The 115,343-nt window shown below is 33.7% G+C and carries 108 protein-coding genes and 2 pseudogenes (2 of these 110 only partly in view); 61 read left to right on the top strand and 49 right to left on the bottom strand.

Translation table 11 applies throughout. The features are described 5' to 3' along the window. The 9 genes in view from traN to SB689_RS05735 are tightly spaced (at most 35 nt apart) and all read right to left on the bottom strand, a layout consistent with a single transcriptional unit that may run on beyond the window. Positions 1 to 801: the 5' portion of a conjugative transposon protein TraN gene (gene traN, locus SB689_RS05775; protein ID WP_410691204.1), read on the bottom strand. 99 nt of this gene lie to the left of the window's left edge; 801 of the gene's 900 nt are visible here — the first part of the coding sequence; the start codon lies at positions 799 to 801; the stop codon falls past the left edge of the window. A gap of 20 nt (positions 802 to 821) precedes the next feature. After that, complete coding sequence (traM, locus tag SB689_RS05770; protein WP_410691203.1) at positions 822 to 2,153, bottom strand: conjugative transposon protein TraM; 1,332 nt, start codon at positions 2,151 to 2,153, stop codon at positions 822 to 824. Next, entirely contained in the window at positions 2,146 to 2,388 is a 243-nt protein-coding gene (locus tag SB689_RS05765; RefSeq protein WP_410691202.1) for a hypothetical protein, read from the bottom strand. The genes traM and SB689_RS05765 overlap by 8 nt, the downstream gene beginning before the upstream one ends. A gap of 10 nt (positions 2,389 to 2,398) precedes the next feature. Beyond that, positions 2,399 to 3,022, bottom strand: coding sequence for a conjugative transposon protein TraK (traK, locus tag SB689_RS05760; protein ID WP_410691201.1), 624 nt, complete (start codon positions 3,020 to 3,022; stop codon positions 2,399 to 2,401). A gap of 13 nt (positions 3,023 to 3,035) precedes the next feature. Further along, entirely contained in the window at positions 3,036 to 4,028 is a 993-nt protein-coding gene (gene traJ, locus SB689_RS05755) for a conjugative transposon protein TraJ (protein ID WP_066674565.1), read from the bottom strand. Between the two features lies 1 nt (position 4,029). Next, positions 4,030 to 4,647: a DUF4141 domain-containing protein gene (locus SB689_RS05750; RefSeq protein ID WP_228414877.1), complete on the bottom strand. Its 618-nt coding sequence runs from the start codon at positions 4,645 to 4,647 to the stop codon at positions 4,030 to 4,032. 35 nt (positions 4,648 to 4,682) lie between these two features. Beyond that, complete coding sequence (locus SB689_RS05745) at positions 4,683 to 7,190, bottom strand: TraG family conjugative transposon ATPase (RefSeq protein ID WP_410691200.1); 2,508 nt, start codon at positions 7,188 to 7,190, stop codon at positions 4,683 to 4,685. Beyond that, positions 7,187 to 7,519 (bottom strand): DUF4133 domain-containing protein, encoded by a 333-nt coding sequence (locus SB689_RS05740; protein WP_410691199.1) that lies wholly within the window; start codon positions 7,517 to 7,519, stop codon positions 7,187 to 7,189. Before SB689_RS05740 ends, SB689_RS05745 begins: the two co-directional genes overlap by 4 nt. Positions 7,520 to 7,530: 11 nt before the next feature. Beyond that, a complete protein-coding gene (locus SB689_RS05735; protein WP_123983620.1) occupies positions 7,531 to 7,836 on the bottom strand; it encodes a DUF4134 domain-containing protein in 306 nt (101 codons plus the stop codon). Between the two features lie 170 nt (positions 7,837 to 8,006). Between SB689_RS05735 and SB689_RS05730 the strand changes: the two genes are divergently transcribed. Then, positions 8,007 to 9,221, top strand: coding sequence for a Shedu immune nuclease family protein (locus SB689_RS05730; protein ID WP_410691198.1), 1,215 nt, complete (start codon positions 8,007 to 8,009; stop codon positions 9,219 to 9,221). Between the two features lie 17 nt (positions 9,222 to 9,238). Here the strand turns inward: SB689_RS05730 and SB689_RS05725 are convergent, their stop codons facing one another. The 3 genes from SB689_RS05725 to SB689_RS05715 are packed head-to-tail and all read right to left on the bottom strand — an operon-like array spanning position 9,239 to position 11,078. Further along, positions 9,239 to 9,868, bottom strand: coding sequence for a conjugal transfer protein TraD (locus SB689_RS05725; protein WP_410691197.1), 630 nt, complete (start codon positions 9,866 to 9,868; stop codon positions 9,239 to 9,241). Positions 9,869 to 9,870: 2 nt separating this feature from the next. Next, complete coding sequence (locus SB689_RS05720; RefSeq protein WP_410691196.1) at positions 9,871 to 10,308, bottom strand: DUF3408 domain-containing protein; 438 nt, start codon at positions 10,306 to 10,308, stop codon at positions 9,871 to 9,873. Positions 10,309 to 10,310: 2 nt separating this feature from the next. Beyond that, complete coding sequence (locus SB689_RS05715; protein WP_410691195.1) at positions 10,311 to 11,078, bottom strand: ParA family protein; 768 nt, start codon at positions 11,076 to 11,078, stop codon at positions 10,311 to 10,313. Between the two features lie 696 nt (positions 11,079 to 11,774). Here SB689_RS05715 and mobA point away from each other — a divergent pair. From mobA to mobC, 3 genes are all read left to right on the top strand, one after another. After that, on the top strand, positions 11,775 to 12,224 hold the full coding sequence (mobA, locus tag SB689_RS05710) for a conjugal transfer protein MobA (RefSeq protein ID WP_410691194.1): 450 nt from the start codon (positions 11,775 to 11,777) through the stop codon (positions 12,222 to 12,224). Then, positions 12,214 to 13,503 (top strand): conjugal transfer protein MobB, encoded by a 1,290-nt coding sequence (gene mobB / locus SB689_RS05705; RefSeq protein WP_410691193.1) that lies wholly within the window; start codon positions 12,214 to 12,216, stop codon positions 13,501 to 13,503. The genes mobA and mobB overlap by 11 nt, the downstream gene beginning before the upstream one ends. Before the next feature lie 90 nt (positions 13,504 to 13,593). Continuing rightward, the gene (gene mobC, locus SB689_RS05700; RefSeq protein ID WP_410691192.1) at positions 13,594 to 15,591 is read left to right on the top strand and encodes a conjugal transfer protein MobC; all 1,998 of its coding nucleotides are present in this window, start codon (positions 13,594 to 13,596) and stop codon (positions 15,589 to 15,591) included. Positions 15,592 to 15,653: 62 nt separating this feature from the next. Here mobC and SB689_RS05695 read toward each other — a convergent pair whose 3' ends face one another. The 4 genes from SB689_RS05695 to SB689_RS05680 form a co-directional block, all read right to left on the bottom strand. Next, positions 15,654 to 17,720 carry a DNA topoisomerase 3 gene (locus SB689_RS05695; RefSeq protein ID WP_410691191.1) on the bottom strand — a complete coding sequence of 689 codons (2,067 nt, stop codon included), beginning with the start codon at positions 17,718 to 17,720 and terminating at the stop codon, positions 15,654 to 15,656. A gap of 22 nt (positions 17,721 to 17,742) precedes the next feature. Next, positions 17,743 to 19,152 carry a DUF3945 domain-containing protein gene (locus tag SB689_RS05690; RefSeq protein ID WP_410691294.1) on the bottom strand — a complete coding sequence of 470 codons (1,410 nt, stop codon included), beginning with the start codon at positions 19,150 to 19,152 and terminating at the stop codon, positions 17,743 to 17,745. Positions 19,153 to 19,425: 273 nt separating this feature from the next. Next, a complete protein-coding gene (locus SB689_RS05685; protein ID WP_410691190.1) occupies positions 19,426 to 19,653 on the bottom strand; it encodes a hypothetical protein in 228 nt (75 codons plus the stop codon). Between the two features lie 34 nt (positions 19,654 to 19,687). Then, positions 19,688 to 20,464, bottom strand: a complete 777-nt coding sequence (locus SB689_RS05680; RefSeq protein WP_410691189.1) for an XRE family transcriptional regulator — start codon at positions 20,462 to 20,464, stop codon at positions 19,688 to 19,690. Between the two features lie 60 nt (positions 20,465 to 20,524). Between SB689_RS05680 and dinB the strand changes: the two genes are divergently transcribed. The 8 genes from dinB (at position 20,525) to SB689_RS05640 (ending at position 32,305) form a co-directional block, all read left to right on the top strand. Next, on the top strand, positions 20,525 to 21,673 hold the full coding sequence (gene dinB / locus SB689_RS05675) for a DNA polymerase IV (protein WP_410691188.1): 1,149 nt from the start codon (positions 20,525 to 20,527) through the stop codon (positions 21,671 to 21,673). Positions 21,674 to 21,691: 18 nt separating this feature from the next. Next, the gene (locus SB689_RS05670; protein WP_410691187.1) at positions 21,692 to 24,745 is read left to right on the top strand and encodes a DNA polymerase III subunit alpha; all 3,054 of its coding nucleotides are present in this window, start codon (positions 21,692 to 21,694) and stop codon (positions 24,743 to 24,745) included. Between the two features lie 25 nt (positions 24,746 to 24,770). Continuing rightward, on the top strand, positions 24,771 to 25,382 hold the full coding sequence (locus SB689_RS05665) for an alpha-ketoglutarate-dependent dioxygenase AlkB family protein (RefSeq protein ID WP_410691186.1): 612 nt from the start codon (positions 24,771 to 24,773) through the stop codon (positions 25,380 to 25,382). Between the two features lie 521 nt (positions 25,383 to 25,903). Next, entirely contained in the window at positions 25,904 to 26,767 is an 864-nt protein-coding gene (locus tag SB689_RS05660; protein ID WP_410691185.1) for a lamin tail domain-containing protein, read from the top strand. Positions 26,768 to 27,399: 632 nt separating this feature from the next. Further along, positions 27,400 to 28,011 carry a recombinase family protein gene (locus SB689_RS05655; protein WP_410691184.1) on the top strand — a complete coding sequence of 204 codons (612 nt, stop codon included), beginning with the start codon at positions 27,400 to 27,402 and terminating at the stop codon, positions 28,009 to 28,011. 213 nt (positions 28,012 to 28,224) lie between these two features. After that, positions 28,225 to 28,755, top strand: coding sequence for a J domain-containing protein (locus tag SB689_RS05650; RefSeq protein WP_410691293.1), 531 nt, complete (start codon positions 28,225 to 28,227; stop codon positions 28,753 to 28,755). A gap of 3 nt (positions 28,756 to 28,758) precedes the next feature. Beyond that, a complete protein-coding gene (locus tag SB689_RS05645) occupies positions 28,759 to 29,376 on the top strand; it encodes a hypothetical protein (RefSeq protein ID WP_410691183.1) in 618 nt (205 codons plus the stop codon). A gap of 457 nt (positions 29,377 to 29,833) precedes the next feature. Beyond that, positions 29,834 to 32,305 carry a glycosyl hydrolase family 95 catalytic domain-containing protein gene (locus tag SB689_RS05640; RefSeq protein WP_410691182.1) on the top strand — a complete coding sequence of 824 codons (2,472 nt, stop codon included), beginning with the start codon at positions 29,834 to 29,836 and terminating at the stop codon, positions 32,303 to 32,305. On the opposite strand, the gene SB689_RS05635 is transcribed toward SB689_RS05640, so the two are convergent. Beyond that, complete coding sequence (locus tag SB689_RS05635) at positions 32,292 to 32,588, bottom strand: EamA family transporter (protein WP_410691181.1); 297 nt, start codon at positions 32,586 to 32,588, stop codon at positions 32,292 to 32,294. The two genes, SB689_RS05640 and SB689_RS05635, sit on opposite strands and share 14 nt — an antisense overlap. Before the next feature lie 72 nt (positions 32,589 to 32,660). On the opposite strand from SB689_RS05635, the gene SB689_RS05630 reads away from it, so the two are divergent. After that, positions 32,661 to 33,518 carry a LysR family transcriptional regulator gene (locus tag SB689_RS05630; RefSeq protein WP_410691180.1) on the top strand — a complete coding sequence of 286 codons (858 nt, stop codon included), beginning with the start codon at positions 32,661 to 32,663 and terminating at the stop codon, positions 33,516 to 33,518. Positions 33,519 to 33,524: 6 nt separating this feature from the next. On the opposite strand, the gene SB689_RS05625 is transcribed toward SB689_RS05630, so the two are convergent. From SB689_RS05625 to SB689_RS05595, 7 genes are all read right to left on the bottom strand, one after another. Further along, complete coding sequence (locus tag SB689_RS05625) at positions 33,525 to 34,046, bottom strand: GNAT family N-acetyltransferase (protein ID WP_410691179.1); 522 nt, start codon at positions 34,044 to 34,046, stop codon at positions 33,525 to 33,527. 168 nt (positions 34,047 to 34,214) lie between these two features. Continuing rightward, the gene (locus SB689_RS05620; RefSeq protein ID WP_410691178.1) at positions 34,215 to 34,478 is read right to left on the bottom strand and encodes a hypothetical protein; all 264 of its coding nucleotides are present in this window, start codon (positions 34,476 to 34,478) and stop codon (positions 34,215 to 34,217) included. A 474-nt stretch (positions 34,479 to 34,952) separates the two neighbouring features. Next, on the bottom strand, positions 34,953 to 35,735 hold the full coding sequence (locus SB689_RS05615; RefSeq protein ID WP_410691177.1) for a hypothetical protein: 783 nt from the start codon (positions 35,733 to 35,735) through the stop codon (positions 34,953 to 34,955). A 6-nt stretch (positions 35,736 to 35,741) separates the two neighbouring features. Then, positions 35,742 to 36,542, bottom strand: coding sequence for a hypothetical protein (locus SB689_RS05610; RefSeq protein ID WP_410691176.1), 801 nt, complete (start codon positions 36,540 to 36,542; stop codon positions 35,742 to 35,744). A gap of 399 nt (positions 36,543 to 36,941) precedes the next feature. Further along, entirely contained in the window at positions 36,942 to 37,781 is an 840-nt protein-coding gene (locus tag SB689_RS05605) for a hypothetical protein (RefSeq protein WP_410691175.1), read from the bottom strand. A 45-nt stretch (positions 37,782 to 37,826) separates the two neighbouring features. Further along, the gene (locus tag SB689_RS05600) at positions 37,827 to 38,648 is read right to left on the bottom strand and encodes a hypothetical protein (protein WP_410691174.1); all 822 of its coding nucleotides are present in this window, start codon (positions 38,646 to 38,648) and stop codon (positions 37,827 to 37,829) included. A gap of 715 nt (positions 38,649 to 39,363) precedes the next feature. Then, positions 39,364 to 40,965, bottom strand: a complete 1,602-nt coding sequence (locus SB689_RS05595) for a helix-turn-helix domain-containing protein (protein WP_410691173.1) — start codon at positions 40,963 to 40,965, stop codon at positions 39,364 to 39,366. Between the two features lie 1,526 nt (positions 40,966 to 42,491). Here SB689_RS05595 and SB689_RS05590 point away from each other — a divergent pair. The 3 genes from SB689_RS05590 (at position 42,492) to SB689_RS05580 (ending at position 47,446) form a co-directional block, all read left to right on the top strand. Beyond that, complete coding sequence (locus tag SB689_RS05590) at positions 42,492 to 45,509, top strand: ATP-binding protein (protein WP_410691172.1); 3,018 nt, start codon at positions 42,492 to 42,494, stop codon at positions 45,507 to 45,509. After that, on the top strand, positions 45,502 to 46,116 hold the full coding sequence (locus SB689_RS05585; RefSeq protein WP_410691171.1) for a response regulator: 615 nt from the start codon (positions 45,502 to 45,504) through the stop codon (positions 46,114 to 46,116). The genes SB689_RS05590 and SB689_RS05585 overlap by 8 nt, the downstream gene beginning before the upstream one ends. A 214-nt stretch (positions 46,117 to 46,330) precedes the next feature. Then, positions 46,331 to 47,446: a hypothetical protein gene (locus tag SB689_RS05580; protein ID WP_410691170.1), complete on the top strand. Its 1,116-nt coding sequence runs from the start codon at positions 46,331 to 46,333 to the stop codon at positions 47,444 to 47,446. 154 nt (positions 47,447 to 47,600) lie between these two features. On the opposite strand, the gene SB689_RS05575 is transcribed toward SB689_RS05580, so the two are convergent. Next, positions 47,601 to 48,020, bottom strand: coding sequence for a ferritin-like domain-containing protein (locus SB689_RS05575; RefSeq protein WP_410691292.1), 420 nt, complete (start codon positions 48,018 to 48,020; stop codon positions 47,601 to 47,603). A 371-nt stretch (positions 48,021 to 48,391) separates the two neighbouring features. Here SB689_RS05575 and SB689_RS05570 point away from each other — a divergent pair, with 371 nt between their 5' ends. The 9 genes and pseudogenes from SB689_RS05570 (at position 48,392) to SB689_RS05530 (ending at position 55,068) form a co-directional block, all read left to right on the top strand. Continuing rightward, a complete protein-coding gene (locus SB689_RS05570; protein ID WP_410691169.1) occupies positions 48,392 to 48,811 on the top strand; it encodes a low affinity iron permease family protein in 420 nt (139 codons plus the stop codon). Positions 48,812 to 48,861: 50 nt separating this feature from the next. Further along, complete coding sequence (locus SB689_RS05565; RefSeq protein WP_410691168.1) at positions 48,862 to 49,365, top strand: CinA family protein; 504 nt, start codon at positions 48,862 to 48,864, stop codon at positions 49,363 to 49,365. Positions 49,366 to 49,409: 44 nt separating this feature from the next. Continuing rightward, positions 49,410 to 50,162, top strand: a pseudogene (locus tag SB689_RS05560) (SDR family oxidoreductase). A gap of 4 nt (positions 50,163 to 50,166) precedes the next feature. Beyond that, the gene (locus SB689_RS05555; protein WP_410691167.1) at positions 50,167 to 50,394 is read left to right on the top strand and encodes a hypothetical protein; all 228 of its coding nucleotides are present in this window, start codon (positions 50,167 to 50,169) and stop codon (positions 50,392 to 50,394) included. Between the two features lie 162 nt (positions 50,395 to 50,556). Further along, positions 50,557 to 51,408 carry a hypothetical protein gene (locus tag SB689_RS05550; RefSeq protein WP_410691166.1) on the top strand — a complete coding sequence of 284 codons (852 nt, stop codon included), beginning with the start codon at positions 50,557 to 50,559 and terminating at the stop codon, positions 51,406 to 51,408. Between the two features lie 786 nt (positions 51,409 to 52,194). After that, the gene (locus SB689_RS05545; protein ID WP_410691165.1) at positions 52,195 to 52,344 is read left to right on the top strand and encodes a hypothetical protein; all 150 of its coding nucleotides are present in this window, start codon (positions 52,195 to 52,197) and stop codon (positions 52,342 to 52,344) included. A gap of 9 nt (positions 52,345 to 52,353) precedes the next feature. After that, on the top strand, positions 52,354 to 53,076 hold the full coding sequence (locus tag SB689_RS05540; RefSeq protein WP_410691164.1) for a hypothetical protein: 723 nt from the start codon (positions 52,354 to 52,356) through the stop codon (positions 53,074 to 53,076). A gap of 302 nt (positions 53,077 to 53,378) precedes the next feature. Next, a complete protein-coding gene (locus SB689_RS05535) occupies positions 53,379 to 53,912 on the top strand; it encodes a hypothetical protein (RefSeq protein WP_410691163.1) in 534 nt (177 codons plus the stop codon). Positions 53,913 to 54,009: 97 nt separating this feature from the next. Next, positions 54,010 to 55,068, top strand: a pseudogene (locus tag SB689_RS05530) (3-oxoacyl-ACP synthase III family protein). A 144-nt stretch (positions 55,069 to 55,212) separates the two neighbouring features. Here the strand turns inward: SB689_RS05530 and SB689_RS05525 are convergent. The 4 genes from SB689_RS05525 to SB689_RS05510 all read right to left on the bottom strand — a co-directional run bounded on the left by SB689_RS05525 (position 55,213) and on the right by SB689_RS05510 (position 57,679). Beyond that, complete coding sequence (locus SB689_RS05525; RefSeq protein WP_047400231.1) at positions 55,213 to 55,404, bottom strand: cold-shock protein; 192 nt, start codon at positions 55,402 to 55,404, stop codon at positions 55,213 to 55,215. A gap of 94 nt (positions 55,405 to 55,498) precedes the next feature. Next, complete coding sequence (locus SB689_RS05520) at positions 55,499 to 55,690, bottom strand: cold-shock protein (RefSeq protein WP_410691162.1); 192 nt, start codon at positions 55,688 to 55,690, stop codon at positions 55,499 to 55,501. A 659-nt stretch (positions 55,691 to 56,349) separates the two neighbouring features. Then, the gene (locus SB689_RS05515; protein WP_410691161.1) at positions 56,350 to 57,243 is read right to left on the bottom strand and encodes a cation diffusion facilitator family transporter; all 894 of its coding nucleotides are present in this window, start codon (positions 57,241 to 57,243) and stop codon (positions 56,350 to 56,352) included. 52 nt (positions 57,244 to 57,295) lie between these two features. Continuing rightward, complete coding sequence (locus tag SB689_RS05510) at positions 57,296 to 57,679, bottom strand: winged helix-turn-helix transcriptional regulator (protein WP_410691160.1); 384 nt, start codon at positions 57,677 to 57,679, stop codon at positions 57,296 to 57,298. 106 nt (positions 57,680 to 57,785) lie between these two features. Here SB689_RS05510 and SB689_RS05505 point away from each other — a divergent pair, with 106 nt between their 5' ends. The 3 genes from SB689_RS05505 to SB689_RS05495 all read left to right on the top strand — a co-directional run bounded on the left by SB689_RS05505 (position 57,786) and on the right by SB689_RS05495 (position 60,034). After that, positions 57,786 to 58,415 carry a nitroreductase family protein gene (locus SB689_RS05505; RefSeq protein WP_410691159.1) on the top strand — a complete coding sequence of 210 codons (630 nt, stop codon included), beginning with the start codon at positions 57,786 to 57,788 and terminating at the stop codon, positions 58,413 to 58,415. 224 nt (positions 58,416 to 58,639) lie between these two features. Next, complete coding sequence (locus tag SB689_RS05500) at positions 58,640 to 59,251, top strand: hypothetical protein (RefSeq protein WP_410691158.1); 612 nt, start codon at positions 58,640 to 58,642, stop codon at positions 59,249 to 59,251. Positions 59,252 to 59,347: 96 nt separating this feature from the next. Continuing rightward, positions 59,348 to 60,034, top strand: coding sequence for a hypothetical protein (locus tag SB689_RS05495; RefSeq protein ID WP_410691157.1), 687 nt, complete (start codon positions 59,348 to 59,350; stop codon positions 60,032 to 60,034). An 8-nt stretch (positions 60,035 to 60,042) separates the two neighbouring features. On the opposite strand, the gene SB689_RS05490 is transcribed toward SB689_RS05495, so the two are convergent. Continuing rightward, a complete protein-coding gene (locus tag SB689_RS05490) occupies positions 60,043 to 60,372 on the bottom strand; it encodes a DUF4157 domain-containing protein (protein ID WP_410691156.1) in 330 nt (109 codons plus the stop codon). 340 nt (positions 60,373 to 60,712) lie between these two features. Between SB689_RS05490 and SB689_RS05485 the strand changes: the two genes are divergently transcribed. Genes SB689_RS05485 through SB689_RS05475 form a run of 3 tightly spaced genes read left to right on the top strand, consistent with a single transcriptional unit; the run spans position 60,713 to position 63,373 of the window. After that, entirely contained in the window at positions 60,713 to 61,690 is a 978-nt protein-coding gene (locus SB689_RS05485; RefSeq protein ID WP_410691155.1) for an aldo/keto reductase, read from the top strand. Positions 61,691 to 61,702: 12 nt separating this feature from the next. Further along, positions 61,703 to 62,440, top strand: a complete 738-nt coding sequence (locus SB689_RS05480; RefSeq protein ID WP_410691154.1) for an SDR family oxidoreductase — start codon at positions 61,703 to 61,705, stop codon at positions 62,438 to 62,440. Between the two features lie 18 nt (positions 62,441 to 62,458). Next, positions 62,459 to 63,373, top strand: a complete 915-nt coding sequence (locus tag SB689_RS05475; RefSeq protein ID WP_410691153.1) for a helix-turn-helix domain-containing protein — start codon at positions 62,459 to 62,461, stop codon at positions 63,371 to 63,373. Positions 63,374 to 63,571: 198 nt separating this feature from the next. On the opposite strand, the gene SB689_RS05470 is transcribed toward SB689_RS05475, so the two are convergent. Next, entirely contained in the window at positions 63,572 to 63,775 is a 204-nt protein-coding gene (locus SB689_RS05470; RefSeq protein ID WP_123983211.1) for a hypothetical protein, read from the bottom strand. 463 nt (positions 63,776 to 64,238) lie between these two features. On the opposite strand from SB689_RS05470, the gene SB689_RS05465 reads away from it, so the two are divergent. Beyond that, a complete protein-coding gene (locus SB689_RS05465; RefSeq protein WP_410691152.1) occupies positions 64,239 to 64,403 on the top strand; it encodes a bacteriocin-like protein in 165 nt (54 codons plus the stop codon). 331 nt (positions 64,404 to 64,734) lie between these two features. Next, positions 64,735 to 64,887, top strand: coding sequence for a hypothetical protein (locus SB689_RS05460; protein ID WP_410691151.1), 153 nt, complete (start codon positions 64,735 to 64,737; stop codon positions 64,885 to 64,887). Positions 64,888 to 64,944: 57 nt separating this feature from the next. Here the strand turns inward: SB689_RS05460 and SB689_RS05455 are convergent, their stop codons facing one another. From SB689_RS05455 to SB689_RS05440, 4 genes are all read right to left on the bottom strand, one after another. Next, entirely contained in the window at positions 64,945 to 65,121 is a 177-nt protein-coding gene (locus SB689_RS05455; RefSeq protein WP_410691150.1) for a hypothetical protein, read from the bottom strand. 293 nt (positions 65,122 to 65,414) lie between these two features. Continuing rightward, positions 65,415 to 65,963, bottom strand: coding sequence for a hypothetical protein (locus tag SB689_RS05450; RefSeq protein WP_410691149.1), 549 nt, complete (start codon positions 65,961 to 65,963; stop codon positions 65,415 to 65,417). A 2-nt stretch (positions 65,964 to 65,965) separates the two neighbouring features. Further along, positions 65,966 to 66,346: a hypothetical protein gene (locus SB689_RS05445; protein WP_410691148.1), complete on the bottom strand. Its 381-nt coding sequence runs from the start codon at positions 66,344 to 66,346 to the stop codon at positions 65,966 to 65,968. Between the two features lie 235 nt (positions 66,347 to 66,581). Further along, the gene (locus SB689_RS05440; protein ID WP_410691147.1) at positions 66,582 to 66,707 is read right to left on the bottom strand and encodes a LuxR C-terminal-related transcriptional regulator; all 126 of its coding nucleotides are present in this window, start codon (positions 66,705 to 66,707) and stop codon (positions 66,582 to 66,584) included. 213 nt (positions 66,708 to 66,920) lie between these two features. Here SB689_RS05440 and SB689_RS05435 point away from each other — a divergent pair, with 213 nt between their 5' ends. Then, positions 66,921 to 67,256 (top strand): RNA-binding domain-containing protein, encoded by a 336-nt coding sequence (locus tag SB689_RS05435; RefSeq protein WP_410691146.1) that lies wholly within the window; start codon positions 66,921 to 66,923, stop codon positions 67,254 to 67,256. A 19-nt stretch (positions 67,257 to 67,275) separates the two neighbouring features. Here the strand turns inward: SB689_RS05435 and SB689_RS05430 are convergent, their stop codons facing one another. Continuing rightward, positions 67,276 to 69,231, bottom strand: coding sequence for a hypothetical protein (locus SB689_RS05430; RefSeq protein WP_410691145.1), 1,956 nt, complete (start codon positions 69,229 to 69,231; stop codon positions 67,276 to 67,278). A gap of 874 nt (positions 69,232 to 70,105) precedes the next feature. On the opposite strand from SB689_RS05430, the gene SB689_RS05425 reads away from it, so the two are divergent. Both SB689_RS05425 and SB689_RS05420 read left to right on the top strand, forming a co-directional pair. Then, positions 70,106 to 70,456, top strand: coding sequence for a DUF1016 N-terminal domain-containing protein (locus SB689_RS05425; protein WP_410691291.1), 351 nt, complete (start codon positions 70,106 to 70,108; stop codon positions 70,454 to 70,456). A gap of 389 nt (positions 70,457 to 70,845) precedes the next feature. Beyond that, a complete protein-coding gene (locus SB689_RS05420) occupies positions 70,846 to 71,070 on the top strand; it encodes a hypothetical protein (protein WP_410691144.1) in 225 nt (74 codons plus the stop codon). A gap of 104 nt (positions 71,071 to 71,174) precedes the next feature. Here SB689_RS05420 and SB689_RS05415 read toward each other — a convergent pair whose 3' ends face one another. Further along, complete coding sequence (locus SB689_RS05415; RefSeq protein WP_410691143.1) at positions 71,175 to 71,993, bottom strand: helix-turn-helix domain-containing protein; 819 nt, start codon at positions 71,991 to 71,993, stop codon at positions 71,175 to 71,177. Between the two features lie 120 nt (positions 71,994 to 72,113). On the opposite strand from SB689_RS05415, the gene SB689_RS05410 reads away from it, so the two are divergent. From SB689_RS05410 to SB689_RS05375, 8 genes are all read left to right on the top strand, one after another. Further along, complete coding sequence (locus tag SB689_RS05410) at positions 72,114 to 72,683, top strand: sugar O-acetyltransferase (RefSeq protein WP_410691142.1); 570 nt, start codon at positions 72,114 to 72,116, stop codon at positions 72,681 to 72,683. A gap of 1 nt (position 72,684) precedes the next feature. Further along, entirely contained in the window at positions 72,685 to 73,152 is a 468-nt protein-coding gene (locus tag SB689_RS05405; RefSeq protein ID WP_410691141.1) for a cyclophilin-like fold protein, read from the top strand. Between the two features lie 188 nt (positions 73,153 to 73,340). Continuing rightward, positions 73,341 to 73,667, top strand: a complete 327-nt coding sequence (locus SB689_RS05400; protein WP_410691140.1) for a cupin domain-containing protein — start codon at positions 73,341 to 73,343, stop codon at positions 73,665 to 73,667. Positions 73,668 to 73,708: 41 nt separating this feature from the next. Next, the gene (locus SB689_RS05395) at positions 73,709 to 74,713 is read left to right on the top strand and encodes an alpha/beta hydrolase (RefSeq protein ID WP_410691290.1); all 1,005 of its coding nucleotides are present in this window, start codon (positions 73,709 to 73,711) and stop codon (positions 74,711 to 74,713) included. Between the two features lie 323 nt (positions 74,714 to 75,036). Beyond that, a complete protein-coding gene (locus tag SB689_RS05390; RefSeq protein WP_410691139.1) occupies positions 75,037 to 75,462 on the top strand; it encodes a transposase in 426 nt (141 codons plus the stop codon). A 785-nt stretch (positions 75,463 to 76,247) separates the two neighbouring features. Further along, positions 76,248 to 76,661 carry a hypothetical protein gene (locus tag SB689_RS05385; protein WP_410691138.1) on the top strand — a complete coding sequence of 138 codons (414 nt, stop codon included), beginning with the start codon at positions 76,248 to 76,250 and terminating at the stop codon, positions 76,659 to 76,661. A 1,139-nt stretch (positions 76,662 to 77,800) separates the two neighbouring features. After that, positions 77,801 to 80,884 carry an amino acid adenylation domain-containing protein gene (locus tag SB689_RS05380; protein WP_410691137.1) on the top strand — a complete coding sequence of 1,028 codons (3,084 nt, stop codon included), beginning with the start codon at positions 77,801 to 77,803 and terminating at the stop codon, positions 80,882 to 80,884. Continuing rightward, a complete protein-coding gene (locus tag SB689_RS05375) occupies positions 80,884 to 81,522 on the top strand; it encodes a 4'-phosphopantetheinyl transferase family protein (RefSeq protein ID WP_410691136.1) in 639 nt (212 codons plus the stop codon). The genes SB689_RS05380 and SB689_RS05375 overlap by 1 nt, the downstream gene beginning before the upstream one ends. Before the next feature lie 527 nt (positions 81,523 to 82,049). Here SB689_RS05375 and SB689_RS05370 read toward each other — a convergent pair. Then, positions 82,050 to 82,970 (bottom strand): NUMOD4 domain-containing protein, encoded by a 921-nt coding sequence (locus SB689_RS05370; protein WP_410691135.1) that lies wholly within the window; start codon positions 82,968 to 82,970, stop codon positions 82,050 to 82,052. A 382-nt stretch (positions 82,971 to 83,352) separates the two neighbouring features. On the opposite strand from SB689_RS05370, the gene SB689_RS05365 reads away from it, so the two are divergent. From SB689_RS05365 to SB689_RS05295, 15 genes are all read left to right on the top strand, one after another. Further along, entirely contained in the window at positions 83,353 to 84,918 is a 1,566-nt protein-coding gene (locus tag SB689_RS05365) for a T9SS type A sorting domain-containing protein (protein WP_410691134.1), read from the top strand. 9 nt (positions 84,919 to 84,927) lie between these two features. Then, positions 84,928 to 87,714, top strand: coding sequence for a hypothetical protein (locus SB689_RS05360; RefSeq protein WP_410691133.1), 2,787 nt, complete (start codon positions 84,928 to 84,930; stop codon positions 87,712 to 87,714). Between the two features lie 78 nt (positions 87,715 to 87,792). Next, the gene (locus tag SB689_RS05355) at positions 87,793 to 91,764 is read left to right on the top strand and encodes a DUF6443 domain-containing protein (protein WP_410691132.1); all 3,972 of its coding nucleotides are present in this window, start codon (positions 87,793 to 87,795) and stop codon (positions 91,762 to 91,764) included. Positions 91,765 to 91,776: 12 nt separating this feature from the next. Continuing rightward, on the top strand, positions 91,777 to 92,328 hold the full coding sequence (locus SB689_RS05350) for a hypothetical protein (protein WP_410691131.1): 552 nt from the start codon (positions 91,777 to 91,779) through the stop codon (positions 92,326 to 92,328). Between the two features lie 252 nt (positions 92,329 to 92,580). Further along, a complete protein-coding gene (locus SB689_RS05345; RefSeq protein ID WP_410691130.1) occupies positions 92,581 to 92,748 on the top strand; it encodes a hypothetical protein in 168 nt (55 codons plus the stop codon). Positions 92,749 to 92,753: 5 nt separating this feature from the next. Next, on the top strand, positions 92,754 to 93,071 hold the full coding sequence (locus tag SB689_RS05340; RefSeq protein ID WP_410691129.1) for a hypothetical protein: 318 nt from the start codon (positions 92,754 to 92,756) through the stop codon (positions 93,069 to 93,071). Positions 93,072 to 93,259: 188 nt separating this feature from the next. After that, positions 93,260 to 93,502 (top strand): hypothetical protein, encoded by a 243-nt coding sequence (locus SB689_RS05335; RefSeq protein WP_410691128.1) that lies wholly within the window; start codon positions 93,260 to 93,262, stop codon positions 93,500 to 93,502. Beyond that, entirely contained in the window at positions 93,499 to 93,903 is a 405-nt protein-coding gene (locus tag SB689_RS05330) for a hypothetical protein (protein WP_410691127.1), read from the top strand. Before SB689_RS05335 ends, SB689_RS05330 begins: the two co-directional genes overlap by 4 nt. A gap of 57 nt (positions 93,904 to 93,960) precedes the next feature. Beyond that, the gene (locus SB689_RS05325) at positions 93,961 to 94,212 is read left to right on the top strand and encodes a hypothetical protein (RefSeq protein WP_410691126.1); all 252 of its coding nucleotides are present in this window, start codon (positions 93,961 to 93,963) and stop codon (positions 94,210 to 94,212) included. A gap of 84 nt (positions 94,213 to 94,296) precedes the next feature. Then, positions 94,297 to 94,506: an HNH endonuclease gene (locus tag SB689_RS05320; protein ID WP_410691125.1), complete on the top strand. Its 210-nt coding sequence runs from the start codon at positions 94,297 to 94,299 to the stop codon at positions 94,504 to 94,506. Positions 94,507 to 94,533: 27 nt separating this feature from the next. Next, on the top strand, positions 94,534 to 94,860 hold the full coding sequence (locus tag SB689_RS05315; protein WP_410691124.1) for a hypothetical protein: 327 nt from the start codon (positions 94,534 to 94,536) through the stop codon (positions 94,858 to 94,860). A 339-nt stretch (positions 94,861 to 95,199) separates the two neighbouring features. Further along, positions 95,200 to 95,991 (top strand): RHS repeat domain-containing protein, encoded by a 792-nt coding sequence (locus tag SB689_RS05310; protein ID WP_410691123.1) that lies wholly within the window; start codon positions 95,200 to 95,202, stop codon positions 95,989 to 95,991. Next, entirely contained in the window at positions 95,963 to 96,394 is a 432-nt protein-coding gene (locus tag SB689_RS05305) for a hypothetical protein (protein ID WP_410691122.1), read from the top strand. The genes SB689_RS05310 and SB689_RS05305 overlap by 29 nt, the downstream gene beginning before the upstream one ends. Then, the gene (locus tag SB689_RS05300; RefSeq protein ID WP_410691121.1) at positions 96,391 to 96,984 is read left to right on the top strand and encodes a hypothetical protein; all 594 of its coding nucleotides are present in this window, start codon (positions 96,391 to 96,393) and stop codon (positions 96,982 to 96,984) included. Before SB689_RS05305 ends, SB689_RS05300 begins: the two co-directional genes overlap by 4 nt. Positions 96,985 to 97,594: 610 nt before the next feature. Then, entirely contained in the window at positions 97,595 to 98,257 is a 663-nt protein-coding gene (locus tag SB689_RS05295) for a hypothetical protein (protein WP_410691120.1), read from the top strand. Positions 98,258 to 98,556: 299 nt separating this feature from the next. On the opposite strand, the gene SB689_RS05290 is transcribed toward SB689_RS05295, so the two are convergent. The 9 genes from SB689_RS05290 to SB689_RS05250 form a co-directional block, all read right to left on the bottom strand. Further along, complete coding sequence (locus SB689_RS05290) at positions 98,557 to 99,414, bottom strand: thiopeptide-type bacteriocin biosynthesis protein (RefSeq protein ID WP_410691119.1); 858 nt, start codon at positions 99,412 to 99,414, stop codon at positions 98,557 to 98,559. A gap of 6 nt (positions 99,415 to 99,420) precedes the next feature. Then, positions 99,421 to 101,634 carry a lantibiotic dehydratase family protein gene (locus SB689_RS05285; protein ID WP_410691118.1) on the bottom strand — a complete coding sequence of 738 codons (2,214 nt, stop codon included), beginning with the start codon at positions 101,632 to 101,634 and terminating at the stop codon, positions 99,421 to 99,423. Between the two features lie 3 nt (positions 101,635 to 101,637). Then, positions 101,638 to 102,858, bottom strand: coding sequence for a lanthionine synthetase LanC family protein (locus SB689_RS05280; protein WP_410691117.1), 1,221 nt, complete (start codon positions 102,856 to 102,858; stop codon positions 101,638 to 101,640). Between the two features lie 66 nt (positions 102,859 to 102,924). Then, positions 102,925 to 103,164: a class I lanthipeptide gene (locus SB689_RS05275; protein WP_410691116.1), complete on the bottom strand. Its 240-nt coding sequence runs from the start codon at positions 103,162 to 103,164 to the stop codon at positions 102,925 to 102,927. A 305-nt stretch (positions 103,165 to 103,469) separates the two neighbouring features. Continuing rightward, positions 103,470 to 104,312, bottom strand: a complete 843-nt coding sequence (locus SB689_RS05270) for an aspartyl protease family protein (RefSeq protein WP_410691115.1) — start codon at positions 104,310 to 104,312, stop codon at positions 103,470 to 103,472. Between the two features lie 65 nt (positions 104,313 to 104,377). Next, a complete protein-coding gene (locus tag SB689_RS05265; protein ID WP_410691114.1) occupies positions 104,378 to 104,608 on the bottom strand; it encodes a tetratricopeptide repeat protein in 231 nt (76 codons plus the stop codon). Continuing rightward, positions 104,575 to 104,760 carry a hypothetical protein gene (locus SB689_RS05260; RefSeq protein WP_410691113.1) on the bottom strand — a complete coding sequence of 62 codons (186 nt, stop codon included), beginning with the start codon at positions 104,758 to 104,760 and terminating at the stop codon, positions 104,575 to 104,577. The genes SB689_RS05265 and SB689_RS05260 overlap by 34 nt, the downstream gene beginning before the upstream one ends. After that, positions 104,757 to 105,839, bottom strand: a complete 1,083-nt coding sequence (locus tag SB689_RS05255; protein ID WP_410691112.1) for a serine hydrolase domain-containing protein — start codon at positions 105,837 to 105,839, stop codon at positions 104,757 to 104,759. The genes SB689_RS05260 and SB689_RS05255 overlap by 4 nt, the downstream gene beginning before the upstream one ends. Before the next feature lie 166 nt (positions 105,840 to 106,005). Beyond that, positions 106,006 to 106,926, bottom strand: coding sequence for a serine hydrolase domain-containing protein (locus tag SB689_RS05250; RefSeq protein ID WP_410691111.1), 921 nt, complete (start codon positions 106,924 to 106,926; stop codon positions 106,006 to 106,008). Between the two features lie 972 nt (positions 106,927 to 107,898). Here SB689_RS05250 and SB689_RS05245 point away from each other — a divergent pair. Both SB689_RS05245 and SB689_RS05240 read left to right on the top strand, forming a co-directional pair. Continuing rightward, on the top strand, positions 107,899 to 108,342 hold the full coding sequence (locus SB689_RS05245; protein WP_410691110.1) for a JAB domain-containing protein: 444 nt from the start codon (positions 107,899 to 107,901) through the stop codon (positions 108,340 to 108,342). A 481-nt stretch (positions 108,343 to 108,823) separates the two neighbouring features. Next, complete coding sequence (locus SB689_RS05240; protein WP_410691109.1) at positions 108,824 to 110,104, top strand: DUF3945 domain-containing protein; 1,281 nt, start codon at positions 108,824 to 108,826, stop codon at positions 110,102 to 110,104. A 380-nt stretch (positions 110,105 to 110,484) separates the two neighbouring features. Here SB689_RS05240 and SB689_RS05235 read toward each other — a convergent pair whose 3' ends face one another. Together SB689_RS05235 and SB689_RS05230 are read right to left on the bottom strand one after the other, a co-directional pair. After that, positions 110,485 to 110,952 (bottom strand): macro domain-containing protein, encoded by a 468-nt coding sequence (locus SB689_RS05235; RefSeq protein ID WP_410691108.1) that lies wholly within the window; start codon positions 110,950 to 110,952, stop codon positions 110,485 to 110,487. A 2-nt stretch (positions 110,953 to 110,954) separates the two neighbouring features. Further along, positions 110,955 to 115,343, bottom strand: partial view of a DarT ssDNA thymidine ADP-ribosyltransferase family protein gene (locus SB689_RS05230; protein ID WP_410691107.1) — the 3' portion only. The gene runs 753 nt beyond the window's last position; the window shows 4,389 of its 5,142 coding nt (coding positions 754-5,142); the start codon falls outside the window, past its right edge; the stop codon is at positions 110,955 to 110,957.

Genomic DNA, 115,343 nt, shown 5'->3' with positions numbered 1-115,343 from the left:
AATTTCTATTTCTAAGATTTGACCGTCCATAAGCGTAAACTGATCTAACAGGAAAATATCAAATGCTTCATCATGCTCTTCGACCTTCGGAATTGTGGAATAATTCCGAAGCGGAGACAATATCCTGTCCTGTATAACTGTTCTTTTTATTTTCTTCTCATCCACAATCTTAAAACTGATGAAATCGACAGGATAGGGAATGTTTCCGGAGTTTTTTAGGTGTATGATAAAATAATATTTACCTTCATGAACATACAAGCCTCGAAGCAAAAACTGAATTCCAAAGCTTTTGTTTCCGATGTGCTTGATGGTTCTTTTCGTATTTTTGTACAAGGTTTGCATCATCATTTCTGTCAGCGAAGATGAGCTTCCATCCATAGTATCAAAAGTTACATCTGCAGCATATTCCTTTTCATTGTTACGCTGGAGTTTAAGCAGATCGTAGTTTAAAGTGTCCGGATAAGAGCTGTAAAAAACATCGAAGCTGTAAAACTTCCCATCTTCAGTGACCACTGAAAAATTGGTTTCTTCTTCAAAATCTCTTGTTGATGCTTTTACCCTTAAAACATTGGCAACGTCATCAGTCTTGTTGGCAATCAGGTTTTCACTGCCTAAATCAACATATTTAATGGGTGAAGGAAATAATAAGTGTGTTGTTTTATTATACGTAACTTCCATTTTGTAGGATTCAAGTCTTGCCTGATTCAGTGACATCAAACCATCTTTATCCTGTGCATTGACTGAATGGTAAAGGATGATCAATGACAGCAAAGTCATCCATTTATTTAAAATATTTTTCATTGATTTTAATTTATTTTTGATTAATTTTTAGCCACCAAAAGAATTTGATGACCGGCTTTTACAGTAACTTTAGGTATTCTGATCTTTCTCTGGAAATATCCCGAAACTCCCTGAACAACTCCACGTGTCAGATCAGAAGCTATTTGCTGACCTGCAGATTGAGTCATCATGATGTTTGTTCCGGATGATTGGCTCATATTGGCAACTATATCATTCACCGTATTTTGTTCCGGAGTATAGGGAATGTATAAACCCACTTGACCGTCATTATCGTGAATAGAAATTTCGACAGGTTGTATTGAGCCTCGATATTCGATACTCGATATTTTCATCTGTAATCTCCCGCTCTGAAATTTGCAGGAAGCCCTCAGTAAAGTTCCCTCTGGTACTAATATTCTACCTAACATCATTGGTTCAGAAAGTCGTAATGAAATAAAACTTTCAGCAGTGACCATCTGGGTTTGATGAATTACTGCCCGTATGCTGTTCCGGGTTATTTGATTGCTGACCTGATTACCTTGTATATCGATGAAATTGTTTCTGTTCAAGCTCGCTAGAAACGCACTGTCACTAGGCTCACGGTACAAAGCAGATATTACATTTTTGTTGAGATGCTTTACTGAATTAATCTTAACCTTTGGTTGGGTTGGCTCAGATTTCACAGAGGTATCGGATGGTTTTGTCTCTACAAAATTTCCATTTTGATGAGAAGATGACGGAAGATATTTTGCTGCCAACTGGTAAGATTTTTCCATCAGTTCCAACTGCTCATCAATTCCGCTACCTTTCGGTGTAGAATTATTCTGCAGAGATTCATTTTTCAATCTTGAAATCTCTTTTTTCAAATTGCTTACTTCCTGATCATCTCTACTGTAAAAGTTCCCCAAAGTCTGTTGTGCATTACGGTAACTGTTTATCGCATTTTGGTCGCCATTCGTCAGCATTCCCGACTTATCCGTTGAGTTTAGTGGGGCTGATTGACCTGGTGAAAGATTTGTTGCCTCATCATCATTCCAGTAATCAGATAATGTAGTCAAAGTATTTCTTTTTTCTTCATTTTTCTGTTCAAGCAGTTGCTGTTCATATGCTTTCTGCTTATCAGACTGCAGTTTGTCAGCAGCTGCCTGTGGAACCGCTGAATTAAAACCGCCATCCTCAATGAGAAGATTCTTTTCTTTGGGTTTAAAAATGAGATAAAGACAACCCGCACACACCACAGCCATTAAAAAATAAATGAGTGGTTTCTTGAATTTTTCAAATCTTTGCAAATTGGTCAATGACTGTTCCTCGTTATCCATTCTGTCGGAATTGCCTTCTGTAAGTCTTATCTGTGTTCTGTTCTCGTTATTCATTATGAGGGGCTTTATTAATTATACTTTGAGGAATTCCCTGAATATGACTAATGGAAAGGATATTGTTTCCGTTAGACGTTTCGTACCAAATGTAGGTGATGGTTAAAACCGTCAACATAACATACATTCCTAAAAAGAACTTTGTCAATGTTCTCTGTCTGTTGCTACTTAAAGATTTCCAATGGTTTTCCATCGAATCGATATATTGGTCAATTGCTAATCTGAATTTTTTCATAATGTATATTTTAGCGGTCAACAGTTTCGATATCTTTATTTTCAATAACATTGAATTTTTCCATCGTAAATCCTTGGGGATTGTTGTCAGACCTTACAGAGTTGACAAGCATACAGCTGGTAATTAAACTTCTTTTGGTCAGATTGCTGGATCTGTAGATAAACTGCTTTGCGAAGGTTTGAACCTGGTACGGATAGCTTTCAAAGTTGGCAGAAACACTGTCTATCTCAATTCTCTGTTGGATATTCCCTGAAATAATTCTGTTGTAATATCCTTTTTCTGAAAGGTCTTTGTAATAATTAAAAGCAGACTGATCAGCTAAATTGAATGCTCTTTTTACATTACTTTCAATCGCATTTTTATCCGGTGCAATCGTGAAGAAGAGTTCATGAAAACGTCTGACATGCTCTCTTGCTTCGACGGGTCTATTAAGAGACATATCCTGAGATAAAGCGACCATCAATGATTTGCCGTTATCCAATACATAAATTTTCTGACGCTGTTCTTCAGCAAACTCGTATGATTTGTATACAACAACCCCTACAACTCCGAAACATAACAGGGCAAAAATAAAAGTGAATAATCTGATTTGCCTGAAACTGCTTTCGATATTTTTTAAGATTTTAAATTCCATTTTTTTGTTTTAATTATTTTAATAACCTTCCTGAAATATTTCCTGTTGCTGAACCGGCAGCTGCTCCTGCAATGTTTCCGGACTTCGATGCGGTCTGATTGACATTACGCATAAAGTTTCCAGCACCTCCCGCCTGAATAACCCAGCCTGTTACAGTTGGAACGGTGAAGTAACCTATGATTCCGATAATCATGTAGATGATGTAAACAGTGTTGGACGTATCCGGAATAAAATTAGGATCAGCCAACATCTCTATATCCCGTTCCAGAATCAAAGTCTGTATTTTTGCCAGGATAGCACTGAAAATATCAGCAACAGGTAACCACAAATACACACTGATGTATCTGGTCAACCACTGCGTGAGTGTTGATTGAAATCCATCCCAAACCGATATGGCAAAGGCGATTGGACCGAGTATGGAGAGAACAATTAAGAAAAAGGTTCTGATGGTATCAATAACCAGTGCGGCTGCCTGAAATAGAATTTCCAGAAATTCTCTAAAACCATCTCTGATCTGTTTTTTAACTTCAAACATCTGCCTTTCCATATACATTCCTGACATCGTCACCAGATCTGATGGAGACCATCCCAGTTCTTCCAGTTTTTTATCAAACTCATCATCTGAGATCAGATAGGCCATTTCAGGATTTCTCAGCATGGCTTCTCTTTCCAATAAATCCTTTTTCTGCTGAAGTTCATTCATATCCAAAACCTGATCCTCCAACATGGAATGACTGCCTTGAACAACGGGGCTTAAAACCCCATTGATACTTCCTAAAACCAATGTTGAAAAAAACATAATGCAGATTCCGATAGCAAATGGTCTCAACATAGGAAACAGATCGATGGGTTCAGCACGGCTTAATGCCTGCCAAACTTTTATTGCTACATAAAATAGTGCTCCCAATCCAGCAACGCCCTTTGCGACTGCTGCCATATCTGCACACATCGGCATCATCTCATCATAGACTGTTCTTAAAACTTCGTGTAAGTTTGTAGGTTCCATCTTACCAGTATTTTTGATTCGACGTTCCGTAAAGATTAAGCACCCGTTGGGTGTTGTTCTGCTTCTTGGCTCTCAGGTAGCTGACAGAAATATTTTTGTTCGTATAGTAGCGAACCAGATTGTGATAGTCTTTTACAGCCTTATATACCTTATCAATGATATCCATTCTTTCTTTATCATTTAATGAAAGACTGCTGGTATTGACAATCTGCTTTAGCTCTTTTAAAAGTTCTGTACTTTCATTCAGTAATGTTGAATAGCCGTTCGCAATAGCAGTCAGTTCCTGAGCATTAAAGTTGGGATCATTCAACATTTTCCCGAAATTGTTCACATACATTTCCGAAACATCGCCCACCAGTAATACAGTCTGCTGAACTTTTCTTGCATCCTTGACCAGATTGTTTACAGCTTTGAGTTTATCATAATATTCCTTACCCTGTTCGTAAACTTTCTTGACTTCATTGAAATTCTTGACTACGTTCGAAACGGTATTAGAGGTCTGAACAATTTCGTTCGCTGAGTTCAGAATTCCCGAGGCTAAATTGGCTGGGTCTGTCACTACAAACTGTGCTTTTGCTGTGGAGGTTAATGCCACCGCTGTAACCATCATCGTGGTCATGATTAAATTTTTCATTGTTGTAAAATTTTAATTGATTAATTTTCTTTTGTCGATTTGATTCGCTTTAGCGAAATCCTCTTGATCGCATTCTCAACATTGCCATCAAGTTCGGAGGCCAGATTCATGACTTCCATTTTTTCGGTTTCTTCAGTAGTGTATGCTAAGTATTCTTCGGTGGAAACTTCGGTAGCGTAGACTGCTGAATGCGTTCCTCCTAGTCCAATCCAAACTTCTTTGTAAAGTCTTCTGGGATCATTGTTCATATTGATGGAAAGTACCTGAGCTTTTTCCTTATCTGTTAAGCCCAGCATCGCCTGGATATCATCAAATTTGTTCATATATTTTCGCTGATCCAGTAAAATCTTACAGTCGGAATTGTTGATGATGCTTTCTTTTACAATCGGAGACTGGATAATATCATCTACTTCCTGGGTAACTACGATAGCTTCGCCGAAGAATTTCCTGACGGTCTTGAACAGATATTTGATATATTCTGCCATGCCTTCTTTGGCAATGGCTTTCCATGCTTCTTCAATGAGGATCAGTTTTCTGATTCCCTTGAGTCTTCTCATTTTGTTAATGAAGACTTCCATAATAATGATGGTCACAATCGGAAACAGGATTTTATGGTCTTTGATCGCATCGATCTCAAATACAATAAACCTTTTGGATAAAAGATCAAGTTGTTTATCAGAATTGAGCAGATAATCATATTCGCCTCCTTTGTAATAAGGCTCTAAAACATTAAGAAAGTTCGCAATGTCAAAATCCTTTTCTCTCACTTTCTTTTTTTCAAGGACAGATCGATAATCTTCTTTTACGAATTCGTAAAAGCCGTTAAATGAAGGATAGTCATTGTTATTTTTGATCTTTTCAATATATCCGCTTACTGCATTGGAAAGCGCAACTTCCTCTGACCTTGTTGGCGGTTCGTCATCTCTTTTCCATAGGGTGAGGATTAAGGTTTTGATACTTTCTCTTTTTTCGATATCAAAGATTCCGTCATCGGTATAGAATGGATTAAAGGCAATCGGATTGTCTTCTGTGTACGTAAAGTAAACACCGTCTTCTCCTTTGGATTTACCTTTAATTAATTCGCAGAGCCCCTGATATGAATTTCCGGTATCCACCAAAAGTACATGAGCTCCCTGTTCATAATACTGCCTGACCATGTGGTTGGTAAAGAATGATTTTCCACTTCCGGAAGGTCCGAGAATAAATTTGTTCCGATTGGTAATAATTCCCTGTTTCATCGGAAGATCGGAGATATCCAAGTGAATAGGTTTTCCTGTCAATCGATCCGCCATCTTGATTCCAAATGGTGAAGGTGAATTCTGGTAATTGGTTTCCTGTGTAAAAAAGCATAATGCGGGTTCTATGAACGTATAGAAGCTTTCTTCCGCAGGAAAATCTGCTGCATTGCCGGGAATACCCGCCCAATATAAAGTCGCTGTATCTGTTGTGTTATGGCGGGGCTTACATTCCATAAGGGACAAAGCACTTCCTGTATCATTTTTCAATTGCTTTAATTCCACAGGGTTATCAGACCATGACATCACATTGAAATGAGCACGAATGGACTGCAGTCCAAACGAATGGGCTTCATTCAGATATTTTTCAATCCATTCTTTATTGATTTGATTGGCTCTGCTGTAACGTGCCAGCGAGTGCATATTCCTTGCAGACTTTTCAAATTTTACTAGGTTTTCTGCGCTGTTGTCGATAAACAGATATTGATTATAAATGTGATTGCAATTGAGGAGCAATCCCACCGGAGATGCAAATGACAATAAACAGTCGCTTCTGTCGGTGCTTAGTTTTTCATAACGGCTGTGAGAAGAGACTGTTCCCGGTAAATCGTCCGTATCAGAAAGCGTATGCAGGCTGATACGATTATTGCCAACTCTCATTTCTTCTGCTCCTAAATTTAAATCCTGAAGGGAAGGGTTAACATCTCGGGATAATGTCAGATATTGCTCAAGTAATCCCGATTGTTTTTCTGTTCCGGTAATCTTATTCTCCGTCATCCGTTCCAAATGAACATAACCATTGTCATTCATGATTCTTTCAAATTGATCGACGGTTTCCATAAATCTGCTCATCAGCTCCTTATCTCTGATTTCCTTTGGAATAATTTTGCCTTTACACAGTGAGGAGAAATTACTCTGCATTCTCATTCTCTCTTTGCTTGTTTTGGTAAGAAAGAGGTAACAATAATGGTTCAAAAAGGGTCGCTCGTTAAAATGCCTTTCAAATGATTTGGATAAAAAGCTTTGATCTTCTTTCGATAGGTCAGGATGATAGTTTTCCTTGATAAACCAATCCTGCTTGTGAACAATCGTGAAGTCAGGCAAGGTCTTAATGGCTTTAAACCAAGCTGAATGAATGGCTTCATATTCAGAGGAAGCAACGGTAAACAATTCCGGAAGGCTTACTTTAAAACAAACCGTAACATCAGCATCTTTTGATATAATACAGCTTTCTTCTACTGCCAGCAGTGGAAATTTACTTTCCAACGTAGCTGCTTTCGACTGATTTCTCATAATGCAGCTTTTTTGGCGTTGGATTTTAGATATCTGAAGATTGACTTTCGGCTGATGATGTATTTAGGATGCTTTTTGTTTGCACCCAGTTTCATCAATCCGTGTTCTCCATATTTTCTGTTGAGTGAGAAAGTCTGCCAGATCAGTAAGCTGGCACTTATACCTCCTAATCCCAAACAGAAATAGGTGCTGACTCCTGCCATGTACATGATCATGACCACAATCAAAAGACCTAACAAACCACCTGCGAAAATGAAAAGGTACTGCGCTTTTAATCCTTTGAACTCTACGGTTCTTCCGATTCCTTTATTGATGTTATAGGTATTCATAATAATCAATTTTAAAGGAAGAATGAACGGAGAATAGTAGCTGCAACAATCAGGAAGATACAGGCTCCGAACCAGCTTGCAGCGGTTTTACTGGTGTCAGGGTCGCCACTGCTGAATTTGTTGTAAACTTTTACTCCTCCAATGAGTCCGACGACTGCTCCAATGGCATAAATGAGTTGCGTGGCCGGCTCGAAATAGGAGGTGACCATTTGTGTGGCTTCGTTGATTCCCGCAGTTCCGTTTCCCTGAGCGGATAGATTGATGCTCATGAGTAAAGCTACTGCTGAAATCAGAAGCTTTTTTCTTTGTTTTTCCATAATGTAAACAGGTTAAATTGTTAGCATTACCCACAGTATGTGAGCTTTGGAGACAAAGGTGTTGGGAAGGGGGAATGATTTTAAGAATATCGCAGTTTGAGGAATGATTTGGCTTTACTTGCGTACTTTGAATCTTTAAATTACCTAAATTCGTCCCGAACTATTATTCCATGGAAACAGTAAAAATTATAAAAACTGAAAAACACTTAATTTTAAAGTATGAAGGTGCGCAGATTGATGATGATTGGGTGCGTAATGCTCTTAAAGAAGAAGGTGAGGTTACAATTAAAAGATTTTATTTTGAAGTTTGCGATTTATTATATGAGCAAGATCTTGATAATAAAAATAACGATGAAGATGCCGAAGTTCTTCCTATAGAATTTATATTAGCAGAACGAGAAGGAGATTATTATAGAATTAAGAGAAAAGTTTTTTCACTAAATAATCACTTTTATTTTCATAGTTCGTTAAAGCTTACAAGAAAGCACTTTATAGCAGAAACAAAAATATCAATACTCAAATCTATTGATTCTTTAGTTACAGAAAATGTTAGAATTGGCGGAAGTCAGGAAAGTCAAGAAATATTCATGCCTTTTGAAATGTATGAAGACATGATAAAAAATTTCCCCACAACTCACGAGAAATATTTATATTCACAAGCTAGAGTAGCTTCTATTATAAAAAACTATTTCAATTCTACCACGGATGGAGAACATAAATTTGAAAAATATCTAAACAAGAAAAGTACTATTACAGGAACAAATCTGACAAAAGTTTTTAAAAAGTATGAATTAGTTAAGTACGAAACAATATACGATAAATTGACTTCAATGTTAAACAATGAAGTAGGATACAGTGAAGATCAATGGCAAAATGAAATTCTACAAATAATTTTACTGCTATACCCCAAATACATTTTTGCAACTAAAACAGTTTATGTACCTATTGATGGAAATAAAAAAAAGTTTTTAGACTTTATTTTAATTGATAGTAATGGGAATGTAGATGTTATTGAAATAAAAAAACCTTTTTCTAAGGTTATTATGACAGAAAATCTCTATAGAAATAATCACACACCACACAGAGACTTGATAGGAACCGTTATGCAAGTTGAAAAATATCTTTACCATCTAAGTAGATATGGAGCTAGAGGAGAAAGAACTCTAACACAAAAATATAGTAGTGAGCTTCCTGAAAATTTGAGCATTAAGATTACCAATCCAAAAGGATTTATCATTATGGGGAGATCTAAAAATTTAAAGAATGAGCAACTTGCTGATTTCGAAATTGTGAAAAGACAGTACAAGAATGTTATTGACATTATTACTTACGACGATTTATTACAACGCCTAAAATTTACAATTACTCAGATTAAAAAACTCTAAAATGTTGTTAGGTATGTTTAGATAAATTTTTCAATATCAAAATTTTTATAATCGCTCTCCCGCAAAAAAGAAGAATTAGAATTGTTTTCAGAAGAAAGACTTTTATCCAATAGCTCAGCAATTTTCGTGGAAGCCCCTTCAATAGAATTTTCTAATAAATTGAATAATTCGGTTCCCTGTATTTTTTGAATAATATCTGCCGCAGTTTCCTTTTGAGATAATTCTGATTTTTGATCTTTCAGAAATGCCTCCACGGTATTTAATTCTTCAAAGGTTACCCCTATGGATAAACCGTTATCATTATCGAAAATTTGATATTGACTCCATTCTTCTTCCTCTTCCTCAAAATCTGGAGTACTTCTGAAAACATCATTTAATTCTTCCTGCGGAATTTGAATATCAACTGTTTTATCGTTGATTTCTTCTTCAAAATTAGAAGTTCTGCGCGTTTGTTTTTCAATACGATGCTCTCCGTCGTTGTTTGGCAATGGCTGGCTTTTTACAGATTGAGACAGTCCCATAATACTTGAAGATGTTTTGGTATTTTCAGATGTAATTTCTTTTTCTGATCTTTTTTGAAAAACAATTTTTTCTTTCATCATCAGTACAATGATAATCAGAAGACAGACTAATATTAAAATTTCCATAATTAAAAAAGGGGTTTAAAATGTTCATTGAAGTCCGAAGTAATAGCTTCCTCAAATAGTTCAAAATGATGTTCAAGAATATTATCCAGGTAAGCATAAAGAGGAATTTCATCCTGTCCTATAACCTGAATGATGCGAGATAATCTTTCATGATATTCTTTGCGGATATAGATGGTTTTGTCTCCTCGTTTTTTCATCGAATGGCTAACAAGAAATTGTTGACCATAACTCTCCATATTTTTCAGCTTTAAACTCTTTTTTTGATATTGGACAGCTTTTTTTTCAAGAACAGTCTTTTCATTAATTTCTGAATTTTGAATCCCTGACTTCTCAGTTTCAGGAATCTCCAAACCTTCTTTTTTTACACCATCGACCATCATGTTCATCATCAGTGCTTCGTTAATATCTGGGGTAATGTTTTTCTTGAGGTTTTTTTCCATAACTAGATTTGAATAATTTTTAAAAACTCAATGAGGAAAAGGTCAAGCCTGCAGGCTTTCAGTAAATTTTCATCCGCAGGTAGCAAAGTGGACCGGAAAACTGTTTTTGAATTTTCTTCACTTTCTTTTCTGAAACGGGTAGAATTTTTAATCTGAATATCCATTAAATTTAAACCCAGTTGGTGGATTAAATCATTGTAAATATTGTACAAAGGTGTACTCTCTCTGCCATCGACCTGATTCCAGAATAAATGGATACTTTTAAGGGATGTTTCTCCTTTTTTCATAATAACATCTTGTAAAAGTTGGCTAAAAACTAGTGTGCTTTCCATAACTAACCGATCTGCTGTGATGGGTGTAAAGATATGATGCATTCCTGCCAAAGCTTTTAAGATTCCCGGAGTATTAACGGTTCCCGGAAGATCAAAAAAGATGATATCAATAGGAATAGGTGATGTTTCTGAAAATTCGTGAGCAGCTTCTAAAATATGATCTGCTTTATATTGCAAAATGGGATAAGCTTTTTTGTTGATGGTTGTAAATTGCTTGTAAGCCAGTTTTTTTAAATGCAGATTTTCCATAACCATAGCGAGATCACGGGTTTTCATTTTCATTAAACTATGTTGTGGAAAGTCTGCATCGAATACCGCAATATTATAGCCCAGTCGATAATGTAAAATGCTCGCTAAAAGAGTCGTAAAGGTACTTTTTCCTACACCTCCTTTTTGTGATGAAAAAGCAATAAATAAAGGTTGTTTTTTGGTGTCCATATTTTAAAAATTAAGATTTAAAAATTATTAATTTCATTTTTTAAGCTTGATTCCCAGCTTTTATGCATTCAGCCCCATACTCACTTTAACTGTCAGTCAGTTAAGAAAGCTATCATGCTTTCTGAGCTTCAGTTTATCTTAGAATCAATATTTCTTGATTGCAGGATTGCTGGTTTCTTAGCTTGCTAGTATTCTGGACGGAGTGATCGAGTTCTGGCTGTCTTTCTATAATTTCAGGATCCCTGCTTTATTGATTGCCAGAATGTTTGCAATCCGGAATTCTTTCTGTTCAACTGTCATGATTGCTAGACTGCTGCATAGAATTCTTTAGCAAAGAACTCATCATTTTCTTTCGCTTCCATTAAAGTGGTTGTCTTTGACTGTGAAAGGTTGTCTTTGCGTAATCTTCGAGTAGATCGTTTGCTGTTTACTATGTTTTACTTTGTAAAACAATAACTTATAAAATATAATATGAATCCTTCAAATGAAGTTTTTGAAAATAAAAGATAAAAGCATAAAGCTTTCTAAGAAGCTTATAATGGTCTGTCCTGATGACAGATTATGGTGTTCGAAAGAACACAGCAAGTTGTGTTTTGAGTGCCTCATAACTGTTTTTGTGCCTCAAAACAACTTGCCCTGCCGGGAGCTGGAAAACACTCTCCAAAGTCGAGGTTTATTAATGGATTAAATTGGATTATGGAAGATCATAGCAGAAATTATAGAAATAGAGGCGGGCGTAAACCTAAAGCCAATCCTAGTACCCATCGTTATGTATTTCGATTGAATGATGAAGAAAACGCTCAATTTTTAACACTTTTTGAAGCATCAGGACTTCATAATAAAGCTAGATTTATTGTGAATACCTTGTTTTCAAAAGAGATTAAAACGGTAAAGATCGATAAGGGATCGGTTGATTTCCACATGAGACTGACGTCTTTTTATTCTCAGTTTAGGGCAGTAGGTGTAAATTATAACCAGGTTGTCAAATTGCTGTACATGCATTTTACCGAAAAGAAAGCTGCGGCATTTTTGTATAAGCTGGAGAAGCAAACTGCTGAACTTGCAGTTTTATGCCGGAAAATTATTGAACTGGCCAACGACTTTAATAATACTCATCTTAAAAAATCGAAAGGAGATGATTGCTAAAATTGGACGAAGCAGCAATTTATATGGTGCATTAGCTTACAATAATCGGAAAGTTCAACAGGGAAATGGCAAAATCTTGTGGACAAATAAAATGATTGAAACTCCCAATGGTCAATATACAATACCACAGTTAATCGAGTCATTTTATCCTTATTTGGCTGCCAACCGAAATACTGAAAAACATACCTTGCATATATCACTTAATCCAAATCCAAAAGATCGAGTGAGTGATAATGACTTTATCAAGTTAGCAGAAGAATATATGAAGGATATGGGATACGGTGATCAGCCCTATGTTGTGTTTAAGCATACTGATATTGACAGGATCCATATTCACATTGTTTCAGTAACTGTCGATGAATATGGAAGAAAGATCTCAGATCGGTTTGAAAAGCGTCGTTCCATGCAAGTATGCAGAAAATTGGAACATAAATATAATTTAGTAACTGCCGCGAAAAATCAAAATGAGAAAAATGAAATGAGTGTTAAACCTGTTGATTATTACAAGGGAAATATTAAAAACCAACTATCTTCTGTAATTCGAAATCTATGCAACAATTATCGGTTTAAAACTTTTGGAGAATATAATGCCTTACTTTCATTATTTAATATATCCGTGGAAAAAGTAGAAGGAGAGTTAGGCGGAAGATCACAGACTGGATTGGTCTATTTTGTATTGGATAATAAAAAAAATAGAATGGGACGCCCATTGAAGTCTTCAAAAATAGGAAAAAGTGTAGGAGTCGCAGCCATTGAATCATATTTTCAAAAATCTAAGACGTCTTTACAGAATAATTCTTACAAAACCTTGGTAAAAAGAATGGTTGAGAATGCATTGCAAGAAACCAATAAAGAAAAGGATTTTATAGAAGCACTAAAAAGTAAGGGAATAAATACGATTATTCGTCGAAATAATACGGGACGTATGTATGGAATTACTTTTGTAGATCACAATACAAAAACCGTGTGGAATGGGTCCGGCCTGGGAAAAGAGCTTTCAGCGAACTCATTAGATTTACAATGGCGGACTGACAAATGCGCCGGAAAGACAAATGAAAATGATTTCAAATCAAAACTCCCAAGGTTGAAAATAGATTATCCATCTTTCGAGGTGACACATTATCTTTTTGACTTCTTAGAAGTTGCAGATTTACCCTATGGGGCTCACAATGATGTTATTGATGGTTTCGAAGGCCTGTTTAATTTTATCAGTGAGCCGGATCCTCACGAAGAAGATTTCACAAGACAAATGAAGAAAAGGAAAAGAAAAAAAAGTTAGATACAAAGTGCCAAACAGTTCCTTATAATTCCTCATCTGAAAATGATCTTGGGACAAAATTTATATTCAGCAGAATCAAAATTTTGAAACATGCAAAGCGAAGACGATGTAAGGGGATTAGCTAAAATAATGGCATTGATGAGAGCGGTAAGTATACTGCTTGTTCTCATGCATTTTTATTGGTACTGTTATGTTTTCTTTCTTGAAAGAGAATGGACGTTTGAGATTGTGAATAAGATATTATACAAATTCAACAGGACAGCAGGTTTATTTTCATTTCCTGTATATACTAAACTCTTTTCCTTGCTATTATTATCCTTAAGTTGCCTGGGAACCAAGGGGGTAAAAAATGAAAATATAACCTGGTGTAAGATTCGATGGGCAGGTGTTATTGGCACAATATTATTTTTTCTTAATACTCCATTTTTAAGTTTGTCCCAGTCTTTCAGTGCTTTATTGTATATTTTTTCTACCTCTGCAGGGTATATCTTACTACTGATGACAGGAGTCTGGATGAGTAGGTTACTTAAAAACAATCTGATGGATGATGTTTTTAATAATGAAAATGAAAGTTTCATGCAGGAAACCAAACTCATGGAAAATGAATATTCTGTCAATTTGCCTACTCAATTTTATTATAATGGAACATGGAACAAAGGATGGATTAATGTTGTCAATCCATTCAGGGCAACCATTGTACTGGGTACCCCTGGCTCCGGAAAGTCCTATGCCATTGTTAATAATTATATCAAGCAACACATTGAAAAGGGATTTTCCATGTACATCTATGATTTTAAATTCGATGATCTTTCAACCATTGCTTATAATCATGTATTAAAACATCAGGATAAGTACAAGGTCAAGCCTAAATTTTATGTGATTAATTTTGATGATCCCCAAAAAAGCCATCGATGTAATCCATTAAATCCCAATTTTATGACGGATATTTCAGATGCCTACGAAGCAGCATATACCATAATGCTAAATCTTAACCGAAGCTGGATACAGAAACAGGGAGACTTTTTTGTAGAATCTCCGATTATTCTTTTGGCTGCGATAATTTGGTTTCTAAAGATTTATCAGGATGGAAAATACTGTACATTTCCTCATGCTATTGAATTGCTTAATAAAAAATATTCCGACGTTTTTACGATTCTAACTTCTTATCCCGATCTGGAAAACTACCTGTCCCCATTTATGGATGCATGGCAAGGTGGGGCACAAGATCAGCTACAAGGACAGATTGCTTCGGCTAAAATTCCGCTCTCAAGAATGATAAGCCCACAGCTTTATTGGGTAATGACCGGCGACGATTTCTCATTGGATATTAATAACCCGAAAGAACCCAAAATTTTATGCGTGGGAAATAACCCGGATCGTCAAAATATCTATTCTGCTGCATTGGGTTTATACAACTCTCGTATTGTTAAACTCATTAATAAAAAAGGAAAGTTAAAAAGTTCTGTTATCATTGATGAGTTGCCTACTATCTACTTTAGAGGACTGGACAATCTCATTGCAACAGCAAGAAGTAATAAAGTTGCGGTATGCTTAGGGTTTCAGGATTTCTCTCAGTTAACAAGGGATTATGGAGATAAAGAAAGCAAAGTGATCCAGAATACCGTTGGAAATATTTTCAGCGGACAGGTAGTGGGGGAGACTGCAAAAAGCCTTTCAGAACGTTTTGGAAAAGTACTGCAAAAACGACAGAGTATGACTATCAACAGAAGTGATACCTCTACTTCAATATCTACTCAATTGGACAGTTTAATTCCGGCTTCCAAAATTTCAACGCTGACGCAAGGAATGTTTGTCGGTGCTGTATCGGATAATTTTGAGGAGCGTATAGAGCAGAAAATGTTTCACGCTGAAATTGTTGTCGATAATGAGAAGGTTTCTGCTGAAACCAGAACTTACCAAAAAATTCCTAAGATTCTTTCTTTTACAGATGCCTATGGTGAAGACCATATGAAAGAAATGATAGATACTCATTATAAGCAGATTAAAAATGACATCGTTGAGATTGTTGAAAATGAGATGGAAAGAATTAAGGATGATCCTGATTTACAACATTTGCTCCAAAGCTAAAGAGGCTGTTTCACATGGAAACAGCCTCTTTTAATCCTATTCTAAAGAAAACTTATTTGCTTCTATTTTTCAAATTTAAATGAGGTGGTATGATCATCATTTAATAGGATATAGGCATTAAATCGAGCCCCTGATTTACTTTTCATTCCTGTGATCAGTGAAGTTTTGCCTTTATTGATAAGGTTTTCAATATCAGATAAGCCTAGCAGTACTCCACAAACATTCCGGAATTGTATCCATTGGCAAGAATGATCAGGACATTTTATAACTGTATCACGAATTATTAAATGCTGCGTTTTGCATTGAGGGCACAAAAGTTTGGGAAGATCAGGTCTTTCCATATGGGTTGTTAATAATTCTTCTGTCACAGAGCTGGTATACATCTCAATCTGCTTTTGAAAGTCATTTGCATTAAGTTCATTATTTTCAATATGCTGCAAAGCTAATTCCCATTCAGCAGTCATTGATACATCAGCAATCTTTTTACCTTGTACCCATTCATACACTCGAAGCCCTTTTCCTGTAGGAAGGAGTGATTTCTTTTCTCTACGGATATAATCTCTGCTAAGCAATGTTTCAATAATAGAAGCTCTTGTAGCCGGAGTGCCTATTCCTAGGTTTTTTAAAACTTTTTTTTCTTCTTCATTTTCAATTTCTTTTCCAGCATTTTCCATCGCAGAAAGCAAGCTTCCTTCGGTATATAGTGCAGGAGCCTGAGTTTTCTTATCCACTATATCGATTGTTTTAATCTTTAATTCCATCCCTTCTTTTAATTCAGGGAATTCCTGTACCGTTTCAGAATTATCTGAAAAACTTCCACAGATACCTCGCCAGCCCTTTTCTAATATCATACTCCCTTTGGCTACAAAATCATAGTGAAGTATCTGTAAAGTAATATCCGTAATTTCTTTGACACATGGTTGTGAAACCGCCTCCAGCAATCGAAAAGCAATTAAATTATAAATTGCATTTTCCTTTGCAGAAAGTGCTGATGGGATTTTCTCAGTAGTCAATAACCCATGATGATCCGTCACTTTTAGATCATTGACTATCCTTTTATTAAAGTTTCCCCAAGGAATAATACTTGTTGACTGCCTATATTGTTCTTTTTCATGTAATGCTCTTATCAGATCAGGAATTTCTGACCATACATCTTCAGGAATATATTTACTTCCTGTGCGGGGATAGGTGATGAATTTTTTTTCGTACAGGCTTTGAGCAATAACCAATGTTTCTTCCGCACTAAAGTGCAGTCTTTTATTGGCTTCTTTCTGTAATCCCGTAAGGTCAAATAGTAGAGGAGCCTGCTCCGTCACCGTTTTTGTATCAATTGTTCTAACGGTAGTTTGTGTACGGTTTCTTTCGATGGACTTAACAATGTCTTCAGCCTGTTTCCTATTACTAAACCTCATAACACCAATACTTTTTAATTCAATAAAGTCTTTATGATGCAATAATTCAATCTGCCAGTATTTCTGAACTGTAAAATTATGGTTTTCATAATATCGCTTACATATTATCGCTAATGTCGGAGTCTGAACTCTTCCTAACGAATATAAACCATCGCCGGCTGCAATACTCAGGGCCTGGGTGGAATTGATTCCCAATAGCCAATCGGATCTGCTTCTGCACTGAGCTGCAGCATATAATGCATTATATTGATTTCCAGGTTTTAAATTCTCAAAGCCTTGCTGAATAGCTTTTTCTGTTAGCGAACTGATCCATAATCTCTCAAAAGGTTTCTTACAGTTAAGATATTCATAGATATACCGGAAAATAAGTTCACCTTCTCGTCCTGCATCAGTAGCAACAATAATGCTTTCGCATTCATTGAATAATTGTTCGATAACTCTTAACTGCTTATCGGCACCTTTATCAATAATGAATTCCTTGTCTTTTTTTATTTTTCTGACAGTCAGGATGAAAGGATTAGGTAAGATAGGTAAAGCTTGTCTGTCAAAGCCTGAAACTCCATAATCTTCCGGCATCCCTAATGCGATCAAATGTCCGAAAGCCCATGTAACACAATATTCATTACCTTTCAGGTAGCCGTCTTTTTTTTCTGATGCTCCCAATAGGTTCGCAATCTCTCTTGCCACACTGGGCTTTTCAGCTATTACTACTTTCATTTCGATATTTATTTTGTTAGTATTATATGCTGCGTCTTTGGGCGCGAGATTGAGGTTTTTCCTGTTGCTCCTGTTGTTTTTTATCTTTGGGAGATTGTTGTCCTTTCTGTAACGGTTCTTTTACGTTTTTAGTTGCCTCATTCGTTTTCCCTTTCGAATTGACAGCCGTTTGGGTTTTATGGGTCTCTGTAGGTTTTGCATGCTCCTGCAATTTATCGGGGTTTTGGAAAGAAAAATCTATTTTTCCGGTTTCTTGATTAAACGTGATATAACCTTGATAGGGTTGGTTCTTTTTGTCAAGAAGACCATCAATATAGATGGTTTGGCCGGATTTAAATTGAGTGTATTGTTCTTCATTAAGTTCTTTTCCCCTAAATGTACTTGGAACCTCAGTCTGCTGGTTGCTTTGAGCTTGTTGTTTGCCTTGATTATTGTCAAAAAGAAATTCAACATATTTCTTATCAGCATTAAACTGAACATGAGCATCAAAAGGTTCTCCTTTAGTGGAAATCATTCCTTCAAGATATAAAGGCCTGCCTTCTTTTAATGTATGCTTTTGTGTTTCATCTAATTTTACTCCTTTGATTTCATCAGGAATTTTTACATTTTCAACTTTGTAAGCAATCAATTCATTGGTCAGTCGGTCTCTGCTGATAAGAGAAGGCGTGATTTCATCAGTTTTTGGATTAATGAGATCCACAATTCTTCCCATATTCCCATTTTCCATCAGGTTTTTTTTGTCTTCAGGACTAAATTCATGTCCCAGAAACTTAAAATTGAAATTGGGTTCTCTTCTGATACCGTGGATATTCATGACAATTTCGCCAGTGTCATTGGTTTGTAAAGAAAGACGCGCATCCATTTTGGTAAGAGCGGTTCCAAGGTTAATCGTGATGGGAACAAGCCCATTGGTTTTAAATCCTTTTAACATAGGATCCAAGGCATTTGATTTTTCCAGTTTTTCCTGGGTTAATCCGAATTTTGACATCATATTCCAGTCAATCTGATCAGCGGAATACTTATATTCCTTTTCTGTTGATGAGGTGTTTGTACTCATAGCATTGTTATTTTGATTTAATATTTTGTAAGTCTTTAAGAATTCTTCACCCTCGGTGCTTGGATGCTCAAGATGATGCTGAATCTGTTTTCCAATCTTATCGGACTCTTTGAGTGGAGAAGAAAAAAAGTTGAATCGTGTAGGGTTTTTGAGCTGGCTCAAAAAATTGGAAAGGAAGTTGGAGAATAAATCTCCCTGTTTATCAATTTTTAAAAATTGATTCTGATTCTTTTCTGTGTTGGGCACTGTTTTCAAATCACCTTTTTCGTCAATAGTCTTTACAGCTTCAATCTTGTTGGTTTTTGGGTTTAAAACAAGTAGAATATTGATTAAAGATGGATCGGGATTTTGTAGGTTTTTAGTATAATCCATGATGCTAAATATTTAATTAACATCGAAATTAAGAGTAGAGGATAAGAAAAGCTAAGGATGGTCGTGAGTGGAATAATTTGGAAGGGATTGTCAATTGTACGGCATGGAAAACAATTAAAAAATGATTGATAATTTTTTTAAATTGTTTTGTTATGTATTTTCTGAAAATAACTAATTTTACAGTGTCTCAACTTAGAGACATTTTTTTCATCATTTGTGTTTTTAATCCTGTTTTATGAATAATAAAACAGGATTTTTTATGGACTAGCGGAGAATCTAATATCCATTCAGATAGGAAGATTTATTATCAAAAATATTCATTCCGATAATTTTATCATGAGGGATGTTATAAATAAGTTCCACCGAAAAACTCGAAACTTCGTACAGAACATATTTTGATTGAGGAGTAATCCTTTCACTGATTAAGCGTCCGTGAGCCATCACAAAATCATATTGTGCCAGACGGTCAGGTAAGTTTTGAAAATCGTAATAAGAGATGATCATAGGTTATAATTAATGATATAGTATACGTTGTTTTTTAATTGGTCTTTGAAATCTTTTCATCGAGTCCCTGAATATCTTTTCTGATTTCAAGGAACATTTCTTTTAGATCATAATTTTCAAGCCTGTCGGGTTCAAAATCTTCAGGAAATATTCCTGAAGCATATTGCCAGATTTCAACAACTTCTTCTAAAGGAATATCATAAGGTTTGTAGAAGGAATTATCTGCGGCTACTGTTATTGATTTTTTATTGAAAGAAGTGAATCTTTTATAAGAAATACCATCATTTAAGGTGACAAAGACATAACTTTTACTGGGTTTCAGATCCTCAATATTTTCTATATACTTTCCAATGATGTAAGAACCGTCTTTGAAAGGAGGCATAGAGTCACCTTGGGCAGGAAAAGCTCTGTATTTACCGTTAGTTAAAAAAGGTAATGAGATTCTTTGTAAGTTTTCAATATATTCTGGATCGCTGTAACCGGATAAATACCCCATAGAGGCTTTCTGCGGAACAATTTCAATGCTGTTGTTGCCTAATTGATCTACCACCACAGGCAAAACGATCCTGTTATCCGGAAGTTTTAATATATCTTCCAGCGGGTATTTCCTGATATCCACAGTAAGAAGCAGGTCAATACTCAAATTAAAATATTTTGACATTCTGATGAGCAACTCATAGGGAGCTTCCGAACGTCCATCCTCATATTTTGAATACCGAACCCTGCTCATTAAAATTTTATCAGCAAGCTCCTGCTGTGATAAATTTTTCTGAGTCCTTAAAAACCTGATGTTTTCTGAAAAAATTGACATTGATACAAATTGTATCTGCAAATATACGAAAATGATACAAATAGTATCTAGTTTTGTAATGTGAACCGAGCGATTGTACATATGGATCTGGATACCTTCTTTGTATCCTGTGAGAGGCGTAATAACTCTCAACTTGACGGAATCCCCCTCATCATAGGGGGAGGTGACCGTGGAGTGGTGGCATCATGTTCCTATGAAGCAAGAATGTTTGGGGTACGTTCTGCCATGCCGATTCGAATGGCACTCCGACTATGTCCGGATGCAAAAGTGATTCGGGGCGACCATGAACTGTATTCTAATTTATCTCATTTGGTAACAGAAGTGATTCAGGGAAAAGTTCCGGTAATGGAAAAGGCAAGCATCGATGAGTTTTATCTCGATCTTTCCGGAATGGATCAATTTTTCGGTTGTTATCAGTGGACGAAAGAAATCGCTTCAGCAGTAACTAAAGAAACAGGGCTTCCAATAAGTTTTGCTTTGTCAACTAATAAAACAGTTTCAAAAATTGGAACGGGCGAATCGAAACCCATAGGAAGATTGGAAATTAAAGAATTGGAAATACAACCTTTTTTAAATCCATTATCTATTAAAAAGATTCCGATGGTGGGGGATAAAACTTTTCAGCTCCTGTCAAGAATAGGAATCCGTACTATTCATACGTTGTCCGAAATGCCCGTCTTGGTCTTGCAACAGATGATTGGATTGAATGGAAAGGAACTTTGGAAAAAAGCCAACGGGATTGATGAAAATCCTGTAGTTCCCTACTCTGAAAGAAAATCCATTTCAACGGAAAGAACTTTTACCAATGATACAATGGATATTTTGGAGTTGAAAAGATTGATATCAGGGATGGCTGAACAATTATCCTATCAGTTACGAAAAGAAAAATGGCTGACGTCGACAGTAGTCGTAAAGATCCGCTATGCGAATTTCGATACGGAAACCAAACAGTGCAAGGTTTCCTATACTTCTGCGGATCATAGCTTGTCTAGAGTAGCCTTAGAACTGTTTAATAAAGTATACACCAGAAGAATGAGGCTTCGTTTGGTGGGATTACGTTTTACAGGACTCGTTCATGGGAACCATCAGATGAATTTGTTTGAAGATACTGAGGAGCAGATGAGTCTGTATCAGAGCATGGATTATCTCAAAAACCGTTTCGGTATCGATGCAGTCGGTAGGGCATCAGGCTTTGATTTTGAAAAATAGAACTTTAAATTTTCAACTATGTTTTTGAATTGTCATTCTTTTCACAGCCTTCGTTATGGAACCTTATCCATAAAAGAATTGGTAAAGCAGGCTTATGAGCTAGGTATTAAAGAATTGGTCTTAACGGATATCAATACCGTTACGGGTATTTATGATTTCAAGAAAGAATGTGAAGATTTTGGTATTAAACCTATAGCAGGAATTGAATTCCGAAAGGAGGGTAAACTGCTGTATATTGTTGTAGCTAAAGAATTTTCAGGAATAGGTGAGGCTAATTCCATTATTACAAATTATAACTGTGAAGGAAAAGAATTTCAGGAGACAGCGCCGGAATTTAAGAATGTATTTATCGTCTATCCGATGAGTAATATTCCTGCTAAGTTGAAGGAAAATGAGTTTGTAGGTGTCAGAATAGACGAACTTAATTTTTTAATCAGACCGGAATATCAGCAACTGATTTCTAAAATGCTTGTCCTGCATCCTGTTACTTTTAAAACCAATGAGGAATACGAACTCCACAAAATTCTCAGAGCAATTGATAACAATACTTTATTATCCAAATTAACAAAAAAAGACGTTTGCAGAAAATCAGAGTATTTAATGAGTGAACAGGAAATAGTAAAAGGATTTGAAAGATATCCGGAGATTATTCAAAGAACAAAAGATATATTAACGCAATGCAGCTTTGAATTTGATTTTAAAAAAGTCAGGAACAAGCAGTGCTATACAAAATCAAAAGCCGATGATGTTAAGCTGCTCCGAAGGCTGGCTTATTCAGGGCTGGAAAAACGGTATGGACATCAGCATGAAGTAGCTAAAAAAAGAGTGGAAAAAGAATTGAAAGTCATCGATGAACTTAATTTCTGTTCTTACTTTTTAATAACCTGGGATATTATCTGTTACAGCAATAGTATGGGGTTTATGCATGTAGGAAGGGGAAGTGGTGCCAATTCCATAGTCAGTTACTGTTTAGGTATAACCGATATCTGCCCGTTGGAACTGGATCTGTATTTTGAACGTTTTTTAAATCTTAACCGAAAGTCTCCGCCTGATTTTGATATTGACTGGAGCTGGCAGAACAGAGACACAATACTGAAGTATATTTTCGACCGGTATGGGAAAGAACATGTGGCTTTTTGTGGAACCAATGTAGAATTTAAATACAAATCCATTTTCAGAGAAGTGGGGAAGGTATTTGGCCTGCCTAAGGAGGAATTGGATGATCTGGCCAAGAAGCCTATTGTAGAGCATGATCAGAATGCTGTTGTACAATCCGTTCATCAATATGGGAAACTATTGGAAAAGTTTCCTAACCAGCGAAGCATGCATTCCTGTGGAATCCTGATTTCTGAAGAACCGATTACCCATTATACAGCACTCGAAATGCCACCCAAAGGGTTTCCGATTGTTCAGTTTGATATGAACGTTGCCGAAGACATCGGGCTCGAGAAATTTGATATTCTTTCCCAGAGAGGATTAGGAACCATTAATGATACGGTAGAGCTTATCAAAAAAACAAGAGGAATTACGGTGGATATCAGAAACACTTCCTTGTCCAAAGATGAGGAGAAAGCCAATGAATATCTGGCGATAGGAAAAACCATTGGTTGTTTCTATATAGAATCTCCAGCTATGCGTGGGCTTTTAAGAAGACTGAAATGTGATAATTACAGAACTCTTGTTGCTGCTTCCTCCATTATCAGACCTGGTGTGGCACAGAGCGGAATGATGCGGGAATATATTTTCAGGCATAACCATCCTAATCAGTTTGAATATTTTCATTCGGTATTCGAAGAGAATCTAAAAGAAACTTACGGGATTATGGTGTATCAGGAAGATGTGATCAAAATTGCCCAATATTTTGGGGGACTGTCCTTGGCAGATGGGGATATTCTCCGCAGGGCTATGAGTGGAAAAGGACGTTCGATTGAGAAGCTCAGAGAAGTAAAAGCCAATTTCTTTGCATCCTGTAAAGAAAAAGGACATTCAGAGGTAATGACAACCGAAGCCTACAGGCAGATTGAATCCTTCGCAGGATATTCTTTCTGTAAGGCGCATTCTGCATCATACGCAGTAGAAAGTTATCAGAGTCTGTACTTAAAAGTATATTATCCGTTGGAATTTATGGTTTCGGTTATTAATAACCAAGGAGGTTTTTATCGCTCGGAGGTCTATATTCATGAAGCAAAAATGTCTGGTGGAAACATTCAGACGCCCTGTGTTAATACCAGCGAATATCAGACGACACTCCAAGGCAGGGATATTTATCTGGGGCTCATGCTGTTGGAAGGACTCGAAACAAGAATTGCCCACGGCATTGTTCAGGAGCGGGAGAGAAATGGTGCGTATAAATCATTGGAAGACTTTATCAGACGTATTCCTATCGGTATTGAAACGGTTCAGATTCTAATTTTTATCGGGGCATTTCGGTTGACGGGAAAGCCTAAAAATGAACTCCTCGTGGAAGCAAGAGTCTTACTGGTCAACTTTAAACCCGAAAACAGAGGGCTTATGCTCATTGAAGAACCCGTTCAGGAATTTAAACTGCCTCAATTGAAAAGAGAAAAGTTTGAAGATGCTTTTGATGAAATTGAGTTGATAGGATTTCCAGTTTCATGCAGCCCGTTTGATCTGCTGCAGACCCAATACAGAGGCTCGGTTTTTGTAAAAGATGTATTGATATTTCATAAAAGACAAGTGAAGATGCTGGCTTACCTGATTTCAAGAAAACATGTTCCGACTAAAAAAGGAACAATGTACTTTGGAACCTGGATTGATGCGCAGGGAGAATATTTTGACACCGCCCATTTTCCGGATAGTCTGAAGCAATATGATTTTCAGGGAGGAGGATGTTATTTGCTCTTGGGAACAGTAGAAGTAGATTATCATTTTCCAACCATTACCATTCATAAGATGGCGAAGATGCCCATGATTCCAGATCCCCGTTATGCTTATGATAAAGAAAAACAGTATGATATCCACCGGCAGATTAAGGAAGATGTAAGCATGACCCATAGAAAACCCTATCCACAAGCTCATGAGATAGGATTGCCACGACATAAGTTACAGTAACAATTTGTAAAATTTTATAATAAGAATGATGAACCAGTTGAGTTTATTTGATGCAGAAGAATTTTATGAGTTTCCAAAAGAACTTTTGGAATACAGAGAGCATTTTCTAAGCAAGGAAGAAGCAGATCTACTTAGAGATTGTTTATTGAATACCGCTCCATGGAAACAGCGAACTCAGAAAATGTATGATAAAGTTGTGCTTACTCCGCGGCTAACAGCGTGGTATGGTGATTCAAAATACAATGAATCTGAAAAAGAAAACAAGTCAACAAACCCATGGACGCCTGAACTGTTATCCTTAAAAGAAAAAATCGAAAAAGAATTTGGCTGCAAGTTTAATGGAGTCCTGCTGAATCTTTACAGAAATCAGAATGATTCAGTAGCCTGGCACAGAGATAAAGAAAGCCGATATGGAAAACGTCCGGTTATTGCATCAATCAGTTTAGGGCAGACCAGAAATTTTGATTTCAGGAAAAAAGACCATCATCAAAGTAAATATAGTCTTCCGCTTCCTCACGGCTCGCTACTCATCATGAAAGGGGATTTGCAGGAAAATTGGGAACATAGGATTGCGAAGTCTACGGTACCTATGAAAGAGCGGATTAATTTGACGTTTAGGTTATTGATGGAGAGTTAGATATTTTTTTCATTTTTTATTATATGGATGTTAAATGCTTTTCATTATAGCTCCAATCAAAATTCATTTATTTTTTAAAGCTTTTCTAAATGACTTAAAAAAAATACCTCCCGGGGCAATGGGAGGTAAATTTTAAACTTTTCAGAATGAAATATATTTATGTGATGGTGAAATTTTAATTTCAAATTGTATGCCATACCAATGTTTAAATCATTAAATCGTGATTTTTGTGGTATCTTTTTAAACATAGGATATTATATGAAATTTACATAAGATGTGTCAGAGATGCCGAAAGGTATTTTTATTCAATATTTCCACTATAACTCTAAAAATATCGTCAACGTATATTGTTATCCTACTAAGTATTAAAATATATGATTATATGATCGAAATCATAAACATAATATTGTATAATTATAAATACTTTGGATTATGTGAATATATTTCAATTAATGTGGTATATAGTTATTGATATGGTATTAATTTTGTATAAATTATAATAACCAATAAAATATTACATTATGGAAAAATTTTTTACCCTTATCGGATTTGTTTCGATAGCAGCATTTTCTAATGCACAGATTGTTATTAATGAAATCTACACTGGTGGTGGTATTTTAGGTGCAGCGATTACAAATGATTTCATAGAATTAAAAAATATTGGAAGTACGACTGCCTCTCTTAACGGCGCAACACTACAATACGGTTCTGCTACCGGTGGTTTTACACAATATTATAATATTCCGCCAATCAGTCTGGGTTCTGGACAGACTTATTTAATTCAACAAGGTGGTGATGGTCTAGGAGGCATTATCAATTTGATTAATCCCAATCTTATTGTTAATGTTGTGTTAGGATTTGATGGTTCTGTCAATGTTGGTGTCGGTGTCGGTCTTGCGCTTACCTCGGGTAAAGTTGCTTTAGCAAGTAATTCAACACAGGTTACAGGACCGACGGCAACAAATGTTTTAGACTTTGTTGGATATGGGCTTGCCAATCAGTATGAAGGATCTGCAGCAGCCCCATCGCCTACAATTTTAAACTCAATTAGTAGAACGGCTGGGGACACAAATAGTAATTTTGTAGATTTTACCGCAACGCTGCCAAATCCTCAATCGTCCTCTGGAACTTTGGCAGTGAGTGATTTATCCAGTAGTCACAACAGTAACAATTTCATTAAGAATACGTTTGTAAATAATGATGAAATTATTTTTGATGTTGATGTGAAGGATGTGAAAATTTATACTCTTTCAGGAAACCTTGTAAAGCTCAATTCAGGAGATAATAACAATAGGCTTAATATTGCAGAATTACAGAAAGGACCTTATATTGTTACAGGAACCATCAATAATAAATTGGTTTCCAAAAAGATTTTGAAAGATTAATTATTTAATACAATAATATAAAAACAGCTGTCACAGACAGCTGTTTCTTCTTGTCTGAGAGTTATATTGGTGTTCCTATAGCAAATAGAAATAAAGAAGGAGAGTTTGTTTATATGAATATAGATAACGTAAATAGTTTTGGAAAAGAGACAGGTCCATATAGTAAATTAGTATTTTTGGACGTGAAGTAGATGAACAAGATGCTTATCTATCTGGGCACAAAGACTATATGAATGATGAAAAAACTGTACATCATGATATTGCAATAAAAGAGGCGGAAAATAAAATTAATTGATGTTGGGAAAAGGTTTATTAAGCATTACAAATCAAGTAATTGAAAGAAAAACTGTAAAAACAAATGGACTCCTCAGAACTTTCCGAGTATTTAATAAAACAATAACAACACCTTTTTCAAAAAATGGTAAGCCTGTGAATAGGTCTTATGAACTAGAAAGAGAAAATGTAGTAAAAAATTGATAATGGGTAAATATAGAATTCCAATAACGGTAGTATTTTGAGATTTTTGAATACGTAAATTTTGAAATTATAATTTTTCAATTAACTTTCTCAAAATCTCGTATCATTAAACAAAGTTTCATAAATTTACAAAGTATGAGTTTAATGTAACAATTATGAAAATAGGATATGCCCGGGTTTCGACCAAAGATCAAAATTTAGATTTGCAGATTGAAGCTCTTGAAAAAGCAGGTTGTGAGAAAATCTTTCAAGAGAAAATTTCAGGCGCAACAAAGAATCGTCCCGAACTTGATAAGATGATTGAGCAGTTCAGAGAAGGTGATGAACTTTATGTATGGAGATTAGACAGATTAGGAAGAAGTTTAAAGCATATCATTGATATGGTTTTAGGCTTAAATGAAAAAGGAATTATTATAAAAGGTCTTGTGGATGGTGTAGATACTTCTACGATTAACGGACGATTATTTTTAAATTTAATGGCTTCTTTGGCTGAATATGAAAGAGAATTGATAAGAGAGAGAACCAATGCAGGATTACAATCTGCAAGAGCTAGAGGAAGAACAGGAGGCAGACCAAAAGGATATACACAAGAAACAATTTCTAAACTTTTAATTATGCGGTCTGTATATAAAGATCCAACCAAATCTCCGGAGGAGATTTACAAGCCACTTGGTTTGACTAGAGCGACATTTTACCGATATGCCAAGATTCTTGACAATCATACAAATGAGGAAATAAAAAAAATGGCAATTAAGAAAAGAAATTAATTTTTATTGTCATTGTCATTGTCATTGTCATTTACGGTAACCCGCAATTGTAAACAGATTATATGAATTATCTTTGATAACGTCATATAAACTGAAAAAATATAAATACTTATGCTTTATCGCATATCCAGTCGAATTTGGGTCGATATGCGCAATAATATAGCGGATATATACAAGAGTTGTACGACATTTTAAGTGAACGATTTAAATAACATGATTAACCATTACAAAATTTTAAATGTTTCTGAAAATGCTTCTGAAATGCAGATAAAGAAAGCATTTAGAATATTGGCTTTAAAATTACACCCAGATAAAACGAAATTTCAAAATTCGAATGAGTTCTTGCGAATTAAAGATTCTTATGATATTTTAATTGACAAAAACAAAAGAAGAATTTATGATACACAACTTTATAAATTTAGAAATCCTCAACCACTATATTCGGATGTTGACTTAGGGAAATTGAGTGAGACGACATATTCGAAGGATAATATGGTTTTAAAGATTTTAAATTTCTTTATAAGAATTACTATTGTTGCTATTTTTATTACTATAACAACATATTCTTGTGATTTCATAAACAATAATATTTTTACCAGTAAAAAAGACTTTTATAATCAAAATGCCAATTTACCTGAAAATAAAGCAAAGTCGGACAGTTTAATTACTGAGGATTTAAAACTTGAAAAAGCGTTAAAAAATACTGAAGAAAAAAAACTAAATAACGGCGAAATTAAATTTTAAAATATGAAAACAAAACTATTTTTTTTGACATTTCTATTACTGTCTCTATCAATCTACGGACAAAAGAAAAAAAAATCTAATATAAAAAAAGGCACTGCAACTAAAACAATTCCAAAGGTCGTACAAAACTATGATGATTATGAAAGTGTTTATGTCACAAATGGCGATTTGGGGTGTTCAAATGTAGTTCCGAGATATGACTATACATTAGATACGGGTTTATTAGTGAAAAATCACGGCGATTTGGATTTGGTAATAAAACTAATTAATCTTCAAGATAATATCGCAAGTAGAATGGTTTACATCGAAAAAAATTCTTCATTTCAAATAAATAATATTCCACAAGGAACATATATCATGAAAGAAGCGCACGGAGAAGTTTGGAAACAAAAAAATGTTGATGGAAAATGTATTGGAGTATTTACTGAAAATGCTAATTACAGACAAAGTAAAAATATTGCAAACTTTTTTGTAACAAAAAGAATTGAAGGAAATTCTGAAGTAACAAGTATTCCTTCATACGAACTTGAATTAGGTATGAGATTTGTCAAAACGCCTGGAGAAAAAAATAATAGCACATACCACACAAATAATATTTCAAGTTCGGAATTTAACAAGTAAAAAACCCGTACAAAATCGTATTGGCAATAGGCGGGGTTTAGTCTGGAAAGAAGATGCTCGCAAGTTTGAAGTTTATCGCCAAAAAGCTTGCCTATTGCCAATACGCAAAACGTTATAGTTATTATTAAAATCTCACAAAACGATTCTTATGCTATATGTTAATATGATAAGAATAGAATGAGATATGCAGATGAAAAATTTTTGATTTTACAGATAGATGATTGATTTTAGCGTTGAAATGCCGATACTGGATTTTACATATCATAATTATAAAGCAATAGAAATTCTGTAAAAAGCTTAAAAAAACAGTTTCGCAACGAGTAGAAAGAGAATATAGAAATTGACTTATCATAAAATTGAAGAAAAGGTGTGATTTAAATATTTTTGTTAGTTTTGAAATAACAGTATTTAACTCAAAAGTAGCTGTAAATGCAGGTTTAAAGTATATAATTAAATTATGAATTTTTATAAAATTAAAGTGATCGTTATTGGAATTATTTTTTCGGTGAACGCAAACGCACAGCAAAATTTAAAATTAACATATAACAAGCCAGCAGAAAATTGGAACGAAGCTTTACCGATAGGAAACGGAAAGTTAGGCGCAATGGTTTTTGGTGGTGCCGTTCAGGAGCATCTTCAGTTGAATGAAGAAACCATTTGGGCCGGAGAACCGGGAAATAACATTCCGAAAAATACTTTCGAAAGCATTCAGAAAGTGAGACGATTGATCAATGAACGACAGTTTGAAAAAGCGCAGGATCTCACCAACAATACGTACCCGAGAACTGCCCCGCAAGATCTCAATTATGGAATGCCGTATCAAACAATGGGCGACTTATTTTTAGATTTCAAAGGTCACGAAAATTTTAAAAATTACAATCGAGCTTTAGACATAGAAAAAGCAATCAGTACAGTATCTTATGAAGTCAATGGTGTGACTTTCAAACGTGAGATTTTTTCCTCATTTGCCGATAATGTGATTATGATTAAATTAAGTTCCAGTAAAAAAGGAAATCTGAATTTCAATATTAATGCTTCCACTCCACATCTGAAAAAATCAATCTTTACTGAGAAAAACCAACTGGTTATTAATGGAACTAGCGGCTCTGTAGATAATAAAATCGGGAAAATTAATTTTAAAACCATTGTATTTCCTGTTTTAAAAGGCGGAAAATTAAACTCAACCGATGATCAGCTGCAAATCTCGGGAGCCGATGAAGTAGTGATTTATGTTTCAATCGCAACCAATTTCAAAAAGTATAATGATCTTTCCGGAAATCCGGGCGCAAGAGTTTCGGAATATTTAAATAAAGCTTTAAACAAAAAATATGATGCTGAATTAAAGGCACATGTTGAAAAATATCAGAAATATTTTAAGCGTGTAAATTTAGATTTGGGAACAACTGAACAGGCTAGGAAAACAACCGATATCAGAATTAAAGAGTTCGGGAATTCAAATGACCCAAACTTAATCGCTTTATATTTCCAGTTCGGACGTTATCTTTTGATTTCCTCATCTCAACAAGGGACCCAGCCCGCCAACTTGCAGGGAATTTGGAATTATCAACTGAATCCCTCTTGGGACAGCAAATACACAGTCAACATCAATACAGAAATGAATTACTGGCCTGCAGAAAACACCAATCTCAGCGAAATGCACGAGCCGTTGTTTGATATGATTCAGGATTTGTCGGTGACTGGAAAAGAATCTGCCAAAGAAATGTATCACGCCAGAGGCTGGAATATGCATCACAACACCGATCTGTGGCGAATTACGGGAGTTGTTGACGGAGGTTTCTACGGAATGTGGCCGATGGGTGGAGCTTGGCTGACACAGCACGTCTGGAATCATTATCTGTATACCGGAGATAAAGAATTTTTAAAAAAAAACTATGAAGCTTTGAAAGGCTGTGCACTCTTCTACTTAGACGTTTTGCAGCAGGATCCTTCAAAAAAATATCTGGTAGTTTCACCATCAATGTCTCCTGAAAACAAGTACTTTAAGAATGTTAGCATTACAGCGGGAACTACGATGGACAACCAATTGGTATTTGATGTGTTTAATAATTTCATCAACGCTTCAAAAATTCTAAATCAGGATGGAAATCTTTCGGATGAAGTGAAGTCGGCTTTGTCAAAACTGCCGCCAATGCAGATCGGGCAACATGCTCAACTGCAGGAATGGCTTACCGATATGGACAGCACCAATGACAAGCACAGACATATTTCTCATTTGTATGGATTGTTTCCATCAGGACAGATTTCACCTCTAAGAAATGCAGAACTGGCTGAAGCTGCAAAAAACTCAATGATTTACCGTGGCGATAAATCCACAGGCTGGTCAATGGGCTGGAAAGTCAATTGGTGGGCAAGATTGCTTGATGGAAACCGCGCTTTTAAGTTAATTTCGGATCAGCTAAGTCCAGCACCAATAGACAATAAGGGTCACTCTGGCGGAACTTACCCCAATCTTTTGGATGCACATCCACCGTTTCAAATTGACGGGAATTTTGGCTGTACTTCAGGAATTGCTGAAATGCTTTTGCAAAGTTATGACGGTTATATTTATCTTTTGCCCGCACTTCCCGATGCTCTGGCGAGTGGTTCTGTTAAAGGATTAAAGGCAAGAGGCGGTTTTGAAATCGATATGGACTGGAATAATTCTAAACTGACGAAACTAATTGTAAAATCTGCTTTGGGAGGAAATGTGAGAATAAGAGTGGCAAAAAATTTAAAATTAAAATCTAAAACAAATCTTGTCTCAGCAAAAGGAGAAAATACAAACGAATATTATCAGACTAATAATATTAAATCACCTTTGAAATCAGACCACGCAGAAATGAAAGGATTTATGATTCCAAAAACAGAAATGTATGATTTTAAAACTCAAAAAGGTGGCGTTTATTCTTTCAATGTCACAGAACAATAATCTCTCTAGCCGAGGTATGTTTAACAATTCCCAATGTCTGAAAATGAATACCAAATGTCAACGGAATTGCCAATCCGATTCCTGCTTTTAAGGAACTCATATTGATATTTTTCAACTGTTTATGAAAAAATAAACCGATTAAAATTGAAGCAAAAAAGAACCTGTAAAACAAAAATGTCGATTGTGAAATATTCCCGATGGACATTTTAGTCACAGGAAACGAAATTCCCCAAAACGCAGTTCCAAGAATCAGAAGCAAGGAATACCAATTTTTCTTTTCCATAATTTTATGATGAATTGATTAATAATTCGATTTACTTTTTAAATTTGCTTTACTAATGATTAATTTGCATTAATGAATATACAGCAGCTCAAATATTTTCTGACCTTGGCAAAAGAACTTCATTTCTGGAATACTTCTGCGAAGATGAATATCACACAATCCGCTCTGAGCCGACAGATTCAATCTTTGGAGAGTGAACTGGGCGTTCAGTTGTTTTATCGTGACAAACGAAATGTAAAGCTCACACCCGCCGGAAAATTTCTGCAGGAAAAATGGGGCGAAGAAATCAATCAGATGCAGTCTTTTCATCAGTTGGCCCGACAAATCCATTTAGGAGAATCCGGAACGATTCGGATTGCGCATCCCGATTCGATTTCCTCTTCCGTTTTACCTGATTTTGTAAAAAAAGTTTCCGCTGCTTTCCCGAACCTTAATCTAGAATTGGTTCAATTGACGAATGAGGCTCAGGAAGATTACCTTAAAAATTTCAAAATAGATTTGGCATTTTCCCGCGATATCAATACTTCTACAGCCATTAATGAAAAGAAATTGGGTTACGAAAACCTTTCTTTTGTAGTTCAGGAAAATCATCAGTTTAAAACATTGTCCGATATTTCTGAAGAAACTTTGAAAGAACAAAAATTTCTTTTAACGATTGGAGATTACAGCAGTAGTTATAATCTTTTAGTTCAAGAAGTGATTGATTCTTATAACATTAAACTCGATTCTTGTATACGTTGCGAGTTTGGCTCAACCATTATTTCGTTGATTAGAAATGAAGTGGGGATTTCGATTCTTCCGCATTCTTATCATCTTCATCAAAATGCCGGAATCCGCTTTATACCGCTTCCTTTTGTCACCGATTTATATATTCAGTGGCGAAAAGACGACCCGAATCCGATTCTTAAAAATATTCTTGAATTAGTTTAAAACCATTTAATTTTTCAAATTCAGCTTCATCATAATATCGGTCTGGTCTTCATTTCCAAATCTGAAAATATGTTTATCAAATTCCACAAAACCATTTTTTTTGTAAAAGCCAATTGCCCGCGAATTGTTTTCCCAAACGCCTAACCAAACGTAATCTACCTCTTTTTCTTTCGCAATTTCAATCGCTTTGTTGTAAAGAATTTGTCCAACTTTCTTCCCGTGAAAATCTTTAGTTACATAAATTCTTTCGATTTCTAGAGCATTTTCTCCTTTGATTTCTGTTTGAGAAGAGCCTTTATTCAGTTTTAAATATCCAATAACTTCATTATCCAGTTTTGCAAAATAGAACTCGGAATTTCCATCGTTCAGTTCGACGGTGAGTTTCTCTGTCGAAAAACTTATTTCTAAATATTCCGCCATACATTCTTCCGTATTGTTTTCGGAGAAGGTTTCAGCAAATGTTTTTCTTCCTATTTCCTGAAGCTTTACTAATTCGTTTTCTGCAATTTTTGTTACAATTATTTCCATTTTTTTATACTTTCCACTCGTAGTTCAACCAATCATTATTTTCTTCTGCACCAAGACGTTCATAGAATTTCTGTCCGGCTTTGTTCCAAGGTGCAACCGTCCATTTTATTTGGGAACAATTCTTTTTTTCTGTCCACGATAATTTTCATTCACATATAATTCTTTCATTTATATTGCTGGTCTGTTTTGGGCAGTGTAAGGAAGAAAATAATACACCAACATTCCTGCAATTTTCGCTTTATCTTCCGCAACTAAACAATAAAAATCAGGCGGATTTTTTGTGAAACCTCTTTCTTTTACAATTTCCGGAGTGATGGCAAAACTGTCAATATATTCTTCAAAAATTGCCAGTTGTTCCATCAAAACCCAAACTTTTTCACTGTCGGATTCTATGGCTTTTCTGATGATAATATTTGTATTCGTTTGAATCAATTTTTATAACTGCAAAATTAGCTGATTTAGTAATGCTGAAAAATGCTATTTTTTAATTAATTGATTGGGTTTTTGCATTAATTAGATATTATATTAGCTTGTTGAGTTTTACATAAACATACTATTTTTATTTTTGAGATTGAAAGAATTAATTAGATAGATTTGCTATAAATTAAAAATAAATCTCAAAAAACGATATATTTTTTTGTGCTTGGTATCTTTACAAAACTAAGATTTATTTGTTGAATATTTTTAAATAAGTTTTAAACAAAAAAAGAGTACCCTTCAAAAGGATACTCGAAAACTAATTTAACCAGCTAGTAACTACTGAATAATTAAACTTGACTTAAATTTTTTTTATATTTAAATATTTTCATTTTTCGTTTGGGAACAATTTTTTTTGAAAATATTTAATTTTTCTTGTGCTATTAGAATCTGCTGCCTATTTTTTTAATTAAAAATGAGGAAAATTCATTAATTAATATAAGAAGCATTGAAAGACATGGATATAATTCTGCACGTCATATTGGCTCCGGATGTGGTTCCATTATTCACAGCTCTGATCATTCTGGCATCAATGGTATGACTACCTGCAGACAGTGATTTAACGGTGCTGAAAGAGAAAGAAGCGTTACTGCCTCCCTGATCTTTTTCCTGAACGGTCAAATAAACATTAGTGGGCTGATTGTCTATAAACAATCTTACTTCATAGTAAGCAGAACCTCCTCCTGAAGGGAAAGCTGCATAATCTATTCCCAACATAAAATTAATAAATACAGCCTTACCTCCCGCCGGAATATTAAGGGCTTGCTGAGTAGTAGGAATCATAATATATCCCAAATCGTTCACCAAGTAACCTGTGTTTGAAGTATTAGCAACTTCTGCGGTAACTACACTAGGTGCAGAAGCATTTGGAACGGTAATAATAGTTCCTGAAGCATCTACTCCCAAAGTTTGTCCGGCTGAAGCCACGGGTGTTGATGAGGTAAGATTTCTAAATTTTAAACCGCTTGTATTCGCAGTTCCGGAATTGAGCTCCACCTTTGAGGTAGGTGCTGAAGTTCCTATTCCCAGACTTCCTGAAGAAGTTGTTGTAAAATCATTAAGCTGTTGGGTTGCAGTAGGAGCTCCGGAAGTACTGTTATCTTTTGCTCCGTCTACATGAAAAGCCGTCTGAGGATTACTGGTATTTATTCCCACTTGTGCAGACAAAGTATTTATGACTAAGAATCCTGCAAATAATAGATGCTTTTTCATAAATCATTAGTTTAAGTAAGAAGCATTGAATGACATGGAAATCGGTTTACATATGTTAACCGCTCCTGCTGCGGTACCGTTACCTGCAGTTCTTTTCATCCTGACATCAAGTGTATGAGTGCCTGCTGAAAGTTCTTTTACGGCACTTAAAGTATATTGAAGCTGTTGTCCTCCTGTGTTCGGACTTGCCGTTGAGATAGGCTCCTGTGTAATAAGATAAGTGTTGGTAGCCACTCCGTCAATAAACAGCATGGCTCTGAAATATCCCGCTCCTGTTCCTGCATAAGGAGTGACAAAGTCGATACCCAACATAAAGTTAATAAACACTGCTTTTCCACCGGTAGGAATTGTAATTGTTTGTGTTGATCCGGAGACTACGGCATCTGAGCTGTCATTCACGTTAAAATCTGCTCCTGATGAAGAATCTACTTCTGCCGTTGTAACTCCTACGGCTGTAGGATTGGGCAGAGTAACTACATTTCCTGAGGCATCTACTCCGATGGTTTGTCCTGCTGAAATAGGGGTAGTAGAGGTAAGGTTGGTAAATTTAAATCCGCTTGTATTGGCAGTTCCTGAATTGATTTCCATCTTTGCGGTAGGAGTTGTAGTTCCTACTCCTACATTTCCTGCATTTGTTACGATTAAATCGTTGAGCTGCTGAGCTGCAGTTGGTGCGCCTGTGCTGTTGTTGTCTTTGGCACCGTCAATGTGGAATGTTCCTCGCGGATTAGAGGTATTAATACCCACTTGTCCAAACGTAACTCCGAAAGCGAGAAGGGAGCACGCTGTAATAATCTTTTTTTTCATGTTTAAAAAATTTTGTATGCTTGACATTGGATGCAAATTTATTGGAATGGTAGTCCTGAAAAAAGAAATAGGCTATTGTTTTTCGAAAAAAGGAAAGTTTTTAATTTTTAAAATATTGATTATTAGTGTTTTGTAATTTTATGTAAAATTCTTGATAATTCTTATTTTAGTGATAGCATATCTTATTTACCTTATCTATTAATCATTATGATTAATAGATAAGGATATTTGCTTAAAAAAAAGAGTACCTTAAAAAAGGATACTCAAACTAATACAGTCAAAAAATAACTGAATAATTAAACATGACTGTGAATTTGTCAATTGAAATTAAAATATATTTCTTATCCTTATTTTGGGAACAATGGACTTTAGAAATATTTAATGGTTGTGTTTTTAGAATCATTCACCTATTCTGTTAATTAAAAACTGAGTTCCATCGCTCAGAAGATTCATACCTGCCAGTCCGCTGCAGTTTCCGGACTGTCCTCTTCCTAAGTTGATTCTTATAGATTTTCCTCCTACAGGAACCTGTGTGGTATAAGTAATTTTACCGGCATGTACAGATTGTGCACCTACACCTGCCAGATGTCGGGTATTGTTGTGCACTCTGGTAAAGCTTGTGGAAAAGGGAAAGTCATAAAAATAAGAACTGAGGGTACATCCCGGATGGTTGGCTTTATACAAAACAGTAATCTGATACATTCCTTGCGGTAGGAAAACCGTATGATTGGGTCCGTCATACGTTAGCCCATCAATAGAATTTTTTATCATGGTCATGGGAATATCCTGAGCGCCTCCAGAACCTACTCCGTTAAGAAAATTAGGAATATCGGCCGTTAATTCAAGAACTGTTGGCCTTGGAATACTCAAAGCATCAATAGATTGTTCTCTTTTTAAGTAGCTTATCGTTGCTGCAGGTCGAAAGGCTCCTAATAAACTTAGGGCTTCAGGAGCTCCGGCAGTAATTAATCCTTCTATTCTCACATTATCACCGGAACTGTTGAAAATAAACAATTTCGTATTGTTTGTATTGTTATTTTGCGGGCGAAAATTTACATTTCCATTAAAGTCTATTACAAAATCATCAAGAAGATTAAGTAATGTAGGTGTTCCTACAGGATTATTTCCATTGGAATCAACATGAAAAGCACCTATAGGACTTGGTGTCTTGATTCCAACACCTTGGGAATACATAAAATTCATACAGGTCACGGAGAGTAATAGTAATATTTTTTTCATTTTGATTACGATTATTAGTTAATACTTAGTAAATGAAAATATTCATTAAGCTCCGAGTTTGTAAATTAATAAATGAGTAGAATTCTTTTTTAAGGTCATTCCTGCTCCTATACAGTTTCCTGCCTGTCCTCTTCCCAAATTGATCGAGAAAGAATTGGAAGCATTCGTTAGTTTTGTAGTATAGCTTATTGTTCCTCCATGGATGGCAAGCCCTCCCACCACATGGGGAGTATTACTATGGATTCTTGCTATTGTACCATTATTGGGGAAATCAAAGAAATAAGAACTCAGATCACAACCGGGGCTGTCATGAACAGCTTCATAAACAAAAGAAATTTCATACGTTCCGGGATCTAATGTGATGGTTCTTGTTGCTGGATCCCAACCAACACCGATAGCATCTTTTACAAGAGCCATATTAACTACCTGAGAACCGCCTGCACCTTCACCAGCCAGAAAGTTATTGGCTGTATCATTCAATAAGGTGAAAAGAGTAGGGGTTGGAATGGAAAGTGACTCCAGCGTTCCCAATGATCTGACAACGCCTGCAGGAGTAACTCCCAACAAAACATCTGTTGCCGGATTCCCTGCTATCAGTGCAGAAACAGAAACAGGATCATTCACTCCATTACCAACAACATGTAATCGATTGGTGGGATTAGTAGTTCCTATTCCTACAAAGCCAGTGCTTGGCTTTACGACGAAATCATTGAGCTGTTGTGCCGCAGAAGGGGCACCTGTCGCGGGATTGTCTCTTCCGGCATCTATATGGAATGCGCCTTGAGGATTATTGGTAAGAATTCCTACCTGAGCCTGTGCAAAAAATGCAGAAAATAAGCAAACGGGAAGTAATAGTTTTTTTTTCATGTTTTAACGTTTTTTATTATGCTTGACATTACTTCGCAAATCTACATCTGCAATATTGTTTTTTAAATAAATTGGGTTTTCATTTTCGAAAAATAGAAAGTTTTTTGGATGTAAATAATTGATTTTAAATTATTTAATATTTATTAGTTTAGAAAGGATAAATCTTTATTAAGTGAGAATATTAACTGTTTAATAACGAGTCGAAGCACATAAATCAGAATTTTTAATAATAGACTCGTTATTTCAAAAAAAATCGTCAGAAATAATTTCTAACGATCTACTTTTCTATGAAAACTATTGAAAACCTTATGGTTAAAGGTTTGTTAGTAAATAAAGAATACGAGAACAGATTCCCGTATTCCGATTAATCATAATTTTGTCCACAGATAATGTTTTTAAAACATGTGTTTTGTAAATTCTGTCAAAGCTTTACACACCTGTTAGATAAATATATTATGATTCACAAATTTATCCTGAGATGATCGTTTCTGAAAGATATACTCTTTTCATTTTCGAAAAAAGGATAGCTTTTTATATTAAGATGTTAATTATTAATTGATTTGAAGTTGTTTTTGTTTGATTTTACATTTTTTAAATTAAAAATTTAAAAAGTTTCCCTCCGAATGTATGTAATGAGAATAATTTTTGAAATGCCCAAAAAAGGCTGTACACAATTGGATACAGTCTGGTGTAAAAATTAATAATTGTATCGAAATTAATTTTTATTATCCTTCTCTTCAAGTTCTATAAAAGAAATAAAGGTAGAAGGTGAAATTCCTGTAATAGATTTAAAGACAGTTGCAAACTTACTGTGATATGTGAAGCCGCATTCTTCTGCCAGTGCACTAACCTTATATTTTCTGTATTTTGGGGATGTATTCAGCTTGTGGATGATGTAGTTGATCCTTAATTTGTTGATATAGCTCTTAAAATCCGTTCCCTTATGCTTTTTAATAACGAAAGAAGTATATCGGATATTGGTGTTGAATTCCGTTGCCAAAAAAGAAAGCGAAATATATGAATTATTGTACATCTCATCCTTTTCAAAGTTTTCGAGCTGTTCAAGAATTTTGGCTTCTGTTTCTTTGTTGATAGCTATATCAGTTTGTTTATTTTCTGAGTCCATTTCTTCAGCTATTATTTCTTCTTCATTTTCATTTTCTTCCACATCGGACGTTATTACATTTTTTTCCAGTACGTATTCTTCTTTTTCTTTATAATGATCGATAATGTTTTTAAACTTTTGATATTCCTGTTTTTGCTTCTTTTTATTAATGATGAAAATGATGATTAGGCTCAAAAACAGTAAAGCACCAATGCCGATTACCATATTTTTTGTGCTGTTCCAGCTTGCGTACTGATCTTTTTCTTTTTCAATTTTGCTATAATTTTTATCAATAAATTCTAAAGCTTTACCCTGTATTTTATTAATATTTTTGTTCTGTTTTTTTCTGTAAAAATTTGCTTTTTTATAATCTTTTGTTTGTTCATACAATTCTGCTAAGCTTTCCGCAGTATGTCTTTTCATTTCCGGAATATCAGTGGCTTCAGCATATTCCAGAGCCTTTAAATAAAATTTTTCAGCCTCAGTGTAGTTTTTTTGTATAAATTTTAATTTTCCGAGACCTACATAGCAAACTCCTGTATTCATATTAGATTTGGGCAAAAACCTTAGAGCCTGCAAATAATGAATTTCAGAAAGTTTATAATTATTCAGATATCGACCATATAGTTCACCTAACATTTGATTGTTTAGTCCAATATTAATGCTGTCTTGCGGAATTTCTGAAAGATATTTAAGAGATTGTTTCAAATATTTTACAGAATTTGGGTATTTTTCTGCGTCTGCTTCTATATTTGCAAGTTCCTGACAAAAAAGAGCCTTTACTTGATATTTTTTTTTTATATCCTTTATTTTATCCGCGATTTTGAGACCCTCATTCAGATAATCTTTAGATTTATGATTAAGCGCTATCTGTCGATATTCATTAGATAAAAGGCCGCGCACTTTGGCTTGTAATTCGTAGTTTTCGGTAGTATTAAGGAGGTCTTTTGCTTTCTCTGCAAATTCTATACTTTTTTCATATTGAGTTTTCTGCAAATAAATCTGAGAAGTCAGCATTAAGCTTCTGCCCTTAATTTCTGGGGTTTTGGCGGCAGTAGTTAGAGAATCTGCTATTTTTAATGCAAGAGATACATCTTTACTTGCTGTTTCTGTTAAGGTTTTAATATATAAATCATCAAAATGTGCTGTGGGGTTTTGTGCCCATATTGTAGTAGAATACAATAAAATAAGAAGAAGTAGATTTTTAGCCATAGCTTGTTTTAGGTTAAAATTTTATATTTTTTACTCAAATACGTTAGCATTGGCGAAGATAAATCAAAAATTATCTAGTATGATATGATTTTGTATTATTAATGTTTTGGCGATTATTTTATACAATTAAGGTTAGAACACAATTCTTATACTCTTTATCTTTAAGAGAATGAAAAAGATCAGAAAAAATTACAGTTTAGAGTTGAAGATAAGTAATTTTAGTCTCAAAAAACGATACTAACTATAATAGGGTTAGTCAACGAAAAAGTAAAATTTAAGATAAAAAAATATTTGCAATCAGCTAATAGTCAATCATCAAAATAAATATTAAAGTAGTGGCAGAAATAGCTTACGAAAGTTATATAAATTAGATTGACGTAATGCTCAACTTTGAAAGCTAACAACAAGCATATAAAACATGGTGATCTACACTGGTTCCAGGTCGATTTGTGCATTTTTCTGTCATCTGAAATTTCGGATCCTAGTTGTTTTAAATTGTATAATGTTATAAGAGGTTAAGTTAGTTTTGTTGATCATATCTAGAAAACTTCTTAAGAAATTGACTATTAATAAATATAGCAAGTTGAATAATTCGATGTTTTTTTTGGAGCCTATGCGTAATTTTTGCTAGCATTAAAAAATGTAAATGATTGAATTTAAGTTGAATGAGAGCTCCACTTCCAAATTTAGCATTTGAAGTCGATCTGTGTTTGGTATAGCGATTTGAGTACGTTCAAGCATCTTTTTTTGCGTTCTTGAGTCCCTCACTGCTAGGTTTAAATCTTTTGCTCAGTTGAATGCAAAATTGCAGTGTCATATGGGATCTAAGTGTAAATTTAAGTTTTGGTACATACCTACTTACAATCTACACGAATAATTAGACGAAATAACTAACAATATTTATTTTACATTTTAGCAAATATTTCGTCCTATAAGAAAGGATAAAATTCTTTCAAATAAAAGGCGAAATATACTGAGATTTGATTTCAATAAATTTCAATTATTGGGGTCTAGCTTTGCTTTAATATTATATATATCGTAACTTTGTTTAGACTAATTTGGGTTTGTGCAAAGCAGTCCCTGATTTGTCCCTTGTATTCAATAAAGCATTGAATATAAAAGAGTTCCAGTTTCTATATCGAAACTTTGTAGATGAATTATTAGTCAGTGATATCAATTAGTCTCTGAAAACTAAAAATGGTGAATCGATAAGTTCACCATTACACTTTATATTCAGAATGAGTTTAAGCTTTAATAAATTCCAAAAGATCTTTATTGATAGTCTCTGCTTTTGTGGTTGATATTCCTTGCGGAAATCCTGAATATGTTTTTATTGTTCCGTTTTTCAATAATTTAATTGATTTTAGTCCTGTATTTTGGTAAGGTACAATCTGCTCATCAATTGAACTATATGAAATGTTTATAAATAGTATGTAACTTATAATATTAGTTGAAAAATAGTAGGAAATGTTTAAAAATCATTATAAAAATGCATTATCTTTACCTAGTTTTTAAAAAGGGCCGATTTGTACAAATTTTTTTTCATATTTATTCTTTTTACATGTTTTTTTTCAACCTATTCTCAGCGCTATAACATTCAATTTTATAATACGGACAACGGTCTTCCCCAGAACAGCATAAAAGATATTATAAAAGACCGGTATGGCTTTATTTGGCTCACTACAGAAAATGGAATTGTAAGATATGATGGTCTGCACTTTCTGGTTTATAAAAGTTTTCCATTAAGCAGCCAACGTTTTACTTTTTTCTACGGAAATCCTGAGAAGGATAGTATCTTTACCGTAGCAGACCATGGAAAAACTGTACTTATAGAAAGAAAAGTTCCAAAAGTATTTGGCAATGTAAAAAGGACCTCGACCGTTATTGTTAAGGATAATGTCAATTATTATTTATATTCTTCAAATTATAGCTATAGTCCTTCACCTGGAGTCTTTTTTTTCATGGATTTCAAAAAAGGGAAGTACTTTATGACAGAAAATTCATTTACATATGAAGATCGGTGTTCCAAGGTTATAAAAAATTTAAAACTAAAGCCTTTTCTCAAATATAATCCCAGTGTTTTTGCTATCAATGAATTGTTATTTTATATCGATTACGAATCAAAAAAGGTTAAAAAGATAGAAGAGGGAGAAATTACCGGGATTTACAACTTACCGCTCCTTACAGATAGTAAAAGTAAAATATTTTGGAGCAGGACTAACGGCCAGGTTTTTATTTTAAATAATAACATTATTTATACATGTTCTTACAGCAAGGTCCAACTCAATACAGCAAAACTGGTAGAAACGGATAGTATACTTGAGAATAACTTAAATAGCATATATTATGATGAAAATTATAAAAAGCTATATCTCGGTAGTAGTACCGACGGATTAAAAGTTTTAAGTTTATCGGATTTTGTTTCTTCAAAAAGAAAATCTTTGCCATCTTCGTCAATTTTTTATTCTGTCAGACCTTATAATGACTCTTGTGTAATAACGCCAAATGGAGAAATCTTTAACAGAAACGGCTTTGTAGAAAGTAAGAATTTCAAAAAAGCAAGTTCATATTTTTTGGATTTTGATAAATATGGAAATATTGTTACCAGAAAGGAAGACACTCTTCTTATCTATAAAAAAAATGCTGGTTATCAGGATTTCTTTCGTGTTTTTGAAAAAAAGAATATCTTAACTGACTTTTTTTTTGATGGGAATAAGTATTATATGCTGTTTGTCAGGCAAAAGAGAGGAGAGGGATTCTCTGGCATGGTGGCAGTATATGAAAATTGGTCTATTAAATCACTAAAGAAAAAATACTTATTTGCAAATGAGCCAACAAAATTTAAAGTAACCGATGAAGGGGATATTTTGGTGGGTACTATTAAAGGACTTTACAAAATATCATCAAGGCAACATAAAATATATCATTTTGCTGCTAAAAGTGAACTATCAATTAGGGATATTGTCCGCTCCAAAGATGGTAAATTTTGGATAACAACTTCAGGAAAAGGATTTTATCTTCTAGAAAATAACAAGCTCCTAAAAATGCCTAATGATATCGATAATAATACTTCTTCAGCACATACTCTTTTAGAAGATCAAAACGGTTTTTTCTGGATTTCAACCAACAATGGCTTATATAAAATAAGGGAAAGCGAACTTTTAAGATATCGAAACAATACGAACGTTAGAATAAACTATTATAGATTTGCTAAGGACGCTGGTTTTAATACCAACGAATTTAATGGTGGTGGGAATATTAATGGTAATCGATTAAAAAACGGTGAATTTGTTTTACCTACTTTGGATGGCCTTGTATTTTTCGATCCTGGAAAAGTAAAAAGTTATTATCCAGAGCATTTATATGTGGAGAGAGCTTTAGTGGATGGCAGGGAAATACTTTTTAAAAATAATCTAAACCTTAAGCGCGAATCTAAACGATTGGATATTTTTATTGATGTTCCATATTATGGAAATCCCGATAACATTACTATAGAGGCAAAACTTGATAACGAATCGGATGGAAAATGGGAGGTCATTGGTAGTGATAGAAAATTTTCAATTTCTAATCCAGGATATGGAAAGTATTCTCTTGTGGTAAGAATGCTCACTTCTGATAAAGGAAAATTTATTTATAAGAATATCAATATTATTATTCCACCTTATTATTATCAAACAATATGGTTTAAAACGTCTGTTTTCTTATTTCTATTATTCCTGCTTTACCTTTCAGTGAAATGGAGAATTAGTTTTCTTCAAAAGAGAAACAGTGAATTGGAAAAAATTATTCACCAGAGAACAAAAAGTCTATCAAGTACAGTGGAAAATTTAGAAGTAACTAAATTAAAACTGCATAAAGAAATTGAACAGCAAAAAAAGCTTATCGGCACCATTACTCATGATATCACTACTCCGCTAAAGTTTATTGCATTAACCAGCAAAGAGGTATTGAAAAGAAATGAATTGGATGTTCGTCATGCTGAAAAAGTTCTGAATTCAATTTATAAATCATCTAATCAGCTATATAATTTTACATTAACCTTAAAAGAGTATGCAGATATTTATAGCCATTACAGATCGGATGACATCGTATTATATTCCCTGTATAAGGTGGTTGAAGAGAAAAAGATTCTTTTTGATGAAATAGCAAGAAATAATAATACCATAATCACCAACAATGTTAGTAAAGAAATACTTACAGAGGTCAGTAAAAATATATTGGCGGCCATTATTCATAATTTACTTGATAACGCTGTAAAATATACAGAAAATGGATCAATCGATATAAGCTGTATAATGAGTGTTGATAGTACATCCTTAATAATTAGTGACACTGGGCTGGGGATGGACATAGAAAAAATAGAATACTATACAAAGCTTCAGAGGAATATTGATAATGAGAAACTATTATTACAGAAATATGGTATGGGATTACACCTCATATTGCAGTTATTACAAATGATAGAAGGTAAAATTATTATCGAAAAAAACTCACCAAAAGGAACTTTATTCAGATTAGTTTTAAAAAATAAAAATAATGATTAGAAACATTCTTATAGCAGATGATCATGATATTGTATTAACCGGAACAACCATTATATTAGAATCGCAGATTCCAAATGTAATAGTGGATCAGGCAGAAAATTATCATCAGGTCCTTGATAAAATTTCCAAACAAGAATATGATTTGATTATTTTGGATATCAATATGCCAGAGAGCAAAAATAAAAAAATGATCTCTGAAATTAAAAGTATTTCCCCCTATATAAAGATTCTTGTTTTTTCTGCGTACGAAGAAGAAATAGCTATACAGTACATTAAAGAAGGTGCTGACGGATACATTAATAAATTAAGCAAGGTGGAAGAAATAACAGAAGCCGTAAATAAAATGTTCTCCGAAGGATATTATTATCCAAATGGTATTGTGAGTAAGTTGTTACAGCCATCCACTTTGGATATGATAAAAAGTTTATCAGAGAGAGAGTATGAAATTTTCAATTTAATGGTAAAAGGATATGGAAATTTAGAAATTTCTAACGCACTGAAGATACAAATGTCTACTATCAGTACTTATAAAAAAAGAATTCACAGCAAATTGAAAACTACGAATCTTGCCAGTCTTATAAAAATGTATGAAGTGTATACTTCATAAAAATTTCTTGTAGAAAAGTTTCTACATGGTCTATTATTTTATTCTACGCATTGTGATATTTTACTTTAGGCAATTCCACTAATTTTACATTATGTTAAAAAAAGAGCTGGAATAGAGGGCTAATTTAAAAATATAGCTTTAAAAAAGTAAAGTTTATTCTCTATCTATTGAAGCCTGATTCAGACCAGAGTTACAATGCTTAAAATAATAATAAATGTTTAAAAATTCTACAAAATTATGTGTCGCAATAGGAGTAATGAACTCTTTTATTGCCTTTGCCCAAACTGGTAATGTAGGTATAAATACCACTACTCCCGGCTCGACTATTGACATTAATGGTTCTGTGGCAGCAAAGTACAGTGCAGTTAGTACCACACCTTATACTTTGACCTCAACAGATTTCCATGTGTCATATAACGGTTCTTCTAATGCGGTATTTAATCTTCCTCCTGCAATTAATGGGGTAGGGAATTTCAAAGGACGTATGTATACCATAAAGAATAATACGAATTTTGCAATCACAGTGAACGCTGCTGCTCCCGAAACAATCAATGGAAGCACAAATGTTTCTATACCTGCTAATCAAAGTCTTCAATTGATCAATACGGGTCTTAACGGTGCAAATTCTACATGGGAAACCATTTCATCAGGATCAACTTTAACGGCAAGTAATGGTCTTGCTATTACGGGTAACGATGTGAAATTAGGAGGTACCCTTTCCCAAGATACAGATATTGTAACGGCTGGTAATAATTTAAGTATTACAGGTACGGGCAAAGTATTGGTAGGTAATAATACCACTCCAACGGGAGCAGCTAATGCTAAAATGGTGATTGATAATGGTACCACAAATGGAGCTATACAAATCAAGGATGGAACAGAAAGCCTCGGATATGTATTAACCAGTGATTCTAACGGATTAGCGACGTGGTCATCCACAGTTACCACCGCTTTTGCCAATAACTGGACATCTTACAGTGGTACATTAACAAACCCCTTTACAGCAGCAACAGGTATAAATGGCGTAGCAACAGGAATTTCACTTACCATTCCTGCAAAAGGATGGTACTTCATACGTAGTGGTGTTGCTATAAATTCAGGTTGTAATGATTACTTCTTTTATATTAATGGTATTGGAGATGTCTGGAGAAGTTATTGTGGATCAAATACAGCAGCTTTTATGTTTCCGAGAGATCAAAATCGTGTATTATATTTTGCTACACCAGGTAATTATCCGGTTTTAGCGGGTAAAACTAATGGTGTCATTCCTGCTGGTTTTGATGTAGGTAACCCTACTTTCTACCTGGATTTTGTAAAGTTTCAAAATTAATATAGTACTATTAAAACATTCTATATATAAAAAAACGATTCTAACAACATAAAATGAAAATTGAAAAGCTGTTTAGGTCATTCCTTTTCAGCTTTTCTTGTTATTAATTTCCCAAGATAATAATGAGACCTGATTTCAGGTCTCATTATTATATTTACTTTGCCTTACTGTTAAGGTTGGTATCAGCAACTTTTGTTAATAGCTCATCGCATTTTTTCTCCTCCTTAAGTGTTGCCAGTAAATTTTTAAGGCACACTTTTTCTTTAAGAACCTTTGCAAAAGCAGCTAGTGTTCCATATGTTGCCACTCCATAATGTTCAACTTTTTGGGCTGCAGCAATAATACCTGCATCTCTTACAGATCCAGGTTCAGTTTCTTCTATAATACTCTTACCTTCGTCAAGTAACCATTGCATAGCATCACATTTTTTTGCCTGTGCTTTTTTGCCTAAGGCAGCAAAGCATTCTTCGAGTCGCAGCACATGAACTTCGGTTTCAGCAAGATGATTTTCGATAGCCGTTTTCAAATTTTTATCGGTCGCATTTTTCTGCATTTTCGGAAGTTCTTTTACCAGTGCTTTTTCCGCCCGATAAATATCTTTTAGAGAATCTTCAAATAGATCTTTCAGCTCTTTGGCAGCTCCTTTTTTTGCTGGTACTTTGGATGTTGTTCTTGCAGTTACCGCTTTTTTTAGGTGCTGCTTTCTTCGTTGTGGACTTGGTTTCCATAATAATATAATTTAGTGAATAATTTAATCTGGTAACTAGTATTCTACAATTCTAAGACCATTTGCCTTTACTGTTGTAATTCATAATTATTCCAGATTTATAATTATGACTGAGGTCATAAAATTTTTAAATTTTGCTTTACTAAATTAGATTTAACAGTTTACTGGATCACATTTTCTTTATGGTGTATTATAAAAATTATACTAATTAATTACTTATGAAAAAGAAATTTTTTGACCGATTTGCAGATTGGGCGGTATGTTTTACGGGAAGTGCCGGAGCTTTCATAGGAGCAAGCTTACTTGTCATAGTATGGGCTGCTACAGGACCAATGTTTAAGTTTAGTGAAGTCTGGCAAATGGTAATCAATACAGGAACTACTATCATTACCTTCCTTATGGTTTTTCTTATACAAAAAGCTCAAAACAAGGACTCTAAAGCAATTCAGATTAAACTCAACGAATTGATTGCTACTCACGAACAGGCTAGTGATAAAATAGTAGACATTGAGGACTTGACAGAAGAAGAATTAGATGAACTGCACAAATTTTATGAGAAGCTGGGAAAGCTACCGAAGAAAAAAGAAAAGCCATCGATATCTCATTCTGTTAATGAAAGAAATAAAAGGTATAAATAATGAGATTTAGATTAAGGACAAATCTATTGACAACTTTATAGATCACTATTATGGAATTTCAAAAGGACTTATTAGAATATATTGGAAATCGCTTACTCGAGGCTAATGAAAGCATATCGATTGCCGAAAGTGTTACCTCCGGTTTGTTACAATTTTCATTTTCACAGATAAAGGATGCTTCTTTATTTTTTAAAGGTGGAATTACCGCCTATACTTTGGAAGAAAAAGTAAGATTTCTGAATATCGACAGAAAAGAAGCCGAAGAGTGCGATTGTGTTTCCCAGCACATTGCCGAAATGATGTCATTAAATATGGCCATATTATTTAAAACCGACTGGTCTGTAGGAATTACAGGCTACGCAACTCCCGTAAAAGAGTCAGGAAATGAAATTTTTGCGTACTTCTCCTTTTCATACAAAGGCAAGATAATGTTCTCCACAAAAATGGATCTACATCCCAAAACCGAAGCATTGCGCGCTCAATTATACTACAGTGAATTTATATTGGACTGTTTAAAGGTGCAATTGGATATGCAGTTAGAAAAACAAAACTAAATATCAGTCTATTAAACAAAGCTCAACTATAACCAGTTATTACTATGGAAAACTTACCATTAAAAAATAAATCTGTGCTCATTACGGGTGCTGACAGTGGCATAGGAAAAGCCATTGCTTCACTTTTTGCCCTAGAGGGAGCTAATATCGCCTTTATCCATTACAAAGATTTTAAAGATGCTGAAAAGGCGGAAAGGGAAATTATCGCATTAGGTACGCGCACCATATCTTTTGGAGGCGATGTCAATGATGCTCAATTTTGTAAAAATACAGTTTAAAAAATTGTTTCTGAATTTGGTGGGATTGACATTTTAATTAATAATGCAGGAACACAGATTCCCTGTGAGAATATTATAGATCTAAGCGAGGAAAATATCAGAAAAACCTTTAATTCCAATATTATTGGAATGATTTTACTGACAAAAGCGGTATTTCCTTATTTGAATGCGGGAAGTTCAATTATCAATACAACCTCTGCGGTGGCCTATCTGGGACACGAAGAGTTACTGGACTATTCTGCTACAAAAGGTGCTATAGTCTCTTTCACGCGTTCACTCGCATTGCAGTCAAAACCAAAAGTCATCCGTGTCAATGCTGTTGCTCCCAGGCTCGTTGCAACGCCACTTACAGAAAAAACTTTTGGACAGGAGGAAGAGGATGAAACAAAGCCACCATTGGAGCGCAACGCAAGCACTGATGAAGTTGCTACCAGCTTTTTGTTTCTGGCAACAGATGCTTCAGTTCAGATTACAGGACAGGTTTTACATCCAAACGGAGGTTTAATTGTTAATGGATAAAAATATGAATAGAGTTATTATTCAGTTTTTCCATTGGTACCATTCGGGTGAACTTTGGAAGGAGTTTATAGAAAAAGCCGGTCTTTTAAAAGAATTAGGATTTACTGCTGTTTGGTTTCCTCCTGCTACAAAATGCAGTCTTGGAAAAGATGGCCGTGGATATGATGTGTATGATCTTTATGACTTGGGGGAGTTTGATCAAAAAGGCGGTATTCCAATTTTAATGCTTTAAAATCATTAATCACTATTCAATGAATTGAATATCAGGTGGTTATGATCTTTTTTAATTTATTTTTTTTATATTTGCGTAATAATTAATTGTATTATAATCTATAAAAACTTCCGGGGTACACAAGGTCATATAGAATACTTTTATAAAAAATAACAAACAAAAATGAGAAAAATTATTATTTCAGCATTGATAATATTATCAAATGGTGTCACTTTTGCGCAAGTTGGAATTAGCACAAATAATCCCTCTGCCGCATTAGATATTGTAAGCAAAGGTAATACAAGTGCTACAAAAGCCTTAGAAGTAAATAATTCGAGTGCGAAAGAGTTGATGACAGTCTTGAATAATGGAAATGTAGGAATTGGAGAAACAGCACCCTCTGCTACTCTGCAAATTACAAATACCTCTAGTACAGCTGTAAGAATCGTAGATGGAACACAAGGAGCTGGGAAAGTACTTACATCTGATGCGTCTGGCAATACAACTTGGATAAGTCCTGCTTTAAAAGCAATTGCAGGAAGCTTTCCAACTTCAACTGTCAGTTTTACTTCTTATGGAGCTGGAAATCCCCCTAATATTTCATTGTATACAGGAGCCACAATAATACTACCAGCAGGAAAGTGGTTGGTTTCTTTTGGTTCACTTGCTTCCTTAGGTCAGAATGACAGAATTAATATGAGCGATGCTCAATTATGGTGCACTGCGTATTTAACAGATTCTACAACAAACAGTACGGCTACTTCAGACTACATCTCATCTTATACCGGCTTAAGAGGGTCAGGAGGATCTATTGGGCGTGGTATGAACAGAACCATGGTAATCGGCTCAATAGCTGTAAATAATGCCACCGGAGCAAACAAGACGTATTATTTATGGGCTAATCAAGAATTTGAAACAGCTCCAAGTGGAACAAATCTTATTAATGTGAATGCCAGCGGAACCGCTGGATATTGGATAAATATTTTTGGAAGTGGAAATTGGGAAAGATATTTTTATGCGATACCAATTCAATGATAATTGGTAATTATATAATTTATGGCAAAGAGTTAGAAAATAGTAAAGATAGCATAAACTCACATTTTTATTATTTAACCACATATATGATATAAAGTTTGAAATAAAAAAATCATCATATATATCATTCTAAAAGTTTAAGATTTACCTCCAATTATTATGAACGGAAGCTCTGACCTAATGTACAGCGTAAATATGAGATTTCACTATTCTACTTTTAATTGCTCATAAATATCCATTTTTACATTGAGATAATTGTCTAAAAAAGATGTAAAAATGAAAGAAATATTTGAAACTTTCAAGCCTAAGAATGTATTGACCAAAAGATATGTCGATTACTATTATCTTGATATAAAACAAAATAACGAAATTAACGAATTTCAATGTTTTCCTCATTTCAATAATACAATGCAAAATTTAGAAGCCTTGACCACTTAATTTCAATTTTGCATTATCATGTAATTTTAGTTTGAATTAACCTCCGTTTTCATAATGAAGGTGGAATTTTTCGTACATCTATTGATTTTAGAAGTGATGATCAATTCAATCCAAAATTGACTTGTCAGTACCACAATTCTTCCAGTTTTTCAGAAATTAACTAAGCAAAATCTAACAAATTAATTGAGTATCTAATATTTTTAAAATAAAAACCATTATATAGTACAACAAGCAAAAAACTATTATAGAGGATTATGCCTATAAGACTGTAATTGCTAAGGCGATTGTCGGGTTTTCAGAATAAATCAAGAAAAATCAAAATGAAATACAGATGAATATGTTACCTACATGAAAACCGCTCTAGGGGAAATTCATCAAGATCCTTTGAGAAAAAGATCAAAAAATGATTCAACAAGTTCATTGAGTGATGGAGTAGATCCGAACAAAATGCTTGAATTATTTCAAAAATTTGCAGAAATATTTAAACCAAACTCATAAATTAAATAGATGGATATAAAGGATTTTGAAAATTTTAAACAAGAGGTAAGCTGGTTTGTCGTAAAAAATGATAACGTCGAAATTGAACATATCAATAATAAAAATTTTAGTCTAAAATTTATTGAGACATTCCCAACTGTATACAAACTATTGCTGCAATCGACTTCGATTTTGGGCGTTACAATAACATCATCTAAAAACAAAAATTCAAACTATTGTCTATATACTTGGGATGACAAGGATGGCTGTAAATGTGGTTGGTTATGTAAATCTGAACAAATTCAGACAGAAATTAAAGTGTTACCTGAACATCAGCTACTCTTGGATGAGATGGGTGGAATAAAAGAAACATATCATCGATTTAGTACAGAAACTGAAATACTGACCGATAATCAGAATTTTATTTTTATCAAATCTTTACTAACAAAAGGATTGGGTGATTGGATTGACTATTATGATCAGATTTGTACAGATGAGCATATAAAACAAGTTGACACAAAAGATATAGTTTGTTTTGCAGGTGAAGCGAATGGGAATGAGACTTTTTATGACCCAAATACAAAACAGGTTTTACTTTTTGCTCCTGACCACAGTTTTGAAAATGTTGAAGTTTTAAAAGATCAATCAGAATATACATTTTATACCATTAATAATGTAACGACATTTGTTGACTATGTAGAAACACTTGCTCAACAATGGTTAGAAAATATTAAAACTGAAGTTAATAAATAACCATAATATGAAAATAGTAATAAGATAGATATTGAGAAAGTTGCTCAAGCTGTAAAATTTATTGAAGAGGGAACAAAAATTCTTACCGAAATGCATTCTGAAAATAGAGTTAATATGTCAGATGAAGAAATATTGATTAATTACAAAGGAGGTAAAAATCTATATAAATTCTTCATTTAGATAGCAGTATTTATCAATTTGACAAGTTAATAAAAGATTTAAAAAAGCTTACAATATAAAATAATCGATCTCAAAAAATGATTATGTTTTTATCGTAGGACATAAAATTTAACAAATTAAATATGAATTATTATAAACATTGGGAAAGTTGTATTGATCAAATTGAAAAAGGGCAAATTGAAAATGCTACTCTTTATGCTCTTAAAATTGCAGTAAAGTTAGATGTATCACAAGTTTTAATTGACAGAATAATGTCAATAAACTTAAAAAGTTACGAGAAAAAAGTTGAAGCACAGATGGATGAATGTCTAAAACGAGCAAAATTAGAAAATGCAGAAGCCTTATGTCTATATTACAATTTAGATAATGGCTGGGACAGCACAATATATATATGTAAAGAATATACAGATGAAAATAGCTATTGGATCTCCAAAAGCAGAAGTTGGATTGAAATAGGAAAAACTAAAGGTTTTTCAGGTATATATAAAATAGATGCTCAAAGTGCTTTTTTTGGGGATAAAATAAGTTCCGGAATTTGTATTCTCTTAATGTTAAGAACAACAATTTCTTTTTATAATGTTGCACAAAAATTTTCAGATTGTGGGATGAAAATTTGTATAACAGCGACAGAAAGTGATTTTGTAAGAGTGTTGTAATGAACAAAAAAGTAACTAGCCAACATGTTTTATTTAATTTAGTGTTTGTGAAAATCCGATCAAATATTCTTAAAAAACGATTATAAAATTAAATTACATGACAAGTAAAATTATTGGTGTAGGAAATTATATACCCTTAGAGGTTATTGACAATGCATTTTTTAATGAAAATCTTTTTTTTGATGAAAATGGCAATAAGTTAGAGCGCGATAATGCTGTAATTGCCCAAAAACTTAAAGAAATCACTGGAATAGAAGAAAGACGGTATGCATCTAAGGAATTGGTCACTTCAGATCTAGGACTTATCGCCGCAAAAGCTGCGATACAAAACGCTCATATTGATCAGGAGACATTAGATTATATCATATTTGCTCATAATTTTGGTGATGTTCCTTATGGGGAAGTACAATCTGATGCAGTTCCCAGCTTAGCCTCAAGGGTCAAACATCAGCTGGGAATTAAAAATAATTACTGTGTTGCTTATGATGTGATATTTGGATGTCCCGGATGGGTTGAAGGGGTAATACAAGCCAATGCATTTATTAAAGCCGGTATTGCTAAAACTTGTTTGGTTATAGGAGCAGAAACCTTATCTCGAGTAGCTGATATTCATGATCGGGACAGTATGATTTATGCAGATGGTGCGGGGGCAGTAGTTATCCAGGCGACAGAGGGTGATTCTGGTATTAAATCGCATGTTTCGGCTTCTCACACTTTCAAAGAGAAAGATTATCTGTATTTTGGATAATCTAATAATACGGAGAACTTGTCAGATACGAAATTCATCAAAATGACCGGAAGAAAAATATATGAATTTGCTCTTTTACATGTACCTGAAGCCATGAAAAAATGTCTTGATGATAGTGGATATAAGATAAATGAATTGAGCAAAATTATTATTCACCAGGCTAATGAGAAAATGGATGAAGAAATTGTAAAGCGTTTTTACAAATTATATGATACAGCAGTATCTAAAGATATTATGCCTATGATCATTAATAAACTAGGGAATAGCAGTGTTGCAACGATACCAACTTTACTCTCAATGATTTTAAATAAAGAACTTGAGGCTCATGAGATCAACGAGAATGATACCATATTATTTGCTTCTGTTGGGGCCGGTATGAATATCAATGCTTTAGTTTATAAATTTTAATATAGAATAATACCTAAATATTTTATTAATTAATATTAAAAATAGCAGTTGCTTTCTCTTATTAAAAAAAATAGCAGAGAACGTTTATAGTTCTCTGCTAATTATTATATTGAGAAAAAAGCTATTATAAGCTTTCTTCTTAATTTAAGCTATTTTAACGTTAACTGCGTTAACGCCTTTGTTACCGTTTTGTACGTCATATGTTACGACATCATTTTCACGAATATCATTAACTAAACCTGAAGTATGTACGAAAACATCTGGACCTCCATTTGAAGGTGTAATAAAACCAAATCCTTTGGCATCGTTAAAGAATTTTACTGTTCCTTGTTGCATTGTATTGTATTATAAAATTGTTGTATTTACTTAAAAATCGTTTTTGGCTGTTGCCATACCTGTGATGATGATTAGATCAAAACAGTTTTTTAATTTAAGCTATTTTTACGTTAACTGCGTTAACGCCTTTTGCTCCGTTTTGTAGGTCAAATGTTACGACATCGTTTTCACGAATATCATTAACTAAACCTGAAGTATGTACGAAGACATCTGGATCTCCATTTGAAGGTGAAATAAAACCAAATCCTTTAGTTTCGTTAAAGAATTTTACTGTTCCTTGTTGCATTGTATTGTATTATAAAATTGTTGTATTTACTGATAAATTATTTTTGGCTATTGCCATTACGGGATTGATAATTACGTCAAAACTGTAATAAATCGATTTGTGAACAAGAAATGATGTTGGTATTTTTTAGAATCTTGAAATATTCAAGATGAAATGGTACTGCACCTGTTAAATTGATGACAAAATTAGCGGCTGTAAAAGCGAAGACTGATAGGGAATTGTAAGTTCAAAAATTTCAGAAGAAGCGTCGGCAGGAGCCTGATTATTTTACAAATGTACACATAATTTATTGAAAACAAGCGATTTTCTAGTTTTTATTTTTTGCTGATACTAGTTAACGTAAATATAATAAGTAAAAATGGATAACTAAATCAATAGTATGACCTCTGTCTGGTTTTTTTGAATACCAAAAATGAAATATAGGACAGTATCTTAAAAGAAATTGATTTTAATTGTTAGTACTATATTGAATAGAGTCTTTTATGGCATGATTTTAACTTTTATTATAATGTTCACTTGAATATAAAAACGAAATAATGATTGATTTTTTACATTATAAAAAATTGTGACCGATACCGTCTGACTAAAATTTGTCCTTTTCTCTGAAGCGGATCGAAACCAACATCCTAATGTGGTTGTAGCAGGTTTTCGATTATAATTTATTCAGGCTGAATAATAACAAACCTTACCAATGGAAACTCATTTTTTATATGCCCTCGAATTCGCTGTATGGCTTCGGTGATCTCTTCCGTATCCAGGTGGTCTTCAAAATCGATAATAAGCATCAATACAACTTCCTCTGGTGACTGGTAAGTTGACAGTATATTTTTTGTTCTGACAACAGCAACATCTTTCTCCGCAAGATTTGCGATCTTTTCTCTTGTTTCAGGAGTTATGCCTTCTCCCATCAATAAGCTTCGACTTTCCCTCGCCAGGATAAAAGAAACAAATACCAGTATGAGTCCTACAATAACCGATGCAAGACCGTCCAATTCCGGAATCTGAAATGAATGGCTGATCCCCATCAATACCATCACAACGATTAATCCAGCTACTGCCGCACCGTCTTCGAAAACAACGAGAAAGCTTGCGGGATCCTTACTTTTGATGATCGCATCCCACCATTTCATACCATTACGGGTCTTGTTAAATTCTTTGACGGCGATAAATAGGGAAGTTCCTTCGAAAATTAAAGAGAGTACCAAAACAGTATAGTTCCAGAACGGATCTTTCATCACTTCAGGTTCTATGATGTGAGAAATTCCCTGGTAAATAGACAAGGCTCCACCTAGGCCAAATATTAAGATAGAAACGACAAAAGACCAGAAATAGAGTTCCTTGCCATATCCGAAGGGATGAGATTCATCCGCTGCTTTCTTACTTCTTTTCAACCCATATAAAAGCAACAGCTGGTTGGTGGTATCAACAGTTGAGTGGATTCCCTCAGAGATCATGGAAGAACTGTTGGTAAATGCTCCGGCAATAAACTTTGTTAAGGCAATCAACAGGTTGGCTGCAAGTGCACTGTAAATTGATTTATGATTGTTGGCCATTTATTATGAGTGTAGGTAGAAGATTATTTTAATAGTTCGGCGTGTGTAAAAATCATTTTACAATTTGCTTTTCAGTTTTGGACTTCATACCGGAAATAATACGTTGTCTATGAATAAATCCCCAGTCTGCAATCGTATTGGTCAATTGTTTAAGTGATTTTCCATAGTCGGTAATCTGGTATTCGACAGCAACAGGTGCTGTGTTCAGTACATGACGGTTGATCAATTCATTGGTCTCCAGGTCTTTCAACTCACGGCTGAGCATCTTTCCGGAAATACCTTTTACCTCTTTCAGCAATTCAGAATACCTCATCGGCTTATAACATAAGCATGCAATGATGGACATTTTCCATTTTCCGTTTAAAATTTCCATTGTATCACTGATTGCCAATATTTTTTGGCTGCAATCTTTTACCAAATCAAATTCCTGTTCCATACCGTTCACTTGGTTACCTGTTTGTCACTATAACTTTTTGTCACTTAGTTACAAAGATACACATTGAAAATATAACTTTGCCAATCTAATTTATAAACAACAAAAAATGGATCTAATCAAAAATTTACAATGGCGGTATGCGGTTAAGAAATACTCAGAGGAAGCAGTTAGCGAAGATAAAATCGACCGGATTATCGAAGCCGTCAATCTAACTGCGTCATCCTGTGGAATACAGCCTTACCGATTGTTTGTCATTACCAATCCGGAGGTAAAAGAAAGATTAGGAGAAGGTTCATTCAATGCACAGATCCACGCTTCTTCCCATTTATTGGTTTTTGCAGGATTCAATGAAATAACCACTGATTACATCACAGAATATGTTGTGATGATCGAACAACAACGAGATTTGGAAAAAGGAGGTTTGAAGATACTGAAAGATACGTTGATAGATTATTTCTCTACTCAGACGCCCGAACAAAATACAATCTGGTCGGACAAACAAGCGTATATCGGTTTGGGAACAGCTTTGATTGCGGCGGCAGAACTTAAAGTGGATGCAACACCTATGGAAGGGTTTGATCCGAAATTGTTTGATGGAGTGTTAGGCCTTTCGGAAAAAGGTCTTCATGCCTCCGTCATCATGTCATTGGGCTATCGGGATGCTACTAATGATTTTCTGGCATCGGCTCCAAAAGCCAGATTGCCGATCAATGAATTTTCTACCAAAATCAATTAGTAAATTACAAGTGGGATGATTTAATATTTAAAGTCTTATCGGTAAACTATTACTTTTTGATTGTTACAAAAACTTCTTACGCTACTTTTCAGAATACGAGAGTACCAAAATAATTCTTTTGTGGTATAAAAAATGAGTTAAATTAGCCTCAATGCAATGATGGAGATTGCGGTTGTTGATTATTTACATAGATTCACCAATCAAAGCCCAACTTTAAAGAATAAATGAGAAAAAGAAATTACATTATTATAGGAGTTTTGTCGCTGATCGCTATATTAGTGATAGGAGGACTCATCGTACTTGATGGATTGAGCAGTATGGGAAATCCCAATGGAAGCAGGGCACCTGATTATCCTTATTTTATTACCACTGTGCCTGTAACTGTCAAAAATATAGGAGTGCCCAAAGGGACAAAACTGACTTATGAAGAACATTTTTTTAAGGAAGGCAGACAGGAAAAAATAATGAATGAAAAAAAACTCACCGGTATAGAGTTGCCAAAAGGAAAGACGATCGACTGGGGTGGAGTGCCCGTATACATGATTACAAAATTTTCCAATCCTGAAATGAAAGGATTTACTGTTAATGCAGATTTTGGTCAATTAAGTGAATACAAAAAAACTAAGTTTTCAGAGATGTGGCAAAGTTGTAGTGGGGAATTAGGTGTTTTGGTCAATGACGCGGATGACTGGACTTTTAACCCAAAAAATATTGCTGATATTTCAGATTGCAGTGTGGCCTATCAACGTTTTTTTAAGGAAGATGCAGAACAACAAAGATTTCTTGATAAACTTGTCAGTGAGATTAAAAAAAAGGATCAAAATCAAATGAAGTAATAACTATTGATCTGTACTCAATTATTATTTTAGTTTCATTCCTGAAAGAATTATTTTAAGAGCCTAGTCGCTATATCAAACCAAATTAAATATATAATGAAAAGTATCCTCATTTTAATTTTTTTTCCTCTGCTGATGTTTTGCCAGACCAATAATTTTGACCTTGGTCAATTATCCTTTCCGATAGACATATCGGCCATAGAGAAAAAATATGAACTGGATAAAAACAGTGATCTGTCAGGTGTTATTGTTTATAATAGTACTGATGCGGCATTGCTGCAATTCTCAGGGTATTCCTTTTCAGGAACTCTTAACAAACAGGAAACCTCCATATTATCTAATAATTATGTGTCTTTCTACGAGAACAGGACATCAAATAAGGTGAATGCCTACAGGCTGGAAATAAAAACGACTAAAAAATCAGAGGAATTTGAGAAGTTGTTGCAAAATAAATTAGGGAAAACTGATTTTTATTACAGGGATGCGGAATTTTCGTACAGGGTTTGGAATGCCGGGAATAAGCTTTATCTGTTCGAGACCAACAATACAGGAAAATACAATAATGAAAAATTCAAATCCTGTAGTTTATATGTTGTAGCTGCCGGAGATCAATTGCTGAACGACTATTTTATTTCAGGAGGCTTTCAATATTACGGAGACTACCTTCGGGAGAAAAACAAGTCTGAGCATAAAGGAAAAAAATACACCTACAGAAATTTTGTGGACGAAAAAGAAAAAGATGATGGCAAGGATTCATTTTACCTGAACGATTATGTGAAATAAGCGCATACCTATTGACTGCTTTTATTGGTATCAGATTTCATTTGCAATGCTTTTGTTCCCATTATATTGGCCTCATTTTCTAATTTTTGGCCATCGTTGATATTTACCTCAATTTCTGAAGGTGAAGTAGGTTTTATTCTCTCTTCCTTTTTTTGTACAATATGCCACGCTTCATGAGGCAGGTGTTTCTGCTGGTCGGGATCAAGATGAATGTTCGTGCCCTCGGCGTATGCATGTGATTGTAGCTGGGCGGGAGCAGAACTATTGTTGTGTACTTTTACGTCATCCAGAGAATGACCGCAGAGAATTTCTATCCCTGATTTTAAATTATCAGGCAAACCGGTAGTTTTTTTTTCATTTGAATCGGATGTAAACCTATTTTCATCACTATAAATATAGAAAGAACATTTTATTTAATTCAAATAAATAGAACCAATTAGAGTTTTTCTGAATATTAAGATCTGATAACTATTCAAAAACTTCAAGATACAGTCGTTAACCTCCGTCATTGTTGCAAGATAATTTACAGTAGATTGATGATGAGAGCTTTTTTAGTATTTAAAACGTTTGAAAATTGAACTACAACAATTACCAATTGAGCTACTTTTTATAGAGTAGCAATCCAGAATTTTGTACTTGAGATTAAATTCAGGTTTAGAAACAATTTAAAAAAGAATTATGCAAAAGAGAAAATTAGGAAATAACGGATTAGAAGTTTCCGCATTAGGCTTTGGCTGTATGGGCTTAAACTTTTTAGACGGTAAAGGTCTTGATAAAAAAGAGGCTATCACACTACTACATAACGCAGTTGAAAGAGGTGTCACATTTTTTGATACTGCAGAAGCTTACGGACCTTACACCAACGAAGAGCTTGTTGGCGAAGGATTACAACCTTATAGAAAAGACGTTGTAATCGCTACAAAATTTGGTTGTAAAGATGCCAGCCCGGCAGTAGGTTTAGACAGCAGGCCCGAAACGATCAGAGCAGTAACCGAAGCATCTTTAAAAAGATTAAAGACAGATTATATAGATTTGTTGTATCAACACAGAGTTGACCCCAATGTTCCTATAGAAGATGTTGCAGGAACCGTAAAAGACCTAATACAAGAGGGCAAAGTAAAATATTTCGGTTTGTCGGAAGCAAGTGCTACAACGATTCAAAAAGCACATTCAGTTCAATCTGTATCAGCATTGCAAAGCGAATACTCTTTGTTTTGGCGTGAGCCGGAAAATGAAATCATATCAACTTTAGAAGAGTTAGGAATTGGTTTCGTTCCGTTCAGTCCTTTGGGCAAAGGCTTCCTCACAGGTATCATCAATAAAAAACTAGAGGATGTCGACCGCAGAAATGTGATTCCTCGTTTCACCGAAGAAAATATAAAGGCCAATTTTATTTTAGTGGAGGCGCTTTCTGAAATTGCTCAACAAAAAAATATGACCACCGGACAATTAGCATTGGCTTGGCTTTTAGCCCAAAAGCCTTGGATAGTACCCATCCCCGGGACTACAAAATTACATCGTTTAGAAGAAAATATTGGAAGTACAAATATTGTATTAACAGCCGGGGAATTGGCAAAAATTGACTCAACAGTGAATGGGATTACCCTTGTGGGCGACCGCTACCCTGAATTTTTGGAAAAACAGATAGACAAATAAAAACGAACAACAATGCAGAATATTAAAGGGAAAGTTGTCGCTATTACAGGTGCCAGCAGTGGAATGGGTAAAGCTATTGCCACAGAATTAGCGAAAAACGGTGCAAAAGTTGTTTTGGGTGCAAGACGAGAAGAACAATTGCAACAACTTGTTGAAGAAGTAAAAAGTACAGGTGGCATTGCCATCTGTACTAAAATCGATGTGAAGAATAAAGCTGATCTATTTAGATTGGTCAATACGGCGGTTGAACAATATGGAAAATTAGATGTCATTGTGAACAATGCAGGGGTCAGTCAGTTAAGCCGCATTGATGAATTGGATATTGACGGTTGGGAAGAAATGATCGACATTAACCTCAAAGGTGTTTTGTATGGAATGGCGGCAGCGATTCCAATTTTTAAAAAACAACAGTCCGGACATATCGTCAATATCATTTCAACTTCTGGAATAAAGATTGTTCCCATGCAGGGCATTTATGCCGGAACTAAAAATGCGGTAAGAACTATCGCAGAAGCATTTAGACAGGAATCAGACGGAGCGATCAGGATCACAGGAATTTCGCCAGGTGTTGTAAAAACCGGCTTTGCTGAAAATATAAAAAATCAGGAAATGAAAACCATCATCAAGAATAATATGGAAAATTTGGCCATTAGCCCAGATGCCATAGCTAATGCCGTCCTTTATGCAATAAGCCAACCTGACGATGTTGAAGTTGGTGATATTGTGATTCGTCCGTCAAAACAAAATTGATTACATTCGTAAACGAAAATGCAACAACAATCTCACATAGATCACATTAAAAGTATCTCGCAATTGGTGCGGGTGTTAGGATTTCCTGCGCCATTGCATCCATTGATTGCATTGGTTGATTACAATAATGTTTCGATTGAAATGTTTCCAAAAGGACAAAAAGTAAGTCTTGATTTTTATAAAATTTCCTTTAAGCCTACCTTCACAGGACATATAAAATACGGACAAGGCTATTACGATTTTGAAGAAGGTGGATTGGCATTTCTGAAGCCAAAACAAATTGTTTTTCCACCGGAAGAGATAGAAAGCTATGAAGGGATTGCGCTATATTTTCATCCGGATTTTATCCGGAATTATACATTAGGAAAAGCAATCAATCAATTCGGATTTTTCTCTTATGATGTTTCTGAAGCCTTATTTTTATCAGCAAAGGAAAAAGAAATCATCGCTAATTTATTTGCTACAATAGCCAATGAATTAGCCAATAATATTGATAGTTTCAGTCAGGATGTTTTGGTGTCGCAAATAGAATTGCTGTTGAATTACAGCAATCGTTTTTACAACAGGCAATTTTTGACGAGAAAAGCTATCAATCACGATATCATAACAACTTTGGATAACCTTTTAAACAGCTATTTTGAAGAAAAAAATAGTCTGAAAAACGGTTTGCCATCCGTGAAATACATCAGTACAGAATTAAAGCTTTCACAGCGTTATTTGAGTGATATGCTGACTTCATTAACAGGACTAAACACCCAGCAGTACATTCAGAATTCGATCATAGAAAAAGCCAAAGAAAAATTATCAACGACAACTCTTTCCATTTCAGAAATTGCTTATGAATTGGGCTTTGAACATTCACAATCTTTCAGCAAACTTTTCAAGACCAAAACAAAAGTTTCGCCGTTGAAGTTCAGGAAGTCGTTTAATTAGAATATCATTATTTGGTGGTCTTCATTTTCATATTTTATCAGATTCTTGAATAGAGAACTGATTGCTTCAATAAACAAATCTGTAATTGGGTTTTAGACAATGCAGTGCTGTATGATAAACCTATTTTGAACATGAAAGGAAAATTGAGTTTGGGGTTAAGATATAGAATAAAAAATCCCTCTCAATGAGGGATCTTTGTTAGTTGACTTTAATGTCACAATATCTGCTTGTACAATAGCTTCCTGTTTGATGATAGCAGCAAATGTAATCGTTATTGGGACAATGCGATCCTCCACAAGCTGGTCCTGTTGGATCTGTCGGCTCTAAACCTACGCCAGTACTACCGCCTACACCGCCCGCTGCAAAAGTTGATTTTAATTTTTCTCTTGTTAATTTTTTCATAGTAATTGTTCTTAATTCGATTTGAAAGATAAAAATAATTCCTAAATAAATGATTTAATATAAAATAAAACTAAAATATAGTAGATAATATAGAATTAAATATTTTAAAGTTAAATTTTGTCCAAGAAATATTAAATAGAAAAGACAAGATGGTGATAATGAATTTGTTGTGGGAGTTTTTGGCGGAATTCTAAGTGGTCCTGTTGGAGTTGTCTTTGGTGCTGCAGGTGCATCAATAGATTTTTTTTATTGTTTAAAAAAAATATTTGGGATTATTATATAAGTTTTCTTCAGCTGTTATAGAGTAGAAAATAAAGAAAATAAGTTTAGTTAAAAATTAATTTCATAAACGATTTTAATTCTGTAAAATATTTAATAAATTAAATTTCATGATATAAATGTTTTACTAACTTAGAGTATGTAAAAATTAGAAAATTTTATATTTAAACCAAATTCTATTATTATGAAAAATTTAAAAATTCTGTCAAGAAAAGAACTGAAAGCAATTGAAGGAGCGGCATCTATTTCAAAATGTCTTCCCGGGAATTACTATTGTCCTGAAGCTGAAGTATGTGTCCCAATTAATGCAGAATGCTATATTATAGTACCAGATATACCAGTAGAATAATAATTAAATTTTAAAAAAGTTCTTCATCACTTCTCTTAAATAATTTTACATTTGCGACACATTTAGAATCTCAAAGAAACGATATGATGGATATCATAAGTTATGGAACTTATGTCAAAGTCTTTGTATTAAATCAAAGAGCGGAGAGGTTGCTTCCACTAAAAGCAGTTTGGCAAGATTTCGATTTATGGTAAATTTACCTCTACATTTCGTAAGAAATTTTATCATAACCATAAGTACTCGGCTACGAAGTTTACAACCATGCCAAGCTCCAGAACGTCGGTAATAGACTTAATAAATCTCAAAAAAGGATAAATATGAATTTATTTATATGGAACATGGCGAGTTAGCTGCTATGAAAGGTTCTTATCCTCCATTTGTTGCTGAAAATGATTTTGCAATAAGTGCTAATGAAATTATTATTTATCTGCCTGGCTTTTTATCGAATAATCCATATTATCAAAACGCAAACCTACTTCTATAGGACAAAGTTTAAATATTGGTATTATTAATTTGAATATTCAATTGATTATTATTCGCATCATATTTTGTCTAACAGCCAGTTGTGAAAAAGATATGTATTTGTCTGTACACCAGTAGATAACCAGGCTCCTGCCGTAGGTGTGCCGTTATTGGTAATATTAAAATAATTACCATCTATTTCTCTATGAATCACACGGGAAGTGCGGGTACCCCAAACACTGTAATGCCGAATCATCAGATGAAATCTTTGAGACAAAGAAATTAGTGTTATAAATATTTATCCCAAACTAAAAACCCTGCTCATTCGGAGTGATTAAGTGGTCATAATAAACCCGTCGAAGGAACAGAAGAAATATTACCCGTTTGCACACCCATCTAAAACTATAATGGTATTAGCTTCAAACAATCTGCCCATCGTTCCGTTTACCCCACCTAAATTCTTGCCCCCAATCCCTTTGGTAGTTAAAGTTTGGACAGTACAGAGTACTGCCGCAAACAAAAGCAAATATTTTACACTTTGCATGTATTCTATTTTACGAAAACCCAATAATCACCACCCATGGTGAAAGCCTCACCTTTAAAATCATAATTATTACCATTTAAAGTACCAGATCCCGTGACAACAGAGGCATTATTTGATATGCATGAAGATACAAAACCGACAGAACCAGTTAAAGGAGATGTTGCACTATAATTGCTTGAATCATTTAGTTCAAAGTCTATACGATCCCAAACAGTATCCATAACTTGAACATCATATTCATTGACTGGGGTATAAATCGAATTATTAGTAACATTTGTCCATCCATCAATGGTATTTGGGTACGGAAAATGTGGGGTATTAGTCATCATATCACTATACTTCACACAAACCACCTCATTTCCTTGTGCTATATGTGCTGCAGGAGCATTACTTTTGTAACTGTCACAATTATTAATATCTACAGTGTTCAGTGTATAATATAGATCTAATCCATACGAATGATAATTAACAATATGAAGATTTCCAGTACTATTCTGAGCAAATAAAGAAGAGCCAAAAGCAAGCCCTAATATAAATAATGCTATCTTTTTCATAATTATTGGTTTTTAAGGTTATTATTGATATTGTTTAGTTTTTCATTATATATTTTCACAGCCCAGACTAATATTTTGTCTCGGTCTCCCTGTGTTTCTTTTCTAATCTTACTCTCTGTTGCTCCTGTAGATTTTATAAGCCCCAAAGCAGATGGAATAAGGAGGTCTTTTCTCCTGTTGTTCAACTCAGAAGAATTTCCTCTTTGCATTTTTTCTTCAGGGGTTTCTTTGTTTTCAGAATTTCCAAGGCTCTTTATAGCCTTTTCGAAGTTTACCACATCTGGAGATTTTCCAGCTTCGTAAGAAACTATGGCAAGTTGCTCATTGTTGCAAGATGCCAAAAAAGCCAAAATAAGGCTTCCCATAATAAATGATTTTTTCATTGTTATTATTTTGGTGATTAGTAATTCAATAAAAGTAGAAAATTAACTTTAAGTACGCAATTATTTTTTATTTTAACTTATAGATGTGTGATATATTTAGAATAAAATTATATAATGAATAATTAATATTTTTTAAGTTTCCAAAAAAAATCAACAAGTCATTGGTGATTGTTTTTAATTAAATTTAGAATTAGAAGATTTGTAGCAATCCCTTTTTTTTATAGTTTAAATCTATTCAAGCTAAGATGGAGTTCCTAAATCCTTCGCTTAACTCTTCGATATCCTTTTTACTATTGAGCTCAGTTTTCCTATAAATGTTCGAAAGATGTGTTGAAAGAGTTTTCTCAGAAATATTAAGCATATCGATGATATTGAGCCTTATGCAAAATAAGCATACTATTTATTTGGAAAAGATATTGCAGAACATTTAAGATCATATGAAGGCAAAAGTTATGACTAGAATTTTAATTGGGTTCCTGACTATGAACTTGCAAAACCTTTTAATAAATATCTATGTTTTGAAAAAACTAAATAATTAAAATGATCTCAAAAAAATATTTAAACGACACATCGAATGACATTAAATGAGCTGAAAGATCAAATAAATCAAACTATTGAAAATCTAAAAGATCACGGAATTTTTCCTAAAGAAAATAATCTTTATGATTATAAAGCTGAATTAAACTTTTTTGGACTTTCAGATCCTATAGATATTTTTATGCGAAATTTCGCAAAAGACATTTTAGCATATTGTAATGGAAATGGTGGTATTATAATACTTGGAATTAGGGAAGATAAAACAAAAGGAACTTTTGATGATATTGGTTTAGACAAAAATAATATTGATTTACTAAATAAAATCGATGTAAAAAAGACAGAAGTCATAATTGCTTCTGTCTTAAAATACTAGAATATTGAGATTATCTTCATTAATTTACTGCAGTTGCGTAAATTGCATTTTCTGACCAATTACCTCCTAATCCAATTATTGTAGTTGTATTAGATGGATTTCCTGATAAATTTGTACTACCCACAATATATCTATATGTTTTATTTCCCGCTGATGTATTATTAATATAAATGCTTCCTGTCTTTACATCATTTATTGTTGTACCACCACCGTTTCCTGCATTTCCTGTCACCATAAAGCTCATCATTGTAGGTCTGATTACATCTGAGGATTGTGTACCTGTAGCGCCAATAGCTAAATTTTCATCTGAAAATGTACTTCTTACAAACATGCCATTTCCTAATGCCAAAGGACCATTAATTCTTATTAGCTGAGTTATATTGACAACCCATTTTCCTGGTGGAAGCGTGATATAATTTCCTGTATACTTCATAAGAGAATTATTTTCAAAATTAATATTTATACCACCTGTGATTGTTCCAGTAACAACGTTTGATGATGCTCTCTGCCATGTGGCAGTGCCTAAACCATCTGTAGAAGTAAGAACCATACCTGCAGTAGGTGTTCCATTTTCTAGTCTTACAGTACCTACGGTGTGAAAATTTGTGGCAGGTGTCGTTGTACCTATACCAACTCTTCCATTTTTATTTAAAGTTATTAATGCATCACCTGTAGCATTAGCTCCTGCGAAAAATTGCAATACATTGGCGGCGTTCCCAAATCCATAAAAGTCATCACCCGCAGTACTATTCCATAGAGCTAATTTTTTTCCATTTCCTGAACCTAAATCTAATAAGTTTTTAGGTACTGTTGTTCCAATTCCAATTCTATTATTTACCGCATCAACTGAAAATGTACTTCCATCTATTGCAAAATGGCTTGTGCCTGTAGTTGCTGTACTTGTAAATGCCAAATTATTAGTTGCCTGGGCAACTATTCTTGTTGCATTAGTTCCTGTAATAGTCCCGTTAGCTGCGTATATACTTGTATCCACAATTCCCGCTGCAGGTGCTTGCCAAGTTGCTACCCCATTTGCATCTGAAGTTAGAATTCTACCTGCCGCTTGAGAGCCATTTTCAATTTTCAAAGAACCATTCACATGTAGTCTGTTTGTAGGTGTAGTAGTACCAATACCAACATTTCCTGACTCATCAATTTTAATTCTCTCAGCCCCTGAAGTATTTAATGATAAATCTGTTAACAGTGTAGTACCATTTCCTTTATATGTTGATAGTATTCCAGAGCCTCCCGTGAAAGCAAAAGTATTGTTTGCTCTTGGAGTGAAATATAATCCTCCGATTTGCTCATTGTTTACTAGGTTAGTAGGTGAAGCTGCTGTACCGTTTGAAGATGTCAAATAAAAAGCTGGATTTTTAGAATCTCCAAATCCTTTGAAGTAGAAATCATTTCCTGCAGCACTACCTTCTCCATCAGAAACAATTTCAAATTTCCCTGCAGGAGTTGCTGTACCAACACCAATTCTTTTATTCAGTGCATCTGCTGATAAAACTGTACCTGCATTTGTACCTGTTCTATTTATTGAGAGTACATTTCTTACAGTCCCATTAAAAGTTAATGTATTAGCCCCTTGTGTTACCACACGGTTATCTGCAAGAGAACCATCTTTATTGTAGATATTAGTGTCATTATCGACGCTCGTTCTAGAGTTCAATTTTACCCAGTTAGTTCCGTCAAAATAGTAATAGCCTACGTTATCTATATTTACTGCTTTTCCTGTTTGCGAACCGTTAGCAATACTGTTTACATAAATTAAAGTAGATGTTGTAATTCCAGTCATATTAAATGCCCTTAAACGGTCAATCCTTGGAATCAATAAGCCCTCTGCTGTTGTTCCTGTTATATTTTTTGCTGTAATATCAAATGTAGCATTTGGATTGGGAGTGTTTACACCTACTTGTGCAATTACGAAACTAGAAAATGTTATCATTGATAACAGTAAAATGTTTTTTTTCATTTTTTTTAGCCTTAGTGTTAGTGAATTTTTTACTGCGTTTTAAGAATTTTTTCCATTAAAAAAAGAGATAACTCTTCTTTTAATATCGATAATAATTCTACGACAAATTTATAGCCAAAAGCTTAAAAAGCATCTACTGCAATTACACTCTTTATTTGTAATAATCTTTAAATCAATATATTAATTAAATACATACAGTTGGTATGCAGTAGCTGTTTTACTCTCAAATAATAAGATGAAAAACACTAGAGAATAAATAAATCTAATTTTAGATATATGAAAATGTATTTTACTTTCATAATCATTAATATTATAAATTGTTATATTATCCCCTAGAAAAAATAATTTTCAGTTCAATAAAGTTTAGAGATGAATATTTACTTGTTTTGTTGTAGTAAGTAAAAATGCAGTAGATGCTTTTTAAGCTTTTGGTTATTTTAGTTTTAAATTTGGACAAGGGCTTTTTAAAACAAGATATAAGTTTTATTTTTCTCCCTATTAGTGTTGATAGGAGCTTTGGATTTATTTTGAAAGCTCCTATTTTTAATGTGTTTTTATACAATTTATTGTTTTACTTAACTAATAGTTTCGGTGGAATTAAATATTCTGCTCCAAAAATACGTTTCATATTGACATAAGTAAATACAATATTATTGGTATCCTCTCTATTATATAACAATTGAATGATGTTATTGTTAGCCCAACAGGAAATCTTGGAATAGGCACAACATTCCCTTCTTTTATATGTATTTGAAAAAAATGGACAAAACCTGAAAAATGATCTTTGAGGTTAGCTAACTTACCTACAGTAAATTTTGTCATTTTGGTAAATGATAGAAAATACACCAGAATTTAATCAAGACCTTACAGTTCTATTGCAAAGATTATTGTTGATGCCAAAGACCAAGTTTATAGAAACAGTAATACTATATTGCTGAAAATGTATTGGGAAATTGGACAGCTTATTATTGAGGATGAACAAAATGGTGAACTTCGTGCAAAGTATGGTAAATCAGTCTTGAAGAATCTTGCTAATCATCTATCAGTAGAATTTGGAAAGGGATTTAATGATCGAAATCTTAATAATATGCGAAGCTTTTTCATCGCATTTCCAATTTGGAACGCAATGCGTACCGAATTAAGCTGGACTCACTACCGAATTATTAGTAGAATTGAAAATACTGAACACAGAATACAGAATACAGTATATAGAACATTCTATTGAAGGAAACTTTAATACTAGGACACTTCAAAGAAACATTGACAGCAAGTATTTAGGTAAATTATTAAGATTTTCGGAAGCAGAAACAAAGAAATATCTAATTATATTAAAGACCCCTATATATTTGAATTTTTAGGACTTCCTCCAAACATATCACAAACTGAAACTCAAATAGAATCAGCTTTAATTACGCACCTTCATCAATTTTTAATGGAATTATTCGCAAGTAAATACAGAACATATCTTCCTGATGAAAAAGGACTGAAAAATTTAATAGAGGCAGACAGAGCGAAATTTGAACTGGACAATTAGAACTGATAAAATACTCAAAATCCATAACCTCTTAAAATTTCAAAAAACGATAAAAAATTTAGAAAACTAAATACTATTATATGAAAACACCAATACAAAACTTACTTTTCTTAGCTAGAAACTTTAATCCAAACAGAGTAATGTTATTACCTTTTTTAATGGATAATAATTTGAAATTTCAAAATGATGAAAAGGATTTTATTAAGAAAGTATATAAAGATGCATTGAAAGATAATGATCTAAATGATGCTCAAAAAGAAATAAAAGCAGAGCTGTACTATAACGATAATTTTAGTATTCTTTAATCTCACAAAGCGATATTTTTACTATAGATGAATAAATGATAGAATCTATATTTGTTACTTTATCATTTCGTATTGTAAATTATCATTTTCTTTTGTAATTGACACTAATTCACCCGATTTCTATACTCACTCGGACTGACACCCAAAAGTTTTTTCACATATCTGGTAAAAAACGAACGGCTTGAAAAATCCATTTCATCGGCAATTTCTGAAATGTTTAGGTCTTTGTTTTGCAACAAAAGCAATATCCGTTCTTTCGCATAACGCTGTATCCATTCAGAAGCGGTAATTCGGGTATTGACTTTGCAAATGTAATTGAGATATTTGGGTGTAATGTTTAGCTTATCGCTGTAAAATTGAACCTCTCGTTCTTTCATACAATGTTGCTGAGCTAAATGCAAAAAACGTTCGTACAAAGTTCCGCTTTGCAAACTTCGTTTTCGTCTATCGAGTTCATCTTCAAAAATGTGCCACATTTCCAACAAGAAAATTTGCATTTGGAGTTTCAACATTTCATCATAAAATCGGTGGTTTGTTTCTTGCGACTTATCATAAAGCAACTGGAAATTCTTTAAAATCTTTTCTTTGTCTTCCTTGTCGGGATGCAAAATTGGATTATCTTTGGAATGAATGTAACTGTCTATACTAGCATTTGCACTCGGCATATTAGTGGTTAATAAATTGCTCTCCACAAACAAGATCGTTGCTTTAAAACTTGATGAAAAAGACAAGCCTATAATAGAAAGTCCAGCCAACCAAAAAATAAATTCCCCTTTTTTACAATGGAATTGCTGACCATTGAAACTAAATTTCACAGTTCCACTTTGACAATAAATATGAGTATGAAACCGATTTTGAAAATCTTCGGGAAATTGTGCCGTTGATGCGGTTTTGTACAAGATAACTTTTTGATTTTCTGACATATTTATTCAAATTAAAAGTCTACTCAACAAAAATAAGTAATATTTGACATTAATTGGGTTATAAATGTAACAAAATACCTTTCGATTACTTTTAATTTTGCATCGTAATAAATGCAGACAATGGAAACACAAGATATTTTTGAAAGGTTACGAAACGGAGAAACTATTTCTTCTAACGATGCTAAAGCATACAAAATGCGTGAAGCTTCTTTCGCTACAAAAAAGATTTTGGTTCAAATGAATAATGCAACAGAACCCGAAGAAATCAGAAGTTTTTTAAACCAAATTACCGCAAGTGAAATCGATGAAAGTGTAACTGTTTTTACGCCTTTGCACATCAATTACGGAAAACACACCAAAATTGGCAAAAACGTATTTATCAATTTCGATTGTGTTTTTCTGGATTTAGGTGGAATAACTATTGAAGACAATGTACAGATTGCTCCGAAAGTGAGCTTGCTTACCGAAAGTCATCCGCTTAATCCTAACGAAAGACAATCGCTAATTCCGAAACCTATTCACATCAAAAAAAATGCGTGGATTGGTGCAAACGCAACCATTTTGCAGGACGTTACCATTGGAGAATACGCAGTTGTTGCAGCTGGTTCTGTGGTTACTGAAGATGTTCCTGACAATGTAGTGGTGGGCGGAATTCCTGCAAAAATTATTAAAGAAATTAAATCAATATAAGATGAAAATAGGAATAGTAATTTTTATGTGTTTTGCTTGCGTTTCTCTTTTTGCTTGCAGTAAAGATGATGACACAAATCCAATCCAAAATAATGGCAGTACGAATAATAATCCTTCAACCAGCAAAATGAAAATTACAGTTGGCACCGCAGTTTTTACCGCAACCTTGTATGATAATCCGAGTGCAAATGCGTTTAAAGCGCTATTCCCACTTTCTATCAATATGACGGAATTAAATAACAACGAAAAGTACTTCGATTTGCCCAAACCACTTCCAACAAATGCTTCCGTTGGTAGCGATATAAAAGCAGGCGATTTAACGCTATACGGAAATAACACCTTGGTTTTGTTTTATAAAAGTTTCAACACCTCATACAGCTATACAAAGCTTGGCTATGTTAATAACCCAACCGGACTTGCAACGGCGCTGGGCAATGGAAATGTAGTTGTGAAATTTGAGAATAATTAAATATAAATCAATATGAAATATACTTTAAAAATAGTTGCATTAATAATGTTTGTGTCAATTACTACACTGTCGTGCAACAATAAAAATCAGGAAAAAATGAAAACAGATACAAATGAACTATCAGAAATTTTCCCGAAAGGCAAAAAAGGCTCGGAAGATTTATTACCGGAAATGCTTACAATGTTGGTTTGGTAGAGGCAGATACCACTTTAACGACAGCGGTTGGAAATGTGTATTTTGAACCTGGTGCAAGAAGCAATTGGCACAGTCATCCGGCTGGTCAGATTTTAATTATAACTGATGGAATTGGCTACCATCAAATAGAAGGTCAACCCATTGAAATTATAAAAAAAGGAAGCGTTGTAAAATGTCCGCCCAATGTTCGTCATTGGCACGGAGCCAGTGCTGGTGTGGGTTTACAGCAATTATACATCGTTCCGAACACCGAAAAAGGAATTGTGAATTGGAATGAAGCGGTTACGGATGAACAATACTCGATTAAAAAATCAAAATAAATTCTATGAAAAATATAGCAATTATTGCAATCGCATTTCTAATGACCATCGGACAATCATTTGCACAAAATAAAAATTCAAAGAAAATGAATACATCAAAAGAACATTATACATTTCAATTAAGTGATAAAGTTACCCGTCAAAAAGTATCTTTCAAAAACCGTTATGGCATCACGCTTTTAGGCGATTTATATCTTCCTAAAGATAGAGGAAATGAAAAACTGTCAGCACTGGCAATCAGCGGACCTTTCGGTGCTGTAAAAGAACAATCATCAGGTTTGTACGCCAATCAAATGGCGGAACGTGGTTTTGCCGTTGTAGCATTCGACCCATCGTACACGGGTGAAAGTGGTGGTGAACCGAGAAATTTGGCTTCGCCAGAAATTAATACCGAAGATTTCAGTGCAGCAGTTGACTTTTTAGGACTTCAAAAAAATGTGGACAGGGAAAAAATCGGCATCATCGGAATTTGTGGTTTTGGTGGATTTGCCTTAAACGCTACTGCAATCGACAAACGTATAAAAGCTGTTGTGGCTTCGACAATGTACGATATGACAAGAGTAATGTCTAAGGGTTATAACGATGCAACAATATTAGAACAACGCACAAAAACTTTGGAACAATTGGGCGAACAACGTTGGAAAGATGCAGAAGCAGGAACATTTTCCTATGGACCAGAATACAATAAAGCGCCGAAAGATGATGACCCACAATATGTAAAAGAATATTACGATTATTATCGTACACCAAGAGGCTATCACGAACGTTCGGTAAATTCAGGAAATTCATGGACGGCAACTACGCCATTATCATTTATGAATATGCCTATTTTAAGTTACATCCAAGAAATTTCGCCAAGACCGCTTTTGATTATTGCAGGCGAAAAAGCACATTCAAGATATTTTAGCGAAACCGCATTTCAAAATGCCAATGAACCGAAAGAATTAGTCATCGTTCCAAATGCCGTACACGTAGATTTATATGATAAAATTGCCGTAATTCCGTTTGACAAAATGGACATTTTTTTTAGAACAAGCTTGAAATAAAAGATAGTGAAAAGAAGGGCATCCGCTAACAAGGTATTGGCAAAAGCAGGGCTGAAGTGCAAACTACAGCTTTTGTGCTTATATTGAAGTTTTGTACATTAGCCGAACGGTAGTGCTTCGATTGCCCTGCCTTCGCCAATACCCGAAACGTTTTAATTGATATTAGAATCTCAAAAAACGATTACTTTCTTATCTATTTCAAATAAAATTTTTAATGATAAATATTAAAAATTCTACCAATTTTTTAGTAATAAAAAAAATAACAATAATATTTTACTTTTTTTTACTTTTAAGGTATCGTTTTAATAATAAATATTTAACAAATGTTATATAAAGAGATACATTTAGGAGAACTCATTAAAGAAAGAGTTGCAGAACAAGAGATTTCAATAGAGAGAATCTGTAATTTTTTGGATAAAGAAGAAAGTGTCGTTGAAGAATTGTATGCTAATAAATCTATGGATACTGAACTTTTGTTAAGATGGTGTAAACTATTAGAATATGATTTTTTTAGAATTTACAGTTCGCATCTTATCTTATATGCACCACCTTCAGCAGTTAATAAAAATCATAATAAATCTGAAAAAATTCCTTATTTCAGAAAAAACATATATACTCAGGAAATTAAAGATTTTATTCTTAGAAGAATACTTTCTGGTGAAATGACTCAGAGTGACATAATTAGAGAATATTCAATACCCAAGAGTACACTACACCGTTGGTTACAGAAAAATAATGATATTGATTAATAAAAAACGTTGATTCAAAGGGATAAATAATTTTTAATAATAATTTTTTTAAATAAGGAAATTGGTTTTAAAATTCATAAAATTATTTTTAGTAATCTTAAATCTAACAAAACGATGCGAATACAATCAATATTTATTCTAAGTTGTTTGCTTTCATGCGCAAAGCAACCTGAAAAAAAATAGAGAATGACACTTGGGAAAAATTACAGGTTATCACGCTTTTTCAGAAAATTACAATTGAAAATAATTCTGACAGTTCAGAAGTTGAAAATATTATCTGGAATAAACGGATTTACAATATTCCCCCAAAATATATTATTGAAGACACTATAAAAACAAAAATTTATCTTGGCAAAAATGAAAAAGATAGCTTAAAAACTTGGATTAAATCTTCTATTCTTAAACCCAAATTTACTGCTTTAAATGCTTCTGATTATGTCGGAAATGTAGAGCTAAAATACACTGACAGAAATACCACATTGAGTTGTAAATATTATTCTGTTGGAGAATGGGACAAAGTATCAGAAAATACAAAAAAGATTTACAACTTATTGAATAGCAAAACGGAGTTATCTAAACAGTAAAAATGTTGTGTGTATTAATAGGTTTGCAACTGCTGAGCTCAGAAATTCAAACTTCTGCTCGAAAGCAAAACCTAAGAACTTTAAAAAAGCGAACGTAAATCTCAAAAAACGATCAAAGTAAATTTTTTTATTACTCGGATAAATAACTTTACGAAAGTCATATAAATCAGATTGACGCAATGTGTAAATTTGAAAGTCATAATGCATTTTAAAAACACAGTTAATGAAAAAAGTATATTACGGAAAATTAAAATAGATAATGAGACTTACTTATGGAAAAGGTTGCATCTTCATTTAACAAATTATGAATATTCAACATGCGTTGAAAAGGTTGTGATTTATCTTGAAGGATATAAAAAATCTCCGCTTCAACTTTTGTTTAGAGAAGAGGATAATTTAATTCTTAAATCAGATGTAAAAAAAGAAAAATGGCGCGTAGGTTATCCCGATAATGGAGTAATTTGGTTGTTTAAGCATAAACCTCGTTTACCTAATAATAAAATATATTCAGTTAATAAGCAAAAAACTGATGAGATCAATTTGAATCGGCCGGCTGTTATAGCCGAATTAATTCGATATTTTCTTCATAATGGTTGGAAACCAAAAGAAGTATAAGGCCATACATTATTGAAGATGCATTGAAATTCCTTGAGATAATTGCATTGCCTAAAGGTATAACATGAGTAACGAGGAACTTCATTTTATATTATTGTAACCTGGACGAGAGAATAAATGGCTTAATTATATGTAGTGATTAGTAATGTAATGCCCTAATCGTTACATTTATCTAATAAATAAATCATAAATATTCAACTTCTTGTAGCTGAAAAACAATATTCTGTAAAAAATGAAATAAAACCTATAATATAAATAATTACTATATCAACAAGTTAGAAAATTAACATTAAATAATAAAATGGAATATATTGAATACTTCTACAACGGAAAGTTACTAAAGGTCTATGAGAATAGAATATACAAAGATCTAACAGAAATGAAAAATGCAATTGCTAGTTAGTTCCCGGGTGAGATTTACATTCCAGATGAATTAGGTTTTTTTGATGGTATAGATGAAGAAGGGGAATCTTATAAATATCTAATATATACTATGATTCACCAAATTGATTCTGAAAAAGTTATAATGTGTGGAGTATATGATATATAAACTTTTTAAAGTTAGGATCAAGTGAAATTTATAAATATACCCAGTATTTTAATGATAGCATCTCACAAAACGATGATTATGAATACAAGTGAAAAAATACAAAAAATTATAAAGACACAATAAAAGCTACAACTAAAGGTATTTTTGAATTTATAAATAATGAAAACTTAATTGTAGATAAATTTTACAAAAACGAAATTCTTAATGCTATTTTAGAAGCTTGTAGGTTTTAAGATTCGCAAATACATTTATAAAATCTACGCACAAAGGCTTTTTGTGCCTATCTATACCATAATTAGCGTTTTACGGAAAAAAATAGAATTAAGTAGCAATCGTTTATTTGCATTAAGTCAATTGTTTTAGGAGGGTAACTACATGCAATTAATTCAGTTAAATAAAAAATAGTTTGCATTAATATTACATTATCTATTTATTTAATTTATTAATTTTGATGTAAAATAAAGAATAATAAAATTTATTAATAGTATTTGTTAAAAAAAATTAATGCGACTGTTATATAGGTAGGAATTAAAACCTTTATTTTTAAGAATCAAAAAATTAATAATACCATTTCACAAAAACTAAATCCATGGAAAAACAACTAAACTATCTAAATGATTTTTTGGATAGTAATTTGCAGAATAATGCAATCAATATTGTAAAGCAAATTGAGAAAATCTCGAAAGAGTATCCTGAAAAAAATGCCATCGTCGATGGTTCTGAAAAAACCACGTATCAAAAACTTAATGCAAAAGCCAATCAATTAGCACATTATTTACAAACTCAGAATATTGAAAAAGGAGGATTGATCGGAGTTTGTATTCCTCAATCAACAAGCCGTATCATTGCTTTTTTAGCCATTTTAAAGTCGGGAGCAACTTATTTACCTATCGATGGGGAATTACCACAAGCCCGAATCCAGATGATGATTAATGATTCAAAAATCAAACTGATGCTCAGCGTAGATCAATATTTAGATAAAGTAAATAATGATCAGACACAAACTATTGCATTAGATTCTTTAATTTCTGATGAAAGTTTTCAAAATAAGTCAACCGACAATCTTTTAATTGATATTTTACCAGATAATCCTGCATACGTAATCTACACCTCCGGTAGTACAGGAATGCCAAAAGGAGTGATTATTTCACATCATTCTTTTTATAATTTTGTACAATATCAGGCAGAAGTTTTAGGTTTATCGGCTGATAATATAACCCTGCAATTTGCCTCTCCGAGCTTTGATGCTGCTATAATAGATATCTGGACGCCCTTAATTAAAGGAGCTACCATACATTTATATCCAAATAATAAAATTGTGGGCGAACCGCTTTTAGATTTTATTGTTACTCATCATATCGACACCGTTCCTTTAATGCCTCCGATGGTTTTAGCGTCGTTACCTTTGAACAAACCTATCGGAAATCTCCATACGATAGCCATTGGTGGTGAAGCTTGTAGTGAAAACACCGTAAAATCATGGTACAAAAGGATACGTTTAATTAATAGTTATGGTCCAACCGAAGCCACTGTTGCGGTAAGTAATTATGAATTTAAAGAAGAAATTAATCCAAAAATTATAGGAACTGCAATGCCGTTTGTTGATGTATTTCTATTGGACGAAAATCTGAAACCTGTAACAGATGGGACAGTTGGAGAAATTTATGTCGGAGGTTCTCAACTGGCGTTAGGATATTTACATCGTGAAGAAGACACTATAAAATCTTTTATCCATGCTCCGGAATGGCTTTTGGATCAATTAAATAAAGGCACAACGCTTTATAAAACGGGAGATATGGCTTTGCGAAGAGAAGATGGAAATTTGGAGTTTTACGGAAGAAAAGACGATCAGGTTAAAATCCGAGGGTATAGAATTGAACTTGCTGAGATTGAATATAATATCTCAAAATTGCCACAGATTACTCAAAGTGCGGTTAAAGTACAGAGAAAAGAAAATGGTTTACCTGCTTTAATTGCTTTTATTCAACTTGCAACTGATGAAGATCAGACAAAAGTTTTACAGAATATAAAGGCTAAACTACAACAGGTGATGCCTGCCTATATGCTTCCTGACAAGATTTTTATTGTAGATCAAATGCCTTTGAATCATGCCGGAAAAATAGATAAAAAGCTCTTAGAAATTCCTGAAAATCAATCAAAAAATAACAATTTACCGAAATGGAAAGAAGATAATTTAACCCAAGTCGTGACCCACATCTGGAAAGACCTTCTTTCGCTGGAAGATGTTAATGAAGAAGATGATTTTTTTGAATTGGGAGGTCATTCGCTGTTGCTTGCTCAATTGCATATGCTGCTTCCTGAGCCTGTCAGAAATTTGATCAGTTTGCCAGAACTTTATATTTATACCACGATCTCAGCTTTTGTTAAAGAGGTTGAAAATAGAATGGTGAAAACCGAAATTTCGCAAAAAAGTAAGGCTGAAATGATGATCAGTGAATTGATAAAAGATTCGGAATTACATATCGATTTCAATATAAATGAATCACCAGATCCGGAGATTTTAAAGAATCCTAAAAGTATTTTTTTAACAGGAACAACAGGTTTTGTAGGATCTCATTTATTGGAAGAGCTTTTACAGCAGACTTCGGCAAATATTTACTGTTTGGTACGTGCTTCATCCTCGGAAGAAGGGCTGGAGCGTATTAAAAATACTTTTGAAAAATTTAAATTATCGTGGTCGGTCGATTATGAAAGCCGTGTTATTGCGATGATTGGAGACTTATCTTTACCTCATTTCGGAATGGAAAATGAAAATTACAGTTTCGTTACCAATCATATTGAGGTCATTTATCATTCGGGAAGTTCGGTGAGTTATGTGCAGCCGTATTCTTTAATTAAAAAATCAAACATTGACGGTTTGCACAATATCATTGATCTTGCGGTGACCGGAAAAATAAAATTTCTGATGTTGCTGTCTTCCATGGGCGTATTTAGCTGGGGAAGACCTTTCACAAAGAAAACGTGGATGTATGAAGACGATTCTATCGATCAAAATATGGCAGCAGTTTCCAGAGATTTGGGATATATAAAAAGCAAATGGGTAATGGAAAGTATTGCTGAAAAAGCGCGACAAAAAGGGCTTCCTATTACGAATTTCAGGTTGGGTTTTGCAGTTTGTCACAGCACTTCCGGGGCAACCGTGATGAATCAGTGGTGGGGATCGCTTATTAGAAGCTGTGTTGAGCTTAATTCATTTCCGCTTGTCATGGGATTAAAAGATGAACTGACGACGGTAGATTATATGTGTAAAGCGATCATGCACATCAGTAAAAAGAAAGAAGCGGTCGGGCTCAATTTCCACCTTTCTCCTTTACCTGAAAATGATGTTTCGCTCACTGATTTCTGTGCCAAAATAAATGAATATTATGATATCAATTTAAAAGGAATGGAATATCATCAATGGCTCAACCAATGGAAATATGATAGTAATTTACCTATTTATCCTTTGCTAAGCCTGTTCACAGAAGATGTGCACGAAGGAAAATCATTAGTAGAAGCCTACGAAAATACCTATTATTATGACAGAAGCAATACCCAGCAATTTTTAGCAGATACCAATTTAACACCGCCGGTTTTTGATAAAAAGCTGATGACTCCTTATCTGGAATTTATGGGAGTTTTGAGTTTGGATGCGATTGAAGAAAATTATTAGTGGTCATTTTATATACATTTATTGATGAGTTTAAACATGAATTTCTATTAGATACATATTTAAAAAGCTTCCCGGAAAATTTTAAAGCTAAAATTCTGAACTACAGAAAATGGCAGGATGCTCAATTGTCTTTATTGGGAAGGGTTCTTTTGAAATACGGATTAAATAATTATTATCAGATCAACGAAATTGAAATTGATCTCACGCCTAATAATAAACCATTTTTAAAAGGACAGGATATTTATTTTAACATTTCACATTCAGAAAAACTGGCGGTTTGTATCATCGCTGGTTTTCCTGTGGGAATTGATGTTGAATTTTTAAATGAAAAAATAAATTACATGGATTTTCAATCACAAATGACCGGTAAAGAATTTGATGAAATACATCATGCTGATAATAAAATTAAATGTTTATTAAAGTATTGGACAATAAAAGAAGCCATTATAAAAGCGGATGGGAGAGGTTTACAAATAGATCTACAATCGTTTGAATTTATAAATAATGAATGTTTAATTGATGATAAAATGTTTTATGTAAAAGAGATTTCCATTCACGAAAATTATGTTGGTCATATAGCTTATAATAAAATTGACACTATGGACAAAACAATTTTTTTTGAAGAGTTTTTTTACTGAAAACGAACTAATATTGTTTATAGCATATTACCAATTTATCTAATAATCAGAAAATACAATAATTAGATTATATTTTTATAATAGAAAATGTATTGTTAGTGAGATAATTATGGTTTAAATTATACTTATTCAGAAATAAATAATCCTTGGGGCAAACCTGAAGGTCTTTTCCGAATAAATTTCAGCAACTCCAATATTTCATTTTTAACTGAATATTAGAAATTTTCATATTTTGCTATTTTTAAGTGGTTTTTCATAACTTCAATTTTTTTTTAATATTTACTTTTCCCTTAAGGACATCATAAATAGGGCATAACATTAGTTTTGAAATATCAATTTCCCACAATGGACTGTTTTGATTAACAACCGTCATGGTATTATCATTTAAGTCAAACTCTTCCACAAAATAGTAATAAAGAAGCTTGGTAATGGTAACCCGTTTGTTTTTCCTTTATGACGTAAAATACTATACAGAGAGTAGGTTGTACTGCTGTTAATTCCCATAATTTGGGATAGGATTTGTTCTTTTAAAAAGATCTTTCTTCCTGGGGATGGGAGACCCAGCTACTGAGACGTTTGATCCTTCCTTTATTGGAGATGGCAAAACGGCTTTCAGATCCCGATATCAGTCGCCAGCATTCATTAGGCAGATCTTTAATAGATAAATTCATGCAGGCTGGCGGATTATTTCTTTCAATCTTAGGCTGACCTAGCTTTTTCCAAAGAGAAAAATTGAATACTCTTTCTGAGTAGTCTGATGTATCAGTGATTAGAAAATCTTTTTTTTTAGGGTGATAGCTTTGTAAAAACCATCTAAACCCGCCTGCAGTTAAAAATTCCTTATAGACAACGTCCATAATGCTTTCGGGAAGTACACCAACTGCTTCGCCGGCGGTGTACATGTCTTCAAAATTGGCTACCAATTTACCTTCAACAGTATACTGACTGACTGGTTGGAGATAGATCACATTTCGGTTTCGTGCCCTGTTCATGCGATATATCTTAAGGCTCCGCTCACTGGCGGAAACCTTCTCCAAATTGTTGCTATGTATATGAAGACTGTTGCTATCTTTAGAGATAATAGCAATAGTACGATCCTTCACATCGAATTTTTCAACAAAGTGATAATAGACCAGACGGGCTACAGATTTTCGATATTTATTGCCTTCTACTGATAAGGTACAATGAACATGATACATGCTATCTTGAAGATATCTGTTAAAGTGTTTTACAAAAATAAGTTTCATAACCTTTTCAGGCAGCATTCGTTCTTTGCCAAATAATGAGGTAGACTGCCGCTCAAGGCTTTTCAGGCGCCCATAGTTGGAAATCATGTAGTTCTCGTAATTTTCTACGGGCTTCCATTCTTCATCAGGAAGGCTTTCTAAGGAAGTATTGTAAAGTACTTTTTTTACATAGTGGTCTTCCAGTTTTGTGGGTAACTTCATGAGTCGAATAATTATTTGGTTTACATACCTATTTGTGCTGTAGTAAGATTCAAGACCGTAAAAATATAAATTATACTTAAAAAAAATAGATAATATGGTATTCCGTAATCTAAGTATAAGCAGGCTTTTTATTTTTGTATTCGAACCATTGAGAGAATTTTTGCATCTCTATATAATACGACATGCTTTGTCGCCTTACAGAAATACCTTTGCAAACATATATAGCAGTAAAATCATGTCAACTTATACATGTACAGCTGTAAAGTAATAAAAACGATGAAAAGCACGAATTAAATCTATAAAATATAATTTTATAACTCATTGGGAAATAGTAAATTTGCGCGATTTAAAAAATAAACTATTAACACTAAAAAACACGGGAATGAAAAAACTCTATATGAGTGCACTTACTATGTGCACGATTTCTGTCCTTTATTCACAGGAAGTGATTTGGCAGAAGGACATTAAATCCAATACTCAGGATTTCTTATCACAAGTTACCACAACAATTGACGGACAGTATTTAATTACAGGCAGTTCTATTCAATCTAAAAAGCTGTCTACGGATAATAAACAAAACAACGGCTACGATTTTCACTTGGTTAAACTTAATCAACAGGGAGAGGAAGTTTGGGAGAAATATTTCTCCGGTCAAAATCATGATTTTCTGTCTGCAACCGTTGCAACACAGGAAGGCGGTTTTCTCCTTTCTGGAACGTCTTACAGCGGAAAAGGTTTAGACAAAAAAGAGGATTCTAAAGGCGGATCGGATATCTGGTTGATTCGTTTGAATGAATTCGGAGACGAGTTATGGCAAAAAACGTTGGGAAGTTCTTCTGACGAAGAAGCAAGATCTGTGATACAAACTACAGATTTGGGATTTTTCGTTGCCGGAAATGTTCAGAATTCAGCTAAAGGCTATGGTTCCAAGGATATTTTAATTATAAAATTAGACAAGAACGGGAAAGAATTATCACAACTTATTTTAGGCGGAAAAGGATTAGATGAAGTTGAAAAAATGATTCCTACAAAAGATGGTGGAGCATTATTAGGTATCTATTCCAGAAGTAATGCAGGAGGTTCAAAGAAAACCGAAAACTTTGGAGAAGGAGATTATTGGATTATTAAACTCAATAAAGATGGAAAAGTTGAATGGGAAAAGAATTTTGGTGGAAAAGGTGATGATCATTTGAGAACACTGGCATTAACTTCAAACGGATTTTTAATCGGTGGAGAATCCAGATCTGAGAGATCAGGAAATAAAACCGTTGGAATTGAAGAAGGAACCGATGTCTGGCTGATTTCTTTGAATGAAAGAGGTGATGAAATCTGGCAGAAATCCTTCAATTTCAAAAACAGGGATGTTTTGATGGGAATGAGTGTGATTAACAGGGAGTCAGATGGAAATGGGAAATCTACAAAAGGAGTGCTGATCGGGGGATATACTCAAGCTGAGGGAAGAATTGAAAGTGATGATGAGAAATTTTGGATACTGTATTTAGATGAAAACGGCAATGAGCAGTGGAGAAAGCATGTAAAAGGAGAATCCAGTAAAAAAGAGGAAAGATTGTCTGATATCAAACTTAACAGAGACGGCTCGATTTTGCTGGCAGGTACAAGTGCTGAGGAACTAGGAAAAGAAAACTGGAAGATTGTTAAGCTTGGTGATAAACTGATTGATCAGCTGATTGTAAAACAAGACATTAAGATTTATCCGAATCCGGTTTCAGATTATGCTTACGTGGAAATTGGGTTTGAGGGCCTGAGAGAGGGAGCGTTTGAGGCGGAGATTAACCTTTACGACATGAGTGGACGACAATTGCAAAGTTTGAAAACTAAGAATAAAGTAACCAAAATCAATACTCAGAGTTTGATTCAGGGAGCTTATCTGGTGACTGTAAAAACCAATACGAATAAAACGGCTAATGCTAAATTGATTAAAAAATAAACACAACTTATGAAGAAAATATTTTTACTGGTGATATGCATGTTAAGTTATCATGTGTATCACAGTCAGGCACAGAGCCAAAATGTAGGAGTTACGCAGCCAGTTCCTACAGCTTCTTCGCTGGCAGCATATAACAATAGTCCTGTTTCTATACAGACAGGAATTCCGAATATTTCCTATCCTTTAATGAGCGTTCCGACCAACAATAAGTTGGTGAATGTCAGCTTAGGTTTGAACTATCATGCAGGTAATACTTCCGGAGACCAATGGGTAGGCAACGTGGGGAAAGGTTGGTCGTTGCTAGGTCCAGGAGTAATCTCCAGAGAAATTATGGCAGAGTTTGATGAAAAATATGATGATGCAAGCTCTTTTGGATATAAAAAAAATGAATTTAAAGATCTATATAATTTTAGCACTCCGGAAGAGTCAGGTAAATTCAGAATTATAAGAGATACACTGAATAATACATTCCGGGTTGTAAAATTAACGCCATATGCCTCTAAAATAAAATATGACTCGGTAGCTAATCCTGCTACTTTAATTATAAATTCTTTTACAATAACCACTAATACAGGAATCAAGTACAAATTTCAAAAATACGATACTTCAAGAATGCTTGTTACAGGCGGATTTAACCCTGCTCATGGATATTTAATGGGTAGAAAGCTCTACAGAAGTGCATTTTATCTTACCTCAATACTGGATGAAAATGACCAGGAACTTGTAAAATATAATTATCTGAAAGAGACCAAATATGTTTTGGGGCATGAAGCTGATCAATGGATAGAATCTGAAAACCACAGGCTTTCGAGTATTGAAATAAAAGATCACGGTATTATAGAAATTAATTATTCTAAAAATGAAACATTAGATAAGAAAAATGATATATTCAGTATTGATAATATTATCTTAAAAACTCCGAATAATCTTTTTGTAAAGAAATACAAACTTGAATATTCAGCTCCACTTATGCTCAGAATGCTGAATTCTTTCAGCCAGGTTGATGCCAACGAAAATACTATTGAAAAATATCAGTTCAGCTATAAAGATGTAGCCAGTCCTTATCTGGAAAACGGCAGCGGTTTCGTTACCAATGTTTTAAATAAAGTTTTACTTCCATCCGGAGGATCTATTGAATATAATTTTGATATGGTACCATATTACTATTCGGAAATCACTAAAACAACTCCAACCCGCGGAGTAACTTACGGGACAGTATCTTTTGACAAAATAAATAACGGAGGTAAAAAATATCTCTTTACACTCAATGGAGCCAGTTATACTCAAATCACAATTGATGCTTCGGAAGCGGATGTATTGTCCGGCCATGTCTGGGGAATCAATATCTTTAGAAAAACCGGCAACACTTATCAGGTTACCCAGACTGTTGGCACAGGAATAGATCCTGACCCAAGCTATAACCTGATACAGGTCAGAAACTTTGAACCCGGAGAATATTATGTAGAATTGTACTGTGACGGAAGCTTTACTCTACCTCCACCACCGATCAATATTGAGGCTTATGACATGACAGGAACACCTATTGTAGAACATATTACAACTGCTTCACAAACAGGAGCTCCCCGTATAAAGAATATTAAATACTTCAATTTACCTTCTTCTGCTATCAGCTCTTCTTCTACCCCTTCAAAAATTGAAGAGTATGAGTATAATCTCTTTGATACTCCTACAGAATCCAGCGGCTATTACGTAGACGGAGGTGCACTGAATGACGGGATGACCGCAGCCGCCCCGAGTATGATCTACAAAAATGTAAAGGTTTCTCAGGGTAATAATACAGGGTATACCAAATATTATTTTAAGACACCGGATGCATATCCTATTCAGAATGAACACTTTTGGCCTAATTATAATATTACAAGAGGAGGTTTACTGGAAAAAACTGAGGTTTATAATGCATTAAATCAAAAACAATCTGAGAGCGTTTTCGATTATACGATTCAGGATTTTGATGGTCCGGAATATTCTCTGCCAGGAGGTTTTTTCAATGTAAAAACAGTCTGGGCTAAAGAAGAAAAAGTAACCTCTAGGAATTATCTTGATTCGGGAGTTGCAGAAACTAAAAAAGAGGTGATTAAAAATTCTAATAACTACGGTACCCATTTAGAAAGAGTAACATCCTTTGACGGAACTATTCAGGAAACAACGTATCAATATGCTTTGGATAAAAATAATCAGAAACTTATTACTGCCAATATTATAGGCATCCCTTTGGAAACAACATCAATAGTTAAGAAAAATATTTCTGATGCAGGAAAATTAGTTTCCAGAGCAGAAACAAAGTATGAAAACACTGCCAATAAACTTCCCAGCTCTGCTGTCTCTTATGATACACAAAACATAATTTCTGAAGAAGTTACCTTCAACAGATATGACAGTAAAGGAAACTTAGAACAATATACCTCGAAAGAAGGTATTCCTGTTTCGGTAGTTTGGGGATACAACAAAACTCAGCCTATCGTAAAAATAGAGGGCGCGACTTATGATCAAATATCTTCTTATCTCTCAGATATTGTTTCTAAATCTGATGCAGACGTTGATGCGGGATCAGAACAAAACTTGCAGAATGCTTTGGATCTTTTCAGAAATAATACCAATCTCGGCAATTATCAGATTACCACCTATGTATATGATCCTTTGATCGGAATGAAAAGCATGACGCCACCTTCGGGAATCCGTGAGCTGTATAAGTATGATAATGCCAACAGGCTGGATCAGATTGTTGACGAAAACGGAAAAGTTTTAAAAAAATACAAATACAACTACAAACATTAATTCATGAGTAATAAGTAATGGGTAATGAGTAATTATTTTATGCTTCGCCTATACTTTACAATTTAACGATCATCAATTATGAAAAAAATATTTTTATTTAACATCGTATTGTTTGTAGCAGGATTATCTTATGCACAGACTAATACAGAAAATTATATACAGACGACGAATTGCCTTGATGCAGACTGTATCAAAAAAGCTGAAACTATACAATATTTTGATTATCTGGGAAGACCTAAACAGGTTATCAGTGTAAAAGCCTCCCCTACAGGAAAAGATATTGTATCTCACGTAGAATATGATGTGCTGGGAAGACAGACCAAAAGTTATCTTCCTGTTCCGCAAGCAGGAACCCAGAATGGAGAAATCTACACCTCTCCACTCTCTAACGCTCCCACTCATTATGGTGGAGAAAAGATCTACACAGAAAAGATCCTTGAAAACTCTCCGCTGGAAAGAGTCTTACAGCAAAAACAGGTAGGAAATGCCTGGGCAGATAAGCCTGTAATATTTGGCTATGACTTAAACAGCCTGACAGATCATGTAAAGAAATATGACCCCATCACCAACTGGAATCCTACAGAGAAAATATATGCCAACGAGCTTCCGACTGCTTCAGAATATCCGGCAGGACAGTTGGTGAAAAATACCGTTACCGATGAAGACGGAAATTCAACCACAGAATTTAAAGACGGTTCGGGACAAACTGTATTAATACGAAAAGCTGTAAATGCTTCTCAAAATGCAGATACTTATTATGTGTATAATGAGTATAAGCAATTGGCTTTTGTAATTCCGCCACTGGCTTCTGTTTCTGCATCTATTTCGGGTACAGTGTTGGATAATCTTTGCTATCAGTACAAATATGACAACAAAAACAGGCTCGTAGAAAAGAAGCTTCCCGGCAAAGGATGGGAATATCTGGTGTATGATAAACAGAATCGACTGGTGCTGTCTCAGGATGCCAATCTAGGATCTGTTACCAACAATTTTGCGCAGAAAGGATGGACTTTTACTAAATATGACCAGTTCGGAAGAGTGGTTTACACAGGGTTCTTTGCCAATGCTGAAACAAGAACCGCCATGCAAACCGCCATTAATAATTTGGCTGCCAATGCAGGAAATAATGAGCAGAGAAACAATACAACTCCTATCGTACAGGACGGTGAAAATATTTATTACACCAAAAATGCCTTTCCTACAGAAAGCGTGACTATCTTATCGGTGAATTATTACGACACCTATCCTCCCCTTCCTTCGGAGGTGAGCATTCCGTCTGCCGTTATCGGACAGCAGGTATTGAAACAGCCCGGACAAAGTACAACGGGTAAAAATACCAGAACCTTACCATTGGCTTCGTATGTGAGAAATGTGGAAGACAAAGCATGGACAAAAAGCTACACTTATTACGATGAAAAAGGAAGATCTATCGGTTCTTATGCTCTTAATCATTTAGGAGGGTACACCAAAACAGAATCTGAGCTTGATTTTGCAGGACTTGCAAAACAAACCAAAGTATATCACAAAAGATTAAATACCGATACTGAAAAAGTAATTACCCAAACCTATACTTATGATAACCAAAACCGGTTATTGGTTCAGAAACATAAGGTTGACAATAATACCGAAGAGATCTTAGCTCAAAATGAGTATAATGAACTTTCACAGTTAAAAAATAAGAAAGTTGGTGGTACAAACCCTGCAACACCTCTTCAAAGTATTGATTACAAATACAATATCCGAGGTTGGATGACCAAGATCAATGATCCCGCAGATCTTAACGGAAAACTCTTCGGGTATGAAATGAGGTATAACAATCCTGTAAATACGTCTAATGCTCCGGTAAGATTCAACGGAAATATTACAGAAATAGATTGGAAAACTTCTATTGATGGTGTATTGAGAAGATATGATTATCAGTATGATGCTCTAAACAGGCTAAAAAAGGGTATCTATTCTGAACCAGACACCTCCGTTCCGGGGAATGATTTCTTTAATGAATCGTTAGATTACGATATGAACGGAAATATCACTTCTCTGCAGAGAAACAGCAAAGGAGCAAACGGAATTAAAGAACAGATTGATAATCTTACCTATGCTTATTCAGGAAACAGATTAAGCTCGGTAACTGACGGTTCTACAAATTACAGAGGATATCCCGATGTTTCAGGAAATACCATTGCTTATGATGACAATGGAAATATGACGAGTCAAAAAGATAAAGGAATTTTAAAGATTAATTATAATTTTTTAAATCTTCCTAATTATTTAGAATTTGACAAACAGTACTTTACAAGAGGACGATGGCTGAATGTAAACACAAATTACACTTACAGAGCGGACGGAACAAAATTGAAAAAGGTTTATAAATACAGTGAAGATTCTGTATTTAAACAAAAAACTACAGAATATCTGGATGGATTTCAATATGAAATAATTTCTACTTCTGGTGACCCGTTAATTAAATTTGTTCCTACTTCCGAAGGTTATTTCAATTTTGAAAATAATAAGTATATTTACAACTATACAGATCATTTAGGAAATGTGCGTTTAAGCTTTTTAAACAACGGATCCGGAGCAGAAGTTCTTGAAGAAAACAATTACTATCCTTTTGGATTAAAGCATGAAGGTTATAATGTATTAACAGGAAATCCTGCAAACCAGTACAAGTATAATGGAAAAGAGCTTCAGGAGACAGGATTCTATGCTATGGACTGGCGTAATTACATGCCAGATCTAGGAAGATTTGCAGGAATGGATGCTATGGCAGAAAGTTATCCGGATCAGTCACCTTCTCATTTTGCCATGAATAATCCTGTATCATTCTCAGATCCTTCGGGAATGTACAGCATGGATGCAAGTGGAAACATCAGCACCAGCAACCGAGGAGAAATAAACGAATTATTCGGGTATTTTAAAGGTAGAGGAACAGTAAGTGGTGTTACCGCGTTTATGGATTCCAGTGATACCTTTTCAGTAGATATACCAGGCCTTAATATAACCTTTAAAGGAAATAGTAAGACTTGGAACAATTCTGATAACCTAGAAGGAAATAATTTCCTAATGTCAAGTAAAATTACAGGGGCTTTAGGCCAATGGAATTTTGACATGAATAACGGTATGCTTTCTGATGCCATAGAAAATACCAAAGTAGGACAATCTGTATCTGCTGCCGAAAACTTTTTATTTTTAGAATTACCCGGAACGATGCTTGGTGGAGAACTTCTTTCCGCAGGTTGGAGAGCTGCAGGATTGAGTCGATATCTATGCGGACCATTAGGAAGAGTAAGCAACGGATTATTCAAAATCTGTTTCACAGAAGGAACCCTTATTTCTGTAGAAAAAGGTAACAAAAAGATTGAAGATATTAAAGTAGGCGATCTTGTATGGAGCTATAACGAAGAAACAGGGAAAAAAGAACTGAAAAAAGTAGTTGAGCTATCCCGCAATACTTCTTCTTCATTAGTAAAAATCTCCGTTAATGGTACGGAAATTACCTGTACACCAGAACACCCTTTCTACGTAAACGGAAGCTGGATCGAAGCCAAAAATCTTATCAAAGGATTGCTTCTTACAACTTTAGACGGAACAACTTCTCCTGTGGAATCTATTAATTTCTTGGATGGCAAAGTAAAAGTTTATAATTTTGAGGTTGAAGACAACCATAATTATTATGTTTCTGAGAAAAATATTCTTGTGCATAATGATTGCGGATGGACAAGTGCAATCACAAATACATTAGAAAATTCGGCTTCAGGAATGACGAAGCACCTTTCTGAGCATTTCTTTGCTGGTGAATTTAATATTGGAGGTAGACCTTTATCACAAATGTTTCAAAAAGGATTATCATACAAAGACGTATTAGAAGAGGCAGCTTTACGTATTGGCCGAGGTGAAGGAGCACTAGGAACATCTGCACAAGGAGTAAGAGAGGTTATATTAGATTATGGAAGAGCAATAAATCAATCAGGAACAACTACTCAGGTAAGAATATGGATGAACGAAGCAGGAACAAGTATTAGAAGCTTACATCCATATATTATCAAATAATAATTTTAAAACATGGAAATAAATAAAAATAAAGAACTTTTTGGTTTTCAGCCTTATGAATATACAAGTTTTTTAGAAGGAAATTCACTAATCAGAGGTTATAAATATAAAGATAAATTTATATGTGATATAATGGAATACAAAGAGATAGGGAATTATTCTGAGTATGAAGATGAAGATATAATTTTTTATAGTCCAACAGAAATTAATGAAAATGGAGTTTTTTTCTTTAAAATAAAAAATAAATTTTTATTAACAGAAAATGAGAGCTTTCAATTCTATATAAACTTTCAAATAGATAAAGAAGATTTGAGTATTATAATTATTGAAGCTGCTTCAAAAGATAATGGCAATAAATACTATTGGACATATTCAACTATGAATTATTTAATTGAAACTACAAGTAAAAGATCTCAAGATATATATTTTGAATATTATCCTAATGAGATTGCTTTTGTTTTAAATAGATTTTTACTCTTAAAAAATATTACTAAAAGTGATGTAATTGGGAAACTTCAATCTTTAAAAACAGAAGAAAGATTAATTTCTGCGTTTTATAAATAATATTAAAAGAGTTATTCCATGTAGGAATAACTCTTTATTTAGAACTTTAAAGCAGACAACCATAATTATTTTGTTTCTAAGAAAGGAGTTTTAGTTCATAATGATTGTTTAGATTGGTTAAGTAAAGCAAGAAGTTTAAACGTAATCAGAAATGGCTGTGAGGTTGTTGCAGACAGAGCTGTAGGAGCATTAGGGAAAGGAGCCGAATATTTACAAATAACACCTAAATTTGGAAACCAATTAGGTAACGTAGTGGGAGAAAACTCTGGCTGGAGTTGGCATGTTGCGGCAACCAAAAATGGAATGGTGTATGATAGATTAACTGGATCTGCAGGAATGGCTATGAAAAAATATATACAACTATTTGAATATAATTCAGATCTAATGTTTGAAATTGTATCAAAAAGAACGGTAAAATAATATAAATGGAAACTAAAATTATAGAATTAATACATATCATTAAAAGACGACCAGGTATGGTTTTTTTTAACGGAACAAATGCTGTTTTAAAAGACTATATTCATTTTTTTGAAGGTGTTTTTTACAGTTTAGAGTTCGCTCTTAATATAAATTTTGAAAGAGAAATTTCAAAATGGTATCAGGAAAAAGTGAAATTTAAAGCTCCTAATATGAATTGGTTTGCACAGTTTGACCATGTTAATGAGAAATTATCTACGGAAGAAAAAGTTGCAAAATTATTAGAAACTTTAGAGGATTTTTTTTTAAATCATAATTTAAAATAAAAACTGTTCATTAAAATAGAATATTAAAAGGAGTAGTTTATCTGCTCCTTTCTTTTTCAAAAAGTCTATAACTTTGAAGAGAAGGCAACCATAATTATTATGTTTCTGAGAAAGGAATTTTGGTGCATAACAACTGCGAATATACAACAGAGTTTATAAAAGGATTTTATGTAAGAGGCATTACTACAATGGAAAATGGAGTTTATAAAAGAACTGTTCAAGGACTTGCTAATTATGAAGGAAAAAGTCTTTTTGAACTTGTAAAAGCATTTGAAGGTCAGGCTAGAGGAGCTGGAATGGATAAGGTCGTTATAAAGGGCGTTGATATTGTAGAAAGCAGATTAATGAATCCAAGAGCTGCAGAAATATTGGGATACACATATAAAGAGCTTAGTAAGAATAGTATAGAATTAGTAAAATTTTTAAAATGATTAAAAATATAAATATTGTTAAGTCTAAATTTAATAGAATAAAGCAAGATTTTTTTAAAACAGATTTATTTGAAAATTTAGAAAATAATATTCAACAACAATTAAATAGCAATATTTCATATTTAGATAATGAAATACCAGTTTTAGGATATTTTTCCTCTATTGATAAATTTTGGGTTCTTACCGATTTTAGATTAATTACCAATTTTACAAAAGTTTTGCTTGATGATATTGAAAAAATTGAAATACCGGAAATCTTTATAGAAGGAAAAAGCAATTACGAATGTAATAGCGTACAAATAATAAAAAAAGATAATACCGATTTTAAATTAAGTCTTGAAAATTCAACTTGGTATGTTGTATTTAATGTTTTACAATTTGTTATCCGAGAAAAAACTTAAAACAGCCCGCTGAGCAAAGTCTGTAACCTATATATATTTGATTAAATTATAAATTTCATGAACGACATACAATTATTAGAAAAATATAAAGATTATACATTAGATAGAATTGAAGATTTACTTTCGTGTCTGAGAAAGGAAGATTTGTCTATGATGCAATCAACAATGTTACTCGTTTTTAAATTTAAAATATCAATTACAGAAGCAGATAATTATATATTAAATTCTAACGCTTGGCAGGATAATAAACAATCTGTAGAAAAATTTAGGGATAATATTTTTAATAATATTGATAAACTAAATAATTAACATTAAATCTTACGACTGTTCAAAGTGAACAGTCGTTTTTTTTGGGTAAATGGAAACTAAGTATGTAATGTTCCAAAGTTAGTGATGACAATAGTTCTAAATATTAACTCATTGAAATCAGCTTCGGGATCAATTATTGGAAAGTCTCCGACAAGTTGGGTATGGCATCATGATATAAGTAAAGGAGCCATGCAATTAGTCCCAAAAAGTCAACATCCCAACATTCCTGGAGGAATATTTTGGGAAACACTACATCCAGGTAAAAAAGGAGGGTATTCTATATGGGGTAAATAAATAATCACAATAATAATTTTTATAAATATGAAACTTTTAGAATTAGTTAATTATTTTCGAAGTGGTGGCTCTTATGAAGAGTTTTGCGAATCACACTCATTAGATCAAGAATCTGAGGTTGTTGAAATTTATATGAAGCAACCATTAAAAATTGATAATGAATTAGCATTTTTTGAAATAGAAAAAACCGAAGGTAACTTTGAGTTTTCTGATAATGGGACAACGTATTGCAATTTATTTGATTTTTATTATTTTTTAGATGCTATTGAGGATTCTAATAATGAAGAAAATCAATCTTTCACTAATGAAGAGATAGCCAAACTTCTTTATAATTATGCAATTAATGATGCGTAAAATTAAAAACTAACCCGCTGCGCAAAGTCTGTGACTTTGAGTAGATAAAAATAACCCACCGCAATTGCGGTGGGTTTTATTTTATAGAATATTGCAATATTTTTTATGAATACGCTTTTCTAGTTTTACAATCACGGATATAAGTATCTATCAGATCGTAAAGTGTTTGCTTTTTGCTCTCCTCCAGTTGTTCCAAATCCTTAATTCTTTCTACCGTTCTTTTATCAAAAGAAAACCCTTGATCTTCCCAACTATATAAAATTCGACAAACAGTATTTTACAAGAGGTCGTTGGCTGAACGTAAACACAAATTACATTTACAGAGCAGATGGAACAAAATTGAAGAAGGTCTATAAATACAGTGAAGATTCTGTATTTAAACAAAAAACTACAGAATATCTTGACGGATTTCAATATGAAGTAATTTCTACTTCCGGTGATCCGTTGATCAAGTTTGTTTCTACTTCAGAAGGTTATTTCAATTTTGAAAATAATAAGTATATTTACAACTATGTTGACCATCTAGGAAATGTGCGTTTAAGCTTTTTAAACAACGGATCCGGAGCAGAAGTTCTTGAAGAAAACAACTACTATCCTTTTGGATTAAAACATGAAGGTTATAATGTATTAACCGGCAATCCTGCAAACCAATACAAAGAATTGCAGGAATTTGGAATGTATGATTATGGGGCGAGATTCTATATGCGGAATATTGGAAGATGGGGCGTGGTGGATCCTTTAAGCGAAAAAGGATATAATTTTTCACCTTATAATTATGCAATAAACAACCCTATAAGATTTATTGATCCGGACGGAATGTGGATTTCTATTACGGACGGACAAAATCAATATCGTTATTCTAATGGGCAAACTCAACATCAAGTAGATGGAAAATGGCAAGTAATTGATTCAAGTGTAACTTTATCAGATAATGTAAGAGGAATTGTTGCAGGTTTGTATGCATTAGAAAATGGTGGAGATATCGGCAAAGATTTAGTATCCTATTTTGACAACGCTAAGCATGATGTAAATCTTATGTATTCAAAAGGAGAATTTGGTGCGGGTAAAGAAAACTCTGACCCCTATAAAATTAGATCCTACTATGCCAAGGTCATTACCGCAGACAAATGAATATCAGGAATCTCCATTCTTTGTAAATCTTGGACATGAATTAGCACATAAGAAAGATCCTTCAAAATATATATTGTTTGGAACTTGGACTGATCCAACAATAAGTGCAGGTGAAATCTATGCAAGTCATGTTGAGAATATGATCAGAGCAGAAAATGGATTGCCTCTAAGAGTTTCCTATGGAGTTAATTTAAATAATAAAATTGCTAATGGAGTCGATCATAGAACAATACTAATCGACAGTACAGGAAACAGTGTTTATTATAATAATTACGGAAAAAATATACGTTTTGACATGAAGCCAGGTGACCCATATGATGCTTATCTGGATTGTACAGGATGTGGGAAACCTTTATCAAATAGATTTAATTATTATAATAACGCCAAAAAACAAAAAAAATGAGACTCTTTTTAATAGGTATTTTTTTACTTCTTGTTACTTCTTGTAAAGCACAGAATAATCAAAATTTAGAATCTGAAATTATTTCTTTTTTTAAAATTAGTGATAAGGATATTCAAACTTGTCATAAAGAAAGTGAAGAGCTTCGAAACAAAAAAACTGAAGAATGGATTATTGATAATATTTATGATCAGTGTATTGCTTATTATGAGCATTTTAATTTCTACAGAGATAATACTCTAAAAATGTTAAAAAAAACTTCCAATGATAAAGATTTTTTAATTATTAATTATATCAGTGATAACATATATATACCATACAGAACAAAAACTATTTTGAAAACTGAAAATAATTACTACGGTTTGAAACATTATTTTGAAGATCAAAACGGTCAATTTGTTGATAAAAATGAGGAATTTGAAGTTAGTAAATTTGAAAAAGAGACAATTGAAAAAATTGATGAGTATCTGAAAAAAGGTAAATCAGAATATGTTAGCAATAAAAGTAATGGACTAATTGGTACACACACACATTGGAGCGTTGTCGCAAGAAATAATGGAAAAGTTAAAATGATTGAACTGTATAGAAGATAATGGTTAATGTATTAGATATGTTGGTATCTAATATCCACGGGCACTAACAACTAAATTTTCAACAAAAAACATTAAAGAAAGAGTAATCTAAATGATTACTCTTTTTTTTACCATAAAAATATGCCTTTATGGAATTAAAACTTTATTCGTGTTCCAGATGTGCTAGTGAAAATTCAAAGGAAATATTACGGAAATAGAATGGAGAACTTCTATTGATGGTGTACTGAGAAGATATGACTACCAGTATGATGCTTTAAACAGATTGACAAATGGGAATCAAACTTATTCTTATTCAGAACTTAAAAAAATTTGGATTAATGGAGAAGAAAATGGATTAGGAGGTAACATTTTACAGTCTGAAATAGCTGCTACGTATATTGAGAATCAATTACGTAATGAACAAGTGTTACCTTTAAGAATAAGTTACAGTACTGATTTAAAAACTTAAACTACATTAGTAGATATTAGCAGCATTAAACTTTCTCCCCTAATATGATTAGTTTTAAAAACAGAATATTTACAATGCCAAATAGTGTACAACTTTTATTTTTGATAATATTGGCTAATATTATCTAATATTATCATATTAATTAAGCAATATAAAAAACTCATGTTATTAATTTATAATAATATAAAAAAAAATCCATTGATTATTTTATCTGTTTTTTTTCTAGTGAGTTGTGTTTCAACCCCAACTGATAATTTTAATATAAATCAGGGAATTTCAGTTGTTAAGATTGATGAAAAATTAAAAGATTCAATTCAATTATTAAATTTTAAAAACTCTAATGGAATCATTTTTCCTCAGGAATACGCAGAAAAAAAATTTGGAAATAAACAAAGATATTTTACTCCAAATTCAGAAATGATAAAAGAAACTGTATTACAACTAAAAAATCAATATTGCATTGCAATTAAAAATTTTAGAGACTATAGAAAAGAACAAACATTATCTGATTTAAAAAATGATACAGATAAGCTGAAAGAAGCTCTTAAGTATTATATAAAGCAAGATAAACTATTACAAAAAAATTGTCCTAAACACCAAGAAAAATTAGACTTTTCAGATAAGCAATTTATTGGTTTATATAATGAAAAAGGAGAAAAATTAATCTTAATCCAAATAATAAATTTTAAGAATGATCCTTACAACTTAAAACCAACATGTTATAGCTCTTGGATTGATGGTTGGCATGGATGGTTCGAAACTAACCTACAAATAATGCATTATAATTTGGAAACAAAGAAAATAACTGTAAACGATAATATTTAAAGAGGTATAATATTTCAAAGTTATTAATAATAGTAATTTCGGGAATGTTCCAGACGTGTTGATAATAAAATGTAGCGTTGAAGGTCAACGTTATATTTTTAAAAAGATAATAATATACTAGTTTATACCAAATTAATTAAACAACTATAGAAAAGAAAAAACAGCATCATTTTGATGCTGTTTTTTCTTTTATTTACTCCATTGATATAAAATTTTAACCATTAATTCCATTCAGTTTCTGATAGATCATCATCTTAATTTATTAAGAATCATATTGTAGAATTACAACTTTTTTACAACTAATTATATTTTTCTTTAGCTATTTTAGAATGATAATATCTATATAGAAATTCGTAACAGACAAACTCATTCATCCTATTTTTGGATCTAAAAATTCTATTGAGCATCATATGTATTAAACTTGCATTGAGATTATTCATAGGTAAAGAGCTATCATCTTTCAGAATGTCAACTATTTTATCTGAAATATCTGCTAGGTGATTATTTTTTGTCTTTAACATCTGAATTACCTCAGGATCATCTTCATCTTGCTCCATGAAAATTTCTATTATTTTTTTATTTTCTCGGAATTTATCATTAAGACTGGAATTAAGTCCTTTTGAATTAACAAATTCGCTTTTAAAGTTAGTACTTAGATTCTTTAATAAATCTCTTTTTTGTATTAACGAATAAGTAAATAGATCCAAGTGATAATCTATCGCTTTTATGGCAAATAACCACCTTTTTTCTTCATCATTATTGTAATAAGACAAAAAGTTAATAACCATATTACTATCATGATAAAAAATTGATTCAACTAATTCCATAGTTGATGCACCATACCTCTCTATTTCTCTATTATAAGTTTCATTTTGAACTTTCCAAATCGTATGATTTTGAACCAACGGATCCAAAATATTGTACATCATATTAATGACAATAGGTAATTGAGCAACATTGCATTGATAGCGTATTCTTAAATGAGAATTAGGGTCGTTATAACGGATAAAAAACCATTTTTCGATTACATTATTGGCTACTAAATGCTCCACAAGAGGTCTGATTTGATTGATCAGAAAGTTATCTGCTGTTTTAGATCCCGTATATACTTTATAGTATATCCAATCTTCTCCTATAATATTTAATCTTTTTATCATAATAAACTATTCAACTTTAAAAGAAACGATAAATTCGTTTGAATAACAATTACCACTCAAATCATTAACAATAGAATCATCAAAATTATGCAGAAATTCCGTTAACTTAAATGTTGAACGGTTTTTAACGGTAAACAATAACATTTTAACAGATGTTGCATTGGTTAGATTAATTAAAAGTTCATTGTCTCCCTCAGATAATAAAATATATTCTGGAAAGGAAAAACGTTCTCTTAAAATTTTAACTGCAGTTAATAATTCAGCATCATCTGTTATTTTCAGTAAATGTTCGATATCACTATTTTTCATGAACCAAGTGGCCGGAGAAAGTATAATATTTTTATATTCTATCCTGGGAAAGAAAGAATACAATGATTCAAAACTCATTAAAGGAAGACCACCCCCTCTATTTTGAGAATTAAACTGCATATCACAAAGAAAATGATACACCGGTAATGCTCTTGGATTAGAGAAATTATGGGCATTGGTTAATCTGGGAATGATTTCCTTATTTAGTTTTGAATGTCTTAAAAATAGCCGATCATTTTTGATAGATATGGTAAGGTCTTCTATACTTATTTGATGGTCCGTATCTTTTGTTGATTTGGCAAGATATGGAATTTCAAAATCTCTAAATGATGGACGTGCTAAAATATTTCCTACCCGAGATTCAGGAAGATGAACGATTTCTGCAATTATAGAATTGGACTTTAATTTTTCAAAAGAAATAATATCTGAAACATGTTTATTAATTAAATCATCACTGTGACAAAACCTTGCCATTAGATTTGCTGCGCTACTGCCACCCCAGCCGGTAAATGAGATTTTATAATCAGCTTTTTCTTTAACAATTTCTGCAATTACAGAGATCGTAGGAGGCAAATTATCATCACTTGCAAGATCTATATTTTTGAAATCATCATCTGTTATAATTACTATAAGTTCGTTATTTTTTATAGCCAACGAGAATTTTTCCTGAAAGATATCATCAGTTAATGACCATTTTAAATCTTGAATTGTGCCTGAATGCTTACTTCTTATCGGCAAATTATCGATTAATGGGTTGAAGTCATCACTTTCTACTTTTGAACCATAACCAATTCCTATTTCAGGATCTAATGCTACCATAAGCGGAATTTCCATATTTTCATAACGCTCATAAAACATTTCCTTGAACTTATTCAGATATGATTTATGACGTTCGATTGAAATTTTATTAAGAAGCTTAATGGCGGGGATCAGCTGCTCGACAATTTTTTGTTCTAAATAATTATTTTTCGATGTTGAAATCAGATCACACTGAAATAAATTTTTTAGATCAAAAGGTACTTCAAAAGTTTCGATGAGTTTTTTTATATCATAATACTTTTCAGTGGGATTTCCAATGTGATGATCTAATATATTGATATCGTTTAATATACGTTTTAGTGTAGCTGCATGTGCTAGGTTATTTTTCTCTAAAATTGAAATGAGCTGATGCTGATATTCTTCTCCTGTTACATTGGGTTCTAATTCAAAAACTAAAATTTGATTTAAAATTATTTCATCTATAAATTCCTCCGACTCTTGGTCTTCAAACCCAAGATCAGTTAATACTTTAATGAGACTATTTTTTGTTGCACCATTACGTGATGTTGAAAGAATTTTTTCCAGATACTCCGAGTGATCTACTGCAACAATTTCATACATTCTGTTACCGTTTTTATAATGATACTCAACATATCGATACTTATCTGCTATCTTAAATAAGCTTGAGTTGGGATAAAGCTTCAAAGCATTTTTTATTTCATCTGTTTTTAGGAGCTCATAATAATATGAAACCATAAAATTCATATCCAAACGGGTATGACGTCTGTATTGAGATGGATCATCAAGCTGTATCTCTGTCTCGGAAGATATTAGGCCAATGGAACAGGAAGCAAAAAGACCGTACGGAGTACATCTTGATGACATTCTTGAAAGGTATTTTAATAATGTATATTTTAATTTTTCAATCTTGGCCTCATTTTTCTTCAGGTTATTGATCCAGTCATCAAGATCTGCCAGAAAAGAAGGGGAAGCAAGAAATATGGCCTCTCTAATTGTTGGATGAGCAATAAGTTCTTTGAATGTATTATCTGAAATAACTGTTTCTTTCGTCAAATCTTTATAAAAATTCAACGAAAGAAGTGGAGTTCTCATTACGTATTTTTCAAATGGTTTATAATTTTTCTTATTCATATTTTAATTAAGTAAAAAAAAGGAATCCCAGCTAGAATAAGTATTCTGTAACTGAGCATCAAGTAAAAAGATTCCGACACCAATTAGGCCATCTAACATTCCAATATTGTTACGATAGTCATCAGGCCCATTGTATTTTTTAAAGCCTGCGATTCCATCATTAAAATCACAAAATTTCAGCGTTTGATTAACAAAGTGATGATAAGCGTCCTTGTGATTTTTATCCTTGGTCAGTAAATACAATTTTAAATGAAGATAGCCGACGCTTGAAGATCCGTGGCAGAAACCTGCATCAAATATTTGGTCTGAATATAATCTTTTTAAGGTTGAAAAAGCTGTTTTCTTCGAAATATCGATTAATACAGAATCTTCTAAAATTATTCCCGCTTTATATAAACCAAAGGCTACGGACTGATCTCCGTAACACCAGCCCAAATGTACATCATAATTAGCTGTTTCTTTATTTACTGCAATTCCAGGAAAAATGATATTGCTCTCAAGATCTTTATTTTCAAATGATTTGACACTGTAAGCAGATTTTTTAATGATACTTTTAATATTCTCTTTTTCTGGATACAGTTCGTAAAACTTTGAAAAAATAAGGATATAAGAAATATGACCATGCGCTAAACCCAAATTCGTCTGATAACTCGTGTCACTTACATTACACTCACTTTTAGCAAAGAATGTAAACTCACATTCTATATCTACAATTTCTGCAAGCTTATCAAAGAAATCCACTAGTACCTTTTGATGTAAATTTTTAGGTCTGGAAATTAGATAATGGGCAAGGCCGAATATACCGTGAAGAAAATCAATTTGTTCAACTCGATCATCATGAGATAGCTGATCAACCCGCTTTAGAAAATGTCTGATATTTTCGTAGAGTATCTCATCGATAGAATCTAATGCTTCACTTAAATCTATTGATGTCAGATTTTTCTCTGTTACAAAATTTAACATCTGACCTAAGCCACACAGCCCATCACAATAGGTTAGCCCGATAATATTGCTATTGTCATCCAGATAAGTAAAACAAAATTCAATAAATTTATCAATTTTATCAATATATTTTTGATCGCTTTTATATTTATGTAAAAGCCCATAGAAAATGGGAACACCTCCGATTCCTGAAAATAAAGAAAGGTTTTTGTTATATAAAGGATTTTCTAAAATCTCATCTAAAAAAATCTCTATTTCATTAATTTTATTTGATATATCCATTATAATTTATATTATAATAAATGCTCTACAAAGTAGAGCATTCAATAATTAATATACCTATTAATCTTAACAAATTGTTTGATTTTTTTCAGATTGATAAATTGGTGTTAATCCGTCATCAGGTTTTGTATTATTTGTCGGCGGACATTTGTCAAATGAATTATAAGTGTTCGGATCACCTCCAGTGCATAGGCCACAAGTAAATGTTCTATTAGTACTTGCCGCAAGACCTCCTTGAACTGAAGCAGATTGTTCAGCAGTTAGTTTAGTAATCCTTTCCTTGTTTAAATTCAATTTTTTTTTCATAGGAATAAGTTTTTAAATTATAAAATTAATTTTTGTATTTCAAATATAATAAAAAATTCATTAAATAAAACTTTTTGGTTAAATAATTATTTAAAACATCGAAGTAATAATTATGGCTTAAAGGTACTATAGTGTAGCAACATGATAATTATTATATTTCATTTGATGATATCATATCACATTGGCTAACTTTGTTAGGACATACTTCTTATACTTTTTAACTTTAAGAGTATAAGAAGTGTGTCTAAAAAATAGTTGCAAGTTTCAAGATTTTCAATCTTTCAATATCGCAGTACTGGAAACTTTTAATCAGCAATAAATATTTTCTTCTTGGCAATATCAATGGTCAAGACATTACCCAGCCAATCAATACTGGTCTTGCCTTCATAGATCAGTCCATCAACAAATGCAGCGTCTAAGTTTTCTACTTTGCATAGTTTATTAGTGGTATTTATTTTCGAAAGTTTTCCGATATAGTAATTATTTTCTTTTTTGAAATCGCTTTTGACAGGAACTGCTTTAAAATCTGCTTTTTTCAAAGCCAAAGCTTCCATTAACTTGGAACTGAACCAAAAGGAATTTTTTCCGGCGCCACTGTCCAGTAAAGTCTGGATCTTCAGAGTGTCATTCAAGTCGACGTAAGCAAAAATATCGATCGCTTTCCCTGCATAATCTGCTATTTGGATATCAATGTTTTTTTGGCCTTTTGTAGATCTGTCGAAAAAGATTTTTTTGGTGTTATAGTCAATCGTGACAGATGTATTTCTGAAGGGCTGCAATGAGATCATCCCGTCAATGTCTCCAAATTCCAGATCTACAATCGTGTATTGCTGATCACGAAATTGTTTACCGTTGATTTCCATACTTTTGGCGTTATAGAGGTCTACGTTCAATTCTTCACCGGTCGCTCTGTGTCCGACAAAAAAATTGTTGGTCTTTTTATTTTTAATTTTATTGGAAAATTTTGTAAATATTGCATTGAGACCCGCTCCGGTATCAAGAATGAATTTTCCTTCCACATTGTTGATCTTTGCCTTGATGATAATGTGTCCATTACTATTGAGTTCAAAGGGGATTTGTGCTTTTGTTTTTAAAGAAAATATTAAAAATATAAGAAAAATGCTGGTTGTGAATATTGATCTTTTCATGATTGATTTTTATAGTTGTGATAAACTGCAGGATAGAATGTTGGGCGTAATTTTTTGTTCAATGGTTAAAGCTTTGATCTCAATTTTTTGATGATTTCTTCCGCATTTTTATTCTGAGGATTTAGTTGTAAAGCTTTTTCATAATTCTTGATGGCCGGTTCAAATTCTTCCAGTTCAGCGTAAGTTTCTCCTAAGCTATCATAGGTATTGGCGCTTGAAGGATACAGCGAAGCGTTCAATTTAAATAATTCCAAAGCATCTTTCAGCTTTTTTGAGAAATCAATTTGTATCCCCATATATTTACTTCGTTTTCTGTTAAAGTGAAATCCCTATTTTTTAATTTTAATTTCTTGGCTGTTTCAATGGCATTTTTATATCCTTTTTTATCTAAAACGACTTTCAAAGATTTTGCTGAAGGCGACATTCCGAAACCATTGGCTTCTTTCATATCCGGGATAATAATCCAGCCAGTTCATCTATGAAAACATCAGGAGTTCCACCGGATAAATTGGTCAGTACGATAATGGAAAGGTTATCTTTAGGATACACAAATACAGCTGATCTTCCTCCGCCAACGGGTGCCAAGGCAGGGTGTTCTGCTCTGTCTACAGTTGGCCAGCCAGCCGCGTAACCGTTGAGAAGTCTGCTGAATCCACCTGTTTTGCCATTGTTCAATAAGTCGGGTTTCCACAATGCTTCCAAACTGGATTTTTGCTTTAGTAATTCCATATTCTGTAATGCGATGATCCATTTTGCGAATTCATTGGCTGTGGAGCTCATTCCTGCAGCTGTTTGTAATGGAGCAGGGAAGGAGAAGAACATATTGTTGAGTTTACCTTTGGAAAACTGGTAGCTGTTAGCTGCATTGGGAACCAATTCTTTTGTGGCTCCGAAACCGGATCTAATGGTTTTTTCTATACCTACTTTTTGCAATTGCCCTTTGGCAATGAATTCCTGGAACGTCATTCCACTCAGCTTATTGATGATCAGACCAAGCAAATAATAATTGGTCTGGTTGTATCTGAATTCTTCACCAGCTTTGTAGTCGTTGGGCATGGCAATGACCTTTTTCAGAGCTTCATCAAAATTATCAGCAATCATAACCGCTTCCTCTTCATCTACAAGGTCAGGAATTCCGGATGTATGAGACAACAATTGCTGGACTTTGACCGATTTCCAAGTTTCCGGAATATCCGTTAGGTATTCTGAAATTGGCGTATTTAGTTTTACCTTTCCTTCTTCTACCAATTGCAAAATGGAAACACCAACGAATGCTTTGGTAATGGAGTTAATGGTAAACACAGATTTATCAGTTACTGCAATGGAATCCTGAATATTGGCCAATCCATAATATCCTGTTTTTATAATTTTACCTTGTCTTACAATGGCTAGCTCCAATCCCGGAATTTTACGTTTCTGCATTTGATTTTGTATGAATACATCAATGCTGTCTGTCTGGGAGAAAACGGAGATGGTGCAGGAAAATAATAAAATGAAGGCTAGCGGAATTTTTAAAATTGGGATCATATTAAGTTGAGTTTTTTACGGTTATTACTAAAATTTAAAGATGTCAAAGATAGAAAATGAAGTATAAATATTCCGATCATTAATTTGAAATGATGATTAAAAACTGCATTGGCAGGCACACATAGATTTATGAAGTATCATTTTATTATTATATTTTAGGAAAGCTTTATTTCTGATCTTTCAATATGGCTGAAAGGGCATCTGATATATCGAAAATTTTTCCATTGTGGTTATTGCCTAATAAGATGATGGTGAACTGTTCATCAAGATCAGAAACTAAGATCGCTTCATAATTTCCGGCTCTTCCATCGTGTGAATGCGATAATAACTTTTCATTTCTATATGTTGCTTGTCCCAGTGCTGACTGAGTTTCCGGTAAACCAAATTGCTGTCCGAGCTCATCAACAGATTTTGAACTAATTATTTTATTTTTATGAAGATAATCTGTCCACTTTAAAAGATCTACCGTTGTTAAATACGTTCCTCCGGTTATGGGCAGGTCAGCTTTGTCTGGAACTAAATCATTGTTAAATCCACGGGCAATATTTTCTTCATTTTCAAATGGAGTCAGAATTGAAGAATTCATTTTACAAGGTTTGAATATGAATTTTTCTGCGTACTTTTTATAAGGCATTCCTGTTAATCTTTCAACAATGAACTGCCTCAGAAAAATGTTATTGTTATTATAGTCGTAGTTGGTGCCAGGTTTAAAATCAAGCGTGTCAATGAGCATTAAACCATCAAAAAGGTCTTTGTCATTTCTAATCTTTTTCCAGTTGACGTTAGGGATTCCGCTTGTATATTGTAGCAGATCCTTGATGCGAACATCATTGGCCCATTTGGGTAATTCGGGAATAAATTTAGATACCTTGTCGTCTAATTTTAATTTGCCTTTTTCTTGCATCTGTAGTAATGCTACGGCACTGAATTCTTTAGTGATAGAGCCAATATTGAATTTGTAATCAGTCGTTAATTTTTTAGTTTTTGCAGCATCGGTAAATCCGAAAGAAGCACTATAAATTATTTTATTATTTTTTGATACAAGCACATTTCCATTAAATAAACCAGCTTGATGTGACCGTTTCATAAGAGAGTCAATTTGATTTATCTTGTCTGTTTGGGCAGATAAGCTGTGTAAGGAAAGTAAGAAAATCGCAAAAATTGAGATTAGTTTTTTATAATGTTTCATTTGTACATATTTATGCTTGTTGAAATTGAGATAACTTTCTATGCAAAGATATGTTTATTTTTAAATACTATGCAATACAAAGTAGTGAATAAATTTATTTTGTGTTGTTAGTAGAAGTATTTAATGTTCAATTGAAACAATTTATCTTATTTTTGGTAATACCGTTTTACCTGTTGTTCTTATTTTGAAGGTTTTGGGTTTCTATAAAAATTTTTAAAAGAGTTCCAATCAATTTTTTACATAATATTTGATTCCTCAGACAGCGGTATTTCATATGCATCTCTCATAGCATTTTTTCATATTCAATGATATATAATAAGCAGATCATATTTCAACGATCCTAATTCCATAGGAGGTTTTTCTGATTTTCTATAGCAAATATATTCCGTGGTCACGGCTGAAAAAAATCTTTTTGGGTATCCGGAATCGGAGATTCCAAACCCTCCGCAAAAACATTTCTAGCTTCCATCAATGTTCTTTCTTATTGTCTTCAAGGAATTGATTACAGTTTTCCTTGTGCCTGCCTGAATGGTGATCTGCATAGAAAAAGTCAGAAACCTCACAAGATGCAATCGCAGTTCATTGAAATTTGATCCTTATTATTCCCTTGGTAAAAATCATCTCATTAGATGTTGTTATAAATCAATTGATCAGATTCTTTTATAAATCGAATGATCAGATTCTTTAATAAACCAATTAGGCTAAAGTTATTATAAATCGATTGGTCAGACTCGATTATAATCCAAGTCATCAGATGATAGACTCAGATAGAGAATAGAAAAAAGTCAACGTTTCCTTCAATCTGCAATCATAGGTTTTTAAATGTAAGTGCGGGAAAAACAGGTCTCCGCCGTACTCGGAGCAGGAAATATGAAATTCAATATTGTCAACGAAATTAAATTGAGCTACTCAAGAAAAGGAAATTGTGAAAGGTCGATCTCATCTTCATTGGATGCGGTGGATGTTTTTAGGGCGCATTTTGATGCGGAAGAAATGGATTACAGGGAATCATTCTTTGCGCTGTATCTGAATCAGGCGAACAAGGTTTTGGGAATCAAGAAAATATCGGAATGCGGTATTTCTTCAACCTTAGTGGATGTGAGAATTATTATGCAGGCGGCTCTTCTTTGCAATGCTTCGGGGATCATTGTTGCCCACAATCATCCTTCGGGAAATCTGAAACCATCCGGTTATGATATTAAAATGACCGCACAGATCAAGGAGGCTGCAAAGATTCTGAGTATGAATTTGCTGGATCATGTGATCCTGACTTCGGATTCTCATTATTCATTTGCGGATGATGGAATAATCTGAGAAAGGGCAGTCGAAATTTTCGGGTCTTTTAAGAATGGTTGTTTGTATCAGTATTGATTTAAAGGTAGCGACTTGATGTAATGCAACGAAATGAATATTGGAGACCCAAAATTTTAAGATCTCTCAGAGGAGCTTTTATTACAACAATGCATATTAAAATAGGGCAACTCTATGAATAGTGAAGACCAATATTTTAGGTCTCTCAGAGCAGCTCTAATACAACAATACATATTAAAATAAGGCAATGCTATGAATAGTGAATACCAATATTTTCGGGTCCTTCATGAGGAGTTTTTAGAAGAACAATACATCTTAAAATAACGCAACAAGACAATTAATGAAGACCCGAAATTTTAGAGTTTCTCAGGAGGAACTTTTGAAAATATGGCAAAGCTTGAAAGCTTCTCTGGGGTAGCATTTGGTAATATAGTACCTATTAAAAACAATAAGAATAATTAAAATACCTAATAAAATCAACATCATGAACAACATCGGAAATCACACGGCAATTTCAGAGGTGAGTACTTTATTGGTACTTCGTCACCGTAACAATTCTGTCGGCATTGTACAATCGGTCAATCCATCCGGAAATCTTAGAGACGTTCCGCCTGACCGTAATAAGGTAGATACAATCATGCGGATCGATTCTTCGGAGTATTCTTTTACGGACTTCTATTCAGATTTTTACCATCAGCTGAAAGATCCCTCTGGATATTCATTTTTTAAGGTGAGGGAATTCGAGGCGCACGATACAGCCATCGATTTACAGGAGTACATTGATTGTTTATCAGAGGTTGAGAGACAAGATCTGAAAGTGGTTGAAGTGTCTATTGAAGCGATCAATGCGATCAGAAATAAGAAAACCAATGAAAAGGAGACTTCTGCTTTGAAGAAGGGTTGTAATAACGGGTCAGTTACTAGTAATAGTAGTTCTCAATACCGCTATCAGATCGAGGATGTTCCGTGGGACACGATGGCTGAATTGGGTCTTGACAGGGAAAAGTTGGAAGAAATCGGTGCGTTGGATGCTCTCTTGAAAGGCTATAAAACACCGATGTTAATTCCGATACTTTTTAATGATGGGAAAACGGTAAATCAAATTGATGCACGGTTGCAGTTACGGATCGATGATGATGGAGAATTGGTCGTTAAGGTGCATCGGGTTTCTAAGAAAGTGGATTTCAGAAAGAAGTTTAAGGGTCATAAGTTTACGAAAGAGGATAGGGTCAATCTTTTGAATTCAGGGAATATGGGGAGAGTGGTGGATCTTATCGATACAGTTACAGGCGAGATAATTCCTTCATTGATAAGTTTGGACAGGCTGACCAATGAGCTGATTTCTTTGAGGATGGAATTTGTACGGATTCCTAATGTGCTTTGCGGTGTGAGATTGGATTCGGAGCAGAAACAGGTGCTATGTGATGGGAAAGCTTTGTTTATTGAAAATATGTTGTCGAAGAAAGGGAAGCTTTTCTCTGCTATGGTTCAGTTCAATACAGATAGACAGTGGATGGAGTTTTTGTTTGATAATAAGTTTAAAAGTTCTGGTTTTAGCGGAGTACATCATTATCAAAGGGGAGTTCCTTCACATTTTAGAGGTGTAAAGCTTCGAAGATGGCAGATGGATAAGCTGAAGGCAGGGGATGTGGCTTATATCAAGGGCTTAGAAAGCAGAAAAGGGAAGGAGTATCAGGGATATATGAGTTTTGATAAGACGATAGGGAGAATTGTGTTTTCTTTTAAGAATCCGAAGAAGAAATAGGAGAGTCGTGAAGATGTTTGTGGACTCTGGAAGAAGGGAGTAAGTAAATTGATATAATTTTTTTAGTAACCTGCAAGGTCTATTGACTTTGCAGGTTGCTTTGTTTGAGTTTTAAAAAGTGAATGAATGGTGAAAATCGGGCGGCAAAAATGCAATTCCTCCTTGTGGTCGGAAACGCATTTTTGCGGAGTTTGGAGCAACCCCATTTCAAAAACATTGCCAGACTAGGCTCTTCTATGTTTTTGAAAAAAGGTTGCGAGAAGTCAATGATCATAATTAGTACAATTTTTGAGAATTTAATGTACTTGGTCATTTGAATAATTAATTATGGTTTACTATATCAGGTTTAATATATTAATATTACATGTAAATTTTGACTTTTAAATTTCGAAAATTTCGCTTCTAATTGGTTTATAAGATAGATAAATTGAAATAGGAATAGTACAATGCTGTAGGTATTCTTGCATTATTTTTAGAGAAACCTCCGGAGCTAATCCTCCATTTGATGAGCCTAATAATGGGAATGCAATGGACATTATTCCACGATCCCTATATGTAGTCATAAATTTTTCCAGACCTTTTTCTAAATACATTTCATTGCTTGGCTGACGCCAGTCGTATTTCGTAGGAAAATTTAAAATCCATTTATTAGGCATTTTATATATCCAAAGCTTACCTATATTCAACAGTCCTCTGCTGCACATCCTCTGATACTCCAAAAACATAGAAGGATATCTCTTCTTGTATTCTAGAGCAAGCCCTTTTCCCATCACGCCGATACAGTTTACCGTATTTACAAGGGTTTGGGCGTTGCTTTCGAAAATATTTCCTGATTCAATTATTTCCATTTTTAATAAAAAAACTCTATTGCTTCAACAAGACTTTTGAATTTTTGCTCGTACTCATCATTGAATGAAAGAAGTGAGCTATCACTATTAAGTGTTAATAATTCATCTTCACCATACAAAAATAGTCTTTTTTTCAAAGACTGGTAGCCGGCAGCATCGCACTGATAATAAATAAATAATGACTGTACAAATTCACTTAGGGGAACTTCTAACTTAACTCCCATTGCGTTGATTTCTGCGCAGGCGTCAGCTGTAAAAAACTCTTCATTAGTATTTAAAAACTTTCCAATAGGATCGGCGTCAATAACAATTTTCATTATCTCAAAAGATCTTTCAGACAAAGGGAGTATTTCTTTGTTTCTGTCCAAAATTTCGAGTGATTTTTTATGTTGTAATTTCCTGTTTTTCTCTTCGACAGCAACCGGCTTTCCTATGTCATGTAACGCAAGACATAGCAGGTATTCTTTTTCAGTAGGAAAGAATGTTTGCTTTCCTGAAAAATAGCATAAATAATTACTAATCACTTCACGTGTGTGTTGTTCTAGATTAAGGTCATCAGGCCCTCCAATTGACCTTCCAAACCAATATGAAAACTCAGGTTGTAGTTTTAGAGAAGAGAATAAACCGTCAACATCAACATCTGGAGAATTCATCCAATTGTCAAGCGCTGCCCTTGAGAACGTTAGATCGAAATTATAATCTTCTGTATTGGTCTGAACCAACCATTGCCGTCCTCTGTAGTTATAGAATATTTTATATTTAATATGTTCCAGGTAGCCCTGAAATACTATATTCTTGTCACCAAAGGTCGTAATCCAATCATTATTGTTGAATTGACTTTTGATAGCACTTTTAATAGAGTGCCATTCTGAAGTACTTGAATGCTGTAGAATAAAAGTACCATCGTGGGGTATTGTTATGGAAGCTTTAATTTGATCAGAGTTCTTATCGATTTTGATCTGTGCATTATCTCCATTGTAGAAACTTTCATCAATCTTTATCTTAGAACGATATCGGGGAGCTAAATCACCCAGCATTGATAAAAGGCTTTCTTTCGCACTTTCATTTTGTACAACTAGATCGAAATTACAATCAGATAAATCTAGCTGGTCTTTTAATAAAAACTCTTGATGAGAGGCAATTCGAAATCTCTGCCAACTGAGAGGTGGCATGTTTTGATAAACACCCTCAAAGTCAAATTTTTTAAGGATTTCGATATCTTTACCATATTCGGTTTGGGGTGATGCTAATGAACCTATACTAACATTCCAGTCCTGTTCTAATGCCTCTTTCAACGGAATAACAAAAAACACCGGTACAGGACAGATTGGATCACTTCCTATTTTTTCAAGTGATTCGTTCCCTCTCCCAAGATTTTCTATATAATATTGAGTGGGTGTCTTAGGCCTAAAATAGAATCTCGCAAAATCTTTTCGATCATCAATCGTTTGAGAAATTATTCCAGATCCTGCGCTGTCCAGAAAAACAGCACTACCTCTGCACTTAATCGCTTTTTCCCTAATTATAGACACAGCATTATTGAGATGGCTGAAATGGTAAATCATTGGCTCTGCTGAACCATTGAACTGCTCTAAACCTTTAATAAGAAATTCTTTGGGATTATCTGAATAAGCTTCTATTAATTCAGCATTGCGCAAAGTACTGTCATTCCACTGTTTTTGGTAATCAGCCTTTGGTTTGTGATTAAAGTCGTGTTCGAATTCCATAGAAGTGCTTTCATCTTCTATCTGTTCTTGTGAAGTTTCAGGCGCAACTGCAGTAATTTGCAAGATATCTGCAACAGGTGGTAAGACTAAGTTTTCTTCTTCGAAATACTCTTTAATTTCTGCAATAGATGAGCCTAGGAGAAATCTTAATTCGTTGGCATAGTTTTTTACTTTGAAAATTTCGCAAAGCTTGTCCGGAAGTGTCATCATTAATTTTGGTGATTTCCAGGGCTTCGTTAAATAAAGTGTATTTCTATCGAAATGAATGTGTACTTTTTTTCGCAGATCAACACCATAAACTATAAAAATTTCTGATGCCTCTTTGAATTCCAATTGATCAAACTTATATTTAAGATCATACAACATTTCTTCATAACCGCTTTGTCGTTCAGTTTCCATCAATTTTGCCCAAAATGGGATAATTTCATTAAGTCTCTCGTGAAGATCAGAATTAATTATATCACTTGATGTTTCCACGCCAAATCGGTCTTGGCTTAAGACTTCGATACCTAGAATTTCTAATAGAGTTATAAGCTCAGGATGATTTCGTGCATCAGCATCCAAATAAATAAATTTATATGTATCTCCGAAAATCGAATTGTCACCGTCTTTATAGTATTTTAGTGTTGTGCTCGATATATATTTCCCGTCTTTATCCAAAAGTTCAACTTCAAGAGCCCAAGCATGAACTTTTTCTCTGATTTCTGTTCCCCAAGATAAACATTTATCGAGCAGATATTTGTAAATAATATTGATACTTGCTTTATTTCCAACAGATGGATCCTGAGAGATATTTTTTAATAATAATAGGTAGTCATCAAGATCTAAATGTTGTTTAAAATTAAAAAACTCTCGCCAGTCCGCATTTAATTCAGGTCCGTTGAACACGGGTAAGTAAGTGCCACAAAGCTTCACATTATCAGGATTGTTTAAAATCACATAATCTGATGACAAGCATTCACCTGTTTTAACAGGAATACTAGGCATGTTTTTCACATACCATTTTAAATAGTTCTCAATGTCTTTTCCATCAATCCAACTTGGTTTATATCGTTTACCACTGTAGCCGATAGCAGACGTTGAAATCACTGATGGTGAAATATTGTTTAAAACGTCGTTCCAAAAAATAGTTGCGAAATTACCATTATTTATGGTATGTTCAAGCAAATTTAAGCTAATCAGATTTTTTATCTCTTCTGTGTGGTAATCGTTTTGTAACCAGTTATATGTATGCTCTCTGCGATTAATAAAAGCTTTTTCTATGTTTTGTCTTTCCAGTGTTCCTACCGCAGTTCTCTCAACGTATTTGACTGTGTCAATTCCTTCATTAACGCCAAGTGCCAGGAAAAAAGCCTTCCATTCCCTGATTTTAGTTTCATCAGAAACATAAACACTATTAACGTATATATCTTCTGTCAATATACCGTCTATTGACAGCCGGGGTCTATATTTATTAGAGAGAAAACAATTTCTTGCTGGTGTAAGAGTGTTATTTGTTGTTAGAATTCTTAGATTCTTGAGCTGGCTGAAAATTTCGGGACTTAGTTTTCCTTGATCAAATAGATTGAATATCCTTGTTGTCTCTTTTACAGCATTTGAAGTAGTGATATATGTAGAGATGTGAGGAATAACTCTTTTTATTACGAAGGTAAGATCGGATTTTTCTACAACTCCTAGGTTCTCTAACCACGTTTTAGTCTCAGGTAATGTATCAAGCCATTCCTGTAAAGCCGGATTTATAAAAGAGAGATCTGTTTCTTCTTCGTAAGTTTCTCCAGTTGCAGGAAAAAAAACCTCTTTAGGGGATTTTAATTCATTTCTGTGATTAAGTATGAAAGGCCAAGATTTTAATATTTCATTAGTGAGTTCATTGATGTCGGCATTCTCTGCTACTTCTTTTAAGTGAATAATTAGAAGTTTATTATTTTCCAGCGTATGTTCTGCAACAAATGCTGGGTTTTTTAGAACGAATTCTACGTGCGGCCAGGTAAAACCTATAACTCCAGCTTTTTTTAGTTTACTTTTGTAACCAATCTCTTTAACAAACGGAGTGGCTGCTATAGTAGGCCGGATACCATTTCCCATTATTTCGGACCGTATAAATTGAGGATCGAAAAATGAGCGATTTGATAGGTTTGTGTAGTCTATAATTGTCTCGTCTGTTTTTAAAAGCTCATTTTGTTTGTTAACCACAAAAGGAACCTCTTTTAAAGCTTTTACCAGACTTGTATTGTATGCATTTGCAAGATTATTAGGAAAAGGAAGCTTTTCAGGTAGAATACTGTAGGCATCGTATTTTTGTTCCTCAACCATTGACGCAATCCATTTTATCAATTCACTGGGGATGCTGTCAAAAAGCCATTCGTTAAAAGGGGAGTCCTGATGAAGGCTTTCCCTGTTAGCAACAGTGTAAAATGAAGCATTGACAAGTACCGGAATATCATAATTTTTTTCCTCAGTTGGTAAATAAGCATATAAAAGCCGTTCCAAAGCATCTAATTTTTGAATTTTATCAAGTACAATTTTGGCAGCAAAAGTAATATCCACAACTGATGTAGCTTTAAGTTTCTCTGGAACGTCTCTGTCTTCAGCAAGTTTTCTTTTAGTTATCTCGGGAACAGGTAATGTAATTGTATGTTTTAGCCAATTGGCTTTTTCTTCTCC

The sequence above is a fragment of the Chryseobacterium sp. SIMBA_038 genome (assembly GCF_046535115.1).
Lineage (GTDB): Bacteria > Bacteroidota > Bacteroidia > Flavobacteriales > Weeksellaceae > Chryseobacterium.
This window is presented reverse-complemented; position numbering and strand designations above follow the sequence as displayed.

Coding starts and splice junctions, on each gene's coding strand:
- traM (WP_410691203.1), bottom strand. CDS start 2,153: ATGAATAACGAGAACAGAACACAGATAAGACTTACAGAAGGCAATTCC.
- SB689_RS05765 (WP_410691202.1), bottom strand. CDS start 2,388: ATGAAAAAATTCAGATTAGCAATTGACCAATATATCGATTCGATGGAA.
- traK (WP_410691201.1), bottom strand. CDS start 3,022: ATGGAATTTAAAATCTTAAAAAATATCGAAAGCAGTTTCAGGCAAATC.
- traJ (WP_066674565.1), bottom strand. CDS start 4,028: ATGGAACCTACAAACTTACACGAAGTTTTAAGAACAGTCTATGATGAG.
- SB689_RS05750 (WP_228414877.1), bottom strand. CDS start 4,647: ATGACCACGATGATGGTTACAGCGGTGGCATTAACCTCCACAGCAAAA.
- SB689_RS05745 (WP_410691200.1), bottom strand. CDS start 7,190: ATGAGAAATCAGTCGAAAGCAGCTACGTTGGAAAGTAAATTTCCACTG.
- SB689_RS05740 (WP_410691199.1), bottom strand. CDS start 7,519: ATGAATACCTATAACATCAATAAAGGAATCGGAAGAACCGTAGAGTTC.
- SB689_RS05735 (WP_123983620.1), bottom strand. CDS start 7,836: ATGGAAAAACAAAGAAAAAAGCTTCTGATTTCAGCAGTAGCTTTACTC.
- SB689_RS05730 (WP_410691198.1), top strand. CDS start 8,007: ATGGAAACAGTAAAAATTATAAAAACTGAAAAACACTTAATTTTAAAG.
- SB689_RS05725 (WP_410691197.1), bottom strand. CDS start 9,868: ATGGAAATTTTAATATTAGTCTGTCTTCTGATTATCATTGTACTGATG.
- SB689_RS05720 (WP_410691196.1), bottom strand. CDS start 10,308: ATGGAAAAAAACCTCAAGAAAAACATTACCCCAGATATTAACGAAGCA.
- SB689_RS05715 (WP_410691195.1), bottom strand. CDS start 11,078: ATGGACACCAAAAAACAACCTTTATTTATTGCTTTTTCATCACAAAAA.
- mobA (WP_410691194.1), top strand. CDS start 11,775: ATGGAAGATCATAGCAGAAATTATAGAAATAGAGGCGGGCGTAAACCT.
- mobB (WP_410691193.1), top strand. CDS start 12,214: ATGATTGCTAAAATTGGACGAAGCAGCAATTTATATGGTGCATTAGCT.
- mobC (WP_410691192.1), top strand. CDS start 13,594: ATGCAAAGCGAAGACGATGTAAGGGGATTAGCTAAAATAATGGCATTG.
- SB689_RS05695 (WP_410691191.1), bottom strand. CDS start 17,720: ATGAAAGTAGTAATAGCTGAAAAGCCCAGTGTGGCAAGAGAGATTGCG.
- SB689_RS05685 (WP_410691190.1), bottom strand. CDS start 19,653: ATGATCATCTCTTATTACGATTTTCAAAACTTACCTGACCGTCTGGCA.
- SB689_RS05680 (WP_410691189.1), bottom strand. CDS start 20,464: ATGTCAATTTTTTCAGAAAACATCAGGTTTTTAAGGACTCAGAAAAAT.
- SB689_RS05670 (WP_410691187.1), top strand. CDS start 21,692: ATGTTTTTGAATTGTCATTCTTTTCACAGCCTTCGTTATGGAACCTTA.
- SB689_RS05665 (WP_410691186.1), top strand. CDS start 24,771: ATGATGAACCAGTTGAGTTTATTTGATGCAGAAGAATTTTATGAGTTT.
- SB689_RS05660 (WP_410691185.1), top strand. CDS start 25,904: ATGGAAAAATTTTTTACCCTTATCGGATTTGTTTCGATAGCAGCATTT.
- SB689_RS05655 (WP_410691184.1), top strand. CDS start 27,400: ATGAAAATAGGATATGCCCGGGTTTCGACCAAAGATCAAAATTTAGAT.
- SB689_RS05650 (WP_410691293.1), top strand. CDS start 28,225: ATGATTAACCATTACAAAATTTTAAATGTTTCTGAAAATGCTTCTGAA.
- SB689_RS05645 (WP_410691183.1), top strand. CDS start 28,759: ATGAAAACAAAACTATTTTTTTTGACATTTCTATTACTGTCTCTATCA.
- SB689_RS05640 (WP_410691182.1), top strand. CDS start 29,834: ATGAATTTTTATAAAATTAAAGTGATCGTTATTGGAATTATTTTTTCG.
- SB689_RS05635 (WP_410691181.1), bottom strand. CDS start 32,588: ATGGAAAAGAAAAATTGGTATTCCTTGCTTCTGATTCTTGGAACTGCG.
- SB689_RS05630 (WP_410691180.1), top strand. CDS start 32,661: ATGAATATACAGCAGCTCAAATATTTTCTGACCTTGGCAAAAGAACTT.
- SB689_RS05625 (WP_410691179.1), bottom strand. CDS start 34,046: ATGGAAATAATTGTAACAAAAATTGCAGAAAACGAATTAGTAAAGCTT.
- SB689_RS05615 (WP_410691177.1), bottom strand. CDS start 35,735: ATGAAAAAGCATCTATTATTTGCAGGATTCTTAGTCATAAATACTTTG.
- SB689_RS05610 (WP_410691176.1), bottom strand. CDS start 36,542: ATGAAAAAAAAGATTATTACAGCGTGCTCCCTTCTCGCTTTCGGAGTT.
- SB689_RS05605 (WP_410691175.1), bottom strand. CDS start 37,781: ATGAAAAAAATATTACTATTACTCTCCGTGACCTGTATGAATTTTATG.
- SB689_RS05600 (WP_410691174.1), bottom strand. CDS start 38,648: ATGAAAAAAAAACTATTACTTCCCGTTTGCTTATTTTCTGCATTTTTT.
- SB689_RS05595 (WP_410691173.1), bottom strand. CDS start 40,965: ATGGCTAAAAATCTACTTCTTCTTATTTTATTGTATTCTACTACAATA.
- SB689_RS05585 (WP_410691171.1), top strand. CDS start 45,502: ATGATTAGAAACATTCTTATAGCAGATGATCATGATATTGTATTAACC.
- SB689_RS05580 (WP_410691170.1), top strand. CDS start 46,331: ATGTTTAAAAATTCTACAAAATTATGTGTCGCAATAGGAGTAATGAAC.
- SB689_RS05570 (WP_410691169.1), top strand. CDS start 48,392: ATGAAAAAGAAATTTTTTGACCGATTTGCAGATTGGGCGGTATGTTTT.
- SB689_RS05565 (WP_410691168.1), top strand. CDS start 48,862: ATGGAATTTCAAAAGGACTTATTAGAATATATTGGAAATCGCTTACTC.
- SB689_RS05555 (WP_410691167.1), top strand. CDS start 50,167: ATGAATAGAGTTATTATTCAGTTTTTCCATTGGTACCATTCGGGTGAA.
- SB689_RS05550 (WP_410691166.1), top strand. CDS start 50,557: ATGAGAAAAATTATTATTTCAGCATTGATAATATTATCAAATGGTGTC.
- SB689_RS05545 (WP_410691165.1), top strand. CDS start 52,195: ATGAAAACCGCTCTAGGGGAAATTCATCAAGATCCTTTGAGAAAAAGA.
- SB689_RS05540 (WP_410691164.1), top strand. CDS start 52,354: ATGGATATAAAGGATTTTGAAAATTTTAAACAAGAGGTAAGCTGGTTT.
- SB689_RS05535 (WP_410691163.1), top strand. CDS start 53,379: ATGAATTATTATAAACATTGGGAAAGTTGTATTGATCAAATTGAAAAA.
- SB689_RS05525 (WP_047400231.1), bottom strand. CDS start 55,404: ATGCAACAAGGAACAGTAAAATTCTTTAACGATGCCAAAGGATTTGGT.
- SB689_RS05520 (WP_410691162.1), bottom strand. CDS start 55,690: ATGCAACAAGGAACAGTAAAATTCTTTAACGAAACTAAAGGATTTGGT.
- SB689_RS05515 (WP_410691161.1), bottom strand. CDS start 57,243: ATGGCCAACAATCATAAATCAATTTACAGTGCACTTGCAGCCAACCTG.
- SB689_RS05510 (WP_410691160.1), bottom strand. CDS start 57,679: ATGGAACAGGAATTTGATTTGGTAAAAGATTGCAGCCAAAAAATATTG.
- SB689_RS05505 (WP_410691159.1), top strand. CDS start 57,786: ATGGATCTAATCAAAAATTTACAATGGCGGTATGCGGTTAAGAAATAC.
- SB689_RS05500 (WP_410691158.1), top strand. CDS start 58,640: ATGAGAAAAAGAAATTACATTATTATAGGAGTTTTGTCGCTGATCGCT.
- SB689_RS05495 (WP_410691157.1), top strand. CDS start 59,348: ATGAAAAGTATCCTCATTTTAATTTTTTTTCCTCTGCTGATGTTTTGC.
- SB689_RS05485 (WP_410691155.1), top strand. CDS start 60,713: ATGCAAAAGAGAAAATTAGGAAATAACGGATTAGAAGTTTCCGCATTA.
- SB689_RS05480 (WP_410691154.1), top strand. CDS start 61,703: ATGCAGAATATTAAAGGGAAAGTTGTCGCTATTACAGGTGCCAGCAGT.
- SB689_RS05475 (WP_410691153.1), top strand. CDS start 62,459: ATGCAACAACAATCTCACATAGATCACATTAAAAGTATCTCGCAATTG.
- SB689_RS05470 (WP_123983211.1), bottom strand. CDS start 63,775: ATGAAAAAATTAACAAGAGAAAAATTAAAATCAACTTTTGCAGCGGGC.
- SB689_RS05465 (WP_410691152.1), top strand. CDS start 64,239: ATGAAAAATTTAAAAATTCTGTCAAGAAAAGAACTGAAAGCAATTGAA.
- SB689_RS05460 (WP_410691151.1), top strand. CDS start 64,735: ATGGAACATGGCGAGTTAGCTGCTATGAAAGGTTCTTATCCTCCATTT.
- SB689_RS05455 (WP_410691150.1), bottom strand. CDS start 65,121: ATGATTCGGCATTACAGTGTTTGGGGTACCCGCACTTCCCGTGTGATT.
- SB689_RS05450 (WP_410691149.1), bottom strand. CDS start 65,963: ATGAAAAAGATAGCATTATTTATATTAGGGCTTGCTTTTGGCTCTTCT.
- SB689_RS05445 (WP_410691148.1), bottom strand. CDS start 66,346: ATGAAAAAATCATTTATTATGGGAAGCCTTATTTTGGCTTTTTTGGCA.
- SB689_RS05440 (WP_410691147.1), bottom strand. CDS start 66,707: ATGCTTAATATTTCTGAGAAAACTCTTTCAACACATCTTTCGAACATT.
- SB689_RS05435 (WP_410691146.1), top strand. CDS start 66,921: ATGACATTAAATGAGCTGAAAGATCAAATAAATCAAACTATTGAAAAT.
- SB689_RS05430 (WP_410691145.1), bottom strand. CDS start 69,231: ATGAAAAAAAACATTTTACTGTTATCAATGATAACATTTTCTAGTTTC.
- SB689_RS05420 (WP_410691144.1), top strand. CDS start 70,846: ATGAAAACACCAATACAAAACTTACTTTTCTTAGCTAGAAACTTTAAT.
- SB689_RS05415 (WP_410691143.1), bottom strand. CDS start 71,993: ATGTCAGAAAATCAAAAAGTTATCTTGTACAAAACCGCATCAACGGCA.
- SB689_RS05410 (WP_410691142.1), top strand. CDS start 72,114: ATGGAAACACAAGATATTTTTGAAAGGTTACGAAACGGAGAAACTATT.
- SB689_RS05405 (WP_410691141.1), top strand. CDS start 72,685: ATGAAAATAGGAATAGTAATTTTTATGTGTTTTGCTTGCGTTTCTCTT.
- SB689_RS05395 (WP_410691290.1), top strand. CDS start 73,709: ATGACCATCGGACAATCATTTGCACAAAATAAAAATTCAAAGAAAATG.
- SB689_RS05390 (WP_410691139.1), top strand. CDS start 75,037: ATGTTATATAAAGAGATACATTTAGGAGAACTCATTAAAGAAAGAGTT.
- SB689_RS05385 (WP_410691138.1), top strand. CDS start 76,248: ATGCATTTTAAAAACACAGTTAATGAAAAAAGTATATTACGGAAAATT.
- SB689_RS05380 (WP_410691137.1), top strand. CDS start 77,801: ATGGAAAAACAACTAAACTATCTAAATGATTTTTTGGATAGTAATTTG.
- SB689_RS05370 (WP_410691135.1), bottom strand. CDS start 82,970: ATGAAGTTACCCACAAAACTGGAAGACCACTATGTAAAAAAAGTACTT.
- SB689_RS05365 (WP_410691134.1), top strand. CDS start 83,353: ATGAAAAAACTCTATATGAGTGCACTTACTATGTGCACGATTTCTGTC.
- SB689_RS05360 (WP_410691133.1), top strand. CDS start 84,928: ATGAAGAAAATATTTTTACTGGTGATATGCATGTTAAGTTATCATGTG.
- SB689_RS05355 (WP_410691132.1), top strand. CDS start 87,793: ATGAAAAAAATATTTTTATTTAACATCGTATTGTTTGTAGCAGGATTA.
- SB689_RS05350 (WP_410691131.1), top strand. CDS start 91,777: ATGGAAATAAATAAAAATAAAGAACTTTTTGGTTTTCAGCCTTATGAA.
- SB689_RS05340 (WP_410691129.1), top strand. CDS start 92,754: ATGGAAACTAAAATTATAGAATTAATACATATCATTAAAAGACGACCA.
- SB689_RS05335 (WP_410691128.1), top strand. CDS start 93,260: ATGGAAAATGGAGTTTATAAAAGAACTGTTCAAGGACTTGCTAATTAT.
- SB689_RS05330 (WP_410691127.1), top strand. CDS start 93,499: ATGATTAAAAATATAAATATTGTTAAGTCTAAATTTAATAGAATAAAG.
- SB689_RS05325 (WP_410691126.1), top strand. CDS start 93,961: ATGAACGACATACAATTATTAGAAAAATATAAAGATTATACATTAGAT.
- SB689_RS05320 (WP_410691125.1), top strand. CDS start 94,297: ATGACAATAGTTCTAAATATTAACTCATTGAAATCAGCTTCGGGATCA.
- SB689_RS05315 (WP_410691124.1), top strand. CDS start 94,534: ATGAAACTTTTAGAATTAGTTAATTATTTTCGAAGTGGTGGCTCTTAT.
- SB689_RS05305 (WP_410691122.1), top strand. CDS start 95,963: ATGCCAAGGTCATTACCGCAGACAAATGAATATCAGGAATCTCCATTC.
- SB689_RS05300 (WP_410691121.1), top strand. CDS start 96,391: ATGAGACTCTTTTTAATAGGTATTTTTTTACTTCTTGTTACTTCTTGT.
- SB689_RS05295 (WP_410691120.1), top strand. CDS start 97,595: ATGTTATTAATTTATAATAATATAAAAAAAAATCCATTGATTATTTTA.
- SB689_RS05290 (WP_410691119.1), bottom strand. CDS start 99,414: ATGATAAAAAGATTAAATATTATAGGAGAAGATTGGATATACTATAAA.
- SB689_RS05285 (WP_410691118.1), bottom strand. CDS start 101,634: ATGAATAAGAAAAATTATAAACCATTTGAAAAATACGTAATGAGAACT.
- SB689_RS05280 (WP_410691117.1), bottom strand. CDS start 102,858: ATGGATATATCAAATAAAATTAATGAAATAGAGATTTTTTTAGATGAG.
- SB689_RS05275 (WP_410691116.1), bottom strand. CDS start 103,164: ATGAAAAAAAAATTGAATTTAAACAAGGAAAGGATTACTAAACTAACT.
- SB689_RS05270 (WP_410691115.1), bottom strand. CDS start 104,312: ATGAAAAGATCAATATTCACAACCAGCATTTTTCTTATATTTTTAATA.
- SB689_RS05265 (WP_410691114.1), bottom strand. CDS start 104,608: ATGGGGATACAAATTGATTTCTCAAAAAAGCTGAAAGATGCTTTGGAA.
- SB689_RS05260 (WP_410691113.1), bottom strand. CDS start 104,760: ATGAAAGAAGCCAATGGTTTCGGAATGTCGCCTTCAGCAAAATCTTTG.
- SB689_RS05255 (WP_410691112.1), bottom strand. CDS start 105,839: ATGATCCCAATTTTAAAAATTCCGCTAGCCTTCATTTTATTATTTTCC.
- SB689_RS05250 (WP_410691111.1), bottom strand. CDS start 106,926: ATGAAACGGTCACATCAAGCTGGTTTATTTAATGGAAATGTGCTTGTA.
- SB689_RS05245 (WP_410691110.1), top strand. CDS start 107,899: ATGAAATTCAATATTGTCAACGAAATTAAATTGAGCTACTCAAGAAAA.
- SB689_RS05240 (WP_410691109.1), top strand. CDS start 108,824: ATGAACAACATCGGAAATCACACGGCAATTTCAGAGGTGAGTACTTTA.
- SB689_RS05235 (WP_410691108.1), bottom strand. CDS start 110,952: ATGGAAATAATTGAATCAGGAAATATTTTCGAAAGCAACGCCCAAACC.